Source organism: Rhodoglobus galactosidasius (assembly GCF_054957775.1).
Genome location: NZ_JBQIAV010000003.1, coordinates 227,902 through 333,037, shown reverse-complemented (window position 1 = coordinate 333,037; position 105,136 = coordinate 227,902). Strand labels below are relative to the sequence as shown.

Sequence of the window (105,136 nt, the reverse complement as noted above, 5' to 3'; positions counted from 1 at the left end):
AAGGCCATGAACGTCGCCATCGAAACTGTCGAGGAGGTGAACCTCATCCCCGAACTCACCGCCGCGTAAGCTAAAACCACTGACCCGCACGGAGATGAGAAATCACACCACTCGGCGGGACGTGACCCCACAGCTCGTGGTCGCGTTGAAATCCTTGCACTAGCCACTCGCGCATTTCGCGCATCGCATTGCTGAGCTGGTTCTCCGTGCCAACTAGCAAGTTGACCACCTCACCAGACGTTTTTTCAACGAACGCGTGTAGTTCGTTGGCACCGGGGTTGAACGCAGAAGATTCGGTAATCAGTTGGTCCACTTGCTTGCCTAACTCGTCTAGCACCTCACTGGTCCAGTCAGAGTTAGAAGAATTGTCTTTGTTCGTGTCCTTCATCGTCGCCCATCCTCCGCACGTTTCAGTGACGCGCACCTCTCGACCAAACACTACCCAGCCGGGGCGCACTCGGCAGCCTCTAGCTGTCGCCAGCTCCCTTTAGCCGTGAATTTCGGAGCTCAATGGCTGGCGTCTCAATCCGGTGGGCTCCGCGATTCACGCAGCTGTCGCCCGGCCCGCGACAGACTCTCTACTTCAAGCACCGTTGGAGCGCACGAGCGAAGTTCAATAGAGTGGTCAAAGTTGTCACGGCGTACAACACGACCTGGCTCCTCATTACGCCGTCCACGGTGCGCGGCACGCCCTCTCTCGTTAGTACCCAGAAAGCGGAGTTTTGAACGCCAACGCGGTCACCCACTATGTGGCCCGAGGTGGAGCCCGTGTTCGGTCAGATCCACACCCGGCAAGGAAAATTCGTTCTGCTGCGCGGCCTGGACCAAGCCGCCCACGAGTGGGACCTCATCGCCGCCTGCCACAACCTGATGAAGCTACACAGCGCGCAGACCCGAGCAATCCTGGCCACAAACACCGCGCTGACACCCCGACCAGCCACCTAACCACCGGCCTCGCCCCGCGGGCGCCCCCGCCCTACGGCGCCTCACGACTCTGGCTCTCTTTTCAGTCGGCAGCAACGCGGCGATACCTGAACCCGTCACCTCACACGACGAGGATCAGCCCGCCCCTGCGCCACGAAACCGGCCACAAAACCGATTACGCGACTACGGACCCACCTCAGCCTCAGAACCCACCTCACAATTTTTCTTCGCAGCGGCATCCACCCCAGAGACATACCCGGTGGCCTGAGCTACCAGATTCACGCGAACGGTTCTGTCGGCCATGAAAGCCCCTTTATCTGGGATGAGCGAATGTCACTATGAAGTCGTAGAGTGGCAGCATGAAACGATTCGCGACAGGACTCGCAACACTATCCGTACTGGCACTTTCCGCATGCTCAGCAGGCGGAGAGTCGATCGCCCGCGATGCGTGCACCGATGACGCAAAAACTCAAATAGCGGACGGTACCAACTGGGACTTCAGTGAGATCGAAACTTTCGACTTCTCCGAAGCACTATTTGAGGTGGGCGATTCGGGTTCACTCGATGACAACAAACGAACATGGACATCTAGCGGTACCGTGACCTACAAACTCGATAACAAAACCTACAAAAAAACCATGATCTGTATCGTCACAATCGAGAACGGGAAAATCACAGAACCAGCCGACGCATTACTGAGCTAGCGTTCCACCCGTATGACCCCAAACTTTCGGGAACGCAAATAGTTATTGCCAGACCACTCAGGTTTGTTCTACTCAGTTTCGAGCGCAAACAGTGACCAATCACGGGTAGGCATCCAAGCCTCGTAGCGGTACTTGCCGTCGGGGTTATCCGGGTCAGCATCCGGTGACATCGCCTCAGCAAGCGGTATGCCCAACTCGCCCAAAGAGTCCTCATACGCACCGAGGGCGACAGCAGTCCCGATTCGTTCTTGACGACAAAGTCAACGCCCTGATCGAGGAGTATGTTGCTGCCGGTGGTGACTTCCGTGAGTGGTCTGCCTCGTGGAACATCAAACCGACAACGCAGATACCGATCCTTTTCAAGGACGAAGAGCATGGGCACCGCGCCGAGCTTGCTCGGTGGTCTCTCGTTGCCGCGTGGGCGAAGGACCTTTCGCAGAAGTTCCCAACGTTCAATGCACGCTCAGAGAACATCACGAGAAGGCCACGTGGAAGAACCCTGTGAAATCCAAACGGGCCATCGTGCCGGCGACCGGCTACTTCGAATGGGTCACTGAAGGAAAAACCAAGACACCCAACTTCATCTACGATTCAGCAGGCGACCTACTCGGATTCGCCGGTGTGTACTCCTGGTGGAAAGACCCTTCCCAGGAAGGCGACGACGCGTGGTTGCTCTCAACAACGATCCTCACAATGGCCAGCGTTCCTGAACTCGCCCACCTTCACGACCGAAACCCGGTGACACTCCCCCGCGAGTTCTGGGACGAATGGACCGCCCCCACAACAGTGGGCGATCAAACTCTGGTTGATGCCGCAGTCGCGGCAGCGATACCTGTCGCGAGTTCCTTAGCCTTCCATCAGGTTGCGGTGCTGAAAAGTAACGGGCCCGACCTCATTTATCGGGTCCCCTGATCCCGCATTTGCCCTAGAGCCTCAGTCGGATACTCCGCCAAGAATAGATTCCTCGACGTTGATCGGCAGTAATAACTCATCGGACTGCTGGTCAAGCCTCGCCATTCGAGGCTTTCCGACAATTAGATCTTCCACCAGCCAAGCGGCGAACATGGCTGCCATCGCCGCAATATAGGTGGTGTTCACGCCGTGAGGATCCGTCGAAGTTGGCATCAATCGCATCTCGGCACCCTCTATTCGAAGGAAACCTGTCGTTGAGCTGCTGGTGACATGAGCTAGCTGAGACTGCTGTTTGTACACCATTTCGAGCATGTGCTTTTGGTCGGCTGCACGGAGCCTGTCGACGACTGGCGGCATCCCTTTGCCGAGTTTTCCAAGGCGTTCGGTCTCAACCTCCATCGCTTCGACGAGTTGCTCATTCTTGAGCCAAGTCGACATTTTGCCGTAGAAATCGAGGTGAGTAGCTTGGATGGTCGTGATGAGCTTCTCGAGGCCGCCGCTGGTGAAATGCGCCCATTGCGCCGTTGCGGCATGCTCGATTGCTTGCCGCGCGAGAACCACCGCTTCGCGCGGTCTTCCCGCCCTGTGTAGCGCAGCGAACGCAGCGGCATAACGGATGGCCTGTGCACATACGCCGTAGATCACATGGAACTCACGTGTGTCCGTTTCGTTAATGTCATAGGTGCGACCGAGCAGACGCGTTTCCTGCTCCTCAATGAACGCGAGGAGATCTTCCACCGGTGGAATTCTTTGTTCGAGGCTCACGCCCCAAATCTACGACCATCTTGCAGCAGCAGGAAGATCGTCGGAGCGACGACGTTCACCGCATGGTGTTCATGAGGCCACGGACTTTAAGTACCATTAGCGCATGTCTGCACTCGTTGATCTCGTAAAGTTCTGGGATCGCGAAACAGAACGTTGGATTCGTGGCGACCTCGACGTTCCGGATCGCCTCCGTCCCTGGTTCGACTCGTATCAGGGCAAGGGCCACGGCGCTGTGCGCCTCGACGTGTTTCCAGAACCGTATACAGGCAAATTAATTGGCAATGACGCGCCGATCATTATGCTCGGGTTGAATCCGGGTGGTGCCGTGCCACGCTTCCAAGCGCATGGCGGCTACTTTGTTAAGCAATTAGAGTCGATGACCTATCACGACTGGGCTTCTACGGCCCCGTACGTCGGTGAGCTTTGGGAGTCGATCCACGGCCGGAATCGCTTTTACCGCAACCGATTCAAATTCGCTCAGCGTCTATTTGAGCGTTCCGAATGGCAGATGTCTAACGGGGTATTTTTCGAGTTATATCCCTACCATTCTTCCCGAGTGACCGGATCTATGGCACCACCGGCCGAAGCGCTCCGCGAGTTCATCCTTGAGCCGCTTGGAGAGCTCAATTCCAGTTTTGTGTTCGCCTTCGGTAAACCATGGTTCGACGTACCGCGTCGTCTAAACCTCCCACCTGGACGTGACCTCAAAGTGGAATGGGCGACTCCGAGCCGCACAGCCAAAGCATTCCCGCTGCCATCTGGCCAAGAACTCATTGTCATGGCACAAAATGGCTATGCAGGTCCTCCGGGCGCAGCCGACACGGACGCTCTAGCCAAGGCGCTCAATCTCCGCTGACCTCGGCGACGAAATGACATGCTGACAACTTTCGCACCACGAAGCACGAACTTCCATCGGCTGTAAACATCTAGGGCAGTTTGGCGCTGCAACTTCAACGAGCACATCACGCCATGCTGGACGGTCGACCGTCGCAAACAAAAACGAACAGGTCTAAATCGCGCAGATCTGCTTGTTTACCCCTCGCGCAGCACCGCCCGCGCAACCACACACTCGGCGTGACGCAGGATCGGGCCGTCGATCATCCGGCCCTCAAAGCTGAAGACGCCGTGCTGGCCCTCTGCAGCCGCCAAGAGTGCGCGCGCTGACGCAATCTCCTTGACGGTCGGCGCATAGCTCTCGCGCACAACCGCGACCTGAGAGGGATGAATGCAGGCCGTCGCCGTGAACCCGAGTGCTGCAGCATCCCGAGCCTCAGCACCGAGACCCTCCGTGTCGGCAATGTCGAGATGCACGGCGTCGATCACTGCCTTCGAATAGGCACCAGCCGCAAGCAACACCGACGACCGCGCATGAAGCGCCACGCCCCGGTAGGGCCCGTCGTCAACACGTGACGAAGTTCCCCCGAGCGAGGCAACCAAATCTTCGGCACCCCACATGAGAGCGACCACGCAATCGAGCGCCGCAAGGCTAGTTGCTGCGAGCACACCGCGAGCCGTCTCGCACAGGGCGATTACGTCGAGCTCGGTGAGCGCATCGAAATCGGCGACCGACTCTGCCTTCGACAACATGACGGTGCGGTACTCGGTCTGTTCGAGAGCTTCGAGGTCGCTGTCGTGGTCTTGGGTACCCGCGGGGTTGATGCGCACGATGGTGCGTGCCGGATCCAGCGGGTTCGCGATGAGTGCCTTGCGACCCGCAGCCTTGTCGACGCTCGCGACAGCATCCTCAAGGTCGATAATCACGGCATCCGCCCGCTCCAGTGCTTTCGCGTAGCGATCGGGGCGGTCAGCAGGAACAAACAGAATCGACGGGCCCAGTGTGAAGCTCATGGTGCGTTCTCCTCAGTCCAGACCATCACCGAGCGGGTTGCCACAGCAACGACAACGCCTTCTTGGTTCTTGGCGGTGTGACGCAGCGTGATGATGCCCTGCCCTGGCCGCGACTTCGAGAGCCGCTTCTCCAACACTTCGGTCTCGGAATACATCGTGTCGCCGTGATACAGCGGATGCGGAAAGTTGACCTCGGTGAAGCCCAAGTTGGCCACAATAGTGCCCTGAGTCAGCTGAGCGACGGATGCTCCCACCATCGTCGAGAGCGTGAACATCGAGTTCACCAAACGCTGCCCGAAGGGCTGCTCGGCCGACCACGCAGCATCCAAATGCAAGGACTGCGTGTTCATCGTGAGCGTCGTGAAGAAGACATTGTCGGCTTCGGTGACGGTGCGGCCGGGCGCGTGCAGATAGACGACACCCTCTTCGAATTCCTCGAACCAGAGGCCGCGCTGCTGAATGCGTTTGCCGGTCATAGTGTGGCGAACCCCAGCTCACGAGCAATGACCATCATCTGCACCTCGGTCGTACCTTCGCCCAGTTCGAGCACCTTGGAGTCGCGGTAGTGGCGAGCGACAGGGTTCTCGTTGAGGAAGCCGTAGCCGCCAAAGATTTGTGTTGCGTCTCGTGCGTTATCCATGGCCGCCTCGCTGCTGATCATTTTCGCCAAGCTCGCCTCCATCTTGAAAGGACCTCCGGCAACCAGTTTGCGGGCTGCATCGTAGGTTGCCAAGCGTGCCGAGTGAACTCGTGCCTGCATCCGCGCAATCTTGAACGCGATGTGCTGGTTCGAGCCAATCGAGCGACCGAAGACATGGCGCTCGTTGGCGTAGCGAATCGACTCTTCGAGACAACCTTGCGCTGCGCCCGCGCAGAGCGCGGAGAACGCAACACGCCCCTCATCAAGGGTTTCGATGAAGTTAGCGAAGCCGCGACCGCGCTCACCCAACAGGTTCGCTTCGGGAACACGCACGTTGTCGAACGACAGAGGATGCGTGTCAGACGTGTGCCAGCCGACCTTGTCATAGGGCGGGTGCACCGTGAAGCCGGGCGTACCGTTGGGAACCAGAATGGCGCTGAGCTCAGGCTTGCCGTTTTCGCGGCGGCCCGTCACTGCCGTCACTGTCACGACCTTCGTGATCTCGCTGCCCGAATTAGTGATGAACTGCTTCGTTCCATTGATAACCCATTCACCATCGATGAGCTCCGCCGTGGTCTTGGTTCCGGCAGCATCGGATCCGGCATCCGCCTCGGTAAGCCCGAAACCAGCCAGTGCTTCACCACGCGCGAGCATCGGAACCCACTCCTGCTTCTGCTCTTCGGTGCCCTGTTTGAAGATAGGCATCGCACCGAGGCCAATGCCGGCTTCGAGCGTGACCGCGATCGACTGGTCTACGCGAGCCAGCTCTTCAATCGCTAGGCACAGCGAAACATAGTCTTTTCCTTGACCACCGAATTCTTTCGGGAAGGGCAAACCAAAGAGGCCCATCTCCCCCATCTGGGCGATGATGTCGTACGGCAGTTCACGCTTCGTGTCGTACTCGTACGCCGCCGGTGCCACGACGGTGTCGGCGAAGTGGCGGACGTCGGCTTTCAGCTTCTTCTGCTCGTCGGTAAGGCCGAGGTGGGAAATTTCGTAACTCATGGGGTTTCTCCTTCAATGCTCGCTTGTGGCGATTCGATTCGGGCAACAATCTGGTCTCGTGTGACCAGATCGCCAGGCTTCAAGCTGATCTCGACAACCCCATCAAGGGTCGCGACGACGGGGTGTTCCATCTTCATGGCTTCAATCGTTAGTACCGTTTGACCGGCAGTTACCGTGTCGCCGTGAGCAACAGCAACCGCAACAACGGTGCCGGGCATGGGCGAACGCAGTTCGGGATCGATGACGCCGGCGACCCTCGCGAGCGTGGCGCGATGGGCTGTTAGCGATTCGGCGCGGCTCTGCTCTTTCAGGGCGAACGAAGTGCCCTGCTGGGCGATCCAGATGGTGGAGGCTTCGGAAGCTGCGGTCGCGCTGTCGCGAGCGATGGTGAGAGCGACGCTCAGCGTGCCCCACTCGATGCCGGTCGAGGTCAGCCGAGCTGGCTTGCTCTCCCCCGCGACCGTGACTTCCGCAGCGCTCGGCGGTCCGGTAACCAGAACCTCGTGCACAATCCCAGCACACTCGATACGGTAGCGGGCCGGGCGATGCTGACCGACTCTCCAGCCGCTCGGCTGCTGCCAGGGTGAGCCCGGCATCCACCGCTCAGAATGGATGCTCAGGGCCGCCGCAGCAAGCACGGCAGGGCTCGGGGCCGTGAACTCGATCTCGGCCAGAGCCCGTTCGATGAGGCCCGTATCGAGCGCACCGGCGCGAACGTCGTCGCGAGCGAGCAGCGCACGCAAGAATTCGATGTTGGTGGTGACGCCCAGGATTACGGTGTCAGCCAGTGCGCGATCGAGCTTCGTGAGGGCTTCTTCTCGCGTGGCCGCGTGCGAGATGACCTTGGCGAGCATCGGGTCGTAGTTGGCGGAGACAGTGCCACCCTCGACGAGCGAGCTATCGACACGCACGTCGGTGGCCTCGTGAAGGTCAACGATCTGGCCCGCAGAGGGCAAGAAGTCGTTGGCCGGGTCTTCGGAATAGATGCGGGCCTCAACCGAGTGGCCGCTGAGCTTCGGCGTCTCCACTGTGAGCTTCTCACCCGCAGCAATGCGCACTTGCCACTCCACCAGGTCGATGCCTGTGACCAATTCGGTGACTGGATGCTCCACTTGCAGGCGCGTGTTCATCTCCATGAAGAAGAACTCATCGGGCGCGTTGTCGGAAACCAAGAACTCCACGGTGCCTGCGCCGACGTAGCTGACGCTGCGCGCAACCTCACACGCGGCCTCACCAATCCGCTGACGCGTCGCCTCATCGAGCAGTGGCGACGGCGCTTCTTCGATGATCTTCTGGTGGCGGCGCTGCAGCGAACACTCGCGCTCCCCCAGATGAATCGTCGTGCCGTGACTGTCGGCCAGAACCTGCACCTCGATGTGGCGCGGCTTCTCCACAAGGCGCTCGAGAAAGAGGGTGTCGTCGCCAAACGCCGCACTGGCAACACGACGAGCGGAAGCGAGAGCATCGGAAACCGCGGCAGCCTCGCGCACAATCGTCATACCCTTACCGCCACCGCCCGCCGACGGCTTGATGAGCAGGGGGAACCCGACATCGTCGGCCGCAGCCACAAGATCATCGTTCGTCATGCCCGGCTCAGCAACACCGGGAATCACGGCGACGCCGCGCTCGGTCACGTGCTTCTTCGAGGCGATCTTGTCGCCCATGATCTCGAGCGCCTCAACGCCCGGACCGATGAATGTCACGCCGGCCGCTACACACGCCTCAGCGAGGTGCGCGTTCTCCGACAAAAATCCGTAGCCCGGATGAATCGCCTCAGCGTTCATGCCCGGAACGGCATGGGCGGCAGCAACGACCTCATCGACCGACAGGTAGCTCTCGATTAGGACTGCGGAATCCGCGACCCGTACGTGCTTCGCATCCCGGTCGTGCTCGGTGTACACCGCGATGGAGCGGATTCCCATCGAGTGCAGGGTGCGCGTGATGCGACAGGAAATTTCGCCACGATTGGCGACCAGAACAGCAGAAAACATGGCCATCACATCCGGAAGAGGCCGAAGCCCGGGTCTGGCAGCGGGGTGGCCGCAGCGATATCGAGAGCCATGCCGAGCACGTCTCGAGTGTCCTTGGGGTCAATGATTCCGTCATCCCACAGGCGGGCCGTCGAATAATACGGGCTGCCCTGACGTTCGTATTGCTCACGGATGGGCTTCTCGAATGCGACCTTGTCGTCGTCGGTGAACTCATCTTCGCCGAGCTGATCGCGGCGAACCGTGGAGAGCACGGCGGCAGCCTGAGGGCCGCCCATGACCGAGATGCGGGCGTTGGGCCACATCCACAAGAAACGAGGCGAATAGGAGCGTCCACACATCGAATAGTTGCCGGCACCGAACGATCCCCCGATCACGACGGTGAACTTGGGCACACGCGTCGTGGCGACCGCGGTGACCATCTTGGCACCGTTCTTGGCGATGCCGCCGGCTTCATATTCCTTGCCGACCATGAATCCCGAAATGTTCTGCAGAAACAGCAGCGGAATGCCGCGCTGATCACACAGCTCGATGAAGTGAGCACCCTTGAGGGCCGACTCGCTGAACAGCACACCAGCGTTCGCAATGATGCCGACCAGGTGTCCGTGCAGCGTCGCGAAGCCCGTGATGAGTGTCGTGCCGTATTCCTTCTTGAACTCGTGGAACTCGCTGCCATCAACGAGGCGGGCGATCACTTCGCGCACTTCGTAGGGGCTCTGCACGTCTGTCGGTACGACGCCGTAGAGCTCATCGGGGTTCACGTCCGGAGGACGCGATTCGATGACGTCCCAGGCGGGAGCAGCAGGCTTCGGGATCGTCGCGATGATGTCGCGCACAATCTGCAGCGCGTGCCGGTCGTCATCGGCGAGGTGATCGGTAACGCCCGAGGTGCGAGCGTGCACGTCTCCCCCGCCAAGCTCTTCGGCCGTCACGATCTCACCAATGGCCGCCTTCACGAGCGGAGGACCACCCAAGAAGATCGTGCCCTGATTGCGCACAATGATCGTCTCATCGCTCATGGCCGGCACATAGGCGCCACCAGCCGTACAGGAGCCCATGACCGAGGCGATTTGCGGGATGCCCGCCGCCGAGAGTCGCGCCTGGTTGTAGAAGATGCGCCCGAAGTGATCGCGGTCGGGAAAGACCTCGTCTTGCATCGGCAAGAAGGCGCCGCCTGAGTCGACCAGGTACACGCACGGCAGCTTGTTTTCAAGCGCGATCTCTTGAGCCCGCAAGTGCTTCTTGACGGTGAGCGGAAAGTAGGTGCCGCCCTTGACCGTCGCGTCGTTCGAGATGACAAGAACCGGGCGAGAGTGGATGAGACCGATGCCGGCGATGACCCCAGCACCGGGCGCTTGATCGTCGTAGATGCCGTTGGCCGCGAGAGGGGCGATTTCGATGAAGGGGCTTCCCTCATCCAGAAGCTCATCGACGCGATCGCGAGGCAGCAGCTTGCCGCGAGACACGTGACGTTCGCGAGACTTCTCCGAGCCACCGAGAGCCGCCGTCGCGAGTCGCTCGCGCAATTGCTCCACGAGTGAGCGCATTGACTCTTCGTTGGCCGCGAACGTCGGATGAGACGGTTGGGCGGCTGTAGAAATTCTCTCCATCGAACACCTTCGTTCTGCGCAGCTTATGGCCACTTGGGTTAGTCACTACTAACTCAAATTAGGTTAGCGAGCATTAACCGAACTGTCTAGACTCTGAGCATGAACGAAACGCCAACTCCGCGAAGCCAAGCGAAAGCAGATCGGCGAGAAGCACTCCTCGATGCTGCCGCCAGCCTCTTCGCCGAGCGCGGCTTCACTCGGGTTTCGCTCGAAGATCTTGGCTCAGCCGCTGGCGTCAGTGGCCCCGCCGTCTACCGCCACTTCGACGGGAAACAGGCAGTACTCGCCGCAATGCTCGTGGATGCCAGCACCGACCTCTGCGCGGGAGCCAACACCGTGATTGAGTCCGCACCCTCGGCCCGCGCCGCGCTCGAAAGCCTCGTGGAGTTCCACGTCGAGTTTGCGCTCGCCAATGCCAACGTCATCCGCGTGCAGGATCGTGATCTCGATAGTCTCACCGACGACGACCGGCACACCGTGCGCGCGCTGCAGCGCAGCTACGTCGAGCTGTGGGTTGCCACGCTCGCTCGCCTGCATCCGGATGCCGCCACGAGTGAATTACGCACGCGCGCGCATGCCACCTTCGGCCTCATCAACTCCACTCCCCACAGTGGGCGTGCGGGCGCTACGCGTGCCGTGCTCGAACGGATGGCGTTGGCGGCGCTCGACGCCTGAGGCGTAAGGCGTGAGACGTGAGACGTGAGACGTGAGACGTGAGACGTGACAGCTGAGAGGTGCGGCCAGAGGCCCAGGACCTCCCCCACGATCAATCACGCTTTCCTCACCGTTCTCTCAGCTTCGCCATAGTGTCCTGATAGGCACGGCCAGCAGTCTTCATCTAACACACCGGATATTCCGGAAAGGATGAAAGGAACCACCATGAACAAGAAATTGATCACCGGAGCAGCGGGCGTAGTTTTGGTCTCGTCTGTCGGGTTGGCCATGGCCCTGCCCGCCCAGGCTGAAACTTCCACAACCCACGCCACCAGCACTAGCGCGTCCGAATCGGGCGACACGACAACCGGTGACCACGCTGGCCGTGGTCACCGCGGAAATGGATTCGACGCCGCAGCGCTCGCCACCAAGCTGGGAGTCGCTGAGACCGCCGTGACTGACGCCATGTCGGCCGTGCGTGATGCCGCCGATCCCGCCAACCGCCCAGACGCGGATGCCACCGCAGACGAGCGGGAAGCCGCCAAGGATGCCCGCCAGTCCGCATTCGTTTCGGCTCTCGCCTCCGAGCTCAACATCGACGAAGACACCGTCACCGCGGCGCTGACCGAGCTCCGCACCGAGATGCAGGCTGAACGGTCCGCATCACACGCGGCAACCCTCGACGACGCTGTCACCGACGGCACGCTGACTCAAACTGAGGCTGACGCCGTTCAGAAGGCCATGGACGCCGAGATCCTTGGCGCACGTGGCGACCGAGGCGACCGCGCCGAAAGCAACCACGACCGAGGCAACACCGAACGCTAGAGCGAGCAACACGATGGAGGGCCTGCGACTTGACGGTCGCAGGCCCTTTCGTGTGCGCCGAACGCGCACTGACTTTTCGGCCACTCCGTTTCGTCCGGGTTTGGCGCCGCACTGCCGTCACTGCGAAACTGTGGGCGACCCGCGCTGACCGATCGAAGGACGAAACGCATGAGCGACACCGCCTCTAGCAGCCACAAAGCGAACGCCAAGAACCCGATCGTGTTCCATATCGGCCGCGACGAGCTAGTGATTCGTCAACGCTACGAAGCTCTGAGCATCGTGAACGACATCCTGATTGGGTTGCTGTTTCTCGTGGGGAGCATCCTCTTCTTCACTCCTGAACTCACGCACGCCGGCACCTGGCTATTCGTGCTCGGCAGCATTGAAATGCTGATTCGCCCGGCCATTCGGCTCTCGCAGCGCGTACACCTCGGCCGTTACTACCCGAGTGCTGCAGCTCAGCCCACCAGCGGCCAAGACTTCTAGGCGAGTTACCCCTCAGACGCCGCCACCGTCTCGATCTCCACCGTCGTCACTGGTCGCGACCCCGGCTACAGCGCGGGAGTCAGCCTCCCGGCGCTCGCCACGACCATGCAGAGGTCGAGGCCGAGGCCACGGTCGGAACACACGCTGCCTCAATCAGAGCTACCAGTCGCTATGGCGGCTCCAGTGGTCAGGCTCTAAGCCTCAGGACTCGTCGAGGCCGCCCAGGCGCCGCAGTACGGCGTTCAGGAGCGTGCCCGCCGCATCCGGTATTACATGGTGGTTGAGGTAGATGCCCTCCAGCCACGGCAAGACTTCGTCTGAGGGGAGTCCGATAACGTCCCAGTCGACCCCGGGCAGAGCTTTGGAGCGGGGCGAACCCGTGCGGGCGTCAGTCCAGGCTTCGGCGATCGGTTGGTCGGGCTCAGACTCTCCAGCGCCCCAGGCGAGTGCGATCGGATGATTCTCGCCCTCGATGTGGTCGTGGGTCACGCTCCCGGCGCCGAGCCAGGGCAGCGTCAACAGCTCTCCCTCAACCTCGATCTCAAGCAACTCGAGCTGCACAGGCTCCTCCACCTCGCAAATGTAGAGATCAAACCCGGTGTCGCGCCAGGCCGCAGCCTGGGTGATGTCGTCTAGCAGGTTCGGAATGAGCGCGTGGAAGTCGCTGGCCAGCCTCGTCGCCCACTGCAGGAGCGTGCTGGTGTCGTCGGCCGACCATGGGCTGGAGTCGCGATGCTCGCCGGCCGGGGTATGGAAATGATGGCTGACGCCGGCGCTGGTCGTCTCGAGGTGCAGCTGGCCATTCCCATACTCGACGTGCAGATCGCTCAGTTGCGCTTCGTCGTCCCAGTCCGCAAAGAGTTCAGGATCGGACAGTGCCGGTGGCAGATCAATCGGTGGCGTACGTCTCGTTCCAAGATTGAGAACGGCCCGCAGTCGCGTGTTGGGCATGCGCAGGCTGAGGTCAGTCATCCCGCAATTCTAGATGAGTGAGCCGTCATGGCCGCGCGGGCGCTTACTACTTTTCGGGCGCGGATGAGTCTGTCGCCGCGGGCGCCGCCGCAGCATCCGTACCACTGGTTGCAACCGGCTCAGGCTTGCTGGCGATGCCCATGAGCGAAATGATCACGATCATGGTGGCAGCGCCAACGAGCGCGATGTCGGCAATATTGCCGATGAAGTATCCGTTGTAGTTGATGAAGTCGACGACATGACCGCGAGCAAAGCCGGGATCGCGGAATAGCCGATCGCCCAAGTGAGTGGTCGCTCCGCCGAGCAGGAGGCCGAGCGCAAACGCCCATGCGCGAGACTCGACGTGCCACGCATACCGAATAATCGCAACGACCGCGATCGCGGCAATGATCGTGAGCACCCAGGTGAATTCTTCGCCGATGGAGAACGCCGCACCGGGGTTGTAGACGAGCTGGAACGAAAGCAGGTCACCGATTATGGGGATGTTCTTTCCGTCACCGAGGGTTGATACAGCCCACCATTTGCTCGACTGGTCGACAGCAACCACGAACGCCGCGAGCGCAAAAACGCCCCACAGCAAACGTCGCGATACACGCGGTTTAGTGGTGGCCGCAGCGGGGTCGAGATTTTCGGTCATAAGACCATTGTCCCCTGAATCGGCCACCCCTCGTGTCACACCATGCTCAGAACGATGCCTGGGTCCCGCAGAATCGCGCCAACGTCGGTGAGGAATCGGGCGCCCTGTTCGCCATCAACGAGTCGGTGATCGAACGACAGGCTGAGCGTCATCACGTCGCGTAGCGCAACCTCACCACGGTGTTCCCACGGCATTTTTCGCACTGCGCCCATGGCAAGAATCGCGGCTTCGCCTGGATTCAGGATGGGGGTGCCTGCATCGATTCCGAACACACCAACGTTGGTGATCGAGATTGTTCCGCCGCTCAGCGATGCCGGGGTGGTTTTGCTTGCGCGCGCATCACGGGCGATAGCGCCGATGGCGCCCGTTAGTTCAGCCAGGTTCATCGCATCGGCGTCTTTGAGGTTGGGAACCATCAGACCCCGCGGTGTCGCGACAGCAATGCCCAGATTCACGTAGCCGAACTCGACGATCTCGTTGGCTTCGGCATCCCACCGCGAATTAAGTGAAGGATTGCGAGCGATGCCGATACACATCGCTTTTGCGATGACTGCGAGCACGGATGCCGCGCCGCCCCCAGCTTTCAGTCGCGCAACAAGTTCGATGGTTCGGGTCACGTCAATCGTCAAAAACTCGGTGACATGAGGCGCCGTAAACGCGCTCGACACCATCGCTGCAGCGGTTGCCTTGCGCACCGATTTAATCGGAGTGCGCTGCTCACGCAGGCGAGCGTTCGATCCGCCCGCTCGTGTCGACGATTCGCCTGTAGCTGACGTCACGGCCTCGACTGAACTGTGGCCTCCGGCATCGGCCGCCTTCGACACGTCGTCACGGGTGATGACATCATCAGGTCCGCTGCCCTGCACTCGCGTGAGGTCGACCCCGAGGTCGTGTGCGAGCTTGCGAACTGGCGGAGTGGTCTTGGTGCGCGCCTCGGCCGGCGTGGCGGTGACTCCGTCGGATTGGGCGGATGCTTCAACGGTCGAAGCGGGAGCGTCGGCAGCAGTCGCCGGTTCGTTCTCCTGCGGGACTGATTGCGTCGTGCGAGGCTTTCGCGTCGGGCGCTTGCCGCTCTCTACAGCAGGGCCATACCCGACCAAGACCGAGTTGCGCTCGGGAGCATCCGACTTCTCCGCACCACCGGCATCGGCCGCAGCACTGGCATCGCCAGCACCACCGGAACCGACGGCAGCACCCTCGAGCTCAAACGTGACGATCTTGGTGCCGACGGTCACTGTCGCACCCGGCTCAGCATGCAGCGCTGCGATCTTGCCAGCAACCGGCGACGGCAGTGACACAATCGCTTTCGCCGTTTCGACTTCGGCAATGGGCTGGTTCAACGTCACCATATCGCCGACGGCCACGTGCCATTCAACGATCTCTGATTCGGTGAGGCCCTCCCCCAGATCGGGCAGAGCGAACTCCTTAACGGCCATCACGCACTCCATCCTGTGAGCGAATTCACGCGACCAAGAGCGCGATCAACACCATCGAGAATGCGGTCGAGGTCAGGCAAGAAGTGGTCCTCCAACTTTGCTGGCGGATAGGGCACATCGAAGCCCGTGATCCGCACGGGAGCCGACTCAAGGTAGTAGAAACAGCGGTCGGTCAGAGTCGCTGCAATTTCAGCGCCAAGGCCGCCAGACTCGGATGCTTCGTGGGTGATCACGAGCCGCCCAGTCTTCTGCACGCTTGCCGAAACGGTGTCGAAGTCGACCGGTGAGAGCGAACGCAAATCGACCACCTCAATAGAGATTCCGTCGTCGGCTGCCGCCAGTGCGGCATCCAGAGCCGTCGCCACCAGCGGACCATACGTGACAAGAGTCACATCGGTGCCCTCAACAACAACGCGTGCTTTACCCATGGGCAGACCAACAGCGTCTTCGTCGACTTCGCCCTTTGTCCAGTAGCGGCGCTTGGGCTCAAAGAACAGCACGGGGTCATCGCTCGCGATCGCTTCACGCAGCATGCTGTGCGCGTCCTGCGGGGTCGAACAGGTCACGACCCGCAATCCTGCAGTGTGCGCAAAATACGCTTCGGGCGACTCGGAGTGATGCTCAACCGCGCCGATGCCTCCGCCGTACGGCACACGAATCGTCAGGGGCATCCGCACATTTCCGGCCGTTCGGTAGTGCAGCTTTGCTACCTGGGCAACGATCTGGTCGAAGCCCGGATAGATGAATCCGTCGAACTGGATTTCGCACACCGGACGGTAGCCGCGGAATGCGAGCCCGACCGCCATGCCGATGATTCCTGCCTCGGCAAGTGGAGTATCCATCACTCGTTCTGTGCCGAAATCACGCTGAAGACCATCGGTCACACGAAAAACTCCGCCCAATGTTCCGATGTCTTCGCCCAGCAGCACGACCTTATCGTCGTCGCTGAGTGCTCGGCGCAATCCTAAGCCGAGAGCTTTTGCCAGAGTTAGTTCAGTCATTTCTCAAACCCCTCTAGATAGGCCTTGTATTGGCTTTTTTGACGGGCAAGGCCCGAGTGCTCGGTCGCGTAGACGTTGTCGAACACACTGAGCGGTTCGGGGTTCTCGAGCCCGAGACATCCTGCACGGAACTCTGCAGCGACCTGATCTGCCCGGCCCTGAATGGATGCCGCCAGTTCGTCGGTCAGCACCCCTTCTCTGCGCAAAAAGGCTTCGACGCGCGCGATCGGATCCCGTGCTTCCCACTCTTTGGCAACCACCGGGTCGACATAGCGGCTCGGGTCGTCAGAGGTGGTGTGCGGTCCACGGCGGTACGTCACGGCTTCGATGAAGGTGGGGCCTCCGCCGTTGCGTGCACGGTCAAGGGCGCTGCGGGTTGCGGCCATGACGGCGAGCACGTCGTTTCCATCAACCCGGATGCTTGGGATGCCGAATCCGGGTGCACGATCGGCGATCGGCCGCTGTGCTTGCAACCCCACGGGCTCGGAGATGGCCCACTGGTTGTTCTGGCAGAAGAAGATGACGGGAGCACTGAAGGAGGCCGCGAAGACCATCGCTTCGCTCACATCACCTTCGCTGGTGGCACCGTCACCGAAATAGGCGACCGCAACGCTGTCAACGCCGTCCTTTTTACATCCGACGGCGTATCCGGTGGCATGCAGCGTCTGGGCACCAATAATCACTGCGGGGGTAGCCATTCCGACAGAGAACGGATCCCACCCCGAGGCTGCGGTACCACGCCACACCCGCACGAGATCGGGCAGCTTCACGCCGCGGCAGTAGGCGACAGCGTTCTCGCGGTAGCTGGAGAACACAAAGTCGTCGGGGCGCAGAGTGCGAGCTGAACCGACTTGGGCGGCTTCTTGACCGAGCAGCGGCGGCCAGAGGCCTAGTTCGCCCTGACGTTGAAGGGCAGTCGCTTCAGTATCGATGCGACGCACAATAATGAGGTCTTCATAGAGGCTCGCGAGTTGATCACCTGTGACATCCGAAACCCAAGGGTCATAGAGGCCATCGCTCAGCCGATTTCCATCAGGGTCAAGAAGCTGCACGAACTCAGGGTTCTGCTTCTTAGGCTCAGATTTCTGGGCTTTTACGGGCACGGTAGTACTCATCGTTCCTCCGATCTGCCATTGCGTATGCAGGTAAGCCACGCTCAAGCGATCCTCACAACCGTGATCGGTAAACCACAGGTTGACCCGAGCCTCGTCGCCCGGAGTTAATTTGACCGTACCTACACACCGCACCGTTCACAAGGTGCCACACGAAAGTTGCCATAGAATTCGCGGATGGCAGAACAGCTGGAGGCGTCGCCGCGCTGATACTGACAGTGAATTTCGTCAGCGCGGTAGCTGCAATGTTCGAGCTAGCGCGCTAGCGGGCGACTGACCAGGCGCGGCGTTTCACGAGCACGTGTCCGCGCTTCGTCGTGACTCGGGTCCACGCACCGGATTCGTAGACTGACGCAGAGTCGTCGTCGCCGAGGAATCCCAGGCTCACCGCTGCAAAGCCTGCGCCTGCGGGCAGGTACTCAGGGTTATCTAGCGGACGCCCCCATACTTCGGTGCGCATCTTGTGCACGATCGCTTCACCGACGCCGCTGGGGATCGCTTTCGCGACTTCGTCGATCCCTTCGCGAGCAGCTTCTTCAAGCACAGCGCTGGCAACCGAATCGATCGCAACCCAGCCTCCCCGCGGCGGCGTAATCGCAGCCCACGTGACGGTGCTGACGCTCATCGGCAGGCTCACCGTGACGGGCTCACCGGACGAGTCAGCGGATTCCTCCACAGCGCTCTCGACGCGCCCCACTAGGGAACGCACAGGCACGACGGCGTCGAAGGTGTCTTTCGACGTGAGCGCGAAGGTGCGGAGGCCGAGAACGGTCGGGCTGTCGTCGAGGAGTCCGGCTGGGTGCAGCACGGAAACATACACCGCAAGCACACCTGCGCCACCGATTAGTCGAACGGAGCCGTCATCAACACGAGCAGCACGGCCTAAAAAGACGTGCAGATCACCGAGGGCAAGGGAATCCACCAAAGTAAACGATCCAGTCATAGGTCTCCTAAACTACAGGCATGAGCGACCCTATGTCTGGGCTTCTAACTGCCCTCGATCTGACCGACACCGGCGCACGAACTAATGAAGACATCTTTACCGGTCCGAGCCAATGGATGCCGCAGGGTCGAGTCTTCGGCGGTCAAGTGCTTGCGCAGGCTCTCGTAGCAGCTCAGCGCACTCTTGCTGAGAATCGCATCGTGCACTCAATGCACGGATATTTCTTGCGCCCGGGAGACATCAACCTCCCGATCACGTTCTCGGTAGATCGCATCCACGACGGTCGATCGTTTTCGACTCGGCGCACGCAGGCCTATCAGGATGGCGTGCCGATTCTCTCGGCAATCGCTTCGTTCCAGGACGAGGATGAGGGTCTCGATCATCAGATCGAGATGCCCAACGACCTGCCCGACCCGGAGTCACTGCCCACGACAGCAGAATCGCTGGCGTCTCTAGATCATCCGGTCGCTCGCTATTGGGCGTCCGAGCGCCCCTTTGACATGCGCTATGTTCCTTCGCCCATCTTCATTTCAGTTGAGGGAGGGCACGTGGCGCACCAGGCCGTCTGGTTGAAGTCGGTGGGCCCGATGCCTGACGATATGAACTTGCATCGCGCAGCACTCGCTTATGCCAGCGATTATTCGATTCTCGAGTCGATCATGCGTCGCCACGGGCTCGCGTGGGCGACTCCCGGCATCAAGGTTGCGAGCCTTGACCACGCCATGTGGTGGCACCGCGAAGCGCGAGTGGATGAGTGGCTTCTCTATGTACAGGAGTCGCCAAATGCGATTGGTGGGCGCGGTCTCTCGCTGGGTCGCATCTTCGATCGATCGGGCCGACTTATCGCCAGCGTTGCTCAAGAAGGCATGGTGCGGCCTCCGCGCTAGGCCGTCATATTCGTCGCGATACGGCCCGAAATAGTTTCGCCAATGTAACGAATAGGCAACGAAGGCTACCGCTTCGATGCCTATGGTGCCGGGGATCCGAGGCACCAAAAAGCTCCCTATGTCCCCAATCTGGCGGACTCGAACCTGCACAAAAGCCGTAAAAGCGTTACGTTTGTTTACGGCCCGGTTCTCGGTGCGGCATATTCGGCGCTGTGGACGGGGCGCTACGAAATCAGGCCGCGCACGCCATCCCGCTAGTCGGGTAGACGTTCGTACGGTTGTTTCGCACTGGAACCATTCCGACAATGATTCCCCTCCCCATGTTGGCTCGATTGAGCGCCACGTGAGCAGCTAAGTGTGTGCAACCCGGACCGTAATCGAGAAGAGCGGAGCCCCCAGGGTGCCGAGCATTCAGGAGAACGTGACCGAAGAAATCGCAGTCAGCGCCAAGAACCTTTATAAGGTCTTCGGCCGCCGCCCGAATGAAGCAGTCGAGCGGCTCCAACATGGAGCCTCTCGAGACGAGATCACAGAACTGGGCACTGCTGCCGTTATCGATGCGAGCTTCGACGTTCACAAAGGCGAAATCTTCGTCGTTATGGGCCTCTCCGGATCGGGCAAGTCAACGCTGATCCGCATGCTCAACGGACTGTGGGACACCACTTCCGGATCAGTAACCGTTGGCGACGATGTCATTTCTGGCATCTCCGCTTCGAAGCTTCGCGATGTCCGTAAACGTCGCATCTCGATGGTGTTCCAGCATTTCGCGCTGTTCCCTCACCGCAGCGTTCTTGAGAACGCCGCCTATGCCCTCGAAGTGCAGGGCATCCCGCGAACTGAACGTCTTGCTCGCGCACAGAAGACTATTGACCTCGTTGGCCTTAAGGGCTGGGGCGAGAAGATGCCGTCTGAGCTCTCGGGCGGAATGCAGCAGCGCGTAGGCCTCGCCCGTGCACTTGCTGCCGACACCGACGTGCTCCTTATGGACGAAGCGTTCAGCGCTCTCGACCCACTGATTCGTCGCGAAATGCAAGAGCAGCTGCTCGAGCTTCAGACCGCACTGGGCAAGACCATCGTCTTCATCACTCACGACCTCAACGAGGCCATGTTCCTCGGTGACCGCATTGCAGTGATGCGTGAAGGTCGCATCGTTCAGATCGGCACACCGGAAGACGTCCTCACCGACCCCGCCAACGACTATGTTGCGCAGTTCGTTCAGGATGTTGACCGCTCACGCGTTCTCACAGCATCAAGCGTCATGGAACCGGTCCGAGCGACAGTATTCGCTGGCTCGGGGCCACGCGCGGCGTTGAAGATCATGCGTGATCTACAGACTTCGACAGCGTTTGTCGTCAGCCGTGATCGCACCTTGCAGGGCATTGTTCGCGATGCTGAGGCCATGAAACTTGTCCGCCGCAGCGAGACCGACATGTCGTCGATCCTCAGCGACGACTTCAACGTTGTGCAGGGAGACACCTCGCTTTCTGAACTTTTCGTTCCGTCGGTAGAGAGCCCGCTTCCCTTGGCAGTTGTGGATGAACGCGGTCGCCTTATTGGCGTTGTGCCGCGCGTAACGCTGCTCGCCGCACTCGGCAACGTCAACACCGATACCGGTGACTTGCCTGTCATCGATCCGCCGTTGACTGTCTCTACAGCGTTGATCACGGACGCCCTTGCCACGCCTGAAACCGCCACCGATAAGGAGGTCGCACGATGAATGACTTCCCCAGACTTCCCCTTGGCCAATGGGTCGAAAACGGCATCGATTACATCACCGTAACTTTTGGTGTCTTCTTTGACGTAATCAAGTTCATCATCGCGTCGGTTGCCGACGGAATGAACCTCGTCTTCACGTCGCCACCATTTTGGGTGATGCTCATCATCTTCGCTGTGGTCGCATTTATTGCCCGCGGATGGGTGTTCTCACTCGGGACCACGGTCAGTTTCCTTCTGATCCTCAGCTTGGATCAGTGGGATAACGCGATGGATACCCTTGCGCTGGTGCTGGTAGCAGCAGCAATCGCGGTGGTGATCAGTGTTCCGCTCGGAATTCTTGCCGCGAAGTATCAAACGGTTTCCACGATCGTGAAGCCAATTCTCGACTTCTTGCAGACGATGCCCGCATTCGTCTACCTGATTCCTGCACTGATCCTCTTCCGTATTGGAGATGTGCCCGGAATTGTTGCAACCGTGCTCTTCGCACTTGCACCCGGCGTGCGACTCACCGAGCTCGGTATTCGTGGCGTTGACAAGGAGGTTGTTGAAGCTGGCCAGGCATTCGGCTCCTCACCGAGCCGCATCTTGCGACAGATTCAGCTCCCGTTGGCTCTCCCCTCGATCATGGCTGGCATCAACCAGGTGATCATGCTCTCGCTCTCGATGGTCGTTATTGCCTCGATGGTGGGCGCTGGTGGTCTCGGAAAGCCAGTAATTCAGAGCCTCAGCCGGGCGGATGTCTCGCTCGGGTTCGAAGCTGGTCTCTCGGTCGTGTTGTTGGCGATCTTCCTTGACCGGCTCACGGCATCCTTCGGCACCGGCAAGGGATACTTCCGCTTCATCATGGAGTCGTTCAACTTCCGCGGCCGGTCCGCAGAAGCTAGTGCGACAGAAGCTAGTGCGGCAGAAGCTAACGGAACCAACGCGACTACTTCGGCCGCAAGTACCGAACCAGCCGAACTCACTCCCCCAGTTCGCTAATTTTCGGGCGCTCACCCGCGCTCGTTTCCCGTACGCAGAAAATCCTGTGTGCATCGACGTCAACACCGTCAACGCTTAAGCGTCGACAGAAAAGGACGACACAATGAAGAAGCAGACACGCGCTGCATTCGCAATCGGAGCGGCAACGCTCCTCGGTCTGTCGGCTTGCGCTGCAGGCGGAGACGACACTGCGGCAGGTGACGCTCCTGAGAACAAGGATCTCACCATCGCCGTATTCAACGGATGGCCCGAGGGCGAAGCAGTTTCGTTCCTTTGGAAGGCAATCCTTGAAGACAAGGGCTACAACGTCGAGCTGGAATACGCTGACGTTACCCCGATCTTCTCGGGACTCAGCACCGGCGACTACGACCTCGCGCTTGACGGATGGCTTCCAGTCACCCACGCAAGCCTGATGGAAGAGTACGGTGCAACGATCACCGACCTCGGCGCATGGAACACCGAGGCTGGCCTCACTGTTGCAGTGAACGAAGACGCACCGATCGACTCGCTCGAAGAGCTCGCAGCTAACGCTGACGCGTTCGGTAACCGCATCGTCGGTATCGAGCCTGGCGCCGGTCTCACCGAGGCAGTCATGACCAAGACCATGCCCACGTATGGCCTTGACGACATGGAACTTCTGACCTCGTCAACCCCCGCGATGCTTGCTGAACTTCAGGCAGCCCTCGACAACGGCGAGAACATTGCTGTTACGCTCTGGCGTCCGCACTGGGCCTACGATGCATTCCCCATCAAGGACCTCGCTGACCCAGAGGGAACTCTCGGAGACGCAGAAGGCATTCACTCCTTCTCACGCGACACCTTGAGCGACGACATGCCAGAAATCACTGAGTGGATCTCTGACTTCAAGATGGACTCAGAGCTGCTCTACTCGCTCGAGAACGTCATGTACAACGAGTACGAGGGAACCGACTTCGAGCCCATCGTTGCCGACTGGATCGCAGCGAACCAGGACTACGTAGACGGCCTCACCAGCTAATACTGTGTGAACCGCAGTGTTGATAGCACTGTGATCTACGAAAAGGGGTCGCCTTCGGGCGGCCCCTTTTTTCGTGCCCGCTGGCTATGCGGGTGGCACCGTACGGGGTCTCGCTCGCGCTAGGGTCGAAGTGTGCCTGACATTCACAGCCCCGTGATCGTGATCGCCCCCGACTCCTTCAAAGGAAGCCTCAGCGCTGCGGAAGCCACCGCTGCCCTTGAACGTGGTGCCCGGGAAGTGTTGCCAGAGACTGCAACGGTGCTGACATTCCCCATGGCAGACGGCGGCGAAGGATCTCTTGACACTGTGCTTGCCGCCTGGTTGCAGCCAACGCTGTCCATGGCGACTGTCGACGCCCTTGGGCGTGAGCGCGACGCCGACTACGGCTTCGACCTTGACGGTCGCCGTGCCGTCATCGAAGCTGCCCAAGCCAACGGCCTTCCCGACGTTTCAGATGTTCCCCTGCAGCCTCTCCGCGCCGATAGTTACGGCGTGGGCGTCATTGCCGCCAGCGTTATCGAGCGCGGCGCCCGCGAAATCACTCTCTTTCTTGGCGGTTCTGCCAGCAGCGACGGCGGTACCGGACTCCTGCAGGCCCTCGGCGCGCGATTTCTTGACGCCGACGGTGTCGAACTGACGCCAGGCGGCGGAGCGCTGGCCGCCCTCGAAACGATCGACCTCAGTAGGCTGATTGCCGGCGCAGTGGAGACGCACTGGCGCGTTGCCGTCGATGTCACCAACCCGCTCACCGGAACGGATGGCGCAGCCCACGTATTTGGGCCACAGAAGGGTGCTTCGGTATCCGATGTCGCAGTGTTGGATGCCGGACTCACCCGGCTTTCGGAGGTGCTGGCCGAGACCACACTCGCCTCCGAGGGCAGCTTTTCAGCGGCGGGCATTGCATCGCTGCCGGGGATGGGCGCGGCGGGCGGAATCGCTGCGGGACTCGTCGCGTTGTTCGGAGCGGAGCTCGTGCCCGGTGCACAACTCGTCGCCGACGCGATCGGTTTGAGCGATGTCATAGAGCGCGCAGACGTGATTCTCACTGGTGAGGGACGCCTCGATCAACAGTCTCTTGATGGCAAGGTCGTCGACTACCTTCGGGGAGCCAAAGGCACCGAATCATGGCTGGCTGTTGTGGCTGCTGTAATCCATCTCACTCCCGAGGAGTCTTCGGCCGCTGGCATCGACCTTGCCTTGCCTCTCGGTTCGGGAATCGAGAATCGCAAAGAGCTCTTTCAGTACGCCGCCCAGCTTCTCGAAGCGCGAGGCGCGCACGCGATTGCCGAGTGGCTAGACCTCAACGATCCGGATGCGGATGTCGACGAGGAAATCGCAGACGAGGAAGACGCTTGAAAGCTGAGCGGGCGCTCTAGCGTCGTTTAGCGAACTGCAGCGGCTCTTCCGCGTAGCGGGCGAAGACGGCGCGCTGCTCGTCGCTGATGCGCTGCGGGCGCGACGTGACAGCGTCGACGAGGACAAGCGTCGTTGAGGCTCGCACATACAATTGGCGGGGTTCGACGCCGACGGGGGTATGAATTTCGTAACAGACTTCGAGGCTCGCTCCCCCGACGCGACCGATCCACAATTCGATGTCGATGGGTTCGCGCAGGTACGGAATCGGCAAAAGATATTCGATCTCTTGCCGCGCGATAAGCGTCATCGTTGGGCCGCCGGGGCGACCGTCAAGCACTGCGGTGAGGGGCGCATCCGCACCCGCTGCTGGCCAGAATGCGTGGATGCGCGCCTCTTCGAGCAGGCGAAACACTTCGGCATTGTTGACGTGTTGGTACGCGTCAACGTCTGACCAGCGCAGCGGGAGCGGTACGTGAAGCCTCATGCTTAGTCACGGGTGAGCTTGCGGTAGGCGCTGCGGTGCGGCTTGGCGGCATCTGGGCCGAGTCGTTCGATCTTGTTCTCTTCGTACGCGTCGAAGTTTCCTTCGAACCAGTGCCAATTGCCCGGGTTCGCTTCGGTGCCTTCATAGGCGAGGATGTGGGTCGCGATGCGGTCGAGGAACCACCTATCGTGAGTGATCACCACAGCACAGCCAGGGAACTCGAGGAGGGCGTTCTCAAGACTTCCGAGGGTTTCGACGTCCAAGTCGTTAGTTGGTTCGTCAAGCAGCAACAGGTTTCCCCCCTGCTTGAGCGTGAGCGCGAGGTTCAAACGGTTGCGCTCACCACCGGAAAGCACGCCAGCCTTCTTCTGCTGGTCTGGACCCTTGAAGCCGAACTGAGATACGTAACCTCGCGAAGGAATCTCGGTCTTACCGACCTGGATGTAGTCCTGGCCGTCAGAGACAACTTCCCACAGGGTCTTGTTGGGGTCGATGCCACCACGGCTCTGGTCGACATAGGAAATGTCGACTGTGTCGCCAATTTTGAGCGTTCCTTCGTCGAGAGGTTCAAGACCGACGATCGTCTTGAACAACGTGGTCTTTCCGACACCGTTCGGGCCGATGACTCCAACAATTCCGTTGCGAGGAAGCGTGAAGCTGAGGCCGTTGATCAAGATGCGCTCGTCGAAGCCCTTCTTGAGGTTCTTGGCGTCGATGACCTGGGATCCGAGGCGTGGCCCCATAGGGATGACAATCTCTTCGAAGTCCAGCTTTCTGGTCTTCTCCGCCTCGTTCGCCATTTCTTCGTAACGCGCGAGTCGTGCTTTCGACTTAGTCTGTCGGCCCTTGGAGTTTGAACGCACCCATTCGAGCTCGCTCGAGAGACGCTTCGCGAGCTTGACGTCTTTCTTGCCCTGCACCTGAAGGCGTTCTTGCTTCTTCTCGAGGTAGGTCGAGTAATTACCCTCATAGGGGTAGAGGTGACCGCGGTCGACTTCTGCGATCCATTCGGCGACGTGGTCGAGAAAGTACCTATCGTGAGTGACGGCCAGTACGGCGCCCGGGTACTTTGAGAGGTGCTGCTCGAGCCAAAGAACACTCTCGGCGTCGAGGTGGTTAGTGGGCTCATCGAGAAGCAGCAAGTCGGGCTTCTGGAGAAGGAGTTTGGTAAGCGCTACACGGCGCTTCTCTCCACCGGAGAGCTTGTCGACGGGCCAGTCTCCTGGCGGCGTGCGTAGTGCATCCATTGCCTGCTCGAGTTGAGAGTCGAGATCCCAAGCGTCTGCTGCATCGATATCTTCTTGCAGCGAGCCCATTTCGGCCATGAGGGCATCGAAGTCGGCATCTGGTTCAGCCATTTCGAGGCCGATGGCGGCGTGCCGGTCGACCTTCGCTTTGATCGGACCAACGCCTTCTTGAACGTTTTCGAGAACGGTTTTGGTTTCGTCGAGCTCGGGTTCCTGCATGAGGATTCCGACGCTGTAGCCGGGGCTCAGTCGTGCTTCACCGTTGCTGGGGGTGTCGAGCCCGGCCATGATCTTGAGGATTGTGGACTTTCCGGCACCGTTGGGGCCGACCACACCAATCTTCGCTCCAGGGTAGAACGACATTGTGACGTCGTCAAGGATGAGCTTGTCACCGACCGCTTTTCGCGCGCGCACCATGGAATAAATAAATTCGGCCATGTGACCATTCTACGGAGCGTTCGGGCTCAGTCGAACCCGTTCAGGGCACTACCAGTCGATGGCGCGCGTCTTTCCGACGAGACAGCCGCCAGTGCCCAAAAGCGGCTCAATGGATGACACGTAATTCTCTGGCGTGAACTGGCCCAAAAGGCACTCGCCCTTGATCCGCACGGACACAACAATGGAGTCAGCGGCGAGCCCGATTGCGGTGCTGTCTGGGGTGATTTCCATGTCTTGCTTGCTGAAGCCGTTTTCGATGAGGTTGTCGACGATGCTGCGGCCATCTCCCTGACCGTTTGCGTCGTGATACTCGGTGTTGATCAGATCAAAGAATTGTCGGTTCGCTGCAGCAGCTTCGCCTGGGCGCAGAATCGGTCCGGTGGGCGTTGCTCCGGGCGACGGTGTGCTCGAAGCTTCGTTGCTGGGAGTGGCGGTAGGTTCTGGCGTCGACGCCACACAGCCGCTGAGTGCCGCTGCAGCCGCAAGGGTGAGTGCGATTGCTCCGCCGATTCGGTGGGCTGGTCGTACGCGCATTGCAATCCTTTCGCTGGCCGTGAGCGATCAGGGCCGGGTCAAGTCTAGATTGCCTGCGCGCACGATCCGCTCAGAAGGGCGTGACTGACGCAAGCTCGCTGTCTTCGGATTCCTCCGAGTCGGCGGCCGAGTCCTCCGTTTCTTCCGCATCCGCTGCCGACTCAAATTCGTCGTGAGCAGCGTTGCCACTGACACCGTGCTGCGTGCTGCCTGCGCCGCCGCTGTTGGCGATCGTCCGCGAAAACTGTGCAGTGCCCCACATAAGATCGTGACCGAGGGAGTCGGCTTCGATTTCAATGTTGGTGCCGCTGCGGTCGGCGTTCTCCCACTCGCGGATGCGCAACCGTCCGTTGAGGACTACACGATCCCCCTTGCCCACCGAGGTGGCGCTGTTGATAGCCAACTGCCGGAAGGCGGTGATGGTGTACCAGTTGGTTTCGCCGTCGATCCATCGCTGATTGCCGCGATCGAACCGGCGCTGCGTTGAGGCAAGCCGAAACGAAGTGATAGGTAAGCCCTCGCTCGTAACGATATGGCGAGGTGTCGTGGCTACGAGCCCGGATACCGTGATGCTGTCTGTCATGTCTGCTCCTCTGTCTGCGTCGCTACAGCGCGCTGCAGCGACAGTGAATGGAGACAGATGCGGGCCGACACTCGTGCCGGGAAGCCGACCCGGCATCCGTCACTCACCAGTGTTAGACAGCAGGGACGCGCATCGCTGCAGGTACAGCGATCTGTGGATGCCGCGCCCACCGCGACACAATTCAGGAGCAGTCATCGCCCAGCATGGGATCGCTGCATACTTGGCCTAGCATTTTCGGCGTAATGCTTGCGGGCTGTGCTCGCGGCTTAGTGCTCGCGGAACTCAGGCCACGCGGTGCCCGGAAGCAGGCTCGCATGAAGCGCGGACTTTGCGGCTTCCAGCGTCGGATACACGCTTCGATAGTCTTCGTCTTTCAATAACTTGAAGGTGAACCCGTCTGTTACCCGGTGCACCGAGCCAACTGCTCCAGCCTGAGTGAATGCCACCCAGGTTTGTCCGGTCAGAGTGTGATCAGTCATTTCCGAACCTCCTTCGACTAGTGAGGCGACACCAGCGTCGCTCATTAACGAACGTACGCCGCCTAGCTCAGAAGATAAAGACCTTCTTTGCTCGACGGCGTATCGCAGTTCGCAGCTAGCTAACGAACTAGCGGATGTAGCTCGAGAACGACGAGCGGATCTTGTTGACCTTGGGCAGTGCCACTGCCATGCAATAGCCCTGACCGGGGTTCTTTGCGAAGAAGTCCTGGTGGTACTGCTCAGCGTTGTAGTAGATGTCGAGTGGCTCGATCGTGGTCACAATGCCACCATCCCAATATTCGGATGCGCGATCACGGGCCGCCTCGAAAAGAGCCTTCTGCTCCTCGCCGTCGTAGAACATTGCCGAACGGTACGACGAGCCGATGTCGTTGCCCTGCCTGTTGAGCTGGCGAGGGTCGTGGAGCGTGAAGTACACGTCGAGCATGACCTCGTCGGGAATAACCTCCGGGTCGAAGGTCACAGCTACTGCTTCTGCGTGGCCCGTGGTCTCAGTGCACACCAGCTCGTAGCTGGGGTTGGCAACGTGACCGCCGGTGTAGCCAGAGACAACGTCGGATACTCCATTGAGGGTGCGGTAGACCGCGTCGAGGCACCAGAAACAGCCGCCTGCGAGATGAAATGTGTGCATAAGTTGAGCCTACTTTCTTGGGCCGGATGACTCATACAACACACACTTCGCGTGTGGTGTTCCCTCAGCCGCTGGACATATGCTGAACGAATGCCTTACGAAGCCGCATCTAATAGATATGACACCACCGAGTACCACCGCGTAGGCCGCAGTGGTCTAAAACTTCCCGCAATTTCACTGGGACTCTGGAACAATTTTGGTTCCGATCGCCCCATCTCAACCCAGCGCGCAATTCTTCATCGCGCCTTCGATCTGGGCATCACCCACTTCGACTTGGCCAACAACTACGGCCCTGAAATCGGTGCTGCCGAACGCAACTTCGGTGAAATCTTCGCCGACGACTTTGAGCCCTACCGAGACGAGATGATCGTCTCGACCAAGGCCGGTTTCGACATGGGCGTTGGGCCATACCAAGACTGGGGTTCGCGCAAGTACCTGCTGTCGTCACTTGACGCGAGTCTCGACCGCATGGGCCTCGACTACGTTGACATCTTCTACCACCACCGCCCCGACCCCGAGACTCCCATCGAAGAGACGATGGGCGCACTGGCCACCGCCGTGAACTCAGGCCGGGCGCTCTACGCTGGCGTCTCAAACTACAACCCCGAGCAAACAGTTGCTGCCACCGAAGCACTCGCTGAGCACGGCATCCCTTTGACGATCCACCAACCGCGCTACAACATGTTCGACCGTCACATCGAAGACGGGCTCTTTCCTGTGCTCGATCAGGTAGGCGCTGGAAGCATTGTTTTCTCACCGCTTGCGCAAGGTCTACTCACCGATCGCTACATCGAGGGCACCATTCCTGACGGTTCACGTGCTGCGGAAGGGCGATGGCTGCAGCCTGGTCCGCTTGGAGACACCTACCTTCAGCGCGTGCGCGCCCTCAACGAGATCGCGCGGAACCGCGGACAGAGCCTCGCGCAGCTTGCACTGACCTGGGTGCTGCGTCATCCACAGGTCACGTCTGCCCTAGTTGGTGCCAGCAGTGTTGCACAACTAGAGAACAACTTTGCGGCGCTTGAGGGTGCACCGCTCACGGATGACGAACTCGCCGCAATTGACCCGCTCGCGGTCGACGGCACTAGCTTGCGCTAGTCGCAATTTAGCTCCATCGCTCGTAACCGGGCCACGCGTTTAAGACGCGTGGCCCGGTTACGTCGTTAAGGCCATGTGGATAGTTCAGTGCAAAATGTCAGTGTTCGAACATATATTCGAATAACACACGTTGGCATTGCTGACCGAAGGAGCAACCATGACCACCCTTGACTTCGCTGGAACTGCGCACTCGATCAGATCGGGCATCGTCACCGTTGAACTCAACGACGACCTTTGGCGAATCACCCGACCCGATGGTGAAGTTCTCGGCTACGTGCACCGCTGGCAATCTGCCGCAGGTGCACGCTTCCAAGCCAAACGGATACTGCAACGCCAGCGTCGATTTTTGCCTCTCGGTGACTTCTGGTCCATCGACGACGCACTCGATATCTTTCGATTTTGATGTGACGCGCCTGTCGCTATGCGTCCGCGCTCACTAGCCGGGTTACAGTGCCAACATGATTCTTCAGTGGTGGAATGACCTCGTTGACTGGTTCGACTCCGATCAGGGATCGGCGTTCGTGACGGGTGCCCTCGTGCCCTTCCTCGCGATCATCGTTGGAGGAATTATTGTTGGCATGATCGCCCGCTCATCGCTGCGTCGCCTCATCGGCCAGCAAGACCGCCAGACAAAGGCCGCAGCAGTCGCAGCCCTCATTTCTTCAGGCCGACGTGCAGCGACGTGGAGCACACTGTCCGCTGGCGAAAAAGAGCACGTCGACCACCAATCAAGCGAAGCAGAAGTGCGTGTTCGCCTTCTGCCGCTCAAGGGCGCGAACGTTGCTGCCGACTGGGCTGCGCACAAACTTGCCGCGATGAAGAAAAACTCCGTCAACTACAGCTTCCAAGCCGAACAAGACCTGGCAGAACTTCAAGAGGGGCTCCTCGACTGGCAAGCTCGCCCCGGCCGCGCCAAAAAACTCTTCGCCCAAGACCTCGCAAGCTGGAAGTACGAGACCGGCGAAGCTGAAGATGAACTCGTCGTCAAGCAGCAAGAGTGGGCATCACGACAAGCCACAGAAGAAGCTCCCCAGAGCACCGCCGCTACGGCAAGCAGCGCAACAGGAGGCAACGCTCATACCGCACCTACTTCTGTCGTTACGCCCGACCGCAACTAGCGCTCAGGCGGGGTCCGCGGCGAACCAAGCACCGACACCGTCGGCTCTAGGCGCCTGGTCCCTCAACAGCTACCACCCGAGCAGACCACGGGCAGAACCTGTCAGAAGTGACGATTTCGTCTTCGACGTATTGCGGAATGCCATCGCACACCTCAATAGTGACGTTGGCGAACTCGAGTGTCGCCGGATCAATATGCCACGACCACGGTTCGTTGACAGCCGAATTGCCACGCACGACAACACCATTGGGTATGGCCGCCAAGCTCTCCCCCGCGAGCAAACCCTTCGCATGTTCGATTAGCTCGGGCGTCGCTAGTTCAATCTTGTACTGCTCGCCACCAGCTACCTCGAAAGTAGCTACCGTCGGTGTTGGTCCTGCTACACAACCAGCTACCGACACGGCCACACCTGCCAACACCGCAACTGCGACCACTGTGCGCATCGATTGAATTGCCACGGCTCAGTTATTCTCGGCGCGCGCGTCGTAATCGACTCGGGCGACCTCATAGCTGCGCGTGAGCAGCTCCTCAAGCACAGTCAGGTCGACATCGGCGAGCTTCTTCACATAGAGGCATCCCACGGCTAACTCGTGCTTGCCGAGGCGTTCGAGCAACTCAGGAAAATTGCGAAAATTGCGCGCTGTGTACAACGAAAACTTTGCCTTGCGGGGCGAAAAACCAATAGTCGCCGTGTCACCTTCCCTGCCTGTGGCGTAGCGGTAGTGGCTTGACCCAAAGCCAATGATTGACGGACCCCACATCACCGCATCCTGCCCAGATGCCCGACCGAAGATCTCCAGAAGCGTTTCCGCTTCCTGTCGGCGCCGCTCAGAATCGATCGTCGAAATAAACTCAGCAACGCTAGCGGCTGTCGCACTCGTCTTATTCGGTTGGTTCGTCATCGGCCGCCCCTCTATTCGGGTGCCCTCGGCAGGATTCGAACCTGCGACCAAGAGATTAGAAGGCTCCTGCTCTATCCCCTGAGCTACGAGGGCGGGGTATACGACTTAAACGATAGCGTGTCGAAGCGCTACATCGCTTTCGCGAGCGCAACCAGCATCTGATTCACCGTAGGGGCACCCTGCGCACGAAACACCTCATCGCCATTGGCTGCGACAATCACGATGGTGGGTGTTGACACAATGCCAGCGCGCTCTGCCTCATCTGAATGGCGGGCGATATCCAACTCGGCATAATCCACGCGCGTTACAAGCTTCGACACCTGATCGAGAGTGTTGCGGGCTGTTGCGCACGGGTCGCAAAACGCCGACGAGAAGAACAACACCGTCGGTCGCTGCTCAGCGGGCGCGGTGTCGTTCTCAGTCGGATCAGAGTGACTCTTAGAGATCGTTTCGTTCGTCAAGGTCTTCCAGGGGGTCGCTGTCTGCTTTATCCCACGTGTAGGTCACATGAACCTGTTCGCCGACCTGTTTAGCAACGGGGCCGTCGTAACGCAGTTGAGTTTCTGACCCTTCGGCGTCTGCCGCGATCAGGGTCACATAATCATCCCACCCCGCTTCGGTCGCAATGCGCTTATCGTTCTGGCCGTCATAGGGGCCGCCGACATAGAACACGATGTACTCGTCGCCGTGCGCGAGCGTGGGAGTTGATTCGGTCATGCCTCAGTTTTATCAGACAAGGTTGGGCGAACGCTGGCGACACCGCATCAACGGTAGAATCTCCATATGGCATCACACGCTGAATATCTGGTCTGGATCGACTGCGAAATGACGGGACTGGATGTCGCAATCGACGAACTCGTCGAAGTTGCGGTGGTCATTACCGACTACGATCTCGTTCCCGTCGATGAGGGAATGTCGATCGTCATCAAGCCAAGCGCGGCTGCACTCGGCAACATGGGTGAATTCGTCACCCAAATGCACACCTCCAGCGGCCTCATCGAAGAGATGCCCAATGGGGTCTCCTTGGCCGATGCCGAGTTTGCCGTCAACGAGTACATCGTGCAGTACGTGCCCAATCCTCGCTCGGCACCGCTTGCCGGCAATACCATCGGCACCGACCGCACCTTCTTAGCGAAGTACATGCCTCGCGTCGATTCGCACCTGCACTACCGCAGCATCGACGTGTCGTCGATCAAAGAGCTTTCACGGCGCTGGTTCCCCCGCGTGTACTTCAATGCACCGGCAAAAGATGGCGGTCATCGTGCCCTCGCCGACATCCTTGAGTCGATTCGTGAGCTCGAGTACTACCGCAAAGCCGTCTTCGTTGGTGAACCAGGACCGACTACAGAAGAGGTCAAAATAATTTCAGCTGATGTAGTGGATGGATTCGCCTCGCGGCTGTAATACACTAGTAGAGTTGCTTATCGCCGAAGGGCGAAAAACAGCCTTGGTGGGCGTAGCTCAGTTGGTAGAGCGCTGGCTTGTGGAGCCGGAAGTCGCGGGTTCGAGCCCCGTCGTTCACCCCAAGAAAACAGTGGCTTGGCAATTGCGCCAAGCCACTGTTTTGTATAACTGCACTTTGTAAAACGGTGCTTTTCGAATGCCGCTGTATTCACCGCGTTGTTCACCTAGCGGCGCATCCACTCGTTGAGCGGCGCATCCTCATGGCCCCGCCTCCAGCCTCGGCTGGCAAGCTGTACTTATGGAAAATCTCGACGAAGAACAGTTCGAGGCACTCGTTGTCGAGGGACTCGATGCGCTTGCCGACGAGATTGTTGAGGGCTTGGAAAATGTCGTCTTTGTCACCGAGGCTCGCCCAGAGGATGGCTCCCTCAACGTGTTGGGGCTTTATGACGGGATTGCCCTGACCGAGCGCGGTCAGTATGGTTTCGGCGAACTGCCCGACCGCATCATCCTGTTTCGGGAACCGCTCGTGGCGATCTGCGAAACGCTTGACGAGCTGAAAGAGCAGATTCACGTCACTCTTGTGCACGAAATCGCACACTATTACGGCATCGACGATGAGCATCTACACGAACTCGGCTGGGCGTAGCGACAGTTAGGCTGTCTTGCGGTTGTCACCGCGTAGGATTTCGTGAGTGTCCCGAGTTTCAGGAGGATTGATGATTTCGAGCAAGCGCTCCAGTGCGTTGTTGATGACGCCCGCAGTATTGCTGGTGCTATCGGGGTGTGCCCTGATCGAACCCGCTGATACCAGCGAGCCGCCCACGACAATGCAACTCTGCGCTCTCGGTCACACGTGGGAACTCGACACCACCGATCTCTCCGAAAAGCTTCTTGCCGATCTGCCTGCGCAGGGCGTTCCTGCCACCGCGGTGGAGCCTAGCGGCGGGCAAACGCTCACGTGGCAAAAAGACGGCGCTCTCACGATCGAGTCAGATCTGGTGTTCACGATTACCGCGACCCCCAAGAAAGACCAAGTCATGACGATCACGCAGGCTTACAACGGCACCGTTGCAGGCAGGGCTCTGATCAACGCGGATGTCGCAATCCCCCGCGACTGGGATGTCTCAGACTACGAGATCGAAACTTCGGCTGTGCTCAATGACGAGCCCGTAGAAGAGCTCGCCTACACGATTCCGCGCAGCGACTTCGATGACATGCTCGGGCTGATCATTACGTGTGAAGCAGATGCGTTGACAGTCAACCCGCGCGGTACGGATCTCATTCAGCGTTGGACTAAGGCCAGCTAGCAGCGAGGTTTCCGTCACGTATCTCGTCGGCGAGAGCCTTCGGGTTCTCGCGCGCGATGAAGCGAAGTTCTTGACGAGCCCAGCGCTCCCAATGCGGAGCGTAGGTGTCGCCATCCCGCTCGAGCGCTCGTTTCTTGCGGGCTGAATCGTCGAGTTCTACCCAGATCGTGTGATCTGCCAGGGGCTTGGATGCACGGCTCAAGGCCCCGACCCCTTCGACGACGATCGGGCGATTGGCGTCGAGCTCGTGCCACTGCCCCGCCTCGTTTGTGACCCAATCCCATTCTTGCCATCGCAGCGAGTTCAGGATCTGCGGCACCATCGCGCTTGCCGCGTCAAGGCCATCCCAGCCAGGGTAAAAGTCGTCGAGCTTTACCAGTTGCACTTCGGGCCAGGCCGCAGCAATCGCGCGCCCCAGTTCGGTCTTGCCCGAACCGGAGCGACCGTCGATGAGGCAACACCAGCGCTCGTGAGGAGCGCTGGTTGATTTGGGCGCAGCAGCACTGCGCGCGCTAACCGACAATGAAGTTCCAACTTTCCGTGAGCACAGCTACCACGGTAGCGATCAGCCCAACAAGCACACCGATACCGATAGTTGCCCATTCGGCCGCGCCCCAGCGGGATTCCCGTGCCCACGTTCGCGGGGTATCGCCGCCAAAGCCCCGGGCTTCCATCGCGATCGACAGTTTGCTGCCGCGACGGATCGAAAGCACCAACAGGGCAAAGCCTTGGCCTGCGATACGACGGATGCGACCGCGGTCGGCCACGCCACGTGCGCGACGGGCCAATTCGAGGGAGCGCCAGTCATCTAAAAAGAGACCAACCATGCGCACGGCGGCGAGGGCTCCGAGCACGAAACGATCGGGAAGCCGCAGGCGTTGGGCAAGGCCATCGGCGAAGTCGGTGGGATCGATCGAAATGAACAGGACAACAGCCGGTAAGCCGATCGCGAGCACCCGCAGGAAGGTTGCCAGGGCGAGCTCAATGGATCCGTCACTGATTCTGATGAGCAAGAATTCGAAATACACCGCGCCGTCGTAGCGTCCGTAAAGCAGGATGGTGAGCGCCGTGAGGGGCGCCGCGAGCCAAACGGGGAGTGTTCGCAGCCAGAATCGTCTCCATTCGATACCCATGAAAGCGATGATCACTAGCTCGAGCACAAGGGCAGTGCCTGCCGAGACCCAGTCGATCGTGACGATCAAAAAAAGGCTGACGATGAGCCCGGCGCCAAGCTTGGCTACGGGGTTGACGGATGCGATGGGGATCACGAGAGCACCACCGTCGAATCCGCGAGAGCGTCAACAAAGTCGAGGTCATGGCTCACGGCGACCACACTGCTGCCCTCATCGACGAGGCGCGCAAGCAGTGCGAGCAGTTCGCTCCAGGTTCGAGAATCTTGACCGAACGTTGGTTCGTCGAGCACCAGCATCCGGGGCCGTGTTGCTAAGGCTGTGGCGACGCTCAGTCGACGTTTTTCGCCGCCAGACAGGGTGAAGGGGTTGGCGTTGGTGAGCCGATCGAGCCGCAGCCGCGTGAGCAATTCGTCGACTCGGGCATCCACTTCTGCATCGCCCAGTTTGAGCGCACGGGGCCCAACTTCGAGTTCTGCCCGAACCGTGCTCGTGAGCAACTGGTGTTCTGGGTCCTGAAACACGGTGCCAATGCGCGTGAGCAGTTCACGAGATTTCCATCTGATCGGATGCTCGCCCAGACCTGCCGCGAGCGCTGAGTTCGCTACAACAGCACCGCTCATGGGCGGCAATAGCCCGCCAAGCGTAAGAGCGAGGGTCGACTTGCCCGAGCCGTTGGGGCCGGTGATGGCAAGGGCATGGCTGCTCGGGATCGAAAGGTCGAACGGTTGAGCTACAACACGTTTACCTCGCCCGACGCTCAGGTCGTGAGTGGTCAGGAGCGTCTGCTGTGCTGCGCGCTCCCTTCGTTGAGGTCGCGGAGGGGGAAACTGCGGAATCCAGACTCCGCGCGCAGCGAGTTGTTCGCCCTGGCGTGAGAGAACGTCGGACGGTGACCCATCGGCGATCGCTCCTCCGCCTGCCGCAAGAACGACCACGCGGTCGACGACATCGCTCCACACTGCCACGCGATGTTCGACCACCACGATGGTGGCACCGGTGGAATCGGCAACTCGCATGACGGCATCCCGAACTTCGGTGACCCCCTGAGGGTCGAGATTTGCTGTCGGTTCATCGAGCACAATGAGCCCTGGTTGCATCGCTAAGACGCCGGCGAGCGCTAACCGCTGCTTTTGACCGCCCGAGAGCGCGCTCGTGTCGCGATCAAGCGCGACATCGAGCCCCACCTGATCGAGACTGTTGCGCACGCGCCTCCAAATCTCGTCACGGGGCACACCGAGGTTCTCGCATCCAAAAGCGACGTCGTCGCCGACGCGCTCCAAGATCACCTGGCTGTCGGGGTCCTGAATTACCAGCCCCGTGCGACCACGATGGGCTGCCGGATGCTCGTCGTCGACAAGCAGAGACCCTTCGGCCTCTCCCTCGTCGTCGCCAACAACCCCCGCAAGGGCATGGAGGAACGTCGACTTTCCCGCCCCCGATTCGCCAAGGAGCAACACGCGTTCGCCGGGTTCGATGCGCAGATCAAGACCGCGCACCGCCCAAGCGAGCCTGCTGGAGTGGCGCCACCCCCATCCTTCGACGGTGACGCCAGCAGGCCTGATGGAGGTCAGACTCGCTTCGCAATCTCACGACCGGCGCCGAAGCGGTTGAGCGCTCCGGTAGCGGCGAGACCTCGAGTTGCCAGCCATGACAGCAGACCGGCAATGAGCATTCCGCCGATGATGGCGGCAATCGTGTAGATGACGATGAAGGGAAGCGCGGAACCCGGGTACCAGAGCACGAGGTCAGTGATGGCCATCGCAAGGCCCGCTCCGGCGCCCGCAAGAACCGCTCCGCTGATGCGCCAGTTGGCGTAGAGGAAGGCCGCAAACACGATCTCTGCGCCGAGGCCCTGTGTGAGACCACTTACGAGAGTAAGCGCACCCCACTGGTTGCCGATGAGGGCTGAGACGGAGGCTGCCACCATCTCGCCGTAAATCGCGGCACCTGGCTTGCGAATCACGAGTGCGGTGAGCACGCCTGCGAAGAGCCAGAAACCACCGCCAAGAGCCTGCAGCCCTGGCAGCAACGCTTCTAGGGGTGCGGTTACCGGAGACGAGGCGATATTCCAGACGACGAAGATCAGTCCGCTCGCCACGCCAATAACGCTGGCAACGACAATGTCGATCACCCGCCACTGAAAACGCGAACCGATGGGGGTGGACGTGGATGGTGGTGTTGTGGTCACTTTCGTGCCTTTCATTTGATGAATGGCACGGGTTTCAAGAGTGTCTGCTCCCTGCGCTGGCATGATCCAGATCAGGTTCGACGGTCGAAGCTTGGAGAAGCTCCCTCTCAGCCCGGCTCACCGGACTCCCGTGTTCGCCACCCAGTCTAACCATCAATAGGCTCGACTTCCTCGCGCGCGGTCATGCCCCAGATCGACTAGTGCGGCGCGTGTGCGCTACGAGTCCTGGTCGACCGTGACGAAGTCGATCAGTTGTTCAACGCGCCCCAACAGTGCAGGCTCAAGATCGGCAAAGCTCGTGACCTTCGAGAGAATGTGCTGCCACGCTCGCGCAATGTCGGCCTGGTCGTCGTGTGACCAGCCAAAGGCCTCGCAGATTCCATGTTTCCACTCGGTGCCGCGCGCGATTGTGGGCCACGCCGCAATTCCGAGGCTCTGAGGCTTTACCGCCTGCCAGACATCCACGAATGGATGCCCGACCACGAGGGCATGCTTGCTGTACTTTCCTCGGCCAACGGCATCCGCAATTCGGCTCTCCTTGGAGCCGGCGACAAGGTGATCGACGAGGATCCCCAGCTTGCGTTCGGAGGTGGGGGCAAAGTCAGCGACGATCGCCTCGAGATCGTCGATGCCACCCAGGTACTCGACAACGACTCCCTCAGCGCGAAGGTCATCACCCCAGACTCGCTCGACCAACTCTGCATCGTGGCGTCCCTCGACGTAGATGCGACTCGCGAGCGCGGTGCGGGCACGCTGTTCGGGTGCGGCGAATGACCCTGATGCCGTTTTGCGGGTGGCGGCTGCCTGAGCGACAGGCTTGGTCAGCTCTACCGCGACGCCGTCGATGAGGTAGCCGCGGCCGAGTGGAAAAGCACGCGAACGGCCGTGGCGGTCTTCAAGCTCGATGAGGCCATTAGCGTGCCGCACAAGCGCTCCGACGTAGCCGTCAGCGATGACTTCGACCACCATCCCCGGCTCAATAGGCACTTTGGGGAGCACTGTGGGGGTGCGCTCGCGCCAAAAGTCAGCGAGCACATCGTTCGAATAGCGGTCTTCGGTCACCGATCGAGGTTAAGCGGTGCCACCGAATTGCTAGCGGAGGCGCGTCGGTTCGACGCAAGGTTGCCACGAGACTGTCTGCGTCGCGACGTATGGGTGCGCTGGGAGTGCTCGCGCCACAACGCGATGCCTGCCGCGGATGCGACGCCCACGCCTGCGCCGACGCTTGCGAGAATAATGTCTATGACATTGGCGTAGCCTGCTGGCATCCAGACAGTTTGAGCAGCTTCAAGCCAGGCCGCTGCGACAACGCTGAAGGCGAGAGCTACCCACCAGCGACGACGCCCAAACATGCAGACCAGAAAAGCTCCGACGGGGATGAACACGAGTATGGTCCACATCCAGAACCGGCCGTTGCTGCCTGGAGCAATCACGAATGCGAGACTTGCCAGCGCGGCAAAGTAGAGCGCGGCGCACACCGCTACTATGAATCTCGATCGGAACATAGTGACATTGTCACAAGCGCATCTTTGTGCTAGTTGTGAGAAGGATGCGTGTGAAGTGTGAACGGCCACGAAAATGACAACGATTCGGTAACTGAAGCCGCTACTCCCTCGCTCGAGGTCGATTTCTAGCGGGCAGCGAGGTGATCGATCTCGCGCGCGATCGGAGGCAACACGTGTCGCATGTACCGCGCCCACCACAACGTCACGACCAACCAGACGATCCAGCCACGAGCGGGGCGGGCAAAGAAGGTATAGCTCCAACGAATGATTGACCCGCTCTGACGGGGCTCAAAGCGCCACTCGGCACGAGCACCCGACACAAGCGTGCCGAACAGCTTCTGGAACCCGCTCAACTCGTAGGCGAACAGCGCTGGCGAATCTGTGTCGGTGATCGTTTCGACGACATGGCCGCCATCGGAGAGCATCAGCATGCGGGTACGGCCGACGGTGTCCCACTCGCCCGATTGCTTGCGCACCTCAATAACTGCGGGAAGAGGGCCGAAACGGGGATAAAACCGCGTGGGATCTAACGGCCCAGAAAGTTCGTAGGCCTGCTGTGCGTTAGTTCGCACGAGAGCGTCAGCGGATGCGCTGATGCCACGCCCCCGATGCCCGGTCACGCCGTGCTCCAACTCGTTGGCCCCTGCGAGCCAGCCGGGTACTCGTCGAGGGGCACACGGTTCTCACGAAAGGCTTTGACCACCGGAGCGACGATCCTCCAACACTGCTCGGCTACGTCACCGCGCACAGAGAGCACCGGGTCGCCGTCGATGAGCGAGGCGATCACTTCGCCGTAGGCGCTCATGGCAGGGTCTCCCAGTGTCGTTGTGAGCTTGGTGCGATCGAGGGAGAACGGATCACCCTCACCATTGACGATGAGATCAAGCTCGAGCGTTGCCGGCTTAATTGAAATAGTCAGCTGGGCGGGGTCTGCCATCCCTGTAAGACCTCGAGGTAAGTGGGGCACTGGGGCGAAGGTGATGACGATGTCTTGACGCGCCTCGCCCATCGCTTTACCCGACCGCAAGATGAAGGGAACCCCAGCCCATCGCCAGTTATCAATCTCAAACGTCACTTCGGTAAGAGTCTCGGTGCCGAGATCGGCGTCAACGCCGTCTTCGTCGACGTAGGCAGGTAGGTCTCGGTCACCGATGGTACCTGCCGTGTAGCGTGCACGACGAGCACACGCCCCGTCCTCGGATTGCGCCCGGGTTGCCCTCAACACTTGGGCCATTGCCCCTCGAAGATCTTCCGAGTTCACACTCGCTGGTGGCTCCATTGCGGTCAACGCGAGTACAAGCAAGAGGTGGCTTTGGATCATGTCAACAACCGCGCCTGCACGGTCGTAATAGCCAGCGCGACCTTCGAGCGCGAGAGGCTCATCAAAGATCAGTTCAACCTTCGCGACGTTGGGCACCCCCAACAGCGGCTCGAACACCCGGTTAGCGAAGCGAAGTCCCAAAAGATTGAGCACTGTCGACTTGCCCAAAAAATGGTCAACTCTAAAGATTTGTTCCTCGGGCAAGATTTTCTCCAGCAGCCGGTTCAGACTGCGAGCGCTCGCCTCATCGCTGCCGAACGGCTTTTCGAGCGCGAAGACGATGCCTTCGGGCAGTTCCTCATTCGCGAGCGCCCTGCACACCTTTTCGGTGATCGCTGGCGGAAGCGCGAAGTACAGCGCGATCCTCCCCGTTGCTTCGGCGAGAACATTGTGCACTTGGGCCGCATCCGTTACATCGGCTTTCAGATAACGGGCACCCTGAACAACCGTGTGAGACGCGGACGATTGCTGAGTCGCGAACGAATCTGCAACGCGCTGCTGCCACGTCACGTCATCCATTTCTTGCCGGTCAACTCCGATGAGAGACAAATTCTGGGCCTCGTCGCTCGCCAAGAACGATGCAAGCCCCGGCAACAGCAGGCGAGAAGTGAGGTCTCCCCCAGCGCCAAAAATAATCAGTGTCTTGATACGTTCACGTTCAGCCATGGCAATCTCCCTGATCAGTTGCGCGGACGAGTTGCAGCAGTTGCCGATGCGGTGGCCGATACACCAGCAAATTTAGATGCTGATCCGCGACGCGGCCACGCCATCCACCACATAAGAGCGCCGACAATCGCGGAACCAAGGACGCCGACCACCGGGCCGAGCCATACAGGGCCAGCATGGCCACATTGTGCGCTGGTGAGCTGCGCTTTTCGCATGGTTAGACGTTAGCGCAGCGTCACCAAGCCCGTCGCGAAACGCCCGATAAGCGGCCGAAACGCTCACACCGTCTTTGACACCAAAACGCGGGTGATTTGCACGGTTCGTGGGACAAGCGGGCAGTGGAGTCGCTACGGTTTGGATATGCAATCGTGGAGGGACGCGCTCAACGCCGACGAACAGGCCGACGTCGATCGAATTCTCGACTCCGCTCTTCATGTGGCCAGAACTAATCTTGGCCACGCCAGCGAGTTCATGACCTTCGCTCTCATGACCGATGGGAGCGGTCGAGTATTGGAGATGACAGCGGATGATGCGCTGCGCAAAAAGCATCCGAACGCCCAAGCACTCCTGGATCAGACGGTGACGCAGCTGCGTCAAATGGCCAACATCTCCCGCTGCAGCGCGATCGTCTCAAACACACGGCTCGTCGCACAGAAGACGGACGCTATCGAGGTTCGGATCGAGCACCGTGCTGGAGCAGCGCTCATGGTTTTGCTGCCCTACACACGAGCTCGATTCACCGGTGCGCTAACTTTCGGAGACCTCAAACTCTTCTCCCACAAAGCTGAAGTCTGGGTATAGCCCGCGAATTGAGCTAGCAGCGGAACAATTTTGCGGTGCCATGCGTTACTGGCGGGCATGAACAAGCGAATTCTCGCGATAGTCATTGCTCTCGCTGTTGTTGTCATTGCAGCGATCGCTATTATCTCGATCGGCACAGCCGAGAACCCGAACAACTCTGCGGAGTCAAACGCTTCGTCGGGAAGCTCCGATAGCGCAAGCACTGAGACTGTCGAAAACGACGGCGGCGGCGCCTACGTTGAGTACAGCCCCACCGCAGTTGCCGATGCTGAGGGCCGCGTGTTCTTGTTCTTCCACGCCCCTTGGTGCCCGCAATGCGTCTCGATGGAAGGTGACATCAAGTCTGAGGGAGTCCCGTCCGGCGTCACGATCGTGAAGGTGGACTACGACTCCAACCAGGATCTTCGCGCGGAATACGGCGTGACGCAGCAAACCACCTTTGTTGAGGTCGACTCGAGCGGAGAGAAACTCCAGGATAACTACGTTGCCTACGCAGATCCCACACTTCAGACTGCTCTCGACGCGCTTCTCTAGGCCGCGATGCTCAGCCTGATTCTGCTCTCGTTCGTTGCGGGGATTCTCACGGTTGCAGCGCCCTGCGTTCTCCCGCTACTTCCCGTGATCGTCGGTGGGTCAATGGCGCGAACGAGCAGTGACGCAGCGGTTGCTGAGCGGCAGTGGTATCGACCCGTCGTCATCGCGCTCAGCCTCGCAATGTCAGTAATCGTCTTCACGTTGCTGCTCAAAGCGACGACCGTACTGCTCGGTGTTCCGCAACTCGTCTGGCAAATCATTGCCGGCGGAATCCTCGTGATCTTTGGCCTCACCCTTGTGTTCCCGTCACTCTGGGAACGCTTCATGCTTGCGACGGGCATCCAGAATCGCGCCAATGCGGTGATGAACCGTTCGTACTCGCGCGGCGGACTCGGCGGTGACGTGATGCTCGGAGCTGCGCTCGGACCAACATTCAGCAGCTGCTCCCCCACTTACGCTTTGATTCTGGCCACCGTATTGCCGGTGTCGTTTGGTGAGGGATTGCTCTACATCGTCGTGTACGCGGTCGGTCTTGCGATTGCGTTGCTGCTCATCGCATTTTTGGGCCAAGCATTCGCACGCAAGCTGGGGTGGCTCGCCAACCCCAACGGCGCGTTCAAACGAGTTGTCGGCATCGCGCTGATCGTGGTTGGAATTGCCGTGATCTTCGGACTCGACAAGCAGTTCCAGAGCTTCGTGCTTGAACAGGGTTGGTACGACCCGATCCAGAACTTCGAGGAAGGTATCACCGGCTAAGAACCGGCGGAGTAGGATTCTGGGCACCCACAATCACTGGATGAAAGCCGCCGGTGTTACGCCCAGCCATCGTCGTGCCTGAGGCGGCCGCGAGCGACCCTCAGGCAGACTTAGACGAGCTGTATCGTCGCGTTGACCGTATCGCCCGGCTCAATGCCCTCAGCAAGACGCACCGCGGCCTTCACCGGCAACGAGAAGCCGTTGTGACTACTGCTGGGAAAGATTGACGTGCTCCACGTTGAGCCGCCGATCGTTACTACTACCGCGACCGAACCGAAACCCCGCGGACTCGTTGTGGCAGGGGCGTTAGCGGCCATGAGAAAGTGGGCGGTTTCTAGCCAACGTCGCAACACTCGATCAAATGTGAACTATTTCGCTGAGCCTATCGAAGTGTGTTTGGGCTGGTTCCCAATTGCGTGATTCGCGAGGAGCGCGTGAACATTGGCGACGCGGCCGCTCTCGCGCATTTTCAACACCAGGGCATCGGCGGCCACGAACATGTAGAGGCCTGCATCGAGGGGCCGGGTTCGGAACTGCCCAACCTGCTCGTCGAGGTCCTTGGCCATGATCGACACCTGCGACTTCGAGAGGCGGGCGATACCGAGGGACTCGACGAGTTGCTCCATCCGCCTCGTCGACACCCCGAGCAGGTAGCAGGTCGCCACGACGCTCGTCAGGGCCGCTCGGCGCGGGGACGCCCCCGACATAGCGATGGTGGGCATGCTCGCCCGCCGCCTGGCCGATGGCACCGAACCTGCCGCAGCCAACGTGAACTTGAGTGTCTATGACACCTTCACCACCCTGAACACCAGCACGGGAGAAGTCGCATGAATCCGATCACCATCCAAGACATTATCGAAGCCGGTAAGCATGCTGCGCTGACCGGCAGCGTGCTGAGTGAATGGGCCGAGAAAGGCACCCCGAAACAACGCGAATACCTCCACGGGGTTCTGTTGGCCGAACACGAATCCCGGCAGGAATCACGCCGCCAACGCCTGCTGAAATCCGCGCGACTGCCAGCCATGAAAACACTCACGGGATTCGACTACAGCAGTGTCAGGTTCCCGGAATACTACGGCCGGGAGGCTTTGGAATCTCTGGACTTCATCAACCATTCCCAAGATTTGGTTCTCTATGGGGACGTTGGCACCGGCAAAACCCACATGGCATCCGCCCTGGTAGCAGCCGCCTGCCGACAAGGCATCCACGCCAGATTCTTCACCACCTCATCCCTGGTCATGATGCTGCGGCGGGCCAAGGACGAAGACCGGCTAGACAAAGAACTTGCATCGCTGGCCAAGAACCAGCTTCTGGCAATCGATGAACTGGGCTACCTGCCAATCGATACCGAAGGAGCGCGGCTCTTGTTCCAGGTCATCGCGGACGGCTATGAACGACGCAGCCTGATCATCACCACGAACATGGAATTTTCCCGATGGGGAACCGTGTTCGGAGACGACAATATGGCCGCCACTATCATCGACCGGCTAGTGCACCACGGACGACTGCTGCAGTTCCGCGGCGAGTCCTACAGAGTCAAAAATGCCCTCATGAAATAGCCAACAGCTCAAATGGACTAAAAACGTGTCCAGCCGGCCTGATTCTTAGCGCCGAGATGGCCCACCTAAACTTGACGAAACACAACCGCGTCCCCGGTGACCCATCGGGCCGACAACAGTCCCGCTCTCGGTCCGGAAACGTGCGTCCTGCGGCCGTCGAGTAGGTCAGAAACACACCGATCTGAGAGTTCTCAATCCGCCTGGCCGTTCCGGAGTACTGCCTGACAACCTATGTCGACCGTTTCCCATGCTTCAGAAACCCGGTCTCGTCCACGATCAACACGCCGTCGGCGGTGCCCAGATGCTTGACAACGTAGGACCGTAAATCATCGTGCACCGAGTCAGGATCCCAGTCGGTCGTCGAAAAAATACGCTGCATCCGGTCCTGGACCGCCTGACCATCCTGCTCCGAGAGCGTCCAGGAGTTCTTCCGCTCCGCACCCGAGAGAAGCCCCCGCAGATAGTCCACCGCGTTTTCCCGCGGCTCAGACCGGGCAAAACTCGGCCCAATCAGCTCACGGATCTCCTCCAGCCCGTCAACCCGCTCCCCCACCTCAGCAACACAAATATCATCACCCACCACCAACGATTAACACGTCGACAGCACGAATCATCACAAACACGCCGAAGTCTGCTAAATAACCGCGACTGTAATACTAGTTGCCTAATTCAAGTTCGCACACGTATCGATTTCACCCTCAGCTACTTCTACCTAACGCTGACGAGGAGGCTTTGCTGACTGTCGACTATGGCATCACGTCGCCGCTGTTTGGGCCAAGTGTCTGCCCCGTGTAGAGGTCTCCCCCCGGCGAGCTAGCAAGGAGTAGTGCCGTTGGCGCGACTTCCTCAGCCCTTCCAAAACGGCCCAATGGTAGTTCGGCTGCCTTGGCCTTCTTCCAATCAGGTGATAGTCCATCCATGAGTGGCGTCACGATAGGTCCGGGCGCGATGACATTCGCAAGGATGTTCAGGGGCGCAAGCTCAAGAGCAAGCGACTTTGTGAACCCGATAACTCCCGCTTTTGCAGCGCTGTAATGCGTCAAGCTGATACCACCCTTGATGCCAAGCTGGGACGCAATATTGATAATTCGTCCCCCGCCACGTTTTACCATTTCAGGTGCTGCCCACCTTGAACAGATGAAAACGCCCTTAAGGTCGACGGCGATCGTGCGATCAAAGGTTGCTTCACTCATTTCAAGAAACGGAGTCTCGTCTAGTATCCCCGCACTGCTGACAAGCACATCAATACCGCCAAATTGAGCCGAGACACTCGACATTGTGCCCCGAACTAACTCACCATCTGTCACATCCACAAAATACGTGGATGTGACAGCACCGATCTCAGCGCACTCCCGTGCAACAGCACTACAGCCTTCGACATCAAAATCGATGAGAGCCAACGTCGCGCCTTCCTTCGCAAAGAGTCTTGCGATTGCGGCACCGATACCGCTTCCCGCCCCTGTGATTACGGCGACCTTTTCGCTAAGTTGCATCATGTCATTTCCTTCTCAAAAGGTACGGAGTGGAGCCTAGATCCACCATCGAGTCAACGGGCCACTTTCCAATTGCAGAGAAGCGCCTAACACTAAAAAATTGCCCCGTCATCTTTCAGCTTTTCGTAGTCGCTTTTAGCCAGGCCTAGTAATTCACGGAGAACTGCCTGCGTGCTTTCCCCTAACTGCTCGGCGGGTGAATTCAACTCGGGTGAGATTCCGTTGAAGAGAATGGGGATGCCGCTACTTGAAATATGCTCCAATTCTCCCAGGTCAGGGTGCAAGAGAGGAACAACCTCCCTTCGTGAACGAACGATGGGATTGTGAAGAGCGATATCGGGTGTCTGAACGGTGGCAACGGGAACTCCTCGCCCGATAAGGAGCTCAACCACCTCTGATGAGCTGAGTCCCCCGACCCAGCCGGAGACGATGCCGTGAATTTTATCGGCGCCAACGACTCTTCCTCCACGCTGTGAAAACGGCGAGTCATGAATGAGATCATCCCGCCCCATTGCCGAATACAGACTCGCCGCCAAGTGGTCGGTATGCGCACAGATTGAAACCCACCCATCAGTTGACTCGAAGATTCCAAAAATGCTGAGCCTCGGGAGGGTAGTCCCACTCCTCACTGGAATTCCGACGCTCCCGAGCGTATCGAGGGGCTCGTTCGACATGAGCGAGGTGAGCGCTCCAAGCATTCCCACATCAACGTGACTTCCAACACCGCTGCCTTTTCGGCTTACGACAGCCGCAAGAGTGCCAATAACCGCATAGAGCGGAGCAATGAGGTCCGCGAGGGGTAGGCCAACTCGCACAGGAGCCTCTCCCTCCGAGCCTGACGTCATCATGAGACCACTCAGAGCTTGAATGATGAGATCGACGGCCTTGGCGTCGCCCGCTGATGAGTCCTGCCCAAATCCGCTTATCGACGTGTAGACAATCTGAGGATTCCACGCGCGGACTGTTTCAAAGTCGATTCCGAGTCGAGCGGTCACGCCGTCGCTGAAATTTTCAACAAGGACATCAGCTTGCATCACGAGTTTCTTGAAGACCTCAATTCCTTGCGGATCCTTGAGATTAATTCCAACGCTCTCTTTGTTACGGGCTCGGTTGAGCTGGGAGACAGACCAGTCGTCCTCGTGCTCGCGCTCACCGATGAGCTCGCCTGCATGGGAAATAAAGGGCGAATTCGTCCGAGAGCTGTCTCCGCCCTTCAGCCCATCCTCGACTTTCACAACTCGCGCGCCGAGCCCGGCGAGGAGCAAAGTTGCGTAGGGTCCCGATAGTGCCGTGGTCAAATCGATTACGAGGAGCCCATCCAGGGGTCTCGGACTGTAGTACATGGTGTCCCCATCCCAGAGCCATTTTCAGATTATTTCAATCTATCAGCAACAAATAATATTGAATATAGTAAAGAAGAGAATTGTTGTGTAATCTCAGTCTAAAACGTTGCGCAATGGGTTACCCCTAACGGTGACACAATAAAAACATTGCAAAAATAGAAAGTAGCTTGAAAATGCGTAAGCCCGAGACAACAGAGTATTCAGGTCGATTCTTCGAAGATTTTTCAGTTGGGGATATTTACTACCACCCCATGGGAAAGACAGTGACTCAAGCCGACAACCAAATTTATACGCTTGCCACACAGAACACTGCCAAGACGCATCTTGACGCGAATTTTGCCAAGCAGACTGAGTTTGGCCTTCCGCTCGTAAACTCGACCTTCATTTTGGCTCTCGTAACGGGCCAGTCAACTATCGACTTGTCTTTCAACGTCTATGCAAACCTTGGCTGGGACAAAGTCCGTATGCCTAGCCCAGTGTTCGAGGGCGACACCATCTATTCCCGCTCGAAGGTTTTGGCAGTTAGGGATTCGAAGTCCAAGCCGTCCGTTGGAATTGTGACGGTTGCGACAGAGGGCTACAACCAAGATTCGACCATCATTATTTCGTACGAGCGAACCTTCATGGTTTATCGCTTGGGCCAAGGGCCAAAACTCGAAGATACGCGGCCCGACGAGTCAACTCTCCCCGCCACGAACTAGTTTGATGGTTGCCAAGGCGAAGTTCGCAAGCCCTGACTCTCTCGAAACTACGTATCTTTTTGTTCCTGGTACGCATCCACATCGTTTTGAAAAGGCGCTGAATTCCGGTGCCGACAACGTCATCATCGATCTTGAGGACGCTGTTTCGGTTGAGGAAAAAGATCAAGCGCTAGAAAACACTCTCTCCTCTCTCAGGCGTGGCTTATCAAAACCAGCATTCGTTCGGCTCAATACGATTGACAGCCCTTGGTTTGCCGAGAACGTAGCGGAACTCGTTGAACTTGCACCCTCTGGCTCCAGCTCGCTGAAGGGAATTGTTCTACCTAAGGTCGAGACTGCGGCGTCTTTGGAGTCGCTGAGAGGTCTGTTCCCTGAACAAGTGCAAATCATAGGTCTGATTGAAACGGCCGTCGGAGTCCACAACGCCGTCGAAATTGCATCGGCGAAGGGACTAACGCGATTGGCGGTGGGTGCAGTGGACCTCAGCGAGGATCTTGGCGCTGAGAACGACAGTACGACAATTGACTTCGTCTATGCGCAAATTGTGATTGCGTCGCGTCTTTCGAAAGTCAAGGCACCACTAGCATCACCTCCGATGGCTCTCCGAGACCGCGCTGCTATTGAAGTGAACGCACGTCGATTCCGAGGAATGGGTTTAGGGGGACACCTCTGCATTCATCCAGATCAGGTTGGCCCAATCCACTTGGGATTTGCGCCGAGCAAAAAAGAGATTGAATGGGCGACAAAAGTAGTCAACTCCGTTGGTGGTGCCCTTCAAGTTGATGGACAAATGGTAGACAAGCCTGTTCGGGAGAAGGCCCAAAGAATCCTGACTCAAGCTAGGAGAAGATTCTGATGAGGTCCCTTCCCCTTGAAGGCGTCCTTGTCGTCTCAATTGAGCAGGCGGTAGCAGCTCCCTTCGCGACTCGACAGCTGGCAGATTTGGGTGCCCGAGTAATAAAAGTCGAGAGAGATAGCGGAGACTTTGCGCGCACCTACGACACAAAAGTCAAAGGTGAAGCCAGTTACTTTGTCTGGCTGAATCGCTCAAAGGAGAGCCTCGTTCTTGATCTGAAATCAGAGGCCGATTTGGTCCTTCTGAAGCAGCTCATAGCCAAGGCAGATGTTTTCATTCAGAATCTTGCCCCAGGTGCAATTGAGAAACTGGGGCTTGGTGCATCTGAACTACTTGAGTTGAATCCACGATTGATCCACGTGGGTATTTCCGGTTACGGTCGCGGGGGCGAGATGGAGAAAAAGAAGGCGTATGATCTTCTCGTCCAATGTGAGAGTGGCTTGCTCTCTGTCACGGGCTCGCCAGGTGAGATGGCCAAAGTAGGTATTTCGATTGCCGATATCGCGTCCGGCATGTACGCGTATACCGGCGTACTGTCGGCCCTCCTCAACCGAGCTAGGACTGGCAAAGGCGATGTCATCGAGGTATCGATGCTTGAGGCACTCGGTGAATGGATGCAACAACCCGAGCTTTACGCCCGATATGGAGGAGCCCAGCAGCCACGGGCAGGAGCGAGTCACGCAACAATCGCACCGTATGGTCCTTTTACGACGTCCGATGGCGTCGTTTTCCTTGGTATTCAAAATGAGCGTGAGTGGCTCAAGTTCTGCGAAATTATCTTAGGTGATGCTTTGAGAGCGACGCGCACTGAGTACCAAAACAATTCAGCTCGTGTCGCAAATCGCACAGAACTAAATGCCGAGATCCAAGAGCGATTAATGGGGCTATCGACTCGTGACGCGGTTTCCCTTCTTGAGTTGGCCGGAGTTGCCAATGCCGAGCTTCGCGACATGGCTGGGGTCGCGAATCATCCACAGCTGAAAGCGCGAGACCGTTGGATAAACGTGGATACACCCGGCGGAGAAATCAGGGCACTTCGACCGCCCGTTTCAAGCGAATCCATGGGGCTATTTCTGAGCCCGGTCCCCACCTTGGGCCAGCACACTGACGCAATCAAGCAGGAAATCCAAGGAGGCGCCAACATATGACACGGATGGCGAGCCAAATTTCGAATCATGTGACACATCCACACAAGATTGATGCCTCATTGCAAGTCCAAGTGGATTCCTTGACCTTGGACTACCTCGGCGTCACGGTCGGAGGTCTCAACCGACCGTCTGCCACAGTCGCCCGAGACTCGGTGGATCTATCCGATACGCAACATGAGTTTCGCCCCGCGCGAATCTTTGGACTCTACTCATGGGCATCTGTCGAAGACGCCGCTCTCGTCAACGGGATCACTGCGCATGGCCTTGAACTCGACGACACTCACGAGCAAGGTTCCATGCATCCAGGAGTCGCAATATTTCCGGCTGCTTTCGCCTTCGCCGATGCACACCCAGTAGATAGAGAGACCTTCACGAGAGCCATTGCCGTCGGATATGACGTCATGACATCCATCGGAGTGTTAATTGGGGCCGAAGAGTCCTATGGAAGAGGCTTTCACCCAACCGGTATTTGCGGGGCCATGGGAGCTGCCGCTGCCATTGCGGTCCTCATGGACTTAGACGAGGCGCAATCCAAAAACGCGATTTCTCTCGCAGCCAACATGACCTCGGGCAGTCTTGAATTCCTCTCAGACGGATCATGGACAAAGCGCCTGAACGCTGGGAATGCCGCAGCAACGGGGATTCGCGCTGCAAAATTGGCCCGAGCCAGATTCAAAGGACCAGCAACATTTCTTGAAGGACGCGATGGCTTCTTGCGCCAGTACGGCCGAGGAGCAGTTCCGGGAAGAGAATTGACTCTCGAGTTTGGGGCTGGAGTCAAGGCAACCAGCATCAAGTTCTATCCATGTTGCCGCTACATGCATGGAAATATTGACATCATTCGAGAGATAAAAGCGGAACGCCCTGAGCTTCGAGAATCCGATGTCGTCAAAATTGAGTGCGGTGTTATTCGTGCGGGGGCCGCACTTGTTGCAGAGCCACTGGAGCGAAAGATGACGGTAACGAGCCCGGTAGATGCTCAGTTCAACATGCCATTTGGAGCGGCCCTAGCTTTTGCCACAGGAACCGCGAAGGTGGATCAATTTGATGGAGCAGAAGCCTTGGCGAAGGAACTTTCCGGGTTGATGCACAAGGTTGAGTGTTACTCCAGCGATAGGCTCGAACAAGCTTTCCCCGCCACGTGGCAGGCTGAGGTAAAGATCCTGCTAACAGATGGTTCAACAATTGAGCGATTTGCGAATGCGTACAGGGGATCGCCAAACAAGCCGGCAAGTGAGACTGAGATTCTTGCAAAAATGGGAGACCTTGTTTCGATCGAATGGGCGGGGCAAATGAGCTCGCGACTCAAGGATGCAGACACTCACGGTAACTACGATTCATCCGTATTCTTTGGAATATAGTATTCGACGAGGCGCTCAAATGAAATCCGTTAACTAATTCTCTAAGAAGGCAACATGGTACTCAAGGCTCCCCCCGGTGGACGCAAGCAACTCAGCGAGGAAGTCTCGGACTACCTGAGGGAGGCCATCATGGCCGGCGAGCTAAAGCCAGGCGAGTCGATTCGGGCCGATGCGATTGGTGAATTGTTGGGGGTCTCCGCGACCCCCGTCAGAGAGGCACTTCATGCCCTCAAGGTTGAAGGATTTCTTGTGTTGGCGCCCCGGAAGGGCTTTGCCGTTGCGCCCTTGACTGGCCAGGACATTCGGGATGTATTTTGCGCTCACGCGCTGATAGCCGGCGAGCTGGCTTCTCGAGCGTGCATCATAGCAACAGAAGAACAGGTTGCCGAATTAGGCGCACTTCACTTTGAGCTCATGGCAGCTGCCCAGCGTGGAGACACTGAAATGTTAGAAGAAAAGAATCACCAATTTCACCGACAAATTTACTTTGTCGCAAACTCCCCGCGACTTCGACAAACACTGACTATCTTTGTTAAATACGTCCCGAGAATGTTCTATTCGGAGATTCCCGGCTGGCCGGTAACGACCACAAATGACCACTCAGCCGTGATTGATGCTTTTCGCGCGCGCAACGCAGAGAGTGCCCGAGAAGCAATGGAGAAGCACATCATTAACTCCGGCGAACTCCTAGCGCAGCACTTTGACGAGCAGCAGAGCGTCCATGAGTAGTTGACAAATAGGTGGCGTCAGAGCACCGTCTCTCCCCGCGTTGCCACAGCTAGTGTCTCGTGTCGTTGATTCCTTTGGGTCTGGGCTGGCGGCATGAATTGAGTCATGGTTTATCTGGCTCGAGCATTGGGATTGCGTGACGGTGACCGATCAAAGTTGGAGAAGCTGACACGCGGAAAAACGATGTCGCGACTTTGGCGGTGCGGGCTCGGGTAGTGCTGCTGGCCGCTGAGGGGTTGCAAAACAACGAGATTGAGAAGCGCACCGCTCTTGACTCGGCTGAGCGTGCTGAAGTGGCAAGGCAGGTACTCGGAGTCCGGGATTGATGGTCTGCAGGATGTTTCCCGGCCGGGCGGGGCCCCGGTGATCGATGGGCTTGCGTTGATCGCGGAAACGTTGGCCGATCAGGGCAAACCGCCGGTCGAGTTGGGGATCTCGCATTGGTCGGCCCGGTTGATGGCCGCCCAGTTCGCGGTGTCCTTCTCCAGTGTGTCCTGGATTTGGTGCAAATGGAATATTTATGAGTATTTGATGCCTTGAGAGCCACCCGATCGTGCGGTTCAGAGCCAGCGATCGTGCGGAAGAGAGCCAGTGGTGGTGTGGTTGGGAGCCACTGGCTCTCGGCCCGATCGTTAAGCGCTGGTGAGGGCGGTCTGCTCCCTCATGTTGTAGGTGCCGGTCTCGACCCAGACGGTGTTGTGGATGATGCGGTCCATGATCGCGTCGGCGTGAACACCGGAGCCGAGGCGCTGGTGCCAGTCCTTCTGCTGATACTGGGTGCAGAACACCGTCGAGGTCTCGCCGTAACGGCGCTCCATCAACTCCAGCAGCATTGTCCGCATCGATTCCGTCGGCCGGTCCAGTAACCACTCGTCGATCACCAGCAGTGTGAAGGCGGCATACTTCCGCAGGAACTTTCCGGACCCGCCGGGGGTGTCTTGGGCGGCGACCCAGGCTTCCTCGAGGTCGGGCATGCGGACGTAGTAGGCGCGGATGCGGTGTTCGCAGGCGCGTTTGGCGATCGCGCAGCCCAGATATGATTTCCCCGACCCGGTGAAGCCCTGGAAGACAACGTTCTGCTGCCGGGTCACGAACGAGCAGGTGCCGAGCTGGGTGAGCACCTGCCGGTTCAGACCGCGTTCATCGAGCAGGTCGATGCGGCGCAAATCCGCGTTCGGATAGCGCAGCCCCGCCCGCCGGATCAACCCGTCAACCTTGGAATGCATGAAGGTCAAGTAGGCGTCATCGACGACCAGCCGGACCCGCTCCTCGAAGCTCAAACTGATCGACAGGGTCTCGTCCTGGGTATCGATCGCCTCCAGCAGCTCGCCGGCGTTCATCTCGCGGAGCTTGCGTTTGGTCTCTCCATCCAGCGCGCTCATCGGGTGCCTCCAGCGTAGTAGGCGCCGCCGCGGACATAGCCGCCATCATCCGGTTCCGGTTCGGGGGTGTGTCCGGTTTTGTCCTGCCCAGTGTCGAGGATCGGCCGCAAATGGGCGTAGCGCGGAGAGCGGACCGGGCCCCGCAGCGCGAGTTCGCAGGCGGCTTCGAGTCGGGCCGGAGGGAACCGGCGCGACAGGCGCAACACGGCCAGCGCCGCGTCGATGAATACAGTCTCGAAAATCTTCCCGATCACTGTGACGGTCGCCGGTCCCATCCGCGCCGCCCACTCCTCGATCCGGGCCCGATCCCAGGCCTGGAAGCTGCGGCCTTCCGGCAGGTCGGCGTCGTTCGTCTGGTACTGGTTCGTTGTGCTCGCTGGCAGCAGCAGGTGGCAGGTCAAACGCTCGTCACGCCGATAGACCTCCAGCATCGTCTCAGTGACGCGAAGGTCCACCAGGGCGCCGATGTGGCTGAAGGGGACGGAGTAGAAGTTCCTCGCCCAGACCACGTGAGCGTTCTTGTTCACCTTGCGCTTGTAGGACCACGAGCTGATCTCGAACGGCGCCGCCGGCAGCGGTTGCAGCAGCGGTTTCTCCTCCATAGTGAACACGCTCAGCCGGGACCCGTCGCGTTTTTGGAACGGCTGCCGGTTATAGGAATCGATCTGTTCATAAATCCGGGTGCGCAACTGCGGCAGCGACGTAAACTGCTCATGCCGCAAGCCCGCGATGACCCAGGTCGCGACGTGGGAGACCGTGTTCTCGGCACTGCTCTTGTCTCGAGGGTGTCTCACTCTGCCGGGGAGTACGGCGGCCGAGTAGTGCGCCGCCATCTCCCGGTAAGCGTCATTCAGGACGACTTCGCCCTCCTTCGGGTGGGAGATGACCCCGGTCTTCAGGTTGTCGGGCACCAGGCGCGGGACGCTGCCGCCGAAGAAGGTGAACATCGATGTGTGGGCGCGTAGCCACGACTCCTGCCACATATCTAGGCAGGCTTCCACGAACGCATACCGGCTGAAGGGCAGGCAGGCGACGAACAAATACACCTTCGACATCTCGCCCGTGGTGGGATCCAGCAGCTGCATCGTGGGCCCGGACCAGTCGACCTCGATACTGCGACCGGCCTTATGCCCGACCCGCGACGTCGCACCCGACACCGCGACGTAGTCGCCATAGAGCCGGCAGAACCGGTCATAACTCATCGTTGCCTGCGCCAGTGAAGTCGCGTCAACATACTCCTGATGGAGGAGCTTCAACGTCACCCCGACCCGGGCCAGCTCGGTGTGAATTCGAACCCAGTCCGGCTGCGCGAACACGCTCTCGTGCACCCCGCGGCCCGGAAACAACGCCGCATACACCTCGGCCTCCGACATCTCCTCGACGTCATCCCAGCCGAGGCCGAAGCGGTCCGCCGAATCAAGCACTGCCTGGACGCTATTGCGGGCGATGCCCTGCGCCAAGGCGATCGCCCTGCCCGACAACCCCTGATTTCGTAACTGCAAGACAAGTTTCGCCTTGATCTTCCGTACCATTACCCGTACTCCTTCCACCACGTGGCCATCACATGGTGGAAGGAGCTTTTCAGGTGGCTCTCAACCACGCCAATCGTGGCTCTAAACGACACGATCCGTGGTTTGGGGAGGCGGCTCTGACCCACACCACACGTGGCTCCCTTGGAAGCCAATATTCATATTTAGTCGCACCGGCTAGATACGTTCACGTTCTCCACCGACCCGCAGGTGGAAGCGAAGTTGCGGGATGTGGTCGGTTTGTATCTGTCGCCACCACAGAACGCGGTGGTCGTGTCGGTGGATGAGAAGTCTCAAATCTAGGCTTCAGCAGCCGGGTATCCGGTCCAACGCACTCACGACTACAAACGTCACGGAACGGCAACCCTGTTCGCCGCACTGGAGATCGCGATCGGGAAAGTCACTGCGGACGAGTGCTACCCAAATCACACGAACGTTCAGTTCGTGGACTTCCTCGGCAAGGTCGCCGCCGGCCACCCGGACGCTGAACTGCACGTGGTCTGTGACAACTACGCCACCCACAAGCACCAGAACGTCAAGGGCTGGCTGGCCGCCAACCCGCGGGTGCGCCTGCATTTTCGGGTTATAGGCCAAACGGGTGGATGGGATCTTGATCTGACCTTATGAATGCTGGGCAGCAGAGGGGTTATCATACCCGGTGACCCTTAGGTGTGCCGAACTCTCTCAACTCGACCCGTTGTCTGGTATGTAATACGACCCTGATAAAGAACGGGCGCACGGCTGCCGGAACCCAGCGTTGGTTGTGCCCGAACTGTCGTGCATCCTCAGTCCGAAAACGTCCGGACTTGGCCCGGCGGCACGAGCTGGAACAGTTCTTGAAGTGGCTGCTTGGTAAGCATTCCCAGGCTGAGATGACCGGCACCGCCACTGGGCAATCCCTTCGCCGGTCAAACACATGGTGTTGGGATATTGAACCCCGCCTCGGCCCGGCCTCGACCACCCACCACCAGATCCTTGTCGATGGGGTCTGGGTCGGTTCCTGGTGCCTGTTGATCGCAGTCACCGAAACACTCGAGGTCCTGGCCTGGCAGTGGTGCGCTAAGAGAATCCACCGCCGCCTGGACGGCACTACTTCCCGGCCCCTACGGTCGTGGTCTGTGATGGTGGTGCCGGGATCGCATCCGCGGTGCACCGTGTCTGGCCCGCAACCCGAACACAACGGTGTCTGTTTCACGTGCAGATGAACATCCGCCGTCATCTCACTTTGAATCCCCGCACCGATGCCGGCCGCCGCCTGCTGACGTTATCCCGAGAGCTGTCCGCCGTGCGGGACGAGGACGCGGTGATCGCGTGGCGGCTGAAGCTCGAAGCCTGGTGGCAAGCCCACGGACACCTCACGAAAGAACGCAGCTCCGACGGTCACCGGTACTGGTTCACCCACGACCGGCTCCGCAAAGCCTGGCAACTACTGGCCAAACTCAGCCGAGACGGCACCCTATTCACCTACGTTACCCATGGCAACGCCCGCACCACCAGCCCACTCGAGGGCGGCATCAACAACGGAATCCGCACCGTGCTGCGCAACCACCGCGGCATGAACGAGCAGCATATGAAACGTGCCGCGGAATGGTTCCTCACCCTGCACGAAATACCGCTAGAACGCGCCCACGACCTCATCCCCAGCAGCACACCCGACCAAGAACCAGAACACCAAGTTGAGGCCGACGAATGGCCCAAGCCGAACTACTACGACACCAACACCACAGCCGAAGAAGGACTCTGGGCCAGATCAGGATGGGCAGGCAGTACATGACACGCCCGAGGCCATCCACACGCTTGGGCCTATAAGCCGCATTTTCACGCCGACGAGTTGCTCTTGGTTGAACATGGTCGAGATCTTCTTCGGCATCATCACCAAGCAGGCCATCCGGCGTGGGTCATTCCACTCCGTCGGCAAACTCGAGGCCACGATCCGCGCCTTCATCGCCAGCTACAACCAGCGCGCAGAACCCTTCGCATGGGTGAAAACAGCCGATCACCTACTCGGCAAAATCAAACGTAAACAAACCATTAACACACGACACTAGTTATTCGACTCAATGGGAAAGAATCTCCTCCTCGGCGAGTCGCCTCGAATCAAGGCTTCCCAGCAGCCGTGTCCGCTCCCAGCCAGCAGGAACAGACATTGACGCGATCAAGTTTTCTAAAATAGATTAGATAAAATCTAGAATAACTACTCAGCTAGTGCGAGTGCAGCAGGCAGAGGTTCGGACAGCGTTGAGGAAGAGCTCAACTACCGGATTGGTACTCGAACTCGATAAAAAATTTAAGGGGAAACTCGTATGGCAAAAGATATTAAAGTTGTATTTGGCGTCGACATCGACGCCGTCGGTGGCTGGCTAGGTTCATATGGCGGCGAGGACTCTCCCTCGGATATTCAGCGTGGACTGTTTGCTGGCGAAGTCGGGACCCCCCGCCTGCTCCATCTTTTTCAGAAATATAATCTTCCTGCCACATGGTTCATCCCTGGGCACTCCATCGAGACCTTCCCCGACCAAGTCAAGGAAATCGTCGACGCCGGGCACGAAATTGGGTGCCATGGATATTCTCACGAGAACCCCGTTGCTATGACCCTCCAGCAAGAAAAAGACGTTCTCCGCAAGACAGTCGATCTCGTGGAAAAGGTCTCGGGCAAGCGTCCCCGAGGATACGTCGCACCGTGGTGGGAGATGTCGAGCTCTACTGCGGAACTTCTCTTGGCAGAGGGTTTCACTTACGATCACAGCCAAGGTCTGCATGATTTCATGCCCTTCTATGCTCGTGTCGGCGACACCTGGACGAAAATCGATTACACGAAGGACGCCGAATCCTGGATGAAGCCACTCGTGCGCGGCAACATCGTCGACCTCGTCGAAATCGGTGCTAACTGGTATGTCGACGATCTTCCGCCCATGATGTTCATCAAGAACTCGCCAAATAGCCACGGATTCGTCAACCCTCGCGACATTGAAGAGATGTGGCGTGATCAGTTTGACTGGGTCTACCAAGAGATGGACTACGCTGTATTCCCCTTTACCATTCACCCTGATGTGAGCGGCCGTCCTCAAGTGCTCCTCATGCTCGAGCGACTCATCAAATACATTAACGGCCACGAGGGTGTCACTTGGGTGACGATGGAGGAAGCAGCAGATGACTTCCGTCACCGCAGCCCATTTCCTTGCTAACAAGATGCGTTAACGAACACATGAATCTGAGAAACCCCAGCCGCTTCGGGCTGGGGTTTCTCAGATTCATCGCTCAGTCTACATCGGCATTTGCTCGCTTTTGCGGTCCGTGACGTGTCGTTACAACGATATGACAAATGCCATGGAATATGGAATATAGTATTTGGAAAGAACCGCTCTCCACTTGTCGCTGATTCCCAGGTAATGGTCTTCAGTACTAGCAGTTCTTGGCCTCGGTTCGTCTAAGGCCTCGACAAACGTAAAGGACCAGCTCATGAAAATCGTTGTTCTCATCAAGCAGGTCCCTGATACATGGGGTCAGCGCACGCTTGATCTCCAGTCAGGTCGCATTGATCGGATTACCGGTGAAAATGTGCTTGACGAGATTAATGAACGCGCACTTGAAGTGGCTCTTATTCAGCAGGACGCTGGCAACGCGGAAGTTGTCGTCCTCACGATGGGTTCAGAGTCGGCCCGTGACACCATCAGAAAATCACTCGCCATGGGTGCAGATTCAGCAATTCACATCCAAGATGAACTACTCATTGGTGCAGACTACGTTCAGACAGCGCAAGCGATTGCCGGAGCCCTCAAGAAAATCAGCTTTGACCTCATCATAGCGGGCGACAAGTCCACCGACGGGGGTGGCGGAATACTGCCAGCGATGATTTCAGAGATCCTCGAAATCCCCCACGTTACTCACCTTGATTCGGTGACAATCGAAAAAGTGAAAGTTATTGGAGAACGTAGCACGCAGACGGGTTCCATTCGCGTCAGCGCAGCGCTTCCCGCCATCATTTCCGTAACCGAGCGATCCGCAGAACCTCGGTACCCGACATTCCGCGGGATTATGAAGGCAAAAAAGAAGCCGGTTGTTAGTGAAAATCTGACGTCAGCTGGGGTGACAACAAGTAGTGAAGAAGCAGAGCTCAGCGGGACATACGTCATGAGCGTCGAAGCTCGTCCGGAACGAATTGCCGGTATCAAAATTGTCGATGAAGGTGACGCGGGCCTCAAAATCGCGGATTTCCTGACTCTCAATCGACTTATTTAAGGACAGAAGAGACCATGACTAACATCCTCGTACTTGTTGAGCTTTCCGCCGAAGGCCGTCTCCAGAATACGGTGAAATCGCTGCTCACTGCAGCCCAGATGATTGGCTCGCCCGTTGCCGTGATCGCTACTCCAGGACCGACGTCAGAGGAACTTGTGTCGGAGTTGGGTGACCTTGGCGCGGAACATATTCACGTTTATGCTGGCGAGTTCGTGCTCACGGAATTGGTTAGCTCCCAAGTTGCGGCTCTAGATTCCGCGCTTGAGACCTATCCCAAGGCCGACACTGTTCTGACTTCGAATTCGATTGAGGGCAAGGAAGCCGCGGCGCGTTTTACGATTCGGCACGGAGCGAACTTGCTTTCAGACGTGGTCGCTGTAACAAGAGAAGACACCCGTGTTGTAGCTACCCACTCCGCATTCGGAGGTATCTATACAGTTCGAGCACAGGTCCGGGTCGGAATCACCGTCATAACACTTCGACAGGGCTCTATTAACGGTGCGCCGCAACCAAGGATTCCAGTGGTCAGCGTTGCCCAAGCGCGCGCGTCAAAAGTGACTGCGATAATTGACCAAGTCATTGCGCGACCAGCAGGTCGGGCGGGTCCTGAACTGGCGACATCTAAGGTCGTTGTCTCCGGAGGACGGGGCCTTGGCGACAAAGAGCGATTTGGCATCGTTGCCGATTTGGCAGCAGCCCTTGATGGCGCAGTGGGAGCCTCTCGGGCAGCTGTTGATGCTGGTTTTGTTTCTCAGAGTGCGCAAGTTGGGCAAACAGGCACGACAGTCTCGCCGGAGCTCTATGTCGCTCTCGGAATCTCAGGTGCCATCCAACATCGAGCAGGCATGCAAATGTCACAAACCATTGTCGCGATCAACACGGATCCGTCAGCACCCATATTTGATGTGGCAGATTTCGGGGTTGTGGGCGATGTCTTCAAGGTGGTTCCACAGCTGCTTGAAGAACTAGCAAAACGAAAGGACTAGTCAGATGAAGAGTCACTTCACGCGCAAACGTATTTTGAGCGCAGTGTGGAAGGTCTTTCTAGCACTTTTCGCACTGGCGCTTCTGATCGTCCTTGCCCAGAGCCTACGCCAGCTCACAGCCGTTCAAGACTTTATTTCCAGGTTCCCTGGAGAGTCAACGCTGCCTGAAGGGACGCCGATAGGTTTCCCCGCTTGGTTGGGGTGGCAACATTTTCTCAACACGATTTTCATTCTGCTGATAATCCGTACCGGCTGGCAAGTGAGAACGAATCAGCGCGTCCAAGGTTTTTGGACGTCACGAAGACCAGCCCGGGGGGCTCCTCCTCACAAGATATCCCTTACCCTCTGGCTACATCTCTCCCTAGATCTACTATGGGTCCTCAATGGAGTTCTTTTCTTTGTCCTCCTCTTTGCAACCGGACAGTGGGCCCGCATTGTGCCCACAAATTGGGACGTGTTTCCCAACGCAATTTCGGCAGTCTTGCAATACGCTTCCCTCACCTGGCCGGTGGAAAATGGTTGGGTCAACTACAACGCGCTGCAGCTACTTTTCTACTTTGTAACAGTGTTCATCGCGGCACCCCTAGCGATTGCCTCGGGAATCCGAATGTCTCCGGCTTGGCCAGCTTCCAACAGCTTCCTGTCACGCGCCTACCCCGTGACCGTGGCGCGTGCAGTTCACGTGTCAGTGATGGTTTACTTTGCTGCGTTCATAATCGTGCACGTCACTCTCGTAATGGCTACCGGAGCTCGTCAAAACTTGAATCATATGTACGCCACAAATAATGGAGACAGCTGGGCCGGCGCCATTGTCTTTGCGATTTCAGTCGCCGCGCTCGTGGCCGCGTGGACTCTCGCACGGCCGCTCTTCATCAGGCCAGTTGCTGCCCTTTTCGGGAAAGTCACTCGCTGAGTCGTCCTTTCCCCGTCTGCCGAGATCAACAGCAGAACCACATCTCGTTAATTAAAAACTAGCAAAACCATGGTCGAAGACACTATATTTTATATTAGTGACGGGTCAGTCGAGACTAATGAGCTGCGAACCAATCGACCTTCAAGAATTTTTACCGAAAAGATGAACGGAATTTTATGTCGTCCACGCTAAATGAAGAAGAACTCTTCCTCGTCCAGACCGTCCGATCTTTCATAGACCGCGACGTCAGACCAACCGTGCGTGATGTCGAGCATGCCAATGAATATCCGGAATCATGGATTGAGGCCATGAAGCAGATAGGAATCTACGGCCTGACTATCCCGGAGGAATTTGGTGGGTCGCCTGTTTCCATGGCATGTTACGTGGGCGTGACAGAGGAGCTTTCACGCGGCTGGATGAGTTTAGCTGGAGCCATGGGCGGGCATTCCGTCGTTGCAAAGCTCATTGGTATTTTTGGTACAGACGAGCAAAAACAGAATTACCTCCCACGAATGGCGACGGGTGCGCTACGCGCGACCATGGCTCTCACGGAAGCTGGAGGTGGTTCGGATCTTCAGGCTATGACGACAGTCGCGACAGCTGACGGCGATGATTTGGTCATCAACGGATCGAAGATTTGGATTTCAAACGCCCGTCGGTCAGGCCTCATCGCCTTGCTCTGCAAGACAGACCCGACTGCGTCACCTCGCCACTCTGGAATGTCAATTGTGTTAGTTGAGCACGGTGATGGCTTGACCGTCTCGCGCGATATGCCAAAACTTGGCTACAAGGGCGTCGAAAGTTGTGAGATTTCCTTTGACGACTATCGGATTTCTTCTCAGGCAATCCTCGGCGGCACACCAGGTCAGGGCTTCAGCCAAATGATGAAGGGCCTCGAAACGGGCCGTATTCAGGTAGCAGCGCGCGCACTAGGGGTAGCCGCCGCCGCGCTTGAGGATTCACTAGCCTATGCGCAAGACCGCGAGTCCTTCGGAAAGCCAATCTGGAAGCACCAAGCCGTCGGTAATTTGCTTGCCGATATGGCCACCAAACTCACAGCCGCCCGCCAATTGACCCTCCATGCTGCAGTGAAGTACGACAGCGGCGAACGCTGTGACATGGAAGCCGGAATGGCAAAGCTTTTTGCTTCCGAAATTGCTATGGAAATTGCCCTTGATGCAATTCGGGTGCACGGCGGTGCCGGCTATTCAACGGAGTACAACGTCGAACGTTACTTCAGAGATGCGCCGCTCATGATCGTCGGCGAAGGCACGAACGAAATCCAACGAAACGTCATCGTTTCGCAGTTGGTTTCTCGGAGTGCCCTATAGCACTGAGATATTACCTCGGCGGGCATTCCTGCCGAGGAAGGTTTGCTACGTGAGAGTTGCTCTATCTGAGCTATTTCGGTAGCAAAAGAGAGGAAATGATGGCTAAGGAAATTAAGGTCTGTATTGGTACCGATATCGATGCAGTTGCCGGATGGATTGGCTCCTATGGGGGCCAAGATTCACCCGCAGATATTCAGCGAGGAATGTTTGCCGGAGAAGTTGGTATTCCACGTCTTCTGAGACTGTTTGAGAAGTATGGGATCTACTGCACGTTCTTTGCTCCGGGTCACTCTATTGAAACTTTCCCTCACCGCATTGAGCAGATCGTTGCGGCTGGACACGAATTGGGAGCCCACGGATATACGCACGAGAACCCCATTGCCATGACGGCCTCTCAAGAAGAGGACGTGATCAACAAGAGCATTTCTCTTATAGAAAAATTCTCGGGCCAGCGACCACGGGGCTACATTGCGCCCTGGTGCGAGTTGTCGGCAATTACGACTGACCTTCTCTTGAAGAATGGGTTTACGTATGATCACAGCCAGGCATTTCATGACTTCCAGCCATTTTATGCAAGAACTGGTGACACTTGGACGAACATTGACTATTCCAAGAATGCTGCCGACTGGATGAAGCCTCTTGTTCGCGGCAAAGAAATCGACCTCGTTGAGATTAACTTCAGCTGGTACATCGATGATTTGCCACCAATGATGTTCATCAAGGGAAGCCCCAATAGTCACGGTTTCGTGAACCCTCACGATGTGGAGCAGCTCTGGCGTGATCAGTTTGATTGGGTCTACCGCGAGTACGACTATGCAATCTTCCCCATCACGATTCACCCCGATGTCTCTGGACGTCCACAGGTGCTCTTAATGCTGGAGAGGCTCTTCGACCATATTCAACGTCACCCCGGGGTAACGTTTGAAAAGTTTGAGGATGTCGCTAGTGATTTCCGTCAGCGCTTCCCATTCGAGGAGAACAAGTTGTATCCCTTCGACCGCGACATGGCTTAGGAATAGAAAATCAAGGGGTTGAGGCGCAATGGAAGTATTGTGCCCCAACCCTTTCTCCCTACATGGCACTCGTGCCGATGTCAGCATCGACACGAACTCACTCGCAGCCATTGCGAAAGGAAAACACTCATGAACCTGCCCTTGCCAAGAATCGCTCTGTTTACTCTGGGCGGCACTATCGCATCGATCCCCACAAGAGGAGGAGGAGAGGCTGTCCCCAGTCTGACTGCTGACCTGCTAGTGAAAGCTGTACCCCAGCTAGATGGCCTAGCCAAACTCGAAGCCCGAACCTTCTGTCAGACAGCTTCTGGCGACTTAACAATTGAGATCATTCAGAATCTTGCCCAGGCAATCGCAGACTGCTTTAACGATGGGATTGACGGGGTAGTTGTCACTCAGGGGACTGACACCTTAGAAGAGTCGGCGTACCTTCTTGACCTCTTGACGCGTCAAGAAAAGCCAATCGTCCTCACAGGAGCGATGAGGAATGCGGGCCTGGCCGGAGCGGATGGTCCAGCAAACTTGTTGGCAGCTGTTCAAGTTGCTATCTCGAAAGACGCGTGGGGCGTTGGCCCTCTCGTGGTCTTTGCAGACCAGATACACCTGCCCCGTTTCGTCCGCAAGACACATAGCGGATCCATCGCAGCCTTCACTTCGCCAAATACCGGCCCGATCGGTTGGTTAACAGAGGGCAAGACGAGGATTCCACTCAGGCCAAGCAAACGGACTCTATCGTTTGATGCGATGACCTCGGATGCTTACCCTCTGCCACGGGTGGCCCTTGTAAAAGTTGGATTAGGCGACGACCTTGAAATCCTTAGGGATCTTGATCTCCGCGGGTACCAAGGCTTGGTTATTGAAGCTTTCGGTGGTGGACACTTACCAAGCGGTGACGTCGATCATGTTTCCGAACTCGCAACTCGAATCCCCGTTCTCTTCTCATCTCGAACAGGTGCTGGAGAAGTCTTCACCACGACGTATGGGTTCGCTGGTTCAGAAAAGGATCTTCTCGATCGCGGACTTATCGGTGCCGGCACGCTGGATGGTCTCAAAGCTCGACTGCTCTTAATGCTGCTTCTCCGGGCGGGCGCTACTCGACAGCAAGTCATCGAACGATTCTCAATGGAATCGACGTGACATTTTTGTTCCAAGAATATTTGTAGCTTGACATTTGCAGAGACGTCTCGCTAGATTGACGTAACTAATATTTCACAGAATATTTTATTAGATCAACTCCCGCTCTACCCACACTTGCCGGTCAGTGACGACCATCGCAAGAGTTGAAAACATGAACAGAGAGGTTCCCCCTATGACCACGTCCAACTCAACTCTCCCCAAGGTGATTACAGTCACCCTTCGGGATGTGAAAAGGGCAACATGGATTGCCTTCTTCGCGTGGACCTTCGCCGTCTACGACTTCGTACTTTTTGGCAACCTTCTCCCTGCATTCTCGGCCGATATGGGGTGGACAGCACCTCAGACAACCAACATCAACACCTGGGTGACAATCGGAACGGCACTGGTGGCCTTCGGCATTGGGCCCATAGTTGACCGCATCGGTCGCCGCAAGGGCATCATCATTGCCGTTGCTGGTGCAGCAGTTGCATCGCTCCTGACGGCCGTGGCGGGACCACTTATCGGTCTCGTTGCCGGTGTCGGAGTTGTCTTCCTAGTTCTCGTCCGGTCTTTTGCGGGATTGGGTTACGCTGAGCAGTCGATCAACGCCACGTACCTCAACGAGATGTTCTCCAAGGTTTACGCAGACCCTGCTCAGGCAAAGCGTCGAGGATTCATCTACTCGCTGGTTCAGTCCGGCTGGCCAGTCGGTAGCGTCCTCGCTGCCGGGTCCGTGTACATACTCTTCCCCATTGGTGGATGGGCGCTGGCGTTCGTCGTTGCGGTATTCCCCGCAATCTTTATCCTCATCGCCGCACGCTGGCTCAAGGAAAGCCCGCAGTTTGTTAACCGTCGTACTGCCCTCGCTCTTCTCGCAGAAGGCCGAGCCGATGAGGCGCGAGCTTTTGCTGCAGAAGCTGGCGTGGACATCGAAGACCGCGCCACTCCCCTGCGCGCTGTATTCCATGGCGAGTCGTTGCGCGCCCTTATCTTCGTTGGCCTCGGCTTCCTTCTGAGCTGGTTTGGTGTCCTTGTCTTTGTCATTCTCGGGACGACAATTCTCACAGCAGAAAACGGCAAGGGTATCGATTTCAGTGATGCACTTGTAATCCTCATTATTTCAAACGCAACAGCATTCTTTGGCTATCTCTTCCATGGGTGGCTTGGAGACCGCATTGGGCGCCGCAATACAATTGCAATTGGTTGGATCTTTGCCGCAATTTCATTCGCAGCCATGCTTCTTGCTCCTAGCGGTGGCAGCGGCGGTCTGACAATTGCGCTTTACAGCGCTGGACTGTTCTTCCTGATTGGCCCGTTTGCTGCACTCCTCTTTTTCACCGGTGAAAGCTTCCCCGTGCACACGCGCGCGACAGGAAGCGCAATCATCAATGCCGGAGGGCAAATCGGAGCCATTCTCGCAGGAGTCGGCGTTACTGCGAGCCTGACAGCTGGCGCTTCGTGGATTGACAGTGCCATGATTTGGGGAGTCGTTCCCATCTTCATTGCGGGAATCCTGGTGCTGTTCTCGAAGAACGTGAACCCCAAGATCGCTCGCATGGATTAGTCCAAGAATCGAGTGACCTTCAATGTCCGTCGGCCAGGTTCTGGTCGGCGGACATTATCCTTAGGGACGCTCTGAGCAGCGTTTTCCAGGCGAGGAGACCAGAGAACTCGTCACCGCCTAAAATGCAACTCTGATAATTCAGGAAGCGAATTATGTGCCGCGGATGCGAAGTAGACAGCGGGCCCGGACGAGGAGAAATCTGGGCGAACGCCACGCAGGATGAAAAAGCGTTTCAACGGAACGCTCAGTCCGCGATGATGAAGAGGATCCTTGGCGCCTACGGCATCGCGATCCGGGAGCTTTCGTCTGGCGATACTTTTCTGCTCACTAACCGCACGGGCGGCTCAACCATCGTGGCGGGCATCCGTCATGTCTGGGCAGGTGCGGCCAAGTTGATTGGCACGGAGATCAATGTGCTGGACAACGGAATTCTCTTGTCGCTCGAGGAAAGTAATTGAAGGCGACAAGCTCCCTAACTCGTCCACTCATCATCGTGACGGGAGATTTGGGATCGGGGAAGACGTCTGGACTTCCTTTTCTCGCTGAACAATTGGGATCGGAAAAGCCTTACTTCATAGTGAACGAAGTTGGAGCTTCCGACAGATTCGTTGGAGCATTCGGCATTCCCTCGTCCCGCCTAACTCTTATCCCTGGCGGCTGCGTTTGTTGCGAAAAACAGGAAGAGCTCATCGCCTTGCTTAACGTGCTTGTCGAGCGCCCTCAGAGTGAATTTGACTCACTGATTCTAGAAACATCTGGGCTTGCAGATCCTGCCACCATTCTTCAGCTCGTAAGTTCGCACCCAAAACTGACTCATCAGCTAAAAATAAAGTCACTTGTCTATTTCCTAGATGCCGGTTCCGATCGCGAGGCGGGGCATCTACGAACTCAGGACCTCAAATCACTAGCGGTGGCAGACGTGTGTGTCATTGCCAAGACAGACATGCTCCCACAAGAGGGACGTGATGCGTTTGTAGAAGCGGTGGCCACTGCGAACCCTACAGTCGACATCTACCAACAACGGAGAGAAAGCGACACCGTGATCGTCGGTATTATTGGCAAAGGGGCGATGGGGCAGTCAACAGGATCGCCTCAGAAAGTCATGATTGGTCATGCGGGAGTATCTGACCACGCACACGCCGAGGTACTGAATTTCGAATTACCGTTTGGAACGAGTTGGCTCGCGTTGAGCACGTGGCTCATCGCTCTTCTGGAGGCTAAAAACAGAGGAATACTCCGTGTTAAGGCGGCAATTCCTGTCAGCCGCGGTTGGGTATCCATAAACGGCGTTGGCCCAATGGTGTTCCCTCCCGACAGCGTGGACTTCGCGCACGGTGACGAGCGCCCCCTCGGGACGCTCGTCGTCATTGGTTACGGTCTGTCGCAGGTTCAGATAGTGCGGTCGCTGAAAGCTTTTGTGTCCGGCAGCATCAGAGCAACGAACATGGAGACCAAAGAAGTCAGCTAGGGCGTGTCTCATAAATGTGCGCTCCATATGTGATGACTGCGTGGAGGACGGCGGCGGCGCGGTAGGTGAGTGCGGGTTTGTCATATCGGGTGGTGAGGCCCCGCCATTGCTTGAGGTCGCAGAATCCGCGTTTGATGACGTTGCGACCGCGCTAGTCAACGGCATCGAACTCTGGTGGTCTGCCGCAGCGTGACCCGCGCCTGTTTCGGTGCCCGGTCCGGTCTGGTTCGGGGTCTGCCGCCGGCGGCCACGAGTGAGCCCATATATAGCTAGGATCGGGCGGCTGTCCAGTGGGCGCGTCACCTCGTTGGTCAACGCTTCATCACCAGGCTGACATGTAAGGGCGAGTCTTTCACTGATCGGCGCTGACGGAGCCCGCATCGAGCGAGGCATCGGTCGCGCTATCCAGTCTAAGCGGGCACTGCAGCCCCATGTTGAGATGGGTTCTCGAGTGTTGCAATGCGAAGCTCAGTGCGCGATCACTTCTTGAATCTGTACGTTTGGCGTTGCCACCGCTGGGCACCCTAGTGTGGCACTATCGTCAGATTGCTCCGGAAGTCTAGTGGCCGCCAGCGGGCACTCTTTCATAGCTGCCGACACGTCCCGCTTGAGCCAGCGTTAGCACCACCACGGGAGTACGGCTGTTGCCGTCGACGAGGTAGGGGATCTTCGTCAATAGGTCCCCACCGGAGTGACCAACCGCGTGATCAGAGGGCTCGACGCCCTGATTTGTGCAATTCGATGAAGCCCCGCGAGACGAGTCACCTTCGTGGCGTGCTGATGAGCGCGGGCAATCGTGGAATCCACCGACAACGACCAATCGAATTTGCCTGCCTCATCTGCTATGGCGAGGAGTCGCTCCAGCACGGCACCCCAAGTTCCGTCCCTAGCGCTCCGGTGATGCTAGGTCACACCGTCTGCCACGGCCCGAATACGCAGGCAGATCCCGCCACGCGATACCGCACCGATACCGATAGATGATGCCCTCCACCACCGCTCGCGCATCCGAGAACGGGCGACCCTGCCGCCCAGTCCGGGACGGAAGCAGATCAGAAATCAACGCCCACTGAGCATCCGACAAAACCTGAAACCGAGAAATACCCCTAGAGTCCAGCTCGCACCTTAGACTTTTGTCAGGCACGTCCTAGCTCTTCAGCTCCCAATCCTTCACATCAGCGAGCGGGGCCAGCTGATCATGGGCCAAGTCCGAACTGATTTGCTCTCCGGCGAGGACACGTTGTGGCCAATTTCGGTTGGCAAGGGCTGGTTTTCCAAGCGCAATCATGTCGGCTGATCCTGAACGAAGGAGTTCAGCAGCATCATTCGGATTATCAAGATTTCCGTTTGCAATGACAGCAAGACCTGAATGCCGTTTTGCCAAGGAGGCCAGCGGCTCTGCGCCACCAACGAATGCCGGCGCGTCTGCTCGGTACTCAGCGGTGTGGATGAAATCGATTCCAGTGTTTCCCAAAGTCTCAAAAATTACCTGGGCCTCATCAGAGGCGCCTGCCCATCGGTGGTCATTGTCGCTCACCTTGGCTTGTGAAATTCGAATACCGACGGCCATGTCATCACCGACTGCTGCTTTAATGTCCTCGCAGACTTCTCGAACAAATCGAACACGATTTTCGGGAGAACCACCGTACTGGTCCGTGCGCACGTTGAGATAATCCGTAAGAAACTCGTCGAGGAGATACCCATTTGCGCCGTGAATTTCTACGCCGTCAAAACCAGCCGCTTTGGCGTATACGGCTGAGGAGACAAAGGCGCGTCTGACATCAGCCATCTGGGCGCGAGAAATTTCAGCAGGGAGCTTATAGCGCCCCTTGCCTCGGTACATCGCGAGTTGGTCACCCTTGGGCATGATCGCCGATGGCCCGATTGTGGTTTGTTCGTAGCGGTTGCCCTGTGATTGAGAGCCCGCATGCATGAGTTGCGCAAACATAAGCGCACCATAGTCGTGGACTGCTTCAATGATGGGTTTCCACGAATCAGAGTGGCGTGTGGTGGCCATACCCGGCTGGAAGGTGTAGCCCTGACTGTGTTCAGTGTCGGTGTAGAGTCCCTCGGTTGTCAGCAGCCCGAATCCACCATCAGCAAATACTTCGTAGTACGATTGCATCCGCGAATTCGCGTCCCCCGCCTCATCGGCGCTGATCCTTGTCATGGGCGCCAGAGATATCCGGTTCTTAATTTCCTTGGGGCCAATGCGAATTTTGCTGAAGAGAGCAGAGTGAGTGTCGCTCGCGAGCGGCAATATTTTCTCTGCGATGAAGCCGGAACTTGATTCGTCATTTGAGGGGCACATGTACGAAACATACTCAGTCGATGAGTGACAAGTCAAGGGAATAGTCTCAAAATTTATATAAAATAATATTTACCAATATGGGAACAAATCGATAGAGAATGCGACACTTGGTGGCTCAAAGCGGCACCGGCCTAGTCCCTTGGGAAATTTTCGTTGATACCCTTTTTTCTGTTCGGCGGCATCAGTTCTTAACCCCAGGACTGCCCCCATATTCCGATTCAGCGCGGCAGGAAAATCTGTTGTCTGATCCCAATCGAACAACAGGTGTTTAACAACAAACGCCGCGGTCTCAAAAAACTGGAAACCACGGCGTTTGCCTTGAAACGTGTGTGTCTAAACGGACGCGAGGATCTGGTCGACATCGCGACTAGGCCGAATCGGCACCATGGCGGCATCGATCTCGGCACGACCCAAGAGGTCGCTCATGCGGCGCTAACGCGTCTTCGGAATTATTATGACGACCGTTCAACGCTTTCCCGCATGGCCCTTACGTCCCGAAAGGGTCATGCAAGTTTCGTATCCGTCACGGCATCGACCTGAAAAACAAGGTCGATGTCATTCGCCTCGAAGCTGTCATCTGCAAGTTCATTAGCGAGCCCCCAGCCACGGAATGTAGCCATCCTCCCCGACACAGATTCGCCGTAGTGCCTGACGTCAAGATGCTCGTAGTCATGGCACTCATTATTGGCGCCCGGCCCGCCTAGTCAGCCATCGTCACGGCTGAGGCTGCCGCTAGCGGCCCGCAGACAGGCTGAACGTCGCGTTGCCCGGCTCGATACCCTCTGCACGGCGCACCGCAGCCTTCACCGGCAACGAAAAACCGTCGCGGCTGCTGCTGGGAAAGATTGAGGTGCTCCACGTTGAGCCGCCGATCGTCACCACCACCGCGACTGAACCGAAGCCACGTGGTGGTGTGGGCACATCGCGAACGCCGGCGCCAACATCCGGCGGCACCGGCAGAAAGAACACATTCGGCTTGACATCCCACTCCATCAGCGCTGAACTGAACTCAAACGACGACTTCATAGCCCCGAGGGTAGCCCGGCTCGCTCGTGTAGTTCTACTGCTCGAGCGACACGAGAAACGCGGTGGTGGAGTCGAAAGCCGAACGCGCGTCTTCGAGGTCTAGGTGGAACTGGTACTCATGTGGCAACTGCGCGGTGTGGTCAGCAGGATAGAAGACGGGAGTAGTTTCAACGCCGAGTTCGTCTAGCCGCTCAGCAAATACGCGCGACTGCGATGCCGTAAGCGGATCCGCGTTGCCACCCGAAATCCAGGTGCGCGGGAAGTCAACGGTGACATCGTCAATCACGGATATTTGTTCACCACCGGGGTGGTCGGACCAGTCCTTGTCCCCGATGTATGCCCACAGCGCGATACGAAATCCCCACCCACTAATTCCGGGCACATTCGGAATCTCGCTAACATCATAAATACCACAGTTGAGCACAAGACCCGCCAACTGGTCGGCGGTGATGCTCGGCGACAGCCCGACAGTGCTCGCGTACTTCGGGCTAGTAATCACGGTCGCGAGTTGCGCACTCAACTGCGAGCCCGCCGAATCCCCGGCAAAAACAATCCGATCGGGGTCGATGCGCGGGCGGTCCGCGTTTTCCACCAAATATCCTAGCGCATCATTGAGTTCGTTCAGCGCGGTCGGATACACAGCCTCCGGGGCAACTGTGTAATTAACCGCGACAACCGTGAACCCTTCAGCCGCTAGGTTGCGCGCGTACGGCGTGATATTTGACTTGTCGCCCGAGATCCACGCACCGCCGTGAACCCACACGACAGTAGTCAGAGGCCCGGTGGTTCCGGACGGAGAGAACACGTCGAGTGATGTGTTCTCTGCCGAGTCGCCGTACACCTCATCACGTGTCTCGGTAATGGGAACATCAGTCGCGTGACGCTGCATCTCTTCGGTTGTCTTCTCGGCCTCCGACTCAAAGAGCGCCCGAATCAGCAGCGCTGCCGACCAAGGGCTTAAGGTCCAGACCAGTGCCGCAATGAGACCGGCGGCCAGGGCTCCCAGGCGATGATGCTCGCTCGACGGTAAATCTACGGTCGATGCTGCTGTGCTCGGCTCATATCTCCAGCCTAGCGGCGCTACCGTCGCCGGAAATGCTAGCCCTTGACGACCTGAGTGGTGATGGGAGTGGGGTTTGCGAACAGGTCGAGTACGGGGCAATGTGCGTCAACAGCGTCGCGGAGTTCATCGTAGCGCTCCTGGGTTTCTGGACCCGTGATTGTGGTGTTCAGGCGAATCGCACTGAAGCCATTGCGAACGCTCTCGTCAATGCCGAACAGACCACGAACATCGAGGTCACCTTCAGCGACAACGGAAATGTCATCAACACGGATGTCGAGAGCCTGCGCATAGAGACGGAAGACGACAACCTGGCACGCGATCAACGCGCCAAGCGCAATCTCGACAGGGCTTGCTGCCACGTCGTCGCCCGCGAGGCCCTCTGGCTCGTCGATACGGAAGACATGCTTGCCTGCCTTCAGAACGGTGCCAACGGAGCCTTCTCCTTCGCCGGTGACCTCGTAGGTGAGGTCCGCGGATGCGGGCTTGGCTGCGATTCGCGAGTTCCAGGCTTGGCCTGCAGCGGTCAAGCGGCTAGCGCGCTCTGCGACGAGATCGATGGTCGAGGTTTCGTTAGTGAGAAGTGTCATGCGGCGACGGTAATCGCATTCCGCAAGACGCGTTCGAGTGTGACGTAACAGCCCGACACACTTCTTAACATTTCGCGGGTTAGCGTACTTCCACTCGCACGCGCGCAGCAATCATAATGGCGCTGAGAGCAAACAGAGTGGCGAGGGCAAGCGCCGCGACGAAGCCTGCGCCATTCTCGAGCCCGCCGAACGCGGTGAAGACAAGACCGCCGAATGCGATCGCGATGGCGCCGCCCGCGGCATCCCCAATCGACAGCGCAGCACTATTGAACCCTTGATCACGACCGGTGGAGTGCGCAAGTACGAGCGTTGAGATCCGCGGATAGGTTATGCCCATTCCGGCACCCGCCACCAGCCACCCTGCCGCCGCGACCCACACGGAGAGCGAGAAGTAGGCGGTGACGAACTGGGTAGCGATTCCGATGCTCAGCAGCAGTGCGCCAAGCCCGACGACCTTCTCGTGCGCGACGTCATCGCTCAACCGACCCTGCAACGCCGAACCTACGGCCCACGAGACAGCCCCAACAGTCAGGATGAGCCCGGCAAGCCACGGGGGAAGCCCATAGCGCTCGTTGAGCAGATACGGGAGATAGACCTCCGTCGAAAAGAATGCAGCAGCGAACAACCCACGAAGCACAATCGTGGCGGGGAGTCCTCGACGAAAAGTGAGCGCTCCGGTAGGGAGCAACGGCCGCAGGGCAATAATAGCGATCACGAACGCTCCGAGAGCTAGTGGCCAGGCGAAAACTCCCGCGCTCTCTCCGCCCAAACTGATCCCCATAACCGCCAGCGCCACCACCAGAGCCCAGGCAATCGCCCCACGACCCGAAGTTTGTTCTGTGGCTAGTACCGGCTGGTGCAACAAGAGACGCAGCGCCGGAAGAATCGTGCCAGCTGCGCCAGCAACCAAAACTACGACGCCAAAGAACACCCAGTGCCAACTCACCTGCTCGGCAACGACGCCAGCCAGCGGCGGCCCAATCAACGAGGGCAGAACCCACGCTGACGCGAAAAGTCCGAAGATTTTTGGATGCAGAACTGACGGATACAGTCGCGCAACCACCACATAGAGCGCAACGATGAGTGCGCCAGAACCGAGCCCCTGCAAAAACCGCCCAACAATGAAAATGCCCATCGTGTCGGCGAAACCCGCGACAAGAAGACCGACGGTGAAGACCGCCATGGCCGCGATCAGGGGTCGGGCGGGGCCTGTGCGGTCAGACCACCGACCGGCCAATACCATCCCAATTACACTCGCAGCCAAGGTGCTTGAGAACGCGACCGAGTAGAGGGACTGACCATCGAGATCGCGACTAATCGTCGGCATGATCGTTGTCACCGCGAGCGTCTCGAAGGCGCCCAAGAAAATGAGCGCAAACGCACCAATTGTGGTCCACACCAGTTGTGGAGCGATGATGCTCACCGGAGCGGATTCGGCGCCAGTTGGTGCGCCTACTGGGGTCTTGCCGGTCATGTGGATTGTGCTTAGCAGCTAGGTATCTTAGCGAGCCGCGTAGCTAGGAAATCTCGATCATGGTGCCTTGACCGAGCTCTTCAGCATCGGCATCCGTGATCATGGCAAATACGCCAGTAGGGATGCCCGGAAGATTCGCCACGCGATTTGCGATACCCGTAAGAGTCGCTTCATCTGCACCCGTGATCACGATGACATACGCGTCGTTGAAAATATCGCCCTCTTCGACAACAAAAATATCGCCAGCTTCATCGAGTTCAGTCGTGAACTCAACCAGAGACTCAATCCACGGGAAACGAGTCTCGCCCTCTGCCGCATTGGTATCGGGCGTGAGGGGAACATGGACTTCAACAACGAGTGCAGCAGATTCAGACATGACACCAACGGTACTGCCTACAACTGACGCTCGAGCAGTGCCGAGCCCATTTATTCGGCTGCGGCTCGCTCCAAGACAAGCTCGCGCACGCGAGCTGCATCAGCCTGCCCCTTCATCGCCTTCATGACAGCGCCAATGACAGCGCCAGCGGCCTGCACCTTGCCATCGCGAATCTTCGCGAGAACGTCGGGCTGAGCAGCGAGCGCTTCGTCGATGGCGGCAATGAGCGGGCCGTCATCCGACACCAACTTCACACCGCGGCTTTCGACAACGTCAGCCGGTGATCCCTCGCCGGCGATAACACCCTCGAGAACTTGGCGCGCCAAGCTGTCGTTGAGAACACCGTCATCGATAAGAGAAACGAGAGCTGCAACATCCACTGGGCTAATCAAAGAACTCGGGTCTGCACCCTGAATATTGGCAAGACGAGCAATCTCGCCCGTCCACCACTTGCGAGCCTGAGCGGCCGTGGTTCCGGCCTCAATAGTTGCCTCAATCTCGCTGAACAGCCCCGCGTTGTTTACATCGCGGAACTCAAGATCAGTGAAGCCCCACGCCGCCTGAAGACGGCGACGACGCTCAGCGGGAGGCTCAGGAAGTGCCGCACGCAACTCTTCAATCAGCTCGACTGAAGGCTCAACGGGCAGCAGATCGGGCTCGGGGAAGTAACGGTAGTCATCAGCGTCGCTCTTAGGTCGACCAGCGCTCGTGACACCGGTGTCTTCGTGCCAGTGACGCGTCTCCTGAGTGATCGTGCCACCCTTGTGCAAAATGGCCGCCTGGCGCTGAATTTCGTAGCGAACCGCGCGCTCAACACTGCGCATCGAGTTGACGTTCTTGGTTTCGGTGCGCGTGCCCAACTTGCCTGAACCACGCGTGCTCAACGAAATGTTGGCGTCGCAACGCAGGTTTCCGCGCTCCATACGAGCTTCAGAGATGCCGAGCGAACGAACGATGTCGCGAATAGCCGACACATACGCCTTGCCGACCTCGGGAGCATCCGCCTCGGTGCCCGTAATCATATGCGTGACGATTTCAACCAGCGGAACACCAGCACGGTTGTAATCAACGAGAGAATACTCAGCACCCTGGATGCGACCGGTTGCGCCACCAACGTGGGTGAGCTTGCCGGCGTCTTCTTCCATATGTGCGCGCTCGATCGGGATCGTGATCGTTCGGCCACTCTCCAGCTCGATGTCGACCGAGCCCTCGAACGCAATCGGCTCATCAAACTGGCTGATCTGGTAGTTCTTCGCCAGGTCAGGGTAGAAGTAGTTCTTGCGGGCGAACCGCGAACTGGGCGCAATCTCACAACCGAGTGCGAGGCCCAGCGAGATCGAATACTTGATGGCCTCTTCGTTGACAACAGGCAAACTGCCAGGAAGGCCAAGATCCACAGGAGTGATCATGGTATTCGGCTCGGCATGCTCTGCGCCCGACGCTGCCGGGTTCGGCGCATCCGAGAACATCTTGGTCTGGGTGTTCAACTCAACGTGCACCTCGAAACCGAGCACCGGCTCAAATAGTTCGAGAGCTTTGTCGTAGTCCATCAATTCAGCTTTAGCCACCCGACGATTGTACGTGGCGCAGCGGCACCGTATCGGTACCCGGTTCGAGCGGCGCGGATGCCGGCGCCAAAATTGGCTCATCATCATCACTCGGGAAGGCCTCAGCCTCAATAGTGAAGTCGCCAATCTCCTCAGATCGCTCGGATCGAACGAAAGCGATTCCTGCCAGAATCAGCGCTCCCCCAATGAACTGCGTCACCGACAGGTTCTCCCCAAGCAGAAGCCACGCGTAGATCGCGGCAGTAACAACCTCGAGCAATCCGACGAATGATGCGAGTCGGGAACCGAGCATCTCGCTAGCCATGATGCTCGTCGAATACGCGATACCAGTCGCGACGATACCCACGATGAGCAGCGGAACCCACCACGGAGCCACAAAACCGAGCACCGCGACATCCACCATCGGCATGCTGAACGGAACGAGACCGACCAACCCAACAAGCCCCAGGAGGATTCCGCCGATCAGTAATCCGGCGGAAGCAAGCGCGACCGTGGGAAGACCCTCGCTGGTGCGCGCCGCAACGACGTAGTACACAGCGGCACCAATCGCAGCGCTGGCACCGAAGAGTATCCCGATGGGGTCAAGCGCTCCCGAACCCTCGGGAGACACGACGAGGATGAGGCCGCCGAGCGCTACGACCGACCCAATCAGAACGACCGGTTTGGGCACACGGCGAGTGGTTGCCCACGCAAACGCGACGAGCAGCAATGGCGCCATGTATTCGAGGAGAATCGCGATACCGACCGGGATGCGCTCGACAGCCGCGAAATAGACGAGCTGAGTGGCTGAGACTCCAACGATGGCCATGAGAAGGATGCGGCTGCGGGCGTACCAGAGTGCGATCCAGCGACCTTTTAGGGCGACAATCGCGAAGGGTGCGAGCACCGTTCCGCCGATGAGTACGCGCAGCGTCACTGCGGCAGCGGGGCTCCAACCGGCTTCGAGCACCGGCTTAATGAGCGCTCCGGAGAGGCCAAAGCTGGCTGCGGCGATTAGCGCGATGAGCATTCCGAGTGTCGTGGTTGAGCGTTTCATGGGTGACTGCTTTGAACGAGATTGACGAGTATTTCTGCTGACGCTAGTCTCGAATCAAATAAGGAGTCAAATTGCATTTTGCCCCTGACACCGTTGAGAGTCTTGAGTTCGCCGTAGCGCTCGGAAACAGTCACCTACTCGCAAGCCGCAGTGGTCTCGACGAGCTCTCAACCAGTGACGATGTTTACGCCCTCATCAGACGATTCCGCTACACCGGGCGCGTCGACCGAGACGACACCGAACTTGCCGAAGTGCGGCTCGTACGCGAACGAATTCGTGGCGTCTGGAAACTCACCAGAGACGACGCGGCAACCGAAATCAATGCCATGCTTGCCGAAGCAAACGCACTACCGTTCCTGGCGCGTCACGACGACATCGACTGGCATCTGCACGCCAACTCCCCTGACGCTCCCCTAGCCGAACGCATTCAAGCCGAACTCGGACTCGCACTCGTCGACGTCGTGAGATCTGACGCCATGTGGCGACTTCGCCGGTGCGAAGCGCCCGACTGCGAAGGACTCATGGCCGACCTCTCCCGCAACGGATCACGCAGATTCTGCAGCATCCGATGTGGAAACCGGATGAACCAAATCGCCCATCGAGAACGGCAAGCCGCGGACGACGAGTAGCTATCGACCGGTGGCGGTCGATCAGAAGTGGTCGGCCAGCAACAGCGCTCTAGCCGAGCAACGGAACCTGGCTGGGCAATGTGTGACCCCACTGCTGTTCAAGCAGACGCTCCAACGTTGCGCCGAGCTCATAGAGACGGGCATCAGCGCGGGCCGGGGCCATGATCTGGAAACCGGTCGGCAGACCATCCTCGGGTGCGAGCCCCATCGGAAGCCCCATGCCGGGGATGCCCGCAAGGTTCGCCGGGATCGTGGTGACGTCGTTGAGGTACATCGCCATCGGGTCTTCGAGCTTCTCCCCGAGCGTGAATGCGGTGGTCGGCGCTGACGGCGATACGAGCACGTCTGCTTTCTCAAAAGCTGCCGCGAAGTCACGCTGGATGAGCGTGCGCACCTTCTGAGCGCTGCCGTAGTACGCGTCGTAGTAGCCAGCACTAAGCGCGTAGGTGCCGAGGATGATGCGGCGCTTGACCTCGGGACCGAAACCGGCCTCGCGAGTAGCCGCCATCACGTCTTCGACGGTTCCGCCGCCCTCTGGTGTAACGCGGAGTCCGAAACGAACCGAGTCGAACTTGGCGAGGTTGCTCGATGCTTCGGCGGGAAGGATGAGGTAATACGCCTCGACGGCATATTCGAAGTGCGGAGCATCCACTTCAACGATCTCTGCACCAAACTCGGTGAGCAACTGCAGCGCTTCGTGGAAACGCTGCGACACACCAGCCTGGAAGCCGGGGCTGTCGAGCTGTTTGATAACGCCGACGCGCAAGCCCTTAAGGCTTTCTGCTGCGGCACCAGCACGTGCCGCTGCAGCAAACGATGGCCACTGCTCATTGAGCGAGGTGGAGTCGCGCGGGTCGTGACCGCCAATCACATCGTGCAGCAACGCCGAGTCAAGAACGGTCCGCGATACGGGGCCCACCTGGTCGAGCGACGACGCTAAGGCGATCGCGCCGTAGCGAGAAACTCCACCGTAGGTGGGCTTCACGCCAACTGAACCGGTGAGGGATGCTGGCTGGCGAATCGATCCGCCCGTGTCAGATCCGAGAGCAAGCGGGGCTTCAAATGCGGAGACCGCAGCAGCCGAACCGCCACCAGATCCGCCGGGGATGCGGTCGAGATCCCACGGGTTCTTCGTCGGGCCGTAAGCGGAGTGCTCAGTCGACGACCCCATGGCGAACTCATCCATGTTGGTCTTGCCGAGCGGAATCAAACCGGCCGCACGCAACTTCGCAACGGGGGTGGCGTCGTAGGGCGGAACCCAACCTTCAAGAATCTTGGACCCTGCTGTGGTGGGCATGTCGATCGTGCAGAGCACATCTTTGACAGCGATAGGCACACCGGCGAGTTTGCCGAGCGACTCCCCTGCTGCGCGGCGCTCATCGATGCGCTTGGCGTTGGCCAGAGCATCCGACGACACGTGCAAGAAAGCGTTTACCTTACCGTCGACCGCAGCAATGCGGTCGAGGTGCGCCTGGGTTGCTTCGACCGACGAGACCTCACCCGAGCTCAGCTTGCTGGCCAAGTCGGATGCCGACATGCGGGTGAGTTCGTTCATGTCTGCCATTACTGCTCTTCTCCCAGAATCGCGCTGACCGCAAAACGTGAACCATCGTGCTCGGGTGCCCCTGCCAGTGCCTGCTCTGTGGTAAGCGTGACGCCAGGCACATCAGCACGGAACACGTTGCTGAGCGGAATCGGATGACTCGTTGCGGGAACGTCATCGGTGGCGACTTCACTGACCTTGGCCACGGAGTCGACGATTGCGCCGAGCTCGCCAGTGAGCTTCTCGATTTCGTCTGCGGTGAGAGCGATGCGCGCGAGCGAAGCCAAGTGTGTGACTACTTCGCTAGTGATCGCACCGGGATTGGTGTCAGTCATGGAGCTCCGAAGATGGGATTCAGACAGGGAACCGTATAAGTGTATTCGGCTTAGCAAGTAGCAAGGAGCGACAGCGCGAGGGCATCAATGCTCACGGCCGTATTGCTGAAAACCACAACCAGCTGAGAGCTGTCTCGATTTACGCGGTGAGCCGTGCGTGAGCCCATTAGCCCTGTCGAGGCGTAGCGAACGCTAGCGCGCGCGGAACGAGCGGCGCGCCCTCGGGAATCACGAGGTCACCTCGGCCGATGCCGAGCAGCGCGAAGTTGCGCATTGCCTCGCTACCCGGCGTGAAGTACTCGTTGTGGCCGACGGAACCGGTCAAGGGTTGCTTCATGATGACGTCGAAACCACCACTCACGCTCAACGATTTCGCACCAAAGCTTGCTGATCCCGGATCTGGACCAAAGTATGAGCTGTTGGGGATGGGGTCCCATGCGGCTTCACCCACAAAGACGTTGCCATCGCGCACATTAAGGTCATCCACCGACTTAGCAGGGCTGCCGGGCGAACCGACCAGGGCGAGGGCGTCAACTTGGAAGCTGTATTCAGACAGCGCCATCAGCGCCGCCGTCGAGCCATACGAGTGGGCGACGATCGAAACGTAGGGCTGATCGGCGTCTCGCTGCGCCTGCAGACCCAAGATTGCCCCGGCAAGCGAATCGCGACCTTGGTTCGCATTGTCGATGGCGCCGACGTTGGTGAGGTTGGGCGTGTCATAGCCAATCCACGCCACTGTTGCGACCGATTGATTCTGGACGAACACAGACTGTGAGTCAAAGTAATCGAGCCAAACCTGCTGCTGGCTGTACAAGTCATTGGCTGCATCGACCCAATACGACATCTGGTTTTCGATCGTAAAGAACATGCCGGGCACGAGGAAGCTAACGAAGTCGGCATCGCTCAGGTCGCCAAGCACGATTGCAGCACGTCCCTGCCCGGCAACGTTGAGAGTCGCGAGGGTTCGCTGCGGTTCGGCGCTATCGTAGACGAGGGCGCCGGAAATTGACGACAGCATGTTCAATTGCTGATAAGCATTTTGTCGCACAGCCCGCCCGGCATCCGAATCGATCAGTGTGGTGAGTTCAGACATCGTCTGGCTCAACATCGTGCGGTTGCTCGTATCGCGAACCGCGTATGGCACACCTTCGAGGTTTCCCACCAATTTGGGAGATGCCATCTCGAGTGCGGTTTGACGGTCCACTTCGAGGTCTCCCCACCAGAGCGCAACCTCTAGGGCTGGAGGCTGTTCAGCAAGGACTTGATCAACCGCTGCCGGGCGAGCCTCAAAGTAGCGAGAGATGTTTCCTGCAGGAATTCGTGAGAGTGTCGACAGCGTTTGCGCTCCAAAGGATGCTGAGGCAGCGAATACTCCTGCCCCACGGTCAATAACGGGGCCAACAAAAGCGGGCGGTGCGTCGCTTGTCACGATGGATTGAATCGTTGTAGAGGGCATCGCTACGACCTCGGTGGCGGGCAGGCCGGCAACCGAGGTGGCTATAACAACTGCGATTTCTAACAGCAACGTCGGGCATTCCCCTCACGAGCGTTGGGCGCACGCTACCACCGCATACGAACACGATTGGGCAAGCCTACCCCGTTCGGGGGTGAACTCTCCGCTTTGCTCTGCGTCGACTACTCGTCGAGAGCTGAAGTCCCCTCATCCAGCAGCCGTGCGAATTGTGCTGCGTCAAGGATTCGGATCCCCAATTCTTCCGCTTTCGTAAGCTTGGAGCCAGCACCGGGACCCGCAGCCACATAATCGGTCTTTTTGCTCACACTTGATGCTGCTTTTGCCCCCGCAGCAATAATCGCCTCTTGGGCCCCCTCCCGCGTGAAGCCCTCAAGACTGCCGGTCGCCACAATAGTGAGCCCTGCCAGCAGCCCCTCGTTCGACTGCGCAGCTCCTGGACCGGGGTGACCGGGTGTCGACCACTGAACACCAGAGTCAGCCCAGCGAGCAACGATCTCCTGATGCCAATCGACCTCGAACCAGTCGCCAACCGAGTCGGCAATGATTTGACCCACCCCGTCTACAGCGGCAAGTTGCTCACGAGCAGCCAAGCGAATGGCGTCAAGCGAACCAAAATAGTCAGCAAGGGCACGTGCTGCCACGGGGCCGACATGGCGGATGCTGAGGCTCACCAAGAGACGCCACAGCGGTTTGGTTTTCGCCTCCTGCAAATTAGCGATGAGCTTTATCGCATTGCTCGAGGGAACGGCATCCGTGTCGCCGGCGAACTCGGCGGCCTCGGGGTCGAACGCAGGATCTGCAGAGGCACCAGTAGTCTTGCGCGCGCGACGGAAGGGCGTGATCGTGCGCTCACTGTCGTCGTCATTGGTGACGACCTCGCCGGTGTCTGAGTCACGCACGGCAACAACGATGGGGAATAGGTCTTCAACAGTCAGGTCGAACAGCGCTGCTTCGTTGACGAGCGGAGGCACTTTTGGGTATCTGGGCTGAGTCAGCGCTCGCGCAACGACCTCGCCAAGAACCTCGATATCGAGGCCACCCCTGCTGCCTGCATGCTCGATGCGGCCGCGAACCTGGGCAGGACAACTGCGCGCGTTCGGGCAGCGAAGATCGATGTCGCCCTCTTTCATGGCGCGAAGCGGCGTGCCGCACTCTGGGCAGTTCGTCGGCATCACAAACGCGTATTCGCTGCCATCGCGTAGCTCTTCAACCGGGCCGAGAATTTCTGGAATCACGTCGCCCGCTTTGCGCAGCACGACGGTGTCTCCGATCAGCACACCCTTGCGCTTGACGACATCCTGATTGTGCAGGGTCGCTTGGCGCACGACTGATCCGGCAACAAGTGCCGGTTCCATTACCGCGTAGGGAGTGGCCCGCCCCGTGCGCCCGATACCGACCACGATGTCGAGAAGCTTGGTGTTGACCTGCTCTGGCGGGTACTTGTAGGCGATCGCCCATCGTGGGGCACGCGAGGTCGCCCCGAGTTCGTCGTGAAGGGCCAGCTCATCGACCTTAATGACGATGCCGTCGATCTCATGCTCAACGCTGTTGCGGTGCTCGCCGTAGTAGCGGATGAAGTCGGCAGCTTCCTTGCCGGAATCGACGACCCTGAAATGGGTACTTGTTGACAACCCCCACGTCGCTAGTACGCCATAGATCTCGCTCTGGCTGCGAATGGGCTCCTGCCTGGCGCGACTGCCGTCCCACGCCCCAATGCCATGCACGAGCATCCGCAACGATGACAAACGGCGACGCATGTGGGTGAGCTTTTCTTCTGATTTGCCCTCAGACTTTTGACGAAGCGAGCCCGCCGCAGCATTGCGTGGGTTCGCGAAGACCTTCTCGCCAATGCGCGTCTGCTCGGCATTGAGTTCGCGGAATAGTTCGAGCGGGATAAAGACCTCTCCCCGAACTTCAACGATGGGCGGATGACCGGTGCCCGCCAAACGGTGCGGGATCCCCTCAACGCGCACGACATTCTCTGTCACGTCTTCCCCAACGCGACCGTCACCACGGGTAGCTGCGCTCACGAGCACACCATCGATGTAGCGCAGGTTAATCGCGAGACCATCAATCTTGAGCTCACACAAGAAATCGATGTGACGGGCAGAGTCACGCTGAACCTTGGCCGCCCACTCAGCGAACTCGTCAAGCGAAAACACATTATCGAGACTCAGCATGCGCTCGACGTGCTCTACTGGGTCAAAAAGTGCTGCCGCTCGGCCGCCAACGCGCTGGGTAGGGCTGTCTTGACTCTGCAGTTCCGGATGCTCAAGCTCTAGTTGCTCGAGCTGCTTAATCAGCTGATCGTATTCGGCATCGTCGACGAGAACTTCGTCGCGTACGTAGTAGGCATCGCGGAGCTCAACGATTCGCGTAGTGAGCGCATCAACCTCGTCACGCGCTGCAGCAAGAGTCGGATCGGTGGTCTCAACGACCTGCTCGTCAGACTCGCTTACTGAACCGGTTTTCTCGGTGTTGTTGGCCACTAGTCAAGTGTAAACAGCGCCTACGACGAAAGCTGCGCCCCGCCGAAATCAGAAGCAATTGCGCAGACTAAACCTGTGCTGGAACTGCAGAAACTGTGCGCGCAATCGTGCACTGCCCAAGAACCCGCGTGCCGACATAGAGCACCGCAGTCTGGCCGGGTGCCACGCCATTGAGCGGTTCGTTGGGATTGACCACAAGCTCGGGGCCCGTCTCGATGCCATCGGCGTCTACGGCCGACGCATCTATTCGAGCGACAGCGGGCATCGGGTCAGAGTGAGCACGCACCTGGACGTGGCACTCAAAACTTTCGCCGGGTTCAGTAATGATACCGGAAGCGAGGGGGTCGAGACCCGCCCACGAGAACTTCGTGCCCGCAACTTCTGAGAGTGCGAGAGCCTCACGTGGCCCGACAACGACCTCGTTGGTCTTGGGTCGGATCTCTAACACGAAACGGGGCTTGCCATCATCGGTCGGGTACCCGACGTTCAGGCCCTTGCGCTGACCAATCGTAAAGGCCAATGCTCCTTCGTGCTTGCCGAGAACTTCACCCGATCGGCCCAGAATTTCGCCCTGCTCGGCGCCCACTTTGTCGGCAAGCCACCCGCGAGTGTTGCCATCAGGGATAAAGCAGATGTCGTGCGAATCCGGCTTGTTGGCTACGGAGAAGCCTCGCTCGGCCGCTTCGGCGCGGATCTCAGCCTTCGACGGAGTCGCGCCTAGGGGGAACATGCTGTGCGCAAGCTGCTCGGTAGTGAGCACACCCAAGACGTAGGACTGGTCTTTCGCCCATGCGGCTGCGCGGTGGAGCTCACGATTTCCCTGCTCATCGTCAACGATGTTGGCGTAGTGGCCGGTGGCAACCGCGTCGAAACCGAGCGCAACAGCCTTCTCGAGAAGTGCCGCAAACTTGATGCGCTCATTGCAGCGCATACACGGGTTGGGCGTGCGCCCCGCCGAGTACTCGGCAATGAAGTCATCGACAACATCGAGCTTGAAACGCTCCGAAAAGTCCCACACGTAGTACGGGATGCCAATGATATTGGCCGCCCGCTGCGCATCCATCGAATCTTCAATGGTGCAACAACCGCGAGCGCCCGTGCGCAGTGTGCCGGGCTGCCTGCTGAGCGCCAAATGCACTCCAACAACCTCGTGCCCTGCCTCGACTGCCCGCGCGGCAGCAACTGCGGAGTCCACTCCGCCACTCATCGCCGCTAAAACCTTCATACATCCAGTGTACGAGACGAGTTGCTGGGCAAGTTCTTACTGCGGGATGTCGGTGAACGCCTCCTCGACGGCGGCACGTTGGCGTTCGACGGCATTCAGTCGCTCAAGCAGTGCTCGGTTGGTCGCACTAGTGGCTGCGCTAAGCGCCGGGATAATGACCGAGAATGGTGTCCCGGCTCGAGTACCCTGCAGCGGTTGCCTGCTCAACCGCTCGCGGAAGTGCCTCAACGAACTGCGCGATCTCCTCTGCAGTTGTCGTCTCCCCCAGCGAGATCCTGAGCGCGCCCCGCGCCGTCGGCTCGTCAAGACCCATCGCGAGCAGCACATGGCTTGCCTCGGGAACTCCCGCTTGGCACGCCGAGCCCGTCGAGACGCTGAACCCGGCAACATCGAGCAAAAACAACAACGAATCGCCCTCGCAGCCCGGGAACGTGAAGTGCACATTGCCTGGCAGCCTGTCGTCGGAGTCCCCACGAAGAACCGCCTCAGGAACCGCCACACGCACGCCAGAGATCAGTGAGTCTCGCAGCTCGACCAGACGCTGAGCGCTGTCGGCCAAACCCTGAGTCGCCTCGCGCGCCGCGACAGCAAACGCCACCGCACCGGGAGCATCCAGCGTTCCCGAACGTGCCCGCTGCTGGCTGCCACCGTGGATCAATGGCGTTACCGTCGCCGAACGCGCAATCAGGAGAGCCCCGACTCCGACCGGTCCCCCGATCTTGTGAGCTGACACACTCAGCGCCGCAACACCAGCAGCATGAAAATCGAGCGGCACATAGCCCAAAGCCGACACAGCATCCACGTGCACCGGAACGCCATGTACTGCAGCGAGCGCCGAAATCTCAGAAACCGGTTGCAGGGTTCCTACCTCGTTATTGGCCCAGAGCATCGTGACAAGGGCGACGTCATCCGCGAGCGCATCCCGCACGTAATCAACGTCGACGCGGCCGAAGCTGTTGACAGGGATCCAGTCGAGCACTGCGCCATCGTGCTCGTGCATCCATTCCACAGCGTCAATCGTGGCGTGATGTTCAGCTCGTGCAACCAAAATTCTTGGGCGGGCAACCGTGCCTGAGTTTCGGGCCCAGAACAGGCCCTTAATCGCGAGGTTGATGGCCTCAGTTCCCCCGGAGGTGAACGTGACCTCAACGGAATCCGCGCCCAGACTTGCCGCAACAATTTCGCGCGCTTCCTCAAGCATCCGCTTTGCGGACTGCCCCTGAGAATGAATCGACGACGGATTGCCCACAACAGGAAGGGCCGCAGCGAAAGCCTCGACCACGGTGGGACGCATCGGCGTCGTGGCCGCATGATCCAAATAGATAGTCACAGTAACTCCGCTACTCCTGCAAGCACTCCCATTGGATGCTCGCGTGTCATTACTCTAGATTGCATGCACCCTCACTTCGACCTGATCACATCGCTGACAGCTGCCGGTGAGTGCTGATGGCGCTCGGCACCCCCGCAACAGTTGCGCTCGACGCTCTCGGAATCGCATTCACCCCGCACCCCTACGAGCGCAGCTCGAGCGCCGCCGAGTTTGGCCGTGAGGCGGCTACCGAACTTGGCATCGAACCCGAGCGAGTATTCAAGACCCTGATGACATCCGTCGACGATGAACTTGTCGTCGCCGTTGTTCCTGTCTCGGGAAAACTCGATCTCAAAGCGCTCGCCACCGCCGTCGATGGCAAGAAGGGCATGATGGCTGACCCGGCCGTAGCCCAACGCCGCACCGGCTATGTTGTTGGCGGCATTAGCCCGATCGGGCAGAGAACTGCCCACCGCACCGTTCTCGACGAAACCGCCGAACTCTTTGACACGGTTTTTGTCAGTGGCGGAAAGCGCGGATTCGATATCGAACTTGCCCCCAGCGACCTCGTACGGGCGACCGGGGCAACAATCGCGGCTATCGCACGCGACAGCCTCAGCCAATGACCGGAGCTTGGCCCTAGTAGAGCAGCAGCGTCAACCGACGACGAGCGTCAGCAACCCGAGGGTCCTCGGCTCCCGCGATTTCAAAGTAGTCGAGCATCCGGGTGCGAATCGCGTTCTTGCCGTCCGCATCCGCAGAAGGGTAGAGCTCGAGCAAGCGCGCGAATGCATCACCCACGTGCCCACCAGACACGTCGAGGTCAGCGACAGCCAGTTGCGCACTCACACTTGTCGGATCTTGGGCGGCTGCACTGCGCACGGAATCTGCCGTCTCGTTCTCAAGACGAGCAAGCAACGACACCTGCGCGAGCCCAGCAACTGCCTGCTGATCGCGGGGGTTCTGCGCAATGGCTGATTCATATTTCGTGATCGCCGTAGCAAAATCGCCGGCAGAGATCGCGTCATACGCCTCTTGGTGCAACGGTGGCAGAGGCTCTTCGACAGGTTCTTGAGCATCTGCTTCGGATGCTTCGCCCGCCGGCAGCGTTCCCGTCACGTTGCTCTCTGCGGCAAGCTGCAATACCTGCTCCAGCACCTCTTTGAGGTCGTTCTCAGGCATAACTCCGGCAAAGAGCTGCACGGGGCGGCCACTGATCACGGCAGCTACGGTCGGAACCTGCTGCACCTGGAAGGCCTGCACGAGCTGAGGGTTATTTGTAGCGTCAACCGTCACGAGAGCGAATTTTCCCGCATACGCCGTGATCGTTGGCTCAAGCGTCGGCTCAACGCCTTGACCAAAGAACTCGACGATCACCGGAACTGTGTTCGAGAGTTCAAGCACTTGAGTGAACGACGCATCATTGACGTTGGTCGCGAAGCCACTCGACTGCGGGGCTTCTCCTGTAGTCGAAGCAGCGGCGGGCGCATTATGCTGACGAACCAATGATGAGAGGTCGACGGCACCGCGCAAGCTAGCGGCGTTCAGTGGGGCGTTTGTCAATTCAACTCCGATGCTGCAACAAGTCCTTGGGTGTATCCGAGCAGGACGATCTTTTTTCCGCTACCTGCGGCCGGAACATAAAAGAGTAGCTGATCTCCGTAGGTAGATTTGATGCCGGTTTCCGTAATGGAGATTCCAGAAAGCGCCTTCGTCTGACCGCTGAAGGTCACCGCGGAGCCATCTTCCTTCGGCTTCGCCACCTTCGTTTCATAGAGGTGCACTGCAACGATCGCTCCAGCATCGACGGTCGCCATCGCTATGGGGTCGGCTGAACCGAGTTCGTGACCGTAGGTGAGGGTTGCTGTGCTCGAAAGCTCAGCCTTCTCTTTCTTCTTTACCGCGAGGCCGACGTTTACTCGCAAGCTGTCGCCTTCTGGCTCGAAGTCGAGGTAGGAGTCGCTGTCGACATCCTGCTCAAGGATTTCGGCGTAATCCAGTGCGACTTCGGTGGGCGATGAGCGCAGCAATCCGCTGTCTGCCGCCAGTCGAGAAGTTCCGGCGCTGGCTGCAGCCACATCGGGGAAGACCACTGAAGGCTCCAAGTTCATCGAATAGCTGACTTTGTAATTCTCGCGAGGTGACGCCTGCTCGAGGAAGAGCGCGATGGGCGCAACGGTGCTGTCCGTCTCATCAAGGATGATCGTGAAAACGGTGCGTGGCCATGAATCGGTCTGCTGCGGCAGCGTCAACTGCACTGGTCCGTCAGGAATGGCAATCGGCGAGGCAATCGAGCTGTCTTCCTTACGCATCTTGTAGTTGGCAAGGCGGTATTCAAGAGCTGCCTCGGTAAAACGGGTCTCAATGAGGTCAGTGTCGCGGGATTCATCCGCTTCAAGCGACACCGCGCTCACGCGAGCAACGATCTTCTCTACTTGACGCACGGCTACCGCTGGCGACGCGGCCTTACTGCCCTCGGACGTGGAGGTCGGGCTCGGAGTCGGCGCACCCGCGTCTTCTGACGTGCCTGAGGGTGACGTGACCGTGCATCCGCTCAAGATGAGTGCGCTGAGCAGCACTGCCGGAACAGCGACGCGCTTAGTCGTATTGAGAGTCGTGCTTTCGCCGGCCTTTGCCGAACGCTTTGACGGCTTGTAGCGGGGCTTCTTGGGAACCTTCGGCATCTTCTGCAGCTTGCGACGAGGTCCACCTGCGCGACGCATGTGATGCACAGCCCACATAAGGAAGATGAGCCCAAGCAAAAGTATGGCGGCACCGCCCATGATCAAAGGCGTTGCCCACGGGGTGGTGTTGTCGAGTGGCCACGAGAGCGACACTGCGTTGGGAGCAGGCTCGACGCCGTCAGCAGCCAAAATGAATGACACGTCGGTAGGAATCTTGACGGTCAGCGCGAGCTTGTTGTCGGCCGTGTAATTCTCGAGCCAGAGGTCAGACTCATACGGATCGGGCACTTCTTGTTCACTACCGCGAATTGTTTCGGTCGCGAGGTCACCAGACTCGGGGTCGATGGTGACCATGTTGTAGCTGGCGTCTCCGACCCATGCGAGCACATCTGATGTGCTGCCGTAGGCGGCAACGATTCGCCCAGGGCCAGTGACGCTAATGGTCTGGTTGCCTGAGTGGGCGTTGAACGCAGCACCGTCGACGACGGTAAGTGGTGCGGTACCGTCGGTTTCAGCCGACACACTGACCTCGTCGGGCGTCGCAAGAATGGTTTGCTGCGCGATGCCGAAGCCAATCATTACGGCCGCGAGCATAAAACTAACTATGGCGAGAACGAATCTCACTATCTCTCCTTTCGCGTTGCCGACAGTGACTTACGTCACAAATCCCTTCGCCACGTTGGCGCAACCTCAGTACGGTCTGCAGGTCGAGGGCCCAATCTAGGCGGGTAGGCAACAACAAAGACGTTCAAGAATAGCGGATGGGCGTGTGGGCACCTAGTCCTGCGTCTGGGAACTGACTGAGAGAACGTTGAGTGCCCAAAGCCCATCGAGACCGGAATGACAGTTAGCGGTCCAGCACCACTAAACTCTAAAGGTCCTTTCCGCTGACTTCAAGGAGATGCCTTGGCCGCCAACGATACTGACTTCGGCACCGAAATGCGCGGCTATAAGAAGGATGATGTCGACAAACTAATTGGCGAACTTCGTCGCGAACTAGTCGCTGCCAAAGCTGACCGCACCGCTTCTACCAAAGAAGTGAAGCGACTCCTTGCTGTTAACGAGGATCTGCAGGCAGAACTCGACGAGTCGGGCAGCCCCACCTACAGCGGGCTTGGCTCCAAGCTCGAGAGCATGCTTCGGGTTGCCGAGGAGCACTCAACTCAGCTGATCAGCCAGGCTGATATTGATGCTGAGAAGATGCGCAAGGCTGTTCAGTCGGAAACCACGAACTTGCGCAACGAGACAACGAGCGAGTCAGAACGCATTCTGGCCGATGCCAATCGCGAAGCCGACTCGCTAGCCCAAACATCACAGGCCGAAGTGGATGCTCTCATTTCCCGCGCTCGCAACGAAGCAGCGCAACTCACCTCAGATGCCTCGCGCGAAGCAGCCACCATTCGAGGTGCTGTTGCGACTGAGGCAGCGGATGCTCGCACGTCAGCCAAACGTGAAGCTGCAGCCCTGCGTGCCGAGACTGAACGCGCGATGACGGAACTTCGCGCCGGCACGGCAAGCGAAGTAGCTGAAGCGCACGAGGCTGCCGAAGCGCTAGCCCGCGACGCCGAACTGGGCCGCGCCACCTTCGAGGCTGAGAACACGAAGCAGCGCGAAGACCTCGAACGCGATGTCGAGCAGGCACGCACCGATCTGGCGAGAGAGGTTGAGACTGCTCGCGCCGAGCTGGAAGCGGAAACGACCACCGCCCGCGAGACCCTCGCCAACGAGACTAAAGCTGCACAAACGAAGCTTGCCAACGAGACCAGGGCAGCTCATACGAAGCTTGCCAACGAAACCAACGCCGCTCAGGCAAAGCAGAAGGCCGAACTGGATGCCGCTTACGCCGCGCTAGAGGCTGAGACTGATGCCACACGAGCAGCGGTCGAGTCTGAGGCCGCGAGCGTACGCAGCGAGCTTGAGAAAGACGTACTAACCGCACGTGTAGCGCTTGAGAGCGAACTTACTGAAGCTCGCGAGCAGTGGGAACTAGACGAGCGAGAAGCACGAGCGCAACTCGAGAGCGATGTCACCATCACTCGAGCAGAGTTCGATGACGAAGTCACCACCGAGAAGGCGGCTCTCGAGTACGAAGTAACGAGCACGAAGGCGGCTCTCGAACAAGAGGTCACAACCACCAAGACTGCGCTTGAACAGGAAGTTAAAGTTGCCCAGGCAGCGCTCGAACAAGAGGTAACAACCACTCGCTCAAACTTGGAGCAAGAAGTTGCGACGGCCAAGGCAGCACTCGACGACGAGGTGACAACAACTCGCGCCGAACTTGAGGCACACGTCAAGACCTCACGCAGTGAACTCGCAGCAGATCTGGCAGCCCAGAAGAAAGCGCTCGATCGCGAGGTCACGTCCACCAAGAAGGCACTCGCCAAGGAGGTCAGCTCAACGCGAGCAGCCCTCGAGAGCGACGTTGAGAGCACCCGCGCGGGACTTGAAGAAGAAATTACAATCGCTCGCAGCGCGTTCGAGAACGAGAGCACAACGGCACGCGCCCAGTTTGAAGCCGAGATGGCTAGGCGACGCAACGAGCTTGAAGCAAAAATCGCGACAGATACCGCAGACCTCGAAGAAGAGATGGCCCGTCGTCACGCCGATCTTGATGCTGAGATTGACGGCAAGCGCACCGCCCTCGAGACGGAAGATACTGAAACTCGCGCGGCCCTCGCTCACGATGTGCAGAAACAAACCGCAGACCTCGAGCGAGACATTGCACGCCAGCGCGCAGAACTCGCCAACGAAGTCGAGTCGACTCGGGCATCCATCCAACATCAGCGTGAAGAGACGCGCACCTCAATCGAACGCGAAGCTGACGCGGCACGCATCGCGCTAGGGCAAGAACTCGCGGCCCGTCGTGATGAGGCTGAAAAGGAGTTCTTGGCCCAGCACAAAGAGGCATCAACTCAGACACAGAGTTACCTTGAAGAAGCTCAGGCGCAATTGGGAGAGGCCGTGCGAGAGGCGAACGCCAAGCGCCACGAAGCAGAAGAGCTCGGCACGAACTCGCAAGCAGAAGCAAAGTCGATACTGACGGAAGCATCCGAGCGCGCGGCGAACGAAATTGCGGATGCTGAGCAGCGCGCCAAATCGCTAGTCGACGATGCCGAGAAGCGCTCAAGCGAGCTTGTCAGCGATTCCGAGGAACGCTTGGCCAAGATCAAAGCTGAGCGCGAGACGGTTGCCGGTTACTTCGAGAACCTCCGCGGAGTTCTCAACCAAGCCGAGGATGTTGGCCAGTAATCTGCCTGCGGGCACCTAGAATTGCGTGCAGCCTGAACCCTCGTCGTCTCAGGCTGGACGGAGCCTTGCAATGAAGATTCTCAACCCTTTCCGCCTCGGGCTCTTGGTCGGCCTAGGTGTGCTCGTCGCGGTCGGAATCGGTCAGACGATTATTTCCTTAGCCACGATCCTCACCTATGTTGGTGCGGCACTTTTCCTTGCGCTTGGACTCGATCCACTGGTGACCTGGCTCGAGAAGAAAAAGTTTCCGCGGTGGACGGCAATTCTCACGGTGCTGGTCGGCGTACTCGGAGTCTTTGCGGGGCTCGTGTTTGCAATCGTTCCCGTGATCGCAGAGCAAGTGCGCAATGCGGCCAAGGCTATTCCGCGGCTCGTGACGGCGCTTTTTGATGGAACGATCCGAGAGAACGTTGAAACAGCGTTTCCTTGGCTCGAGGTTCAAGATCTGCTCGACGGTTTCACCACCTGGGTAACTGAGCTCGATTTCACCACCATCGGTGGCGGCGTTTTTGCTGTGGGCATCGGTATCGCCACCGGCATCACCGGCGCGATTATTGTGCTCATTCTCACTATCTACTTTGTGTCGTCAATCAACAACATCAAGTCGGGCATCTACCAGCTAGTGCCCGCGACGAAGCGGGCCAAGTTCATTGACCTCGCTGAGCAGGTAAGCACCGCAGTAGGCCGCTATGTCATTGGCCAGGGTTCGCTTGCTCTCGTCAACGGCGTTCTGTCATTTATTGTGCTCACGCTGATCTTCCCGGCGTTTGGGCTGCCGGTGAAGTACTCAGCACTGCTTGCATTCATCGCATTCTTGGGCTCACTCATCCCACTCGTGGGAACACTGAGTGGTTCGGTTGTCATCACGCTGCTCGTGCTGCTGTTCAACGGCCCTCCGAGCGTCATCGCGGTCGGAATTTACTACCTGATCTACATGCAGGTTGAGGCGTACTTCCTCAACCCGCGCATTATGAGTAAGGCGGTCAAGATACCCGGAGCGCTCGTGGTGATCGCGGTTCTCGCTGGCGGAACGCTGCTGGGCCCCTTGGGCGCGCTCATCGCCATTCCCGTGGCCGCGGCGATACTGCTCATCGTTCAGCAGGTTATCGTTCCCCGCCAAGCAGATCTCTAGCTGACCGCGGGGCACGCACTCACAACGACTGTGCAGGCTCCGGAGGCCACGTACGCGGTAACGGCAGCACCATCGGGTTAAGTCGGGCAACTATCTCACTGAGTACGCGGTACGTCTGCGCCTCCCCCACCCAGAGATGCTTTCCGCCCTCAACGACGATGAACTCAAGCTCGGGCACCGAAGCAAAGCGTTTTGCTGCCTCCTCCGGACGTAAATAGTCGTCAAGCTCCGGGATGATTGCGACCAAGCGGCGTTCATCGCCCGCCCACGCAGCAACCTCGTCAGCGCTCGCGCGGTGGAGTGGCGGTGAGAGCAAAATTGCTCCCGTGATGGGATGTTCGCGGCCAAACTTGAGAGTAACCTCGGTGCCGAATGACCAACCCATCAGCCACACGTTGGGTAGCCCGCGCTCGCGCACGAAGTCCATGGCAGCAGTCAGATCGTGTTGCTCAAGCAGCCCTTCGCCAAATGAGCCTTCTGATGTGCCGCGGGGCGAGGTAACGCCACGAAAGTTGAACCGCAAGACCGCAACATCCGCTAACGCAGGCAAACGTGCCGCTGCCTTGCGAATGATGTGGGAATCCATGAAACCGCCTGCCGTTGGCAGCGGATGCAGCGTGACAAGAGTCGCGGCGATATGGCCAGACTCGGGCAACGAGAGTTCACCAACGAGAGTGAAACCGTCGCTCGTCTGCAATTCGATGTGTTCGCGCTTGGCTGGGAGCTCGGTCGCGCCTCTGATCGCTTCACTCATGGGGTGCTCTCACAATCTGATCTTCCAGCAGTGCTGGTGCCAATGGCGCCGCGCTGCGAGGTCGTCTGCTTCGCCCATGATGCCGTCAGCACGCCACGTGACAGTGTGCGCGACCCCCGCAGAGATGGGCTGAGAGCATCCGGGGCAGGTGTAGGTTTTGACCGCGTTGCCTGACGAGACTGGCTGAACATTCCATTCGCCGTCTGACTTGTGCTCGGTTCGACGGGAACCGTACAGCACTTGGTTGAGGTCACCACGATCGTCATCGTCGGGGCGACGCCGCCCGCGGGGGCGATTCGAACGAGGCATAGCTCAAGCTTATGCGTTCGGTCGTAGGGAGCTAGTACCAGCCGTTGTTCTCGGAATGAGCCCACGCTCCACACGGCGTCGCGTAGCGGCTCTCGATATAGCTGAGGCCCCAGGCGACCTGAGTTGCCGGGTTTGTGGCCCAGTCAGCGCCCGCTGTCGCCATCTTGTTGCCAGGAAGCGCCTGCGGGATGCCGTACGCGCCACTAGACGGGTTCATTGCGTAGACGTTCCAGCCTGATTCGCGGTTCCACAGGCCGACCAAACAGTTGAACTGGTCTGCGCCCATGCCGCGTGCGGCAAGCATCGACTGCGCGATTGCTTGAGCCGTTCCGGGATCGGGCACCCCTGCTGCTGGCGCAACGGGCGCAACGGGCGCAGCGGGCTCAGCGGGAATCACCGGTTCTACGACGATCTCTTTCACGGCCAGCTTGTCGCGCGAAATTTCGTTGACGAAACCTTCTGCGACGGTGAGCGACTGCACTTCGGCGCGCTCGATCGAGTTCACCGGCACGCTAGCGGCAGATACCGTACTGACCGGGTCTGGGACAGCCATCATGAAGGTAGCGACGAACCCAAGACTGACCAAGGATGCGAAGAGTCGAAGACTCCATGGGGAACGTTTGTGGTGCCCAGAAACATCCGCACCCTGGCTTTTTGCCTGAGTGCGGAGATTTACTGCTCGAGAATTTATGAACACAATATTTGGAATGTTAGCGTACCGACCTGAAAAAACGGAGGGAACTAACGAACCGCAAGCATGACGTCGATCACGCTGTCGAGCAGATAGTCGACCTGTGACTCGCGATAACCGCCCTTAGTGCTGCGGAATGCAACGGTGCGCACACGTTCGATAGTGAGCGGAGCGCCATGCTGAAAGTAGCTGACTAGTTCATCTGCGAACGCATCGACGTCTTTGACTGCGTAGCCCGTTGTGAACGAGCTGACGCGAGAAAACTTCTTACCGTTGTGTCGCGCCAGACGATTGAGGATCTCTTGAGCCTCTGAACGAGCATTCGTATACCACGCCGATTCACCGAGGTCCGCAATCGAACGGTCACGCTCTCGAACAGCGAACGCATCTTCTAGGCGCTCAAGCGCAGAGTCAACGTGAAGCGGCGAGTATCCGCCCTTCTGCATGACAAAAGCGAGCTTGCGAATAGTACGCGACGAGACCACAGCGGTGTCAGTTCGCTCAGACGTGTAAGCGCTGCGAGCTTCTTCAAGGAAGTCCTCGACTTGGTCAACGTTATAACCCAACTTTGACTTGCGGGTGCGGGGGAAAGTGGTGCTCACGGTTCTATTGTGCCCTACGCGAAGATAAGAAACAGCGCATAGCCGGCGGCGGCCGACAGCAGCGATGAATCGACGCGGTCGAGGAACCCTCCGTGGCCCGGGAGCCAGGTGCTGATGTCTTTGATTCCCAGGTCGCGTTTGATGAGCGATTCCGCAAGATCGCCCATTGTGGCGGTGCCGAGAATGACGAGCCCAAAGATGATTCCGACCCAGACAGGTTGATCGAGCATGAAGAGTGCCAACAGCACTCCGGCAGTCACCGATGCGACCGCAGCTCCGGCAAAACCTTCCCAAGTCTTGTTAGGGCTAATGGTCGGCGCCATGGGGTGTTTTCCAAAGGAAAGACCGCTGGCGTAGGCCCCGATGTCACTCACGACGACGACGATCAACATCGCGAGTGTCCACCACTGGCCGCCGTCTTGCGCGGTGAGCAGCACAGTGAAGCTCGCCAAGAAAGCAATGTAGAGCATGACGAAGACGCCTGCTCCGAGATCTCTGAGCACGGCACGCACAGAGCCGCGGTGGCTCGGCCGAATAAGCCAGACGAGCCTCCACACGCTGACAAAGGCGATGCCTGCGAGAGTGACGTACCACTGTCCTTCGGCTAGCCAATAGAACGATGCCGGCACGACCGCAACAGCGGCGATGACAGTGGGCAGTCGCGGAATATTGAGCCCAGCGAACCGAAGCGCGCTGGCCAATTCAAAAGCCGTGAACGCCACCAGAACGCCAGCAAAGAGCATGTACAGCTCTTTGACAAAGATCAGACTGAACAACAACGAAAGCCCTAGCGCGAGCCCCACAGTGAGAGCCATCGCTAGAGGACGCCCTGTACGGGCGTTGATTTTGTCGTTAGTTGCCCGAACCTGAGCTTCGAATTCGGAGACCATTAGACCTCGAGTAGCTCGGACTCTTTGCGCTTGAGTGCGTCGTCAATAGCGTCTACGTGAGCCTTGGTGCTCGCTTCGAGCTCCTTCTCCGCACGAGCGACCTCATCTTCGCCGACCTCAGTGAGGGCATCCAGATCATCTTTAGCCTTGCGACGCACGTTGCGCAGCGAAACTCGAGCCTGCTCAGCCTTGTCACGAACAATCTTGACGAACTCCTTGCGGCGATCCTCCGTCAGTTCGGGCAGCGTGGCACGGATGACACTGCCATCGTTGCCAACGCTGGCGCCCAAGTGGTGGGCCCCGGCAATAGCCTTCTCAATGTCTTTGAGCGCTGACTTGTCGAACGGCGTGATGAGGAGCGTACGCGCCTCTTGATTGACCATCGATGCAAGCTGCTGCAAAGGTGTCGGGGTGCCGTAGTAGTCCACGAGCACCTTCTGGAACAGTGCGGGGTTGGCACGGCCAGTGCGCACCGTGCCGAAGTCGTCTTTGGCAGCTTCCACTGCCTTGTTCATCTTTTCGCTAGCTTCCGCTAGAACATCACTGATCACGAGCACTCCTCTTAGTCTCCCCCGAGTTTAGCGTGCAGTCGTGGCATCGACGGCTGCAGCACGCTCGGAGTTTGTCTGGCGTCGCTGAGCTCTTGCCTCGCTTCACACAGGGGGTCTGTTTGGGTTGGTGGCGTTAAACAGCTCGGCACGTTAGCCGTGCACGCGAGTTCCAATCTGCTCTCCAACGATCGCGCGGGTGAGATTTCCTGCTGGTTCCATGCCGAATACCAGCATCGGCATGGAGTTGTCCATGCAGAGGCTAAACGCGGTGGAATCAACAACCTTGAGTCCCTGCACGAGAGCATCTTGGAAACTGATTGAGTCAAGCTTGCGAGCATTCGGGTTGCTGCGGGGGTCTGCGTCGTAAACCCCATCGACACCATTCTTAGCGACCAGCACTTCTTCAGCACCGATCTCGAGGGCGCGCTGCGCGGCCACGGTGTCGGTCGAGAAGTACGGCAGGCCTGCGCCGGCACCGAAGATCACAATGCGACCCTTCTCAAGGTGGCGTTCGGCGCGCAGTGGAATGTATGGCTCGGCAACCTGAGTCATGGCAATCGCGGACTGCACCCGGGTAGCGACGCCAGCCTGTTCGAGAAAGTCCTGAAGGGCGAGGGCGTTCATGACGGTGCCCAACATGCCCATATAGTCGGCACGGCCGCGGTCCATTCCACGCTGGCTCAGTTCGGCACCGCGGAAGAAGTTGCCCCCACCGACGACGATTGCGATTTCGACATCGGCGGATGCCGCAGCGATCTCTTTAGCAAGTGCTGAAACGACATCGGGATTGACTCCGAGTTGTCCGCCACCGAAGGATTCTCCCGACAGTTTCAGCAGCACCCGGCGTTTGCGTTGTGTTGTCATCGTCTTCTTTCCTTCGTGGTCGTCCTATACAGGCTATTGGTTTGACTAGCGTTCAGCGGTGGCGCACAGCAAACTCGCTGCAAGCAACCCCCTCGGCACCTGAAATTGGTCCCGGCACACTAAAGGCCCGAGGCATTAGAGCCCCGGGCCTTCACGAGTGTGCGTGTTAGGCGCCTACCTTGAAGCGTGCAAAACCAGTAACGGTGATGCCAGCATCAGCGGCAACCTTGGCAACCGAGACCTTGTTGTCGCGAGCGTAGTCCTGGTCAAACAGTGCGACCTGCTTGAAGAACGCACCGAGGCGGCCTTCTACGATCTTGGGAAGAGCAACATCAGGCTTGCCCTCGCCGCGGCTGATCTCCTCAACGATGCGACGCTCGTTCGCGACGTCATCCGCCGGAACCTCGTCACGAGAGAGGTAGGTGGGAGCCGCGAACGAGATGTGCTGTGCAATTCCGCGAGCAGTTTCTGCGTCGTCACCCGTGTAGGCAACAACAACGCCAACCTGCGGAGGCAGGTCTTTGTTAGTGCGGTGCATGTATATCTCGAACGAGTCGCCCTCAAGCTTGGACAGACGGCGAAGCTCGAACTTCTCGCCCAGGATCGCAGCTTCGTCACTGATGAGCTGCGCAACCGTCTTCGACCCTGCGGATGCCGCGAGGCCTTCCTCAACGGTCGACGCACCAGCATCGGCAACGGCAGCAGCAACGGCCTCGCCGAGAGCAACAAATTTGTCACTCTTTGCAACGAAATCGGTCTCGCAGGCGAGTTCGATGATCGTAGTTGTTGCACCAGACGACTGTGCGGCGATGAGGCCTTCGCTGGTGGAACGGTCTGAACGCTTGGCGTTGCTCTTGGCACCGCGCAGACGCAGCAGCTCGGTGGCCTTCTCGAGGTCTCCGCCAGCTTCTACGAGCGCGTTCTTGGTTTCGACCATGCCGGTGCCGAGGCGCTCACGCAGGGTCTTGAGGTCTTCGAGGCGAAAATCTGCCATTGTTTCGAATCCTTACTTCTTGTCGTCGGCTGCGTCAGCGGCCTTCGCAGCGGGCTTCTTTGCGGCGGGCTTAGCAGCAGGCTTTGCGGCCTTGGCCTCGTCCTTGTCGGCCTTGGCGGGCTTCTCAGCTTCTGCTTTGGCGGGCTTCTCAGCCTTTTCTGCCTTTGCAGGTGCTTCGGCCTTCTCAGCCTTGGCAGGTGCTTCAGCCTTGGCGGGCTCTTCAGCCTTCTCAGCCTTTGCAGGCGCTTCGGCCTTCTCAGCCTTCTCGGCCTTCTCGGCCTTCTCAGCCTTGGCAGGTGCTTCGGCCTTCTCAGCCGTAGCAGGCTCTTCTGACTTGGCCGCGTCAGCGTCAGCGTCAGCCTGGCCGAGAAGCTCAGCTTCCCATGCAGCCATGGGCTCTACTTCTTTGCCCTCTTCTGGCTTCTGGTGACGCTGGATGAGTCCCTCAGCTGCCGCGTCAGCGACGATGCGGGTGAGGAGACCAACTGAGCGAATCGCGTCGTCATTACCCGGGATTGGGTAAGCAACGTCGTCGGGGTCGCAGTTGGTGTCGAGGATCGCGATGACAGGGATGCCCAGCTTATGAGCTTCGTCGATTGCGAGGTGCTCTTTCTTGGTGTCAACGATCCAGATTGCCGATGGGGTCTTCGTGAGGTTACGGATACCACCGAGGCTCTTCTGCAGTTTCGTCAGCTCACGCTTCTGAATGAGCAGTTCCTTCTTCGTGAAACCACGTGTGGTGTCGTCGAAGTCGACCTCCTCGAGCTCCTTCATGCGTGCAAGACGCTTGGAGACCGTCTGGAAGTTGGTGAGGAGTCCACCGAGCCAGCGCTGGTTGACGTAGGGCTGCCCTACGCGCAGAGCCTGCTCAGCGATCGTTCCCTGTGCCTGCTTCTTGGTACCGACGAAGAGGATGGTTCCGCCGTGGGCGACCGTCTCCTTGACGTAGTCATACGTCGCGTCGATGTGAGCAAGCGACTGCTGCAAGTCGATGATGTGGCTGCCCGAGCGCTCGGTCAGAATAAAGCGCTTCATTTTCGGGTTCCAACGACGAGTCTGGTGTCCGAAGTGTACGCCGCTGTCGAGCAGCTGGCGGATGGTTACGACGGCCATGGCCGTTCTCCTTTTCTGGCTCACTGCTGCCCGTGGCATCAGCGGCCTTCTCAGTTAATACTCGCGGCCGGTTGGCGCGAATCCTGGTGCCCGGGCATACCTCCGCCCCCATCGCAACGGTGCGCGAGAGGGGACTGAGTGGAGATAGTGGCCGTGTGCTGCGGTAGTTGTACCGCAGCGAGGCACGCGTAGTCACCGCGAATACACGCGGTGCTGCCAAAATCATACCATCGCTCCCCCACAACGTCATCCCAGTCGCTAACTCTCCCCGACTCGTCGGTTTGGGGCCCGCGTGCCGCGCGATCATCGACAGTAGATGGATGCTTCGAGCCGCCGTTTGTCTACTTCTCGCGCTAATCGTGCTGCCGTTTGGCGCGGCGTCGCCGAACATCGCATCGGTCGCTCTGTCTGAGGCCGATCTGGCGGGCGTCGCAGCTTCGGAGCCGTGGGATTGGCCCGTCACGGATCCGCATCCGATCGTTCGGCCCTATATCGCGCCAGAAAACCCATACTCCTCCGGACACCGAGGTATCGACATCGATGTTGGCTCAGCCGTTGAGGTGCGCGCACCCGCCGAGGGCGTCGTGCATTTTGCGGGCACGGTAGTTGACCGACCCGTGCTCTCGATCCGGCATCCGGGTGGACTCATCACCAGCTACGAACCAGTGACAAGCACGCTCGCTCGCGGCGATTCGGTGACCCGGGGGCAGGTGATCGGCGAAGTGCAGCAGGGCCACTGCATGCGGTCCTGCTTACACTTCGGGGTTCGACTCGATGGCGACTACGTGTCGCCGCTCAACTATCTGAGCGGGATACCGCGGGCCATTCTGCTGCCGACGCGTGATCCGTGATGCGCACCAGCAACCCGCTAGCGATCGATGCTGTGCTTTGCCTCGTGCGATTCGTCAGCCCGCCAACCGGGAACCTGCTTCGCGGCAGCGTGTTTTGCTGCGTGCGAATCCGCAGTGCGCTGAGGAGTGCGCACTTCGGCGCCAACAGAGATCGCGCGGCCCGGCCACCAGAACTTCTCGCCAGCGATAAACGCGAGCGACGGCACGATGACCGTACGAACGAGCAGCGTATCCAACAGCACACCAATGCAGACGATGATTCCGATCTGGGTGAGGGTGATGAGCGGCAGCACACCAAGCACAGCGAACACTGCTGCGAGCAGAATACCCGCGCTCGTGATCACTCCGCCGGTAGACGACAGCGCTCGGATCATGCCGGCACGCGTGCCATGTTCGAGTGCCTCTTCTCTAGCTCGAGTCACCAAGAAAATGTTGTAGTCGACGCCAAGCGCCACCAGGAACAGGAAGCTGAACAAGACAACATTCGTGTCGATCGCGGGGAACCCGAATACCGACTCAAAGAGCAACCAACTGGCTCCGAGACTGGCGAAGAACGAGGCCACCACGGTCAGCAGCAACAAAATCGGTGCCACTAGGGAGCGCAGCAGGAGCACGAGCACGATGAACACGAGCCCCAGGATCAGCGGAATCACGAGATCCTGATCAGACTGCTGAGCGCGCTCCACGTCGAGAGCCTGAGCATCCAAACCGCCGACGAGGGCGTTGGCACCTTCGATGGTCGACAGTTCCGAGCGAAGCGCCTCAATCGTGGCGAACGATGCCTCGGTCTCAGCCGCGTCATCCAACACCACCGTGATCTGCGTGATCGTGTCTGTGCTCTCACCAATGCGCACCGAATCGACGCCATCTACGCCCGCGGCCGTCTGAGCGACCTCCAATGCGTAGTCAGCGTTCACGATGACGGATGCCGGCGAACCACTGCCAGCAGGGAACGCATCCGCAATAATTTCTTGACCCTGAACTGCTTCGGGAACCTGCGTGAAGCTCTCGGTCTGCGACAGCCCGATCGTGATCTGCGGAACACCCAACGAGAGAGCGCCAAGCACAACCGCGCCCAGAATGGCGACCACGACCGGCTTCGTGGAGACCAGAACGCCAAGCTTGTGCCAGACACCGCGCTCAGCGCTGCCTTCCGTGCCGAACTGGGGAATGTACGGCCAGAACAACCCGCGGCCAAAGAGCACGAGTGCGGCCGGCAGCACAACCAGGGCGAAGATCATCGCAATGACGACACCAGTGGCACACGCAATTCCGAGCGCACGGTTGCCCTGCAGCTCAGCAAAAACGAGGGTGAGCAGGGCGAGCACGACGGTGCTTCCACTGGCGATGATGGCGGGACCAGCGCCACGCAGCGCACGAGACATTGCCTCGCGACGATCCTCAACGAGCCGCAACTCGTCGCGGTATCGAGCAATCAGCAGTAGCGCATAGTTAGTACCGGCACCGAAAACGAGCACCGAAAGAATTCCCGTGACCGAGGCATCCAACTGGATACCTGCGAGCGCAGCAACTCGGGCAGCAACGATTCCCGCGAGGCCATCAGCGGTGCCGACGACGACGAGGGGCACGAGCCACAACCATGGGCTGCGGTAGGTAATCAACAGCAAAACCGCGACGACGATGACTGTCGTGAGCAGCAGCGTGAAGTCGGCACCTTCGAACACTGCGGCGATGTCGACCGCAAAGCCCTCGGGGCCGCTGAGGAGTGCGTTGAGGCCATCGGGGAGATCGGAGTTCGCGGCTGTACGGATCTCATCGGCCCGTTCGGCCTGCTCCTCTGCCTCAGAAAGTTTGTCGAGCGGAACCGTCACGAGTGCTGTTGTTCCGTCGTCGGAAAATACGGGCGGCGGAACGAAGCCTTCCGCTGAAAAGTCGCTCAAGGCTGTCGCTGTGGAAGAAACGGCCTCAGTATCGTTGTCGCTGAGAGCGTCTCCATCGCGGCTGAATACCAGCAGCGCGACTGTTGAGTCAGCGCCAGGCAGGTCTTCTGCCGCGGCTGCCGCTTGAGCGGATTCGGCCGAGTCTGGCAAGCCGACCCCGGGCAATGTTCCTTCTTCGTTGCCTGTGCCTACCGCGAAGATTGCGCCGGCTGCGAGAAGTGCGCCAACCAGAACGATCCACGAAGTGCGTCGTGCGGTGATGAAGGTCCTGAGGCGAGACATCGCGCTCCTTCTGAAGCAGAAAGTATTTCGATTGATTAGATATTCGACAAGTTAGGAATATAGCCGTAAACTGGTTCGCATGCAACACACTGATAAACCAATGGAGCAACCCCAAGCGCGACGCCCCACTCAGCTGTTGCGCGACATCCTCGACACCAGCGACGAGTTCGAACAACACCTCGGGCGCACGCTCTCGGTCAACGCCACTGACCTCGAGGCCATGGAGCACCTGATCATGCACGGGCCGCTCCCACCCACCGAGCTCTCCCGACGACTCAACATTTCGACCGCCGCGGTGACCGCCGTGATCGACCGACTCATTGGCGTCGGCCACGTGACGCGGGAGCAACATCCCACCGACCGCCGCAGCGTAGTCGTGGTGCCGAACCCGCGTTCGGTTGAGACCGCAATGGCGACGCTCATGCCCATGATCATGGGCATCGATCGAGTGCTCGACGAGTTTGATGACGCAGAGAAAAAGGTTATCGAGCGCTATCTCGATGGAGTAGTCACCATCTACCGGGCTCAATTGCCCGATCCGGGCGAAGTCCCTCCCCCAAAACCTGCCGTGCCGCGACCACGCGCCGACGTGCCCGGGCTGCGAGTCTGAGCTGAAGCCCAACAGCTAGGCCCGCGGATGCGCCGTTCGATAGCTCTCGCGCAGGCGCTCCGCTGAGACGTGCGTATAGAGCTGGGTGGTGCCGAGGCTGGCGTGACCCAGCATTTCTTGCACTGCGCGCAAATCTGCTCCACCATCCAGCAGATGGGTAGCAGCAGTGTGGCGAAGCGTGTGCGGCCCGGAGCCACCAGAACCCGGTACATCAGCCAGCAAGTGCGCAATAACTTCGTACACGGTGCGAGTCGTCAATCGCTTACCGCGCGCACCAACAAAGAGTGCCGCCGACCCTGCAGTCTCACTAGTGAGTTGTGGGCGCCCGTGCTGCAGATACACAGAGATCGCTCGCTGCGCAGGGATTCCGAAAGGCACAACTCTCTCTTTCGCCCCCTTGCCCAACACCCGCACGGTCAGTCGAGAATCGTCAATATCGCTCACGCTCAGGCCCGTAAGTTCGCTCACGCGCAGCGCCGAGGCATAGAGCAGTTCCACTATCGCCTGATCTCTCAACGCCACCGGATCCGCGGATGATGCGCGCGCGGCGACGCTCTGCAACATGTCAGACATTTGGTCGCGATTGAGCACCCGGGGAAGATGCCGCTCAGCTTTCGGCGCTTTGAGCCGTGCCGCGGCATCCGTCGACGCGTGATTTGTCTTCTCCAACCAGGTACTGAATCCTCGGGAAGCGGCAGCCCGGCGGGCAAGAGTCGACTTGGCTAGGCCTGCCTGGGATGCGTACCACAGCCAATCCCGAAGCAGTTCAAGGTCGAGATCGTCGGGCTCGCTCGCACCGCGCTCGGTGGCGAACTCCACCAGATTGGTGAGGTCAGAGTGGTACGAACGGACTGTGTGCATGCTAAAGCCGCGATCGGCCGCAAGATAGGCGGCGAAGGTATCCACGAGGCGGTGAAGGTTCACGCCTCTATCGTGCG

General features: G+C 58.7%; 111 protein-coding genes, 2 tRNA genes and 6 pseudogenes. 50 read left to right on the top strand and 69 right to left on the bottom strand.

What is annotated here, in order from left to right; translation table 11 throughout:
- Positions 1 to 70: 70 nt before the first annotated feature.
- Positions 71 to 388, bottom strand: coding sequence for a hypothetical protein (locus ACTJJW_RS05935; protein WP_462643204.1), 318 nt, complete (start codon positions 386 to 388; stop codon positions 71 to 73).
- Positions 389 to 510: 122 nt separating this feature from the next.
- Here ACTJJW_RS05935 and ACTJJW_RS05930 point away from each other — a divergent pair, with 122 nt between their 5' ends.
- From ACTJJW_RS05930 to ACTJJW_RS05920, 3 genes and pseudogenes are all read left to right on the top strand, one after another.
- On the top strand, positions 511 to 726 hold the full coding sequence (locus tag ACTJJW_RS05930) for a hypothetical protein (protein ID WP_462643203.1): 216 nt from the start codon (positions 511 to 513) through the stop codon (positions 724 to 726).
- Positions 727 to 759: 33 nt separating this feature from the next.
- Positions 760 to 945 (top strand): annotated as a pseudogene (locus ACTJJW_RS05925) (hypothetical protein); the annotation flags it as partial.
- 338 nt (positions 946 to 1,283) lie between these two features.
- The gene (locus ACTJJW_RS05920; protein ID WP_462643202.1) at positions 1,284 to 1,628 is read left to right on the top strand and encodes a hypothetical protein; all 345 of its coding nucleotides are present in this window, start codon (positions 1,284 to 1,286) and stop codon (positions 1,626 to 1,628) included.
- A gap of 68 nt (positions 1,629 to 1,696) precedes the next feature.
- On the opposite strand, the gene ACTJJW_RS05915 is transcribed toward ACTJJW_RS05920, so the two are convergent.
- Positions 1,697 to 1,831: a hypothetical protein gene (locus ACTJJW_RS05915; RefSeq protein WP_462643216.1), complete on the bottom strand. Its 135-nt coding sequence runs from the start codon at positions 1,829 to 1,831 to the stop codon at positions 1,697 to 1,699.
- On the opposite strand from ACTJJW_RS05915, the pseudogene ACTJJW_RS05910 reads away from it, so the two are divergent.
- Positions 1,792 to 2,540 (top strand): annotated as a pseudogene (locus ACTJJW_RS05910) (SOS response-associated peptidase). The gene ACTJJW_RS05915 and the pseudogene ACTJJW_RS05910 overlap by 40 nt on opposite strands.
- A 21-nt stretch (positions 2,541 to 2,561) precedes the next feature.
- Here the strand turns inward: ACTJJW_RS05910 and ACTJJW_RS05905 are convergent.
- Positions 2,562 to 3,305 (bottom strand): hypothetical protein, encoded by a 744-nt coding sequence (locus ACTJJW_RS05905; RefSeq protein WP_462643201.1) that lies wholly within the window; start codon positions 3,303 to 3,305, stop codon positions 2,562 to 2,564.
- Positions 3,306 to 3,408: 103 nt separating this feature from the next.
- Here ACTJJW_RS05905 and brig1 point away from each other — a divergent pair, with 103 nt between their 5' ends.
- Positions 3,409 to 4,161 (top strand): anti-phage DNA glycosylase Brig1, encoded by a 753-nt coding sequence (gene brig1, locus ACTJJW_RS05900; protein WP_462643200.1) that lies wholly within the window; start codon positions 3,409 to 3,411, stop codon positions 4,159 to 4,161.
- A 176-nt stretch (positions 4,162 to 4,337) separates the two neighbouring features.
- On the opposite strand, the gene ACTJJW_RS05895 is transcribed toward brig1, so the two are convergent.
- Genes ACTJJW_RS05895 through ACTJJW_RS05875 form a run of 5 tightly spaced genes read right to left on the bottom strand, consistent with a single transcriptional unit; the run spans position 4,338 to position 10,396 of the window.
- On the bottom strand, positions 4,338 to 5,153 hold the full coding sequence (locus ACTJJW_RS05895; protein WP_462643199.1) for an HpcH/HpaI aldolase/citrate lyase family protein: 816 nt from the start codon (positions 5,151 to 5,153) through the stop codon (positions 4,338 to 4,340).
- On the bottom strand, positions 5,150 to 5,629 hold the full coding sequence (locus ACTJJW_RS05890) for a MaoC family dehydratase (protein WP_462643198.1): 480 nt from the start codon (positions 5,627 to 5,629) through the stop codon (positions 5,150 to 5,152). The genes ACTJJW_RS05895 and ACTJJW_RS05890 overlap by 4 nt, the downstream gene beginning before the upstream one ends.
- Positions 5,626 to 6,798, bottom strand: a complete 1,173-nt coding sequence (locus ACTJJW_RS05885; protein ID WP_462643197.1) for an acyl-CoA dehydrogenase family protein — start codon at positions 6,796 to 6,798, stop codon at positions 5,626 to 5,628. The genes ACTJJW_RS05890 and ACTJJW_RS05885 overlap by 4 nt, the downstream gene beginning before the upstream one ends.
- Positions 6,795 to 8,789 carry an acetyl/propionyl/methylcrotonyl-CoA carboxylase subunit alpha gene (locus ACTJJW_RS05880; protein ID WP_462643196.1) on the bottom strand — a complete coding sequence of 665 codons (1,995 nt, stop codon included), beginning with the start codon at positions 8,787 to 8,789 and terminating at the stop codon, positions 6,795 to 6,797. The genes ACTJJW_RS05885 and ACTJJW_RS05880 overlap by 4 nt, the downstream gene beginning before the upstream one ends.
- A gap of 5 nt (positions 8,790 to 8,794) precedes the next feature.
- A complete protein-coding gene (locus tag ACTJJW_RS05875; RefSeq protein WP_462643195.1) occupies positions 8,795 to 10,396 on the bottom strand; it encodes a carboxyl transferase domain-containing protein in 1,602 nt (533 codons plus the stop codon).
- Positions 10,397 to 10,495: 99 nt separating this feature from the next.
- Between ACTJJW_RS05875 and ACTJJW_RS05870 the strand changes: the two genes are divergently transcribed.
- The 3 genes from ACTJJW_RS05870 to ACTJJW_RS05860 all read left to right on the top strand — a co-directional run bounded on the left by ACTJJW_RS05870 (position 10,496) and on the right by ACTJJW_RS05860 (position 12,361).
- Complete coding sequence (locus ACTJJW_RS05870) at positions 10,496 to 11,071, top strand: TetR/AcrR family transcriptional regulator (protein ID WP_462643194.1); 576 nt, start codon at positions 10,496 to 10,498, stop codon at positions 11,069 to 11,071.
- A gap of 204 nt (positions 11,072 to 11,275) precedes the next feature.
- Positions 11,276 to 11,875, top strand: coding sequence for a hypothetical protein (locus tag ACTJJW_RS05865; protein ID WP_462643193.1), 600 nt, complete (start codon positions 11,276 to 11,278; stop codon positions 11,873 to 11,875).
- 168 nt (positions 11,876 to 12,043) lie between these two features.
- Positions 12,044 to 12,361, top strand: a complete 318-nt coding sequence (locus tag ACTJJW_RS05860; protein ID WP_462643192.1) for a YrhK family protein — start codon at positions 12,044 to 12,046, stop codon at positions 12,359 to 12,361.
- A 201-nt stretch (positions 12,362 to 12,562) separates the two neighbouring features.
- Here ACTJJW_RS05860 and ACTJJW_RS05855 read toward each other — a convergent pair whose 3' ends face one another.
- The 6 genes from ACTJJW_RS05855 to ACTJJW_RS05830 form a co-directional block, all read right to left on the bottom strand.
- On the bottom strand, positions 12,563 to 13,333 hold the full coding sequence (locus ACTJJW_RS05855) for a hypothetical protein (protein WP_462643191.1): 771 nt from the start codon (positions 13,331 to 13,333) through the stop codon (positions 12,563 to 12,565).
- Between the two features lie 46 nt (positions 13,334 to 13,379).
- Entirely contained in the window at positions 13,380 to 13,970 is a 591-nt protein-coding gene (locus ACTJJW_RS05850; RefSeq protein WP_462643190.1) for a signal peptidase II, read from the bottom strand.
- A gap of 35 nt (positions 13,971 to 14,005) precedes the next feature.
- Positions 14,006 to 15,406, bottom strand: a complete 1,401-nt coding sequence (locus ACTJJW_RS05845) for a dihydrolipoamide acetyltransferase family protein (protein ID WP_462643189.1) — start codon at positions 15,404 to 15,406, stop codon at positions 14,006 to 14,008.
- Positions 15,406 to 16,407, bottom strand: coding sequence for an alpha-ketoacid dehydrogenase subunit beta (locus ACTJJW_RS05840; RefSeq protein WP_462643188.1), 1,002 nt, complete (start codon positions 16,405 to 16,407; stop codon positions 15,406 to 15,408). The genes ACTJJW_RS05845 and ACTJJW_RS05840 overlap by 1 nt, the downstream gene beginning before the upstream one ends.
- Entirely contained in the window at positions 16,404 to 17,522 is a 1,119-nt protein-coding gene (gene pdhA, locus ACTJJW_RS05835; protein WP_462643187.1) for a pyruvate dehydrogenase (acetyl-transferring) E1 component subunit alpha, read from the bottom strand. Before pdhA ends, ACTJJW_RS05840 begins: the two co-directional genes overlap by 4 nt.
- A 259-nt stretch (positions 17,523 to 17,781) precedes the next feature.
- Complete coding sequence (locus ACTJJW_RS05830) at positions 17,782 to 18,462, bottom strand: hypothetical protein (protein ID WP_462643186.1); 681 nt, start codon at positions 18,460 to 18,462, stop codon at positions 17,782 to 17,784.
- A 32-nt stretch (positions 18,463 to 18,494) separates the two neighbouring features.
- Here ACTJJW_RS05830 and ACTJJW_RS05825 point away from each other — a divergent pair, with 32 nt between their 5' ends.
- From ACTJJW_RS05825 to ACTJJW_RS05805, 5 genes are all read left to right on the top strand, one after another.
- Positions 18,495 to 19,349, top strand: a complete 855-nt coding sequence (locus ACTJJW_RS05825) for an acyl-CoA thioesterase (RefSeq protein WP_462643215.1) — start codon at positions 18,495 to 18,497, stop codon at positions 19,347 to 19,349.
- A 421-nt stretch (positions 19,350 to 19,770) separates the two neighbouring features.
- Positions 19,771 to 21,066 (top strand): quaternary amine ABC transporter ATP-binding protein, encoded by a 1,296-nt coding sequence (locus tag ACTJJW_RS05820; RefSeq protein WP_462643185.1) that lies wholly within the window; start codon positions 19,771 to 19,773, stop codon positions 21,064 to 21,066.
- Positions 21,063 to 22,046, top strand: a complete 984-nt coding sequence (locus tag ACTJJW_RS05815) for an ABC transporter permease (RefSeq protein ID WP_462643184.1) — start codon at positions 21,063 to 21,065, stop codon at positions 22,044 to 22,046. The genes ACTJJW_RS05820 and ACTJJW_RS05815 overlap by 4 nt, the downstream gene beginning before the upstream one ends.
- 103 nt (positions 22,047 to 22,149) lie before the next feature.
- Complete coding sequence (locus ACTJJW_RS05810) at positions 22,150 to 23,043, top strand: glycine betaine ABC transporter substrate-binding protein (protein ID WP_462643183.1); 894 nt, start codon at positions 22,150 to 22,152, stop codon at positions 23,041 to 23,043.
- A gap of 132 nt (positions 23,044 to 23,175) precedes the next feature.
- Positions 23,176 to 24,399, top strand: coding sequence for a glycerate kinase (locus tag ACTJJW_RS05805; RefSeq protein WP_462643182.1), 1,224 nt, complete (start codon positions 23,176 to 23,178; stop codon positions 24,397 to 24,399).
- 16 nt (positions 24,400 to 24,415) lie between these two features.
- Here the strand turns inward: ACTJJW_RS05805 and ACTJJW_RS05800 are convergent, their stop codons facing one another.
- From ACTJJW_RS05800 to msrA, 6 genes are all read right to left on the bottom strand, one after another.
- The gene (locus ACTJJW_RS05800) at positions 24,416 to 24,883 is read right to left on the bottom strand and encodes an acyl-CoA thioesterase (protein WP_462643181.1); all 468 of its coding nucleotides are present in this window, start codon (positions 24,881 to 24,883) and stop codon (positions 24,416 to 24,418) included.
- Between the two features lie 2 nt (positions 24,884 to 24,885).
- Positions 24,886 to 26,568 carry an energy-dependent translational throttle protein EttA gene (gene ettA, locus ACTJJW_RS05795; RefSeq protein WP_462643180.1) on the bottom strand — a complete coding sequence of 561 codons (1,683 nt, stop codon included), beginning with the start codon at positions 26,566 to 26,568 and terminating at the stop codon, positions 24,886 to 24,888.
- A gap of 48 nt (positions 26,569 to 26,616) precedes the next feature.
- A complete protein-coding gene (locus tag ACTJJW_RS05790; protein ID WP_462643179.1) occupies positions 26,617 to 27,102 on the bottom strand; it encodes a DUF6993 domain-containing protein in 486 nt (161 codons plus the stop codon).
- 70 nt (positions 27,103 to 27,172) lie between these two features.
- On the bottom strand, positions 27,173 to 27,685 hold the full coding sequence (locus tag ACTJJW_RS05785; RefSeq protein ID WP_462643178.1) for a single-stranded DNA-binding protein: 513 nt from the start codon (positions 27,683 to 27,685) through the stop codon (positions 27,173 to 27,175).
- Positions 27,686 to 27,951: 266 nt separating this feature from the next.
- Positions 27,952 to 28,164, bottom strand: coding sequence for a methyltransferase (locus ACTJJW_RS05780; RefSeq protein WP_462643177.1), 213 nt, complete (start codon positions 28,162 to 28,164; stop codon positions 27,952 to 27,954).
- A gap of 127 nt (positions 28,165 to 28,291) precedes the next feature.
- On the bottom strand, positions 28,292 to 28,813 hold the full coding sequence (msrA, locus tag ACTJJW_RS05775; RefSeq protein ID WP_462643176.1) for a peptide-methionine (S)-S-oxide reductase MsrA: 522 nt from the start codon (positions 28,811 to 28,813) through the stop codon (positions 28,292 to 28,294).
- Positions 28,814 to 28,903: 90 nt separating this feature from the next.
- On the opposite strand from msrA, the gene ACTJJW_RS05770 reads away from it, so the two are divergent.
- The 3 genes from ACTJJW_RS05770 (at position 28,904) to ACTJJW_RS05760 (ending at position 31,029) form a co-directional block, all read left to right on the top strand.
- Complete coding sequence (locus ACTJJW_RS05770) at positions 28,904 to 29,911, top strand: aldo/keto reductase (protein WP_462643175.1); 1,008 nt, start codon at positions 28,904 to 28,906, stop codon at positions 29,909 to 29,911.
- Positions 29,912 to 30,068: 157 nt separating this feature from the next.
- Positions 30,069 to 30,314: a hypothetical protein gene (locus ACTJJW_RS05765; RefSeq protein WP_462643174.1), complete on the top strand. Its 246-nt coding sequence runs from the start codon at positions 30,069 to 30,071 to the stop codon at positions 30,312 to 30,314.
- A gap of 55 nt (positions 30,315 to 30,369) precedes the next feature.
- On the top strand, positions 30,370 to 31,029 hold the full coding sequence (locus ACTJJW_RS05760; RefSeq protein WP_462643173.1) for a hypothetical protein: 660 nt from the start codon (positions 30,370 to 30,372) through the stop codon (positions 31,027 to 31,029).
- Between the two features lie 46 nt (positions 31,030 to 31,075).
- Here ACTJJW_RS05760 and ACTJJW_RS05755 read toward each other — a convergent pair whose 3' ends face one another.
- The 5 genes from ACTJJW_RS05755 to ACTJJW_RS05735 all read right to left on the bottom strand — a co-directional run bounded on the left by ACTJJW_RS05755 (position 31,076) and on the right by ACTJJW_RS05735 (position 32,647).
- On the bottom strand, positions 31,076 to 31,486 hold the full coding sequence (locus ACTJJW_RS05755; protein ID WP_462643172.1) for a BP74-related protein: 411 nt from the start codon (positions 31,484 to 31,486) through the stop codon (positions 31,076 to 31,078).
- Positions 31,487 to 31,489: 3 nt separating this feature from the next.
- The gene (locus ACTJJW_RS05750; RefSeq protein ID WP_462643171.1) at positions 31,490 to 31,930 is read right to left on the bottom strand and encodes a DUF1801 domain-containing protein; all 441 of its coding nucleotides are present in this window, start codon (positions 31,928 to 31,930) and stop codon (positions 31,490 to 31,492) included.
- 20 nt (positions 31,931 to 31,950) lie between these two features.
- Positions 31,951 to 32,023: transfer RNA gene (locus tag ACTJJW_RS05745), tRNA-Arg, on the bottom strand.
- Between the two features lie 35 nt (positions 32,024 to 32,058).
- Positions 32,059 to 32,391, bottom strand: coding sequence for a thioredoxin family protein (locus ACTJJW_RS05740; protein ID WP_462643170.1), 333 nt, complete (start codon positions 32,389 to 32,391; stop codon positions 32,059 to 32,061).
- A complete protein-coding gene (locus ACTJJW_RS05735; protein ID WP_462643169.1) occupies positions 32,369 to 32,647 on the bottom strand; it encodes an oligoribonuclease in 279 nt (92 codons plus the stop codon). The genes ACTJJW_RS05740 and ACTJJW_RS05735 overlap by 23 nt, the downstream gene beginning before the upstream one ends.
- Positions 32,648 to 32,713: 66 nt before the next feature.
- Here ACTJJW_RS05735 and orn point away from each other — a divergent pair, with 66 nt between their 5' ends.
- The 4 genes from orn to ACTJJW_RS05715 all read left to right on the top strand — a co-directional run bounded on the left by orn (position 32,714) and on the right by ACTJJW_RS05715 (position 34,644).
- Positions 32,714 to 33,334, top strand: a complete 621-nt coding sequence (orn, locus tag ACTJJW_RS05730) for an oligoribonuclease (RefSeq protein WP_462643168.1) — start codon at positions 32,714 to 32,716, stop codon at positions 33,332 to 33,334.
- 46 nt (positions 33,335 to 33,380) lie between these two features.
- A tRNA-His gene (locus ACTJJW_RS05725) sits at positions 33,381 to 33,456 on the top strand.
- Between the two features lie 176 nt (positions 33,457 to 33,632).
- Positions 33,633 to 33,983, top strand: a complete 351-nt coding sequence (locus ACTJJW_RS05720; RefSeq protein WP_462643167.1) for a metallopeptidase family protein — start codon at positions 33,633 to 33,635, stop codon at positions 33,981 to 33,983.
- Between the two features lie 70 nt (positions 33,984 to 34,053).
- Positions 34,054 to 34,644 carry a hypothetical protein gene (locus tag ACTJJW_RS05715; protein ID WP_462643166.1) on the top strand — a complete coding sequence of 197 codons (591 nt, stop codon included), beginning with the start codon at positions 34,054 to 34,056 and terminating at the stop codon, positions 34,642 to 34,644.
- Here the strand turns inward: ACTJJW_RS05715 and ACTJJW_RS05710 are convergent.
- From ACTJJW_RS05710 to ACTJJW_RS05670, 9 genes are all read right to left on the bottom strand, one after another.
- Positions 34,631 to 35,167 carry a nucleoside/nucleotide kinase family protein gene (locus ACTJJW_RS05710; RefSeq protein WP_462643165.1) on the bottom strand — a complete coding sequence of 179 codons (537 nt, stop codon included), beginning with the start codon at positions 35,165 to 35,167 and terminating at the stop codon, positions 34,631 to 34,633. The genes ACTJJW_RS05715 and ACTJJW_RS05710 overlap by 14 nt on opposite strands.
- Entirely contained in the window at positions 35,157 to 35,912 is a 756-nt protein-coding gene (locus tag ACTJJW_RS05705; protein WP_462643164.1) for an energy-coupling factor transporter transmembrane component T family protein, read from the bottom strand. The genes ACTJJW_RS05710 and ACTJJW_RS05705 overlap by 11 nt, the downstream gene beginning before the upstream one ends.
- Positions 35,909 to 37,273, bottom strand: coding sequence for an ABC transporter ATP-binding protein (locus ACTJJW_RS05700; protein WP_462643163.1), 1,365 nt, complete (start codon positions 37,271 to 37,273; stop codon positions 35,909 to 35,911). Before ACTJJW_RS05700 ends, ACTJJW_RS05705 begins: the two co-directional genes overlap by 4 nt.
- 71 nt (positions 37,274 to 37,344) lie before the next feature.
- Positions 37,345 to 37,965, bottom strand: a complete 621-nt coding sequence (locus tag ACTJJW_RS05695) for an ECF transporter S component (RefSeq protein WP_462643162.1) — start codon at positions 37,963 to 37,965, stop codon at positions 37,345 to 37,347.
- A gap of 216 nt (positions 37,966 to 38,181) precedes the next feature.
- Entirely contained in the window at positions 38,182 to 39,027 is an 846-nt protein-coding gene (locus ACTJJW_RS05690) for a DUF3097 domain-containing protein (protein ID WP_462643161.1), read from the bottom strand.
- Positions 39,024 to 39,470 (bottom strand): VanZ family protein, encoded by a 447-nt coding sequence (locus ACTJJW_RS05685; RefSeq protein WP_462643160.1) that lies wholly within the window; start codon positions 39,468 to 39,470, stop codon positions 39,024 to 39,026. Before ACTJJW_RS05685 ends, ACTJJW_RS05690 begins: the two co-directional genes overlap by 4 nt.
- 125 nt (positions 39,471 to 39,595) lie before the next feature.
- Positions 39,596 to 40,090 carry an SRPBCC family protein gene (locus ACTJJW_RS05680; RefSeq protein ID WP_462643159.1) on the bottom strand — a complete coding sequence of 165 codons (495 nt, stop codon included), beginning with the start codon at positions 40,088 to 40,090 and terminating at the stop codon, positions 39,596 to 39,598.
- The gene (locus ACTJJW_RS05675; RefSeq protein ID WP_462643158.1) at positions 40,087 to 41,457 is read right to left on the bottom strand and encodes a glucose-6-phosphate dehydrogenase; all 1,371 of its coding nucleotides are present in this window, start codon (positions 41,455 to 41,457) and stop codon (positions 40,087 to 40,089) included. The genes ACTJJW_RS05680 and ACTJJW_RS05675 overlap by 4 nt, the downstream gene beginning before the upstream one ends.
- A 14-nt stretch (positions 41,458 to 41,471) precedes the next feature.
- Positions 41,472 to 41,672, bottom strand: a complete 201-nt coding sequence (locus tag ACTJJW_RS05670) for a hypothetical protein (protein ID WP_462643157.1) — start codon at positions 41,670 to 41,672, stop codon at positions 41,472 to 41,474.
- 145 nt (positions 41,673 to 41,817) lie between these two features.
- Between ACTJJW_RS05670 and ACTJJW_RS05665 the strand changes: the two genes are divergently transcribed.
- Genes ACTJJW_RS05665 through ACTJJW_RS05655 form a run of 3 tightly spaced genes read left to right on the top strand, consistent with a single transcriptional unit; the run spans position 41,818 to position 43,548 of the window.
- Entirely contained in the window at positions 41,818 to 42,258 is a 441-nt protein-coding gene (locus tag ACTJJW_RS05665) for a hypothetical protein (RefSeq protein WP_462643156.1), read from the top strand.
- Positions 42,259 to 42,315: 57 nt separating this feature from the next.
- Entirely contained in the window at positions 42,316 to 42,792 is a 477-nt protein-coding gene (locus ACTJJW_RS05660) for a thioredoxin family protein (protein ID WP_462643155.1), read from the top strand.
- 6 nt (positions 42,793 to 42,798) lie between these two features.
- Positions 42,799 to 43,548: a cytochrome c biogenesis CcdA family protein gene (locus ACTJJW_RS05655; RefSeq protein ID WP_462643154.1), complete on the top strand. Its 750-nt coding sequence runs from the start codon at positions 42,799 to 42,801 to the stop codon at positions 43,546 to 43,548.
- A 110-nt stretch (positions 43,549 to 43,658) separates the two neighbouring features.
- On the opposite strand, the gene ACTJJW_RS05650 is transcribed toward ACTJJW_RS05655, so the two are convergent.
- Both ACTJJW_RS05650 and ACTJJW_RS05645 read right to left on the bottom strand, forming a co-directional pair.
- Entirely contained in the window at positions 43,659 to 43,901 is a 243-nt protein-coding gene (locus ACTJJW_RS05650; protein ID WP_462643153.1) for a DUF1905 domain-containing protein, read from the bottom strand.
- A 69-nt stretch (positions 43,902 to 43,970) separates the two neighbouring features.
- Positions 43,971 to 44,270, bottom strand: a pseudogene (locus ACTJJW_RS05645) (transposase); the annotation flags it as partial.
- 105 nt (positions 44,271 to 44,375) lie between these two features.
- Here ACTJJW_RS05645 and istB point away from each other — a divergent pair.
- Positions 44,376 to 45,107: an IS21-like element helper ATPase IstB gene (gene istB / locus ACTJJW_RS05640; protein ID WP_462643152.1), complete on the top strand. Its 732-nt coding sequence runs from the start codon at positions 44,376 to 44,378 to the stop codon at positions 45,105 to 45,107.
- An 85-nt stretch (positions 45,108 to 45,192) separates the two neighbouring features.
- Here istB and ACTJJW_RS05635 read toward each other — a convergent pair.
- From ACTJJW_RS05635 to ACTJJW_RS05625, 3 genes and pseudogenes are all read right to left on the bottom strand, one after another.
- Positions 45,193 to 45,675, bottom strand: a pseudogene (locus ACTJJW_RS05635) (transposase); the annotation flags it as partial.
- A gap of 178 nt (positions 45,676 to 45,853) precedes the next feature.
- The gene (locus ACTJJW_RS05630; protein ID WP_462643151.1) at positions 45,854 to 46,603 is read right to left on the bottom strand and encodes an SDR family NAD(P)-dependent oxidoreductase; all 750 of its coding nucleotides are present in this window, start codon (positions 46,601 to 46,603) and stop codon (positions 45,854 to 45,856) included.
- Between the two features lie 89 nt (positions 46,604 to 46,692).
- Positions 46,693 to 47,943 (bottom strand): CaiB/BaiF CoA transferase family protein, encoded by a 1,251-nt coding sequence (locus ACTJJW_RS05625; protein WP_462643150.1) that lies wholly within the window; start codon positions 47,941 to 47,943, stop codon positions 46,693 to 46,695.
- Positions 47,944 to 48,116: 173 nt separating this feature from the next.
- On the opposite strand from ACTJJW_RS05625, the gene ACTJJW_RS05620 reads away from it, so the two are divergent.
- The 6 genes from ACTJJW_RS05620 (at position 48,117) to ACTJJW_RS05595 (ending at position 53,278) form a co-directional block, all read left to right on the top strand.
- Positions 48,117 to 48,644, top strand: a complete 528-nt coding sequence (locus ACTJJW_RS05620) for a MaoC family dehydratase (RefSeq protein WP_462643149.1) — start codon at positions 48,117 to 48,119, stop codon at positions 48,642 to 48,644.
- A gap of 4 nt (positions 48,645 to 48,648) precedes the next feature.
- A complete protein-coding gene (locus tag ACTJJW_RS05615) occupies positions 48,649 to 49,500 on the top strand; it encodes an HpcH/HpaI aldolase/citrate lyase family protein (protein ID WP_462643148.1) in 852 nt (283 codons plus the stop codon).
- Complete coding sequence (locus ACTJJW_RS05610; RefSeq protein WP_462643147.1) at positions 49,500 to 50,648, top strand: CaiB/BaiF CoA transferase family protein; 1,149 nt, start codon at positions 49,500 to 49,502, stop codon at positions 50,646 to 50,648. Before ACTJJW_RS05615 ends, ACTJJW_RS05610 begins: the two co-directional genes overlap by 1 nt.
- A complete protein-coding gene (locus ACTJJW_RS05605) occupies positions 50,645 to 52,009 on the top strand; it encodes an MmgE/PrpD family protein (RefSeq protein ID WP_462643146.1) in 1,365 nt (454 codons plus the stop codon). The genes ACTJJW_RS05610 and ACTJJW_RS05605 overlap by 4 nt, the downstream gene beginning before the upstream one ends.
- Positions 52,010 to 52,063: 54 nt before the next feature.
- The gene (locus ACTJJW_RS05600) at positions 52,064 to 52,738 is read left to right on the top strand and encodes a GntR family transcriptional regulator (protein WP_462643145.1); all 675 of its coding nucleotides are present in this window, start codon (positions 52,064 to 52,066) and stop codon (positions 52,736 to 52,738) included.
- Positions 52,739 to 53,023: 285 nt separating this feature from the next.
- Positions 53,024 to 53,278: a hypothetical protein gene (locus tag ACTJJW_RS05595; RefSeq protein WP_462643144.1), complete on the top strand. Its 255-nt coding sequence runs from the start codon at positions 53,024 to 53,026 to the stop codon at positions 53,276 to 53,278.
- A gap of 92 nt (positions 53,279 to 53,370) precedes the next feature.
- Here ACTJJW_RS05595 and ACTJJW_RS05590 read toward each other — a convergent pair whose 3' ends face one another.
- Both ACTJJW_RS05590 and istA read right to left on the bottom strand, forming a co-directional pair.
- Complete coding sequence (locus ACTJJW_RS05590) at positions 53,371 to 54,120, bottom strand: ATP-binding protein (protein WP_462643143.1); 750 nt, start codon at positions 54,118 to 54,120, stop codon at positions 53,371 to 53,373.
- Positions 54,117 to 55,652 carry an IS21 family transposase gene (gene istA / locus ACTJJW_RS05585; RefSeq protein WP_462643142.1) on the bottom strand — a complete coding sequence of 512 codons (1,536 nt, stop codon included), beginning with the start codon at positions 55,650 to 55,652 and terminating at the stop codon, positions 54,117 to 54,119. The genes ACTJJW_RS05590 and istA overlap by 4 nt, the downstream gene beginning before the upstream one ends.
- A gap of 171 nt (positions 55,653 to 55,823) precedes the next feature.
- Between istA and ACTJJW_RS05580 the strand changes: the two are divergent.
- From ACTJJW_RS05580 to ACTJJW_RS05515, 14 genes and pseudogenes are all read left to right on the top strand, one after another.
- Positions 55,824 to 56,255: pseudogene (locus tag ACTJJW_RS05580) on the top strand (transposase); the annotation flags it as partial.
- Between the two features lie 65 nt (positions 56,256 to 56,320).
- On the top strand, positions 56,321 to 56,854 hold the full coding sequence (locus ACTJJW_RS05575; RefSeq protein WP_462643141.1) for a transposase-like zinc-binding domain-containing protein: 534 nt from the start codon (positions 56,321 to 56,323) through the stop codon (positions 56,852 to 56,854).
- On the top strand, positions 56,761 to 57,423 hold the full coding sequence (locus tag ACTJJW_RS05570) for a transposase (protein WP_462643140.1): 663 nt from the start codon (positions 56,761 to 56,763) through the stop codon (positions 57,421 to 57,423). Before ACTJJW_RS05575 ends, ACTJJW_RS05570 begins: the two co-directional genes overlap by 94 nt.
- Before the next feature lie 43 nt (positions 57,424 to 57,466).
- Positions 57,467 to 57,697: pseudogene (locus tag ACTJJW_RS05565) on the top strand (IS630 family transposase); the annotation flags it as partial.
- Positions 57,698 to 57,952: 255 nt separating this feature from the next.
- Positions 57,953 to 58,834: a polysaccharide deacetylase family protein gene (locus ACTJJW_RS05560; protein WP_462643139.1), complete on the top strand. Its 882-nt coding sequence runs from the start codon at positions 57,953 to 57,955 to the stop codon at positions 58,832 to 58,834.
- Positions 58,835 to 59,108: 274 nt separating this feature from the next.
- Entirely contained in the window at positions 59,109 to 59,888 is a 780-nt protein-coding gene (locus ACTJJW_RS05555; RefSeq protein ID WP_462643138.1) for an electron transfer flavoprotein subunit beta/FixA family protein, read from the top strand.
- Positions 59,889 to 59,902: 14 nt separating this feature from the next.
- Positions 59,903 to 60,874, top strand: a complete 972-nt coding sequence (locus ACTJJW_RS05550) for an electron transfer flavoprotein subunit alpha/FixB family protein (protein ID WP_462643137.1) — start codon at positions 59,903 to 59,905, stop codon at positions 60,872 to 60,874.
- A 4-nt stretch (positions 60,875 to 60,878) separates the two neighbouring features.
- Positions 60,879 to 61,787: a cytochrome b/b6 domain-containing protein gene (locus tag ACTJJW_RS05545; protein WP_462643136.1), complete on the top strand. Its 909-nt coding sequence runs from the start codon at positions 60,879 to 60,881 to the stop codon at positions 61,785 to 61,787.
- A 176-nt stretch (positions 61,788 to 61,963) separates the two neighbouring features.
- Positions 61,964 to 63,118, top strand: coding sequence for an acyl-CoA dehydrogenase family protein (locus ACTJJW_RS05540; protein WP_462643135.1), 1,155 nt, complete (start codon positions 61,964 to 61,966; stop codon positions 63,116 to 63,118).
- A 98-nt stretch (positions 63,119 to 63,216) separates the two neighbouring features.
- On the top strand, positions 63,217 to 64,131 hold the full coding sequence (locus ACTJJW_RS05535; protein WP_462643214.1) for a polysaccharide deacetylase family protein: 915 nt from the start codon (positions 63,217 to 63,219) through the stop codon (positions 64,129 to 64,131).
- A gap of 129 nt (positions 64,132 to 64,260) precedes the next feature.
- Complete coding sequence (locus tag ACTJJW_RS05530; protein ID WP_462643134.1) at positions 64,261 to 65,268, top strand: asparaginase; 1,008 nt, start codon at positions 64,261 to 64,263, stop codon at positions 65,266 to 65,268.
- Between the two features lie 172 nt (positions 65,269 to 65,440).
- A complete protein-coding gene (locus ACTJJW_RS05525; RefSeq protein ID WP_462643133.1) occupies positions 65,441 to 66,811 on the top strand; it encodes an MFS transporter in 1,371 nt (456 codons plus the stop codon).
- Positions 66,812 to 67,065: 254 nt separating this feature from the next.
- Positions 67,066 to 67,269: a hypothetical protein gene (locus ACTJJW_RS05520; RefSeq protein WP_462643132.1), complete on the top strand. Its 204-nt coding sequence runs from the start codon at positions 67,066 to 67,068 to the stop codon at positions 67,267 to 67,269.
- A gap of 35 nt (positions 67,270 to 67,304) precedes the next feature.
- Entirely contained in the window at positions 67,305 to 68,279 is a 975-nt protein-coding gene (locus ACTJJW_RS05515; protein WP_462643131.1) for a GTP-binding protein, read from the top strand.
- A gap of 886 nt (positions 68,280 to 69,165) precedes the next feature.
- Here ACTJJW_RS05515 and ACTJJW_RS05510 read toward each other — a convergent pair.
- The 9 genes from ACTJJW_RS05510 to ACTJJW_RS05470 all read right to left on the bottom strand — a co-directional run bounded on the left by ACTJJW_RS05510 (position 69,166) and on the right by ACTJJW_RS05470 (position 77,717).
- Positions 69,166 to 69,420, bottom strand: a complete 255-nt coding sequence (locus ACTJJW_RS05510) for a transposase (protein ID WP_462643130.1) — start codon at positions 69,418 to 69,420, stop codon at positions 69,166 to 69,168.
- A 3-nt stretch (positions 69,421 to 69,423) separates the two neighbouring features.
- Positions 69,424 to 70,587 (bottom strand): oxidoreductase, encoded by a 1,164-nt coding sequence (locus ACTJJW_RS05505; protein ID WP_462643129.1) that lies wholly within the window; start codon positions 70,585 to 70,587, stop codon positions 69,424 to 69,426.
- Between the two features lie 732 nt (positions 70,588 to 71,319).
- Entirely contained in the window at positions 71,320 to 71,613 is a 294-nt protein-coding gene (locus ACTJJW_RS05500) for a DUF1905 domain-containing protein (RefSeq protein ID WP_462643128.1), read from the bottom strand.
- A gap of 34 nt (positions 71,614 to 71,647) precedes the next feature.
- Positions 71,648 to 72,502, bottom strand: coding sequence for an alpha/beta hydrolase (locus ACTJJW_RS05495; RefSeq protein WP_462643127.1), 855 nt, complete (start codon positions 72,500 to 72,502; stop codon positions 71,648 to 71,650).
- Positions 72,503 to 72,711: 209 nt separating this feature from the next.
- The gene (locus ACTJJW_RS05490) at positions 72,712 to 73,263 is read right to left on the bottom strand and encodes an OsmC family protein (RefSeq protein WP_462643126.1); all 552 of its coding nucleotides are present in this window, start codon (positions 73,261 to 73,263) and stop codon (positions 72,712 to 72,714) included.
- Positions 73,264 to 73,342: 79 nt separating this feature from the next.
- Complete coding sequence (locus ACTJJW_RS05485; RefSeq protein WP_462643125.1) at positions 73,343 to 74,737, bottom strand: MFS transporter; 1,395 nt, start codon at positions 74,735 to 74,737, stop codon at positions 73,343 to 73,345.
- Positions 74,738 to 74,780: 43 nt separating this feature from the next.
- Positions 74,781 to 75,113 carry a glutamyl-tRNA amidotransferase gene (locus tag ACTJJW_RS05480; protein WP_462643124.1) on the bottom strand — a complete coding sequence of 111 codons (333 nt, stop codon included), beginning with the start codon at positions 75,111 to 75,113 and terminating at the stop codon, positions 74,781 to 74,783.
- Between the two features lie 50 nt (positions 75,114 to 75,163).
- Positions 75,164 to 76,681 carry an Asp-tRNA(Asn)/Glu-tRNA(Gln) amidotransferase subunit GatB gene (gatB, locus tag ACTJJW_RS05475; protein WP_462643123.1) on the bottom strand — a complete coding sequence of 506 codons (1,518 nt, stop codon included), beginning with the start codon at positions 76,679 to 76,681 and terminating at the stop codon, positions 75,164 to 75,166.
- Positions 76,674 to 77,717, bottom strand: coding sequence for an EamA family transporter (locus ACTJJW_RS05470; protein ID WP_462643122.1), 1,044 nt, complete (start codon positions 77,715 to 77,717; stop codon positions 76,674 to 76,676). The genes gatB and ACTJJW_RS05470 overlap by 8 nt, the downstream gene beginning before the upstream one ends.
- A gap of 71 nt (positions 77,718 to 77,788) precedes the next feature.
- Here ACTJJW_RS05470 and ACTJJW_RS05465 point away from each other — a divergent pair, with 71 nt between their 5' ends.
- Positions 77,789 to 78,346 (top strand): CGNR zinc finger domain-containing protein, encoded by a 558-nt coding sequence (locus tag ACTJJW_RS05465; RefSeq protein ID WP_462643121.1) that lies wholly within the window; start codon positions 77,789 to 77,791, stop codon positions 78,344 to 78,346.
- A gap of 49 nt (positions 78,347 to 78,395) precedes the next feature.
- Here the strand turns inward: ACTJJW_RS05465 and gatA are convergent, their stop codons facing one another.
- From gatA to ACTJJW_RS05435, 6 genes are all read right to left on the bottom strand, one after another.
- Positions 78,396 to 79,901 carry an Asp-tRNA(Asn)/Glu-tRNA(Gln) amidotransferase subunit GatA gene (gatA, locus tag ACTJJW_RS05460; RefSeq protein ID WP_462643213.1) on the bottom strand — a complete coding sequence of 502 codons (1,506 nt, stop codon included), beginning with the start codon at positions 79,899 to 79,901 and terminating at the stop codon, positions 78,396 to 78,398.
- Between the two features lie 8 nt (positions 79,902 to 79,909).
- Positions 79,910 to 80,224, bottom strand: coding sequence for an Asp-tRNA(Asn)/Glu-tRNA(Gln) amidotransferase subunit GatC (gatC, locus tag ACTJJW_RS05455; RefSeq protein ID WP_343924379.1), 315 nt, complete (start codon positions 80,222 to 80,224; stop codon positions 79,910 to 79,912).
- A 166-nt stretch (positions 80,225 to 80,390) separates the two neighbouring features.
- Positions 80,391 to 81,749 (bottom strand): alpha/beta hydrolase, encoded by a 1,359-nt coding sequence (locus ACTJJW_RS05450; RefSeq protein ID WP_462643120.1) that lies wholly within the window; start codon positions 81,747 to 81,749, stop codon positions 80,391 to 80,393.
- Between the two features lie 110 nt (positions 81,750 to 81,859).
- Positions 81,860 to 84,187 (bottom strand): NAD-dependent DNA ligase LigA, encoded by a 2,328-nt coding sequence (gene ligA, locus ACTJJW_RS05445; protein ID WP_462643119.1) that lies wholly within the window; start codon positions 84,185 to 84,187, stop codon positions 81,860 to 81,862.
- A gap of 67 nt (positions 84,188 to 84,254) precedes the next feature.
- Entirely contained in the window at positions 84,255 to 85,412 is a 1,158-nt protein-coding gene (gene mnmA, locus ACTJJW_RS05440; RefSeq protein ID WP_462643118.1) for a tRNA 2-thiouridine(34) synthase MnmA, read from the bottom strand.
- Positions 85,413 to 85,551: 139 nt separating this feature from the next.
- Entirely contained in the window at positions 85,552 to 86,742 is a 1,191-nt protein-coding gene (locus tag ACTJJW_RS05435) for a cysteine desulfurase family protein (protein ID WP_462643117.1), read from the bottom strand.
- 116 nt (positions 86,743 to 86,858) lie between these two features.
- Here ACTJJW_RS05435 and ybaK point away from each other — a divergent pair, with 116 nt between their 5' ends.
- A complete protein-coding gene (ybaK, locus tag ACTJJW_RS05430) occupies positions 86,859 to 87,347 on the top strand; it encodes a Cys-tRNA(Pro) deacylase (RefSeq protein WP_462643116.1) in 489 nt (162 codons plus the stop codon).
- A 13-nt stretch (positions 87,348 to 87,360) separates the two neighbouring features.
- Here ybaK and ACTJJW_RS05425 read toward each other — a convergent pair whose 3' ends face one another.
- Positions 87,361 to 88,284 (bottom strand): tetratricopeptide repeat protein, encoded by a 924-nt coding sequence (locus ACTJJW_RS05425; protein ID WP_462643115.1) that lies wholly within the window; start codon positions 88,282 to 88,284, stop codon positions 87,361 to 87,363.
- Complete coding sequence (locus tag ACTJJW_RS05420; protein ID WP_462643114.1) at positions 88,281 to 90,029, bottom strand: hypothetical protein; 1,749 nt, start codon at positions 90,027 to 90,029, stop codon at positions 88,281 to 88,283. The genes ACTJJW_RS05425 and ACTJJW_RS05420 overlap by 4 nt, the downstream gene beginning before the upstream one ends.
- 282 nt (positions 90,030 to 90,311) lie before the next feature.
- On the opposite strand from ACTJJW_RS05420, the gene ACTJJW_RS05415 reads away from it, so the two are divergent.
- Positions 90,312 to 92,654, top strand: a complete 2,343-nt coding sequence (locus ACTJJW_RS05415; RefSeq protein WP_462643113.1) for a hypothetical protein — start codon at positions 90,312 to 90,314, stop codon at positions 92,652 to 92,654.
- 70 nt (positions 92,655 to 92,724) lie between these two features.
- Positions 92,725 to 93,786, top strand: coding sequence for an AI-2E family transporter (locus tag ACTJJW_RS05410; RefSeq protein ID WP_462643112.1), 1,062 nt, complete (start codon positions 92,725 to 92,727; stop codon positions 93,784 to 93,786).
- A gap of 19 nt (positions 93,787 to 93,805) precedes the next feature.
- Here the strand turns inward: ACTJJW_RS05410 and ACTJJW_RS05405 are convergent, their stop codons facing one another.
- From ACTJJW_RS05405 to rpsB, 9 genes are all read right to left on the bottom strand, one after another.
- Complete coding sequence (locus ACTJJW_RS05405) at positions 93,806 to 94,540, bottom strand: alpha/beta hydrolase (protein WP_462643111.1); 735 nt, start codon at positions 94,538 to 94,540, stop codon at positions 93,806 to 93,808.
- Between the two features lie 9 nt (positions 94,541 to 94,549).
- Positions 94,550 to 94,849: a hypothetical protein gene (locus tag ACTJJW_RS05400; protein WP_462643110.1), complete on the bottom strand. Its 300-nt coding sequence runs from the start codon at positions 94,847 to 94,849 to the stop codon at positions 94,550 to 94,552.
- A 31-nt stretch (positions 94,850 to 94,880) separates the two neighbouring features.
- Complete coding sequence (locus ACTJJW_RS05395; RefSeq protein ID WP_462643109.1) at positions 94,881 to 95,546, bottom strand: aggregation-promoting factor C-terminal-like domain-containing protein; 666 nt, start codon at positions 95,544 to 95,546, stop codon at positions 94,881 to 94,883.
- A gap of 44 nt (positions 95,547 to 95,590) precedes the next feature.
- The gene (locus tag ACTJJW_RS05390; RefSeq protein WP_462643108.1) at positions 95,591 to 96,142 is read right to left on the bottom strand and encodes a DivIVA domain-containing protein; all 552 of its coding nucleotides are present in this window, start codon (positions 96,140 to 96,142) and stop codon (positions 95,591 to 95,593) included.
- Positions 96,143 to 96,156: 14 nt separating this feature from the next.
- Positions 96,157 to 97,032 carry a phosphatidate cytidylyltransferase gene (locus tag ACTJJW_RS05385; protein ID WP_462643107.1) on the bottom strand — a complete coding sequence of 292 codons (876 nt, stop codon included), beginning with the start codon at positions 97,030 to 97,032 and terminating at the stop codon, positions 96,157 to 96,159.
- Entirely contained in the window at positions 97,032 to 97,583 is a 552-nt protein-coding gene (frr, locus tag ACTJJW_RS05380; protein ID WP_462643106.1) for a ribosome recycling factor, read from the bottom strand. Before frr ends, ACTJJW_RS05385 begins: the two co-directional genes overlap by 1 nt.
- 150 nt (positions 97,584 to 97,733) lie before the next feature.
- Positions 97,734 to 98,447: a UMP kinase gene (gene pyrH, locus ACTJJW_RS05375; RefSeq protein WP_462643105.1), complete on the bottom strand. Its 714-nt coding sequence runs from the start codon at positions 98,445 to 98,447 to the stop codon at positions 97,734 to 97,736.
- A 166-nt stretch (positions 98,448 to 98,613) separates the two neighbouring features.
- Positions 98,614 to 99,441 (bottom strand): translation elongation factor Ts, encoded by an 828-nt coding sequence (gene tsf, locus ACTJJW_RS05370; RefSeq protein ID WP_462643104.1) that lies wholly within the window; start codon positions 99,439 to 99,441, stop codon positions 98,614 to 98,616.
- 12 nt (positions 99,442 to 99,453) lie between these two features.
- Positions 99,454 to 100,554: a 30S ribosomal protein S2 gene (gene rpsB / locus ACTJJW_RS05365; RefSeq protein ID WP_462643103.1), complete on the bottom strand. Its 1,101-nt coding sequence runs from the start codon at positions 100,552 to 100,554 to the stop codon at positions 99,454 to 99,456.
- A 320-nt stretch (positions 100,555 to 100,874) separates the two neighbouring features.
- Between rpsB and ACTJJW_RS05360 the strand changes: the two genes are divergently transcribed.
- On the top strand, positions 100,875 to 101,405 hold the full coding sequence (locus ACTJJW_RS05360; protein ID WP_462643102.1) for a M23 family metallopeptidase: 531 nt from the start codon (positions 100,875 to 100,877) through the stop codon (positions 101,403 to 101,405).
- Positions 101,406 to 101,422: 17 nt separating this feature from the next.
- On the opposite strand, the gene ACTJJW_RS05355 is transcribed toward ACTJJW_RS05360, so the two are convergent.
- Positions 101,423 to 103,588 carry an MMPL family transporter gene (locus ACTJJW_RS05355; RefSeq protein ID WP_462643101.1) on the bottom strand — a complete coding sequence of 722 codons (2,166 nt, stop codon included), beginning with the start codon at positions 103,586 to 103,588 and terminating at the stop codon, positions 101,423 to 101,425.
- Positions 103,589 to 103,667: 79 nt separating this feature from the next.
- Between ACTJJW_RS05355 and ACTJJW_RS05350 the strand changes: the two genes are divergently transcribed.
- Complete coding sequence (locus ACTJJW_RS05350) at positions 103,668 to 104,198, top strand: MarR family winged helix-turn-helix transcriptional regulator (RefSeq protein ID WP_462643100.1); 531 nt, start codon at positions 103,668 to 103,670, stop codon at positions 104,196 to 104,198.
- 15 nt (positions 104,199 to 104,213) lie between these two features.
- On the opposite strand, the gene ACTJJW_RS05345 is transcribed toward ACTJJW_RS05350, so the two are convergent.
- The gene (locus ACTJJW_RS05345) at positions 104,214 to 105,122 is read right to left on the bottom strand and encodes a tyrosine recombinase XerC (RefSeq protein WP_462643099.1); all 909 of its coding nucleotides are present in this window, start codon (positions 105,120 to 105,122) and stop codon (positions 104,214 to 104,216) included.
- Positions 105,123 to 105,136: the final 14 nt, after the last annotated feature.

Coding starts and splice junctions, on each gene's coding strand:
- ACTJJW_RS05935 (WP_462643204.1), bottom strand. CDS start 388: ATGAAGGACACGAACAAAGACAATTCTTCTAACTCTGACTGGACCAGT.
- ACTJJW_RS05930 (WP_462643203.1), top strand. CDS start 511: ATGGCTGGCGTCTCAATCCGGTGGGCTCCGCGATTCACGCAGCTGTCG.
- ACTJJW_RS05920 (WP_462643202.1), top strand. CDS start 1,284: ATGAAACGATTCGCGACAGGACTCGCAACACTATCCGTACTGGCACTT.
- brig1 (WP_462643200.1), top strand. CDS start 3,409: ATGTCTGCACTCGTTGATCTCGTAAAGTTCTGGGATCGCGAAACAGAA.
- ACTJJW_RS05895 (WP_462643199.1), bottom strand. CDS start 5,153: ATGAGCTTCACACTGGGCCCGTCGATTCTGTTTGTTCCTGCTGACCGC.
- ACTJJW_RS05890 (WP_462643198.1), bottom strand. CDS start 5,629: ATGACCGGCAAACGCATTCAGCAGCGCGGCCTCTGGTTCGAGGAATTC.
- ACTJJW_RS05885 (WP_462643197.1), bottom strand. CDS start 6,798: ATGAGTTACGAAATTTCCCACCTCGGCCTTACCGACGAGCAGAAGAAG.
- ACTJJW_RS05880 (WP_462643196.1), bottom strand. CDS start 8,789: ATGTTTTCTGCTGTTCTGGTCGCCAATCGTGGCGAAATTTCCTGTCGC.
- ACTJJW_RS05875 (WP_462643195.1), bottom strand. CDS start 10,396: ATGGAGAGAATTTCTACAGCCGCCCAACCGTCTCATCCGACGTTCGCG.
- ACTJJW_RS05870 (WP_462643194.1), top strand. CDS start 10,496: ATGAACGAAACGCCAACTCCGCGAAGCCAAGCGAAAGCAGATCGGCGA.
- ACTJJW_RS05865 (WP_462643193.1), top strand. CDS start 11,276: ATGAACAAGAAATTGATCACCGGAGCAGCGGGCGTAGTTTTGGTCTCG.
- ACTJJW_RS05860 (WP_462643192.1), top strand. CDS start 12,044: ATGAGCGACACCGCCTCTAGCAGCCACAAAGCGAACGCCAAGAACCCG.
- ACTJJW_RS05855 (WP_462643191.1), bottom strand. CDS start 13,333: ATGACTGACCTCAGCCTGCGCATGCCCAACACGCGACTGCGGGCCGTT.
- ACTJJW_RS05850 (WP_462643190.1), bottom strand. CDS start 13,970: ATGACCGAAAATCTCGACCCCGCTGCGGCCACCACTAAACCGCGTGTA.
- ACTJJW_RS05845 (WP_462643189.1), bottom strand. CDS start 15,406: ATGGCCGTTAAGGAGTTCGCTCTGCCCGATCTGGGGGAGGGCCTCACC.
- ACTJJW_RS05840 (WP_462643188.1), bottom strand. CDS start 16,407: ATGACTGAACTAACTCTGGCAAAAGCTCTCGGCTTAGGATTGCGCCGA.
- pdhA (WP_462643187.1), bottom strand. CDS start 17,522: ATGAGTACTACCGTGCCCGTAAAAGCCCAGAAATCTGAGCCTAAGAAG.
- ACTJJW_RS05830 (WP_462643186.1), bottom strand. CDS start 18,462: ATGACTGGATCGTTTACTTTGGTGGATTCCCTTGCCCTCGGTGATCTG.
- ACTJJW_RS05825 (WP_462643215.1), top strand. CDS start 18,495: ATGTCTGGGCTTCTAACTGCCCTCGATCTGACCGACACCGGCGCACGA.
- ACTJJW_RS05815 (WP_462643184.1), top strand. CDS start 21,063: ATGAATGACTTCCCCAGACTTCCCCTTGGCCAATGGGTCGAAAACGGC.
- ACTJJW_RS05810 (WP_462643183.1), top strand. CDS start 22,150: ATGAAGAAGCAGACACGCGCTGCATTCGCAATCGGAGCGGCAACGCTC.
- ACTJJW_RS05800 (WP_462643181.1), bottom strand. CDS start 24,883: ATGAGGCTTCACGTACCGCTCCCGCTGCGCTGGTCAGACGTTGACGCG.
- ettA (WP_462643180.1), bottom strand. CDS start 26,568: ATGGCCGAATTTATTTATTCCATGGTGCGCGCGCGAAAAGCGGTCGGT.
- ACTJJW_RS05790 (WP_462643179.1), bottom strand. CDS start 27,102: ATGCGCGTACGACCAGCCCACCGAATCGGCGGAGCAATCGCACTCACC.
- ACTJJW_RS05785 (WP_462643178.1), bottom strand. CDS start 27,685: ATGACAGACAGCATCACGGTATCCGGGCTCGTAGCCACGACACCTCGC.
- ACTJJW_RS05780 (WP_462643177.1), bottom strand. CDS start 28,164: ATGACTGATCACACTCTGACCGGACAAACCTGGGTGGCATTCACTCAG.
- msrA (WP_462643176.1), bottom strand. CDS start 28,813: ATGCACACATTTCATCTCGCAGGCGGCTGTTTCTGGTGCCTCGACGCG.
- ACTJJW_RS05770 (WP_462643175.1), top strand. CDS start 28,904: ATGCCTTACGAAGCCGCATCTAATAGATATGACACCACCGAGTACCAC.
- ACTJJW_RS05765 (WP_462643174.1), top strand. CDS start 30,069: ATGACCACCCTTGACTTCGCTGGAACTGCGCACTCGATCAGATCGGGC.
- ACTJJW_RS05760 (WP_462643173.1), top strand. CDS start 30,370: ATGATTCTTCAGTGGTGGAATGACCTCGTTGACTGGTTCGACTCCGAT.
- ACTJJW_RS05750 (WP_462643171.1), bottom strand. CDS start 31,930: ATGACGAACCAACCGAATAAGACGAGTGCGACAGCCGCTAGCGTTGCT.
- ACTJJW_RS05735 (WP_462643169.1), bottom strand. CDS start 32,647: ATGACCGAATCAACTCCCACGCTCGCGCACGGCGACGAGTACATCGTG.
- orn (WP_462643168.1), top strand. CDS start 32,714: ATGGCATCACACGCTGAATATCTGGTCTGGATCGACTGCGAAATGACG.
- ACTJJW_RS05720 (WP_462643167.1), top strand. CDS start 33,633: ATGGAAAATCTCGACGAAGAACAGTTCGAGGCACTCGTTGTCGAGGGA.
- ACTJJW_RS05715 (WP_462643166.1), top strand. CDS start 34,054: ATGATTTCGAGCAAGCGCTCCAGTGCGTTGTTGATGACGCCCGCAGTA.
- ACTJJW_RS05685 (WP_462643160.1), bottom strand. CDS start 39,470: ATGTTCCGATCGAGATTCATAGTAGCGGTGTGCGCCGCGCTCTACTTT.
- ACTJJW_RS05675 (WP_462643158.1), bottom strand. CDS start 41,457: ATGGCTGAACGTGAACGTATCAAGACACTGATTATTTTTGGCGCTGGG.
- ACTJJW_RS05670 (WP_462643157.1), bottom strand. CDS start 41,672: ATGCGAAAAGCGCAGCTCACCAGCGCACAATGTGGCCATGCTGGCCCT.
- ACTJJW_RS05665 (WP_462643156.1), top strand. CDS start 41,818: ATGCAATCGTGGAGGGACGCGCTCAACGCCGACGAACAGGCCGACGTC.
- ACTJJW_RS05660 (WP_462643155.1), top strand. CDS start 42,316: ATGAACAAGCGAATTCTCGCGATAGTCATTGCTCTCGCTGTTGTTGTC.
- ACTJJW_RS05655 (WP_462643154.1), top strand. CDS start 42,799: ATGCTCAGCCTGATTCTGCTCTCGTTCGTTGCGGGGATTCTCACGGTT.
- istB (WP_462643152.1), top strand. CDS start 44,376: ATGAATCCGATCACCATCCAAGACATTATCGAAGCCGGTAAGCATGCT.
- ACTJJW_RS05630 (WP_462643151.1), bottom strand. CDS start 46,603: ATGATGCAACTTAGCGAAAAGGTCGCCGTAATCACAGGGGCGGGAAGC.
- ACTJJW_RS05625 (WP_462643150.1), bottom strand. CDS start 47,943: ATGTACTACAGTCCGAGACCCCTGGATGGGCTCCTCGTAATCGATTTG.
- ACTJJW_RS05620 (WP_462643149.1), top strand. CDS start 48,117: ATGCGTAAGCCCGAGACAACAGAGTATTCAGGTCGATTCTTCGAAGAT.
- ACTJJW_RS05615 (WP_462643148.1), top strand. CDS start 48,649: ATGGTTGCCAAGGCGAAGTTCGCAAGCCCTGACTCTCTCGAAACTACG.
- ACTJJW_RS05610 (WP_462643147.1), top strand. CDS start 49,500: ATGAGGTCCCTTCCCCTTGAAGGCGTCCTTGTCGTCTCAATTGAGCAG.
- ACTJJW_RS05605 (WP_462643146.1), top strand. CDS start 50,645: ATGACACGGATGGCGAGCCAAATTTCGAATCATGTGACACATCCACAC.
- ACTJJW_RS05600 (WP_462643145.1), top strand. CDS start 52,064: ATGGTACTCAAGGCTCCCCCCGGTGGACGCAAGCAACTCAGCGAGGAA.
- ACTJJW_RS05590 (WP_462643143.1), bottom strand. CDS start 54,120: ATGAGCGCGCTGGATGGAGAGACCAAACGCAAGCTCCGCGAGATGAAC.
- istA (WP_462643142.1), bottom strand. CDS start 55,652: ATGGTACGGAAGATCAAGGCGAAACTTGTCTTGCAGTTACGAAATCAG.
- ACTJJW_RS05560 (WP_462643139.1), top strand. CDS start 57,953: ATGGCAAAAGATATTAAAGTTGTATTTGGCGTCGACATCGACGCCGTC.
- ACTJJW_RS05555 (WP_462643138.1), top strand. CDS start 59,109: ATGAAAATCGTTGTTCTCATCAAGCAGGTCCCTGATACATGGGGTCAG.
- ACTJJW_RS05550 (WP_462643137.1), top strand. CDS start 59,903: ATGACTAACATCCTCGTACTTGTTGAGCTTTCCGCCGAAGGCCGTCTC.
- ACTJJW_RS05545 (WP_462643136.1), top strand. CDS start 60,879: ATGAAGAGTCACTTCACGCGCAAACGTATTTTGAGCGCAGTGTGGAAG.
- ACTJJW_RS05540 (WP_462643135.1), top strand. CDS start 61,964: ATGTCGTCCACGCTAAATGAAGAAGAACTCTTCCTCGTCCAGACCGTC.
- ACTJJW_RS05535 (WP_462643214.1), top strand. CDS start 63,217: ATGGCTAAGGAAATTAAGGTCTGTATTGGTACCGATATCGATGCAGTT.
- ACTJJW_RS05530 (WP_462643134.1), top strand. CDS start 64,261: ATGAACCTGCCCTTGCCAAGAATCGCTCTGTTTACTCTGGGCGGCACT.
- ACTJJW_RS05525 (WP_462643133.1), top strand. CDS start 65,441: ATGACCACGTCCAACTCAACTCTCCCCAAGGTGATTACAGTCACCCTT.
- ACTJJW_RS05520 (WP_462643132.1), top strand. CDS start 67,066: ATGATGAAGAGGATCCTTGGCGCCTACGGCATCGCGATCCGGGAGCTT.
- ACTJJW_RS05505 (WP_462643129.1), bottom strand. CDS start 70,587: ATGTGCCCCTCAAATGACGAATCAAGTTCCGGCTTCATCGCAGAGAAA.
- ACTJJW_RS05500 (WP_462643128.1), bottom strand. CDS start 71,613: ATGAAGTCGTCGTTTGAGTTCAGTTCAGCGCTGATGGAGTGGGATGTC.
- ACTJJW_RS05495 (WP_462643127.1), bottom strand. CDS start 72,502: ATGCAGCGTCACGCGACTGATGTTCCCATTACCGAGACACGTGATGAG.
- ACTJJW_RS05490 (WP_462643126.1), bottom strand. CDS start 73,263: ATGACACTTCTCACTAACGAAACCTCGACCATCGATCTCGTCGCAGAG.
- ACTJJW_RS05485 (WP_462643125.1), bottom strand. CDS start 74,737: ATGACCGGCAAGACCCCAGTAGGCGCACCAACTGGCGCCGAATCCGCT.
- ACTJJW_RS05480 (WP_462643124.1), bottom strand. CDS start 75,113: ATGTCTGAATCTGCTGCACTCGTTGTTGAAGTCCATGTTCCCCTCACG.
- ACTJJW_RS05470 (WP_462643122.1), bottom strand. CDS start 77,717: ATGAAACGCTCAACCACGACACTCGGAATGCTCATCGCGCTAATCGCC.
- gatA (WP_462643213.1), bottom strand. CDS start 79,901: ATGAACGAACTCACCCGCATGTCGGCATCCGACTTGGCCAGCAAGCTG.
- gatC (WP_343924379.1), bottom strand. CDS start 80,224: ATGACTGACACCAATCCCGGTGCGATCACTAGCGAAGTAGTCACACAC.
- mnmA (WP_462643118.1), bottom strand. CDS start 85,412: ATGAAGGTTTTAGCGGCGATGAGTGGCGGAGTGGACTCCGCAGTTGCT.
- ybaK (WP_462643116.1), top strand. CDS start 86,859: ATGGCGCTCGGCACCCCCGCAACAGTTGCGCTCGACGCTCTCGGAATC.
- ACTJJW_RS05410 (WP_462643112.1), top strand. CDS start 92,725: ATGAAGATTCTCAACCCTTTCCGCCTCGGGCTCTTGGTCGGCCTAGGT.
- ACTJJW_RS05405 (WP_462643111.1), bottom strand. CDS start 94,540: ATGAGTGAAGCGATCAGAGGCGCGACCGAGCTCCCAGCCAAGCGCGAA.
- ACTJJW_RS05400 (WP_462643110.1), bottom strand. CDS start 94,849: ATGCCTCGTTCGAATCGCCCCCGCGGGCGGCGTCGCCCCGACGATGAC.
- ACTJJW_RS05385 (WP_462643107.1), bottom strand. CDS start 97,032: ATGGTCTCCGAATTCGAAGCTCAGGTTCGGGCAACTAACGACAAAATC.
- pyrH (WP_462643105.1), bottom strand. CDS start 98,447: ATGACAACACAACGCAAACGCCGGGTGCTGCTGAAACTGTCGGGAGAA.
- tsf (WP_462643104.1), bottom strand. CDS start 99,441: ATGGCAGATTTTCGCCTCGAAGACCTCAAGACCCTGCGTGAGCGCCTC.
- rpsB (WP_462643103.1), bottom strand. CDS start 100,554: ATGGCCGTCGTAACCATCCGCCAGCTGCTCGACAGCGGCGTACACTTC.
- ACTJJW_RS05360 (WP_462643102.1), top strand. CDS start 100,875: ATGCTTCGAGCCGCCGTTTGTCTACTTCTCGCGCTAATCGTGCTGCCG.
- ACTJJW_RS05355 (WP_462643101.1), bottom strand. CDS start 103,588: ATGTCTCGCCTCAGGACCTTCATCACCGCACGACGCACTTCGTGGATC.
- ACTJJW_RS05350 (WP_462643100.1), top strand. CDS start 103,668: ATGCAACACACTGATAAACCAATGGAGCAACCCCAAGCGCGACGCCCC.